We start from the raw sequence: 115,343 nt of genomic DNA, 5'->3' as shown, positions 1-115,343 counted from the left end.
GCCACCGGCCCGCCGCCCGCGCATCGCCGGGCGGCGGGCGTGAACGGCGTGTGACGGGCGTGGTCCGGCCTTGGGCGGGGATGACCGGAGAGAGAGGATGAGAGGGAAGGACGTGGGAGACCACCAGCAGTGACAGTGGGAGGAAGCACGTGAGCGAGCAGGACACGACCAGGAGCATCAAGGGTGAGGACGAGGTCGTCGACCTCTGCCGCGAGCTGATCCGGATCGACACCAGCAACTACGGGGACCACTCGGGCCCGGGTGAGCGCAAGGCCGCCGAGTACGTCGCGGAGAAGCTCGCCGAGGTGGGTCTGGAACCCCAGATCTTCGAGTCGCACTCGGGCCGCGCCTCCACGGTGGTCAGGATCGAGGGCGAGGACCGCTCACGGCCCGGGCTGCTCATCCACGGCCACACCGACGTCGTACCGGCGAACGCCCAGGACTGGACGCACCACCCCTTCTCCGGCGAGATCGCCGACGGCTGCGTGTGGGGCCGGGGCGCCGTCGACATGAAGGACATGGACGCGATGACCCTCGCGGTCGTACGCGAGCGGGTGCGCGCCGGCCGCAAGCCTCCCCGCGACCTCGTGCTGGCCTTCCTGGCCGACGAGGAGGCGGGCGGCACGTTCGGCGCCAAGCACCTCGTCACGAAGCACCCCGACCTCTTCGAGGGCGTGACGGAGGCGATCGGCGAGGTCGGCGGCTTCTCCTTCACGGTGAACGAGAAACTGCGGCTGTATCTGGTGGAGACCGCCCAGAAGGGCATGCACTGGATGAAGCTGACCGTGGACGGCACCGCCGGCCACGGCTCGATGATCCACAAGGACAACGCGATCACCGAGCTCTCCGAGGCGGTCGGGCGGCTCGGCCGGCACAAGTTCCCGGTGCGCGTGACGAAGACCCTGCGGCACTTCCTGGACGAGCTCGGCGACGCCCTGGGCACCGAGCTGGACCCGGAGAACATGGACGCGACGCTGGCCAAGCTCGGCGGGATCGCCAAGCTCATCGGCGCCTCGCTCCAGAACACGGCCAACCCGACCCAGCTGGGTGCGGGCTACAAGGTGAACGTCATCCCGGGCCAGGCCACCGCGCACGTCGACGCCCGTTACCTGCCCGGTTACGAGGAGGAGTTCCTCGCCGACCTGGACCGCATCCTCGGCCCGCACGTGAAGCGCGAGGACGTGCACGCGGACAAGGCCCTGGAGACCACCTTCGACGGCGCCCTCGTGGACGCCATGCAGACCGCGCTGGTCGCCGAGGACCCGATCGCGCGGGCCGTCCCGTACATGCTCTCCGCCGGTACCGACGCCAAGTCCTTCGACGACCTCGGCATCCGCTGCTTCGGCTTCGCCCCGTTGAAGCTGCCGCCGGAGCTGGACTTCGCCGGGATGTTCCACGGCGTCGACGAGCGGGTCCCGGTCGACGCCCTGAAGTTCGGCGTGCGGGTGCTCGACCGCTTCATCGAGGCGTCCTGAGGCGGACCGCTGAAATGACACTCCCATAATCGCCAGCGCGTACGGAGCCGACTGAGAAGAGTGAATGCGCTCATAAGCTCGTAGCCCTATTACTCCCTCCTCGTTACTGCTGATGTGATCCGCGGCTGGGATCACATTTGCCTACTAGGAGGAACAATGATCAAGAAGATCGTCGCCGCTGCGGCTGCCACGGGTGGCCTCGTTCTCGCCGGTGCGGGTCTTGCGGTTGCCGACGCCGGTGCTCAGGGTGCCGCTGTCGGCTCCCCGGGCGTGCTCTCGGGCAACGTCGTCCAGGCGCCCATCCACATCCCGGTGAACGTCTGCGGCAACACGGTCTCCGTGATCGGGCTGCTGAACCCCGCCTTCGGCAACACCTGCACCAACGTCTGACGCCGTGCTCGACGTCCGACGTCGAGCACACCTCACAAGGACTTGCAGGACTTGCATTCCATAAAGGTCTGGAAGTCATGAGGGTCTGAGTCCGCGGCCCCGGAGTGCGCGCCATGCGCTCCGGGGCCGCCGACATTCCGTATATCGCGACACACGCACCACACGGTTCAAAAGGGGGCAGGGAAAAGCTATGCGACAGGTCACCCGCAAAGGCCTGATGACGGTGGCGGCGGCAACCGGGGTCCTCGCGGCCACCGGCGGCTACGCGCATGCCGACTCGGGGGCGCACGGCACCGCTTCGGGCTCCCCGGGCGTACTCTCCGGGAACTCGGTACAGGCGCCGGTGCACGCGCCGGTCAACGTCTGCGGCAACACCGTCAACGTCGTCGGCGTGCTCAACCCGGCGGTCGGCAACAAGTGCGGCAACAGGGGGGCGGGCAAGGGGGGAGGCTCCGGCCACCACGGGAACGGCGGCTCGGGTGGCGGAGCCGGATCGCAGGCCTGGGGGCACACCGGCGACTCGTCCGGAGTGGGCTCCGGCAACCATGTACAGATTCCGGTGGACGCACCGGTGAACGTCTGCGGCAACAGCGTCTCCGTCGCCGGTGTGGGCAACACGGCCACCGGCAACTCCTGCGGGAACACCGGCGGCGGCGGGCACGGCACCACGTCTCCCGGCCACGGGGGACCCGGCTCTCCGGGCGGGCCGGGGCAGCCCGGAGAGGCGGAGCACCCGGGTACGCCGGGCGGGCCGGGTGGACCTGGCAAGCCGGGGGAGCCGGGCTCGGACGACTCGGGGCGGCCCGGCTCGGCGGGGCGCGGTTCGGCGGGGCACGGGGGTCAGGGCGCCTCGAACACCGACACCAGGAACGCGCACGCCTCGGACGCGAACGGTTCGGGCGCGAACGGTTCGGACGCGAACGGTTCGGACGCGGACGCCCTCGGCTCCCGGGCCGCCGGCCGCGTCGACGCTTCCGGGCACCTCGCGCAGACCGGCGCCGGTCTGCCGCTCGGCCTCGCGCTGCCCGTGGGCGCGGGCGCGCTGCTGGCGGGCGCCGTGCTCTACCGCAAGGCACGAGCCTCGGCGTGAGTGCTTGATCCCGAGCGGGCCGAACAGCCCGAGCGGGTCGAGCACGGCCCGAGCCGGTCGACTACCAGGCCGGAAGGTGCGGGCCCCGCAGGTACGGGGCCCGCACCGTTTCAGCCTTCCCGCGTCACCATGTGGCGCGCACCTGGCGGATGATCCGCCGACGCAACCGCACCCTGCGGCTGCCGTCGGTGTGCAGGCTGAGGCGGTCCAGCTCCCAGTGTCCGTACTCCGCGTGGTCCGTCAGCAGGCGTGCCGCTTCCTTGCGGGAGACCCCGCGCGGCACATACACGTTGACAAATTCGTATTCCGGCATCGCATCTATTGTGCGTGCGGAGGCCCGGTACGGATAGCGTCTGCACTATGTCTGATGCTGCGCAGCCCACCGCTGCCGAGGTACGCGCCGCCGCCGAGGCGGTCAAGACCGCGCTCGACCGCCACCTGGCGGCGGTCGAGCGCAGGTCGGGTGAGGACGACCCGGCCGTCTACGAGGCGTTCAACGAGTTGGCCGCGGCCGCCGAGGAGTACGACGAACTCCTCTACGACCGCTACGACGAGGTCACCCCTTTCGAGATCCCCGGCTCCGACGACGCGCTGCCGCCGTACACCGGGCCGGAGGAGCCGAACGCGCTGAGCGTGCTGATCCGCCGGGACTACGTGGTGGTGGAGCCGCAGCGGCTGCTGGCGCAGGCCCAGCGGGTCGAGGCGGTCGAGGAGTCCGGGGCGGTGACGGCGGGCTTCGACGCCGTGTCCGGGACCGTGCACGGGGCGCTCGGTGTCCTCTTCGGCGAGTTCGAGCCCGACGAGATCGCGTCCCGGCACAAGGAGTTCGGCCTGGAGGAGGGCGACTCGACGCTGTGGGTGACCGCCTCGGACGAACCGGCGGAGGCGGGTGAGTGGCTGGAGGCCCCGTTCGAGCAGGCCGACACCCACCCGGTGGTGTGCCGCTTCGACGTCAGCGCGGTCTTCGACGACGACGCCGATGACATCGAGGACGACATCGAGGACGAGGTGCCGGACGCCATCGAGCCGGAACTCGACCTGGTCCTCGACGAGGACGAAGCCCTGAGGGCCCGCAACGCGGACCGCTGACGGTCCGCACGCACTCCGACGGTGGCGGTCACCGGGCCCGAACGCCCGGCGACCGCCACCGCCACGTCCGCCCCACGCCGGCACGCCTCCCGCCCGGCGTCCGCACCCGGCAGACGCCGGCGCGCGGACCCGGCCGGTACGGGGCTCAGGCCGACGGGGGGATCTGGGCCGTGATCAGGACCGGCAGCCTCGTCGTACGGGGCTTCGCGGCGACCTCCGCCACCGCGTGCGGCAGCGCCTGGTCCACGCCGTGCACCACGGAGAGGTGCCGGTCGGCGCGGCCGAAGGCGGTGTAGACCCAGGGCCTGGAGAGCGCCTGCGCCGCGTCGCCGGGCAGCACCACGACCGCGGCGGGCCAGCGGACCCCGACGGACTGGTGGGCGGTGAGCGCCCAGCCGTGCCGCACGGTCTGCTCCACCCGCTCCTTCGGCACGACGACGGGCTCGCCGGCACACTCCAGATGCAGCCCGTCGGCGTCGGCCTTCACCACCCGCCCCAGGACCGAACGGCCCGGCGTCGGGGTGTACGCGACCCGGTCGCCCGGGTCGAAACCGCCGAAGCGGCCGGGACCCGGGTTGAGCCGCTCCTTCAGTGCCGCGTTCAGCACCCGCGTGCCCGCCGCACCACCGTGGCCCGGCGTGATCACCTGGGTCTGCTCGGCCGGGATGCCGATCGCGCGCGGCACCGAGTCGGCGACCAGCTGCACCGTGCGGTGGACTGCCTCCCCGGCGTCACGCACCGGAATGATCACCACTTCCTTGCCGGGGGCCTCGACCTGGTTCAGCTCGCCGATGCCGATGCCCGAGACCAGTTCGCCGACGGGACCCGGATCCGGGGTCCGCGAGGCGATCTGCGGGCACACCCGCGTGGCGAGCAGATCCGCGAACACCCGTCCGGGGCCCGCCGACCACAGCACACCGGGGTCCCCGCTCAGTACGAGCCGGGCGCCGTCGGGCAGCGACTCGGCGAGCATCGCCGCGCTCTCGATGTCCAGCTGCGGCGCGTCCAGCACGACCAGCAGGTCGGTCAGGAGCATGCCGTCGCGGTCCCGCCCCGGGCCCTCCTCGCCGGAGAGCAGACCGGCGACGGTGGCCACGGCCGCAGACGACGGACCCGCGTCCGGGCGCGAATCCGGATCCGCGGCGGGACCCGCGTCCCGCGACGTGCGCGCGTCCGCGCCGGCGAGCAGTTCCGTGAAGCGGCGGCGGCCGTCCGGGTGGTGGGTGGCGGCGCACACCCGCAGGCCGAGGGAGAGGGCCGCAGCCACCAGGGAGGCGGGCTCCGCGCGGGACGCCTCGCCGCCGGTGTGCAGGACCAGGCCGTGGCCCGCGACCGCCCGGATCAGCTCGGCGGCCGAACCGGTCGCGGCCGGCTCCCAGGCCGCGGCCGAACCGTCCTCCTTGGGAAGGGAGTTGACCACCCGGGCCAGCCCGTCGGCGAGGCTCTCCTCAGCGAGCGCATACCGCTCCAGACCGATGAGGACGCGCACCGGACGCACCTCCTCGGCCTCTTCCCCGTCCTCCCGGTCCTCCCCGTCCGGACCGTCGTGGGCGTCCTCCACGGACCGCCGGGGAGCCGGGGGCGCGCCGCCGGGCTCCTCCAGCGCGTCCTGGAAGACCAGCGCGTCACCCTCGGCCAGCGCACTCTGCACGGCCGCGTCGGGGTCGGGCACCGAGCGCTGCGCGAGCGCGGCGTGCAGCGCCGCGGCCTCCAGGGCGGTGTGCCCCACCAGCGCCGCCTGTTCCAGGAGCCACACCGTGACCGCGCGGCCCCGCCGTTCGTCGTCCGGACCGCACTCCGCGCCGAGCAGGGCCCGGGCGAACCCGTCGGCCTGCTCGGGACGCACACCCGCCACCCGGAGCAACTGCCAGGGATCCTCGCGCAGCTGCCCGTCCGCCCCCTCGCCGAGGGTGGCGGCGGTCTGCGGCGCCAGCGCCTCCGGGGCGCCGCCCCGCACGAGCACGGCACGCACCGCCTCGACGGACTCGGAGGCCATCGACGCGGATGCCCCGGAGGGCACGGGCCGCGGGCGCCGCACCGGCTCCTGCGCGACCCTGCGCGGGGCGGGCTCCGGCCCGCCGAAGACGCTCGCCGGGGGCTTCTCGCCGCTCTCCACCGCCCTGACGGCCGCGAGCAGATCGGCGGCCTTCCCGCTCAGCGCCGTCCCGGCCAGGACCGGCCCGTCCTTCTCCGCCTTCCGGCGCTCGATCCGCTCCCGCAGCTCCCGCTGCGCGGCCAGCTCGGCCTCCGCCTCGGACAACTGGACCGCGCCTTCAGCGGCGCCCTCGGCCGGACTTCCGGTGCCCTCTTCGGTGGCACTTTCGGCGTCCCCACCGTCCGCGCTCCCGCTGTTCCCGTCCCCGCCGTCCGCGTCGGCCGTCTCCCCCTCACCCGGCTCCGGCGAGGCGGTCCCGTCGGCCCCGATGTCCGGCCGGGCCTCCGCGCCGGGCATCCCGGACTCGGCACCGGCGTCCGGCGTCCCCGGCTCTGCTTCCTCCGCGGCGGCGGACGGCTCCGTGGTCACAGCGTGCTCCAGTCGTGATCGGGATAGTGGTGCACGGGCGCCGACACGTCGTCGAGCGCCCGGCAGATCTCGTCAGGAAGACTAAGGGTCTCCACTGACAACGCGGCCGTGAGCTGCGGCGCGTTGCGCGCGCCGATGATCGGGGCGGCCACCCCGGGCCGGTCGCGGACCCAGGCGAGAGCCACCTGGAGCGGCGTCACCGCCAGGCCGTCCGCCGCCGTCGCCACCGCGTCCACGATGCGGCCGGCCGCGTCGTCGAGATACGGCGCGACGAACGGCGCGAGCTGCTCCGAGGCGCCCCGCGAGTCCGCGGGCGTCGCGTTCCGGTACTTGCCCGTCAGTACGCCCCGGCCCAACGGGGAGGACGGCAGGAGCCCGATGCCCAGGTCCAGGGCGGCGGGCAGCACCTCGCGCTCGACGCCGCGCTGCAGCAGCGAGTACTCCATCTGCGTACTCGCCAGCCGGGTGCGGGTCCCGGGGGCCGCGAGCTGCCAGGTCGCCGCCTTCGCGAGCTGCCAGCCGCAGTAGTTGGACACCCCGGCATAGCGGGCCCGGCCGCTGCTGACAGCGATGTCGAGGGCCTGCAGCGTCTCCTCCAGCGGCGCGTCCGGGTCGAAGGCGTGGACCTGCCACAGGTCGACATGGTCCGTGCCGAGCCGGGCCAGTGAGGCGTCGAGGGCGGACAGCAGATGTCCCCGCGAGCCGTCGAAGCGCCGGTCCGGGTCGGGCACACTGCCCGCCTTGGTGGATATGACGAGGTCCCGGCGGGGGACGAGGCCGTCCATGAGCTGTCCGAGCAGATACTCGGCCTCCCCGTCCCCGTACACGTCGGCCGTGTCGACGAGGGTGCCGCCCGCCTCCCAGAACGCCTTCAACAGGTCCGCGGCGTCGTGTTCGTCGGTGCCCCTGCCCCAGGTGAGGGTGCCGAGTCCGATGCGGGACACGCGCAGGCCGGTACGGCCGAGATGCCTCTGCTCCATGAGGGCTGAGATTACTGGCCGCACGTCGAGGCGTGGGAAGCCTGTGGACAACCTTCGGCACATGATCGGCGGTGATCCGCGCCGCGGTCCCTGCCGCTCGGCCCGGCGGCGCGCTAGGGTGCCGGACAAGGGACGTTACTGATCAGTAAGGGGAATCGGCCATGCAGCTCGGGATCAACCTCGGCTACTGGGGTGCCGGAATGGACGCGGACAACCTCGCCGTGGCCAAGGAGGCCGACCGCCTCGGGTACGCGGTCTGCTGGGCCGCGGAGGCCTACGGATCGGACGCGGCCACCGTGCTGAGCTGGGTCGCGGCCCAGACCGAGCGCATGGACGTCGGGTCGGCCATCTTCCAGATCCCGGCCCGCCAGCCCACGATGACCGCGATGACCGCGGCCACCCTGGACTCGCTCTCCGGCGGCCGTTTCCGCCTCGGCCTCGGCGTCTCAGGACCGCAGGTCTCCGAGGGCTGGTACGGCGTCAAGTTCGACAAGCCGCTGGCCCGCACCCGCGAGTACGTCGAGATCGTACGCAGGGCGATGACCCGCGAGCGCCTGTCGTACGAGGGCGCGCACTGGACCCTGCCGCTGCCCGGCGGCCCCGGCAAGCCGCTCAAGCTGACCGTGCACCCGGAGCGCGAGCACATCCCGCTCTACATCGCGGCGATCGGCCCGAAGAACCTGGAGCAGACCGGCGAGATCGCCGACGGCGCCCTGCTGATCTTCCCCTCCGCGGACCACCTGGAGGACACCGCGATCAAGCACGTGCGCGCGGGCCGCGAGAAGGCCGGCCTGACCATGGACGGCTTCGACGTCTGTCCGACCGTGCCGCTCGCGCTCGGCGAGGACAAGGACGTGACGGCGCTGGCCGACATGTTCCGCCCGTACACCGCGCTCTACGTGGGCGGTATGGGCAGCCGCAAGCAGAACTTCTACAACCAGCTCGCCCAGCGCATGGGCTACGAGCGGGAGGCCGCCGAGATCCAGGACAAGTACCTGGCCGGCGACAAGGAGGGCGCGGCGGCGGCCATCCCGCACCAGCTCATCGACCAGACCACGCTGCTCGGTTCCGTGGACCGCATCGCGGACCGGATGAGGGCCTACGCCGCCGCGGGTGTCACCACGCTCACCCTGGCCCCGGCGGGCTTCACCCTGGACGAGCGGATCGCCGCGCTGCGGGCCGGCACCGACGCCGCCGAGCGGGCCGGAGTCGCCTAGTCCCACCCGGTAGTCCCACCCGGCGGGACGGAGGAGCCCCGCGGACGGAGGAGTTCCGCGGGGCCGAAAAGTTCCGCGGCCGTGGTGGGGGCTCGGGGGTCTTCCCCGCCACGGCCGTCACGGAGAACAACGCGCGAGGGTCCGCTCGGTTACGCGCCCGGCATTCCCTGCGCGTCCACCGTTCAGCGGATTTGTCCGACACAGATGTTGCCGCACCCCTGGCTGCCCATTTGACTCGTTCTTTGCGGACTCCCGCAGGAGGCGGGTCCCGCGTGGAGGTGGCAGTCATGCTTTCGGCCAAGAGTCTTTTCCAGGAGATCATCGACAACGACGAGTCCTTCCGGCTCTTCTGCTCCATCGCCGCCAGCGGGGAGACGCAAGGAGGCTGGGAGAACGCGCGGATCGCGGCCCTCGTACCGGAGGCCGAGCGCGCGCTCGCACCCAGGATCACCCGGCACGGCGCGGACGAGGACAAGCACGGCCGGATCTTCAACGCCCTCATGCGCAGGCGGGGCCTCACACCCGTCGAGGTCCCGCCCGAGACCGACTACACGATGCTCCTGGAGAAGAACGGCATCGGCCTCACGCACGACAAGCTCAAGCGTGACGAGCCGCTCACCGTGGGGGACATCGTCACCTACCTGTCCCACAGCAGGGTCACGGAACAGCGGGCCGCGGACCAGATGGTGATGCTCCGCAAGGACTTCGGCGACCACCCGGAGATCGGCAAGGCCGTCCGGATGATCTCCGACGACGAGGACAACCACCTCGCCTACTGCCACGAGGAACTGCTGCGCTTCGCCAGGGCGGGGCACGGCCGGACCATCCAGCGGACCCTGCGCGAGTGCGCGCTGGCCGAGGCCGCCGTCTACCGCGACGTCAGCCTCGCCGTGATGGCCCGCATGGGACGCGTCCTCGGCTGGTCCCGGCCCAAGGCGGCGCTGCTGGCCGCGGGCATCCGCGCCGTGTACGCGTACGAGCGGACCGTCGGCTGGCGGCGGATGGTCTCCCTGACGATGCCGGAGCGGCGCGACGCCCTGGGCGGCCCGGCGACCGCGGCACCCGGATACGCCTGACCGACCGACCGACCGACCGACCGACCGACCGACCGACCGACCGACCGACCGACCGCCACGCGCGCGTGGCGGTCGACGGCCGCCGCTACAGCCACCCCCGTCGCTTGAAGAGCCGGAACAGCAGCACCTCGAGGACCACCATGATCGCGATGACCGCCGGGTAGGCCCAGAGCCAGCGCAGCTCCGGCATGTGCTCGAAGTTCATGCCGTAAATCCCCGCGATCATCGTGGGGACCGCCGCCATGGCCGCCCACGACGAGATCTTCCGCATGTCGTCGTTCTGCCGCACGCTCATCTGCGCCAGGTGCGCCGACAGGACGTCCGAGACGAGCCGGTCCAGGGACTCCACCGACTCGTTGACGCGGGTCAGGTGGTCGTTGACGTCCCGGAAGAACGGATGCGCCTTGTCGTCGATGAACGGCACCGCCGGACCGACCACACCGGCCCCCGCCAGGCGGCTCAGCGGCACCGTCAGCGGCCCGGTGGCCCTGCGGAACTCCTGGATCTGCCGCTTGAAGGTGTAGATCCGGGACGCGGTGTGCCGGGAGCCGCCGTCGTCCGGCGAGAACACCTCCGCCTCCAGCTCCTCCAGGTCGGTCTGCAGCTCGGTCGCCACCTCCAGGTAGTGGTCGACGGTGGCGTCGGCGATCGCGTAGAGCACCGCCGTCGGACCGAGGCGCGTCATCTCCGGGTCCTTCTCCAGCCGGCCGCGCACCGACTTCAGAGGCGAACCCTCACCGTGCCGCACGGTCACCACGAAGGAGTCGCCCAGGAAGATCATGAGCTCGCCGGACGACACGGTGTCGCTGTCCGGCTCGTACGTCACCGGCTTGAGGACCGCGAACACGGAGTCGTCGTACACCTCCAGCTTGGGACGCTGATGCGCCTTCAGGGCGTCCTCGACGGCGAGTTCGTGCAGCCCGAACTCCTCCGTGACGAGCTCGAACTCCTTCTCCGTCGGCTGGTGCAGCCCGATCCACACGAACGCGTTGCCGTCGGCGCGCGCCTTGTCCAGCGCGTCGGACAGGTCCTCCGGACCCTCGATCCGGTGCCCGTCCCGGTAGATGGCACAGTCCACGATCACAGAGCGAATTCTCCTGTCACTGATTCTCCGGCGCACTCGGCGGGGCGCCTACGCTGGGCCGTATGCCCACCTTGATCCTCGTCCGGCACGGACGCTCCACCGCCAACACCGCGGGACTCCTCGCCGGATGGACCCCCGGCGTCGCCCTCGACGAGCGCGGCAACGCGCAGGCGGCGGCGCTGCCCGGACGCCTCGCGGAACTGCCGCTCGCCGAAATAGTCAGCAGCCCCCTCCAGCGCTGCCAGGAAACGATCCAGCCGCTCCTCGACGCCCGTCCCGCCCTGACGGCCCACTCCGACGAGCGCATCGGGGAGTGCCACTACGGGGACTGGTCGGGCCGCAAACTCGCCGAGCTGTCCGGCGAGCCGCTGATGGAGGTCGTGCAGGCACACCCTTCCGCCGCCGCGTTCCCGGGCGGTGAGTCCATGCGCGCGATGCAGACCCGGGCCGCCGAGGCGGTACGCGAGTGGAACGCGCGCGTGGAGCGCGATCACGGCGGCGACGCCGTCTACCTCATGTGCTCCCACGGCGACGTCATCAAGTCGCTCGTGGCCGACGCACTCGGACTTCATCTGGACCTCTTCCAGCGGATCTCTGTAGAACCGTGTTCCATCACCGCGATCCGTTACACCCGACTGCGGCCGTTTCTCCTGCGGCTCGGGGACACCGGGGATCTCGCCTCCCTGGCCCCGCGCGAGGAGCCGTCCGGGGGCGACGCCGCGGTCGGGGGCGGTGCGGGCGCACCGTGATCGTCGGCCGCAGTAGGGTGATGCGGTCGAAGCAGCGCAGCAATTGTCAGCGGCAGACGCCGGTGACGGCAGAAGCAGTCGATCGATCCAATGGAGACAGGACGTGTCCCGTCAGGTGTTCCTCTACGACCCGCCGGACCGTTTCGTAGCCGGTACGGTCGGGCTGCCAGGGCGCCGTACCTTCTTCCTGCAGGCCTCCTCCGGCCCCCGGGTGACCAGCGTCGCCCTGGAGAAGACGCAGGTCGCGGCGCTCGCCGAACGAATGGACGAGCTACTCGACGAGGTCGTACGGCGCACCGGCGGCATCGCCCCCGTCCCCGTGCTGCCCCCGTCGGCGGTCTCCGACACCGCCCCGCTCGAGACGCCCGTCGAGGAGGAGTTCCGGGTCGGCACCATGGCCCTCGCCTGGGACGGCGACGAACAGCGCATGATCGTCGAGGCCCAGGCGCTCGTAGAGCTGGACGCCGACTCCGAGGAGGACCTGGCCGCCGCCGAGGAGGAACTTCTCCAGGACGAGGAGAACGGACCGCCGATGCTGCGCGTCCGCCTCACCGGCGCACAGGCCAGGGCCTTCGCCAAGCGCGCACTCGAAGTCGTCAACGCCGGCCGGCCGCCCTGCCCGCTGTGCAGTCTCCCGCTCGACCCGGAAGGACACGTATGTCCGCGCCAGAACGGATACCGCCGCGAGGCGTGACCACGGCCGAGCTGCTCACGGAGGGCGAGCTGACCGTCCGCGGCCGCATCCGGGAGGCCTCGAACGCGGTACTGCTGTGCGACGTGTCGTACGAGGGACGCGAGGCCTCCTGCGTCTACAAGCCGGTCGCCGGTGAGCGTCCGCTGTGGGACTTCCCCGACGGCACCCTCGCCCAGCGGGAGGTCGCGGCCTACGAGGTGTCCGAGGCCACCGGCTGGGGCCTCGTCCCGCCCACCGTGCTGCGCGAAGGACCGTACGGCCGGGGCATGTGCCAGCTGTGGATCGAGCCGCCCGCCGAGGAACCGGCCCGCGGCCGTGAAGAGGGCCGCGGCGACGGGGACGACGGCGGCGAAGGCGGCGACGGCGCCATCGACGGGGGCGCCGGACTGCTCGCGCTCGTCGACGCCGAGGAGCCCGGCGATGGCTGGAAGGCCATCGGCCTCGCCGAGGTCGGCGAGGGGCGCACCGCACTGCTCGTGCACGCCGACGACGAACGGCTGCGCCGGCTCGCCGTCCTCGACGCGGTGATCAACAACGCCGACCGCAAGGGTGGCCACCTGCTGCCCACCTCCGGCGGGCGGCTGTACGGAATCGATCACGGCGTCACCTTCAACGCCGAGAACAAACTGCGCACGCTGCTGTGGGGCTGGGCCGGGGAGAAGCTCACCCCGGAGGCGGTCGGGGCCCTGGAACGGCTCAGGGAGGCCCTGGGAGGGCCGCTGGGCGTACGGCTGGGGGAACTGATCACCGAGGTGGAACTGGACGCCACACGTGCCCGTGTGGCCGATCTGCTCGCTTCCGGACGGCACCCGGAGCCCTCGGGGGAGTGGCCCGCGATCCCGTGGCCACCCGTATAGCCCGGACGCACACTCCGGGGCCACGCGCAAGAACGCCTGTCCGGCCATCTGCCCTGGTCCGGTTCGTATACGGAACATCCGTCCGGTTAGGCTCAGGGTATGCATGCCTGGCCCGCTTCCGAGGTCCCCGCCCTGCCCGGCAAGGGCCGCGACCTCACGATCCACGACACCGCGACCGGTGGTCCTGTGACCCTCGACCCCGGTCCCGTCGCCCGTATCTACGTCTGCGGCATCACTCCGTACGACGCGACCCACATCGGTCACGCGGCGACCTACAACGCGTTCGACCTCGTACAGCGCGTGTGGCTCGACACCAAGCGGCAGGTTCACTACGTCCAGAACGTGACGGACGTCGACGACCCGCTGCTGGAGCGCGCCGCGCGGGACAACGTCGACTGGGTCTCCCTCGCCGAGCAGGAGACCACCCTCTTCCGTGAGGACATGACCGCCCTGCGGATGCTGCCCCCGAGGCACTACATCGGCGCCGTCGAGGCCATACCCGGGATCGTCCCGCTGGTCGAACGGCTGCGGGACTCCGGTGCCGCGTACGAACTCGACGGGGACGTCTACTTCTCCGTGGAGGCCGATCCGCACTTCGGGGGGGTGGCCAACCTCGACGCGGCGGCCATGCGGCTGCTGTCCGCCGAGCGCGGCGGCGACCCGGACCGTCCGGGAAAGAAGAACCCGCTCGACCCGATGCTGTGGATGGCGGCCCGCGAGGGCGAGCCCAGCTGGGACGGCGCCTCGCTCGGCCGGGGACGGCCCGGCTGGCACATCGAGTGCGTCGCGATCGCGCTCGACCACCTGGGGATGGGCTTCGACGTCCAGGGCGGCGGCTCGGACCTCGCCTTCCCGCACCACGAGATGGGCGCCTCCCACGCACAGGCGCTGACCGGCGAGTTCCCCATGGCCAAGGCGTACGTGCACGCCGGCATGGTCGGGCTCGACGGCCACAAGATGTCCAAGTCCCGGGGCAACCTCGTCTTCGTGTCGGCGCTCCGCCGCGACGGCGTCGACCCGGCGGCCATCCGGCTCGCACTGCTCTCGCACCACTACCGGGCCGACTGGGAGTGGACCGACCAGGTGCTGCGGGACGCCGTCGCGCGCCTGGAGCGCTGGCGGGCCGCCGTGTCGCGGCCCGACGGCCCGTCGGCCGAGGCGCTCGTCGACGAGATCCGTGCGGCCCTCGCCGACGACCTGGACGCGCCGTCCGCACTCCTGGCCGTCGACCGCTGGGCCGCGCTCCAGGAGGAGCGGGGCGGTACGGACGAGGGCGCCCCCGGCGTCGTCTCCCGTGCCGTGGACGCGCTGATGGGCGTGGCTCTCTAGAAGCCACCGAAGAGCGGGCGCAGCCCCTGAAGAGGGGGCGCGGGGACAGCGCCGGGCGCCGAACGGGTCGTCGCCCGTCCGGCGCCCTCTGTGCGCTCCACCGCGCGTCACGCGTGCGGTGGTCCGTTCGTCAGGCCGCTACTTGTTCACGATCACGGCCTGGATGGTGTTCGTCGAGGAGTCGTAGATCCCGATGACCTGCTGGCCGAACGCGAAGGCCTCCTGGACCTCGTCGTGCGTCACCTGGTTCGGGTTGACCAGCGGACGCCATCCCTGGTTGATGTACAGGTAGAGGATCGACGGCTGGCCCGGCAGCGGGGTGACGACGTCCCAGAAGTGCTCGGCGGTACCGCTCGTCAGCGCGGCGGCCTCGACGGCACTGCGCATGACCAGTGGCTGGCCCTGCTGTTGCTGCTGCTGTCCACCGAGTTGCTGGAGCAGTTGCTGGAACGGCTGCTGCTGGCCGAGCTGCTGGAGCTGCTGCTGCAGATGCTGGGGAACCTGCTGGCCCATGCCCTGCTGGGACATGCCCTGCTGCCCGAACGGCTGCTGCTGGCCGTAGCCCTGCTGCTGACCCTGCTGCGGGGGTGCCGTGCTCGGGCCCTGCTGGCCGAACCCCTGCTGGCCGTAGCCCTGCTGGCCCTGTTGGCCCTGCTGACCCTGCTGGCTCATCTGCGGGGTGGTGCTCATGCGGGTGCCACCTTCCCTCAATGGTTGGGTGATGGTTGGGCGTTGACTGAGTGTTGACTGAGTGGTGGTTGGGCGTTGATTGGGCATTGATCGTGGGTTGACGGGTGATGGCCCGTCAGCCCGTGACGACCAGGCCGACGATCTCGTCGTCCGAGAACCAGACCCGTACGTCTGGCCGGCCGCTCGCGAAGGCGGCCTGCACCGACTGGCGGATCTCGGGCGACGGGTTGTGCAGGCTCCGCCAGCCGCCGGCCACGTAGAGCCGGAGCCTGGGCGGGAGTTCACGCGGATAGGGCACCAGTTCGTCCCAGTACCGTTCGGCCTGGCCCGAACCGACCGCCCCCGGCAGCAGATGGGCCACCGCCGCCTTGATGTCCGGCCGGCTGCCGATCCGCTGCGACGCGGGCCGGCTCGGCGCGTCCTGCTGCGGGGAACCGGTGGCCCGCAGCACCTTGCGTGCCTTCTCCGGGGTCATCGACTCCTGGCCGGCCGCCCGGAGCATGCCCTGCAGCGCGGCCAGGGCGCCGACCACCACCGGGGAGGCGGAGGACGTCCCGGAGAAGGTGTCAGTGAACCAGGCGATCTCCTCGGCGCCGCCCTGCAGATCGCCGGGCCGGTCCCAGGAGCCGCCGGTCGTCGTGACCTCGCGGCCCCAGCCCTGCGCGTCCACCCGTGCCCCGTAGTTGGAGAACGCCAGCCGCGAGCGGTCCGGGCCGTGGTCGCGGCCGTGGGTGCCGGGCGGCGGGGCGCCCGCGCCGACCAGGATCGCGCCGGAGGACTGGTGGGAGGGGTTGAAGGGGTTGCGCCACCACTCGGGGAATTCGTCGGGGCGGCGTTCGTACACGGCGTCGTCCAGCGACTCGCCGCCGTTGCCCGCGGCCTCCACCACGATGATGCCCCGGGCGGTCGCGTACCGGATGGCCGTGAAGTCGTCGGGCCACCACTCGATGGGGGTGTAACCGCGCTGGTCGTCGCGCTGCTGGTAGTCGAACCGCGGCCCCGGGCGGTGCAGTTCGACCAGGATGATGTCGCCGGCGCCGAGCCGGTCGGCCGCCGCGTGGATCGCCGCCGCCGTGCCGATGCCGTGGAAGGACGCGGCCGCGGTCACGCTGTCCGGCGCGATCCCGGTGATCCCGTACTCGTTGCGGTCGCCGCCGATGACGCCGATCACGGCGGTGCCGTGGTTGCGCCAGGCCAGGTCCTGGATCGGGGTGCCTATGACAACGCCGGCCAGCTTGGCCGCGAGATCCTCGTGGCCCAGCTGCCAGGCACCCTCCACGTCGATCACGGTGACGCCCTGGCCGGAGCCGCCGGGCCGCTGCCACGCCCAGTACGCGTCCACACCCTCGGGCGCGGGCCGCAGATAGCCCTGCCGACTGGTGAAGTCGGGGGTGACGGGTGCGCCCTCCTTGTGCCGCCTGGTCTCGTCGGCGCTCTGGCCGACGGACCCCACCGAGGCCGGTACGGCGGCCGGTTTCACGTACGCCGTGGCGATCTCCGGCAGTGCGGCGATCCGTGAGCGCAGTTCCTGGGCCCGGTCCTCGCCGCCCCTCACCCGGTAGAACAGGCCGAGGTCGGGCGGCCCCTCGGCGCCGACGGCCGCCGGCTGGGCCGCCGACCGGAGCCGTTCCTCGCTGCCGAACAGCGGCTCCAGGGCGAGCTGTTCGTCGCTGAGGAACATGGTGAGTGCCGACACGTCGGCGCCGGCCGCCGAACGGACCCCCTGCGCCCCGGCGCGCAGCTGGGGCTCGGGTCGAGCGACGACGATCAGCTCCTGCTCGGCTCCCCGGTAGTTGAATCCCGCTCCGTCGGGTCCCGGTCCGGACGCTCCCGGTCCCTGCTCCGGCTGTACCTGGTCGGTCATCGCGTGCCGCTCCCTTCGGTCCGTGCAGGTGCTCAAGTTGTCGGTTTCGCTTGGCAGTTGGCGTTCGTCCCGCTGTTCGGCCAGTCGTTCGTGGGCGAACTGTTTCGGCGCTGTTTCTTCCGGTTGTGTCCTCCGGGCACACACCCTGCTCCTCCCGGGCCGACTCGTCCACCCCCGAGTTCGCCAACTGAGTTTGGAAACAATTTGAATTGGGTACCGTGTGCAATTCGTCCGGAAACCGATGTCACGCCACAATCCGGCCAAATGCTGTGGAGACGGATGTCATGTGATGGGGCGCCAGCGTCGATTGACCGCCCATCCGGATGCCCATGCCCATGCCCATGCCCATGGCCATGCCCGTATCCGTCCCCGTCCCCGTCCCCGTCCTCGTCCCCGTACTTCGGATCGCGGGCCGACGGCCCCCGCTGCCGCGCGAGTCCCGCGACCGGCGGCGGCACGTCAGGGGTGACGCGTCACACCCGGCACACGACGCCTGACATGCGAAAGGGCGGCGCGCCCGTGGCGCGCCGCCCTTTCGTCTGGTCAGTCCTCCGAGGACTCCGGTGGCTCGGCAGATCCCGGCGGCTTCTTGGCGTCCGCGCCGCCCGACGCCTCCCCGGCGGAACCGCCGACGTCATCGCTGCCGCTGCCGCTGCCGGTACCGCTGTCGCCGCCGCTCGCGGTGCCGTCGGCGGGACCCTCGGTCGGCTCCGGCCGCTGTGGCCTCACCGGCCTGGCCCGGCCGCCCGGCCCGTCACGGAGGTAGCCGGCCGGGTCACCGCTCTCGGTGGCATGGCTGCCCGGCGCCGCCGGCCCGCTCCCGTCCCGTCGGCGCAGATAGCGCTCGAACTCGCGGGCGATCGCCTCACCCGACGCCTCCGGCAGCTCGGCGGTGTCCCGGGCCTCCTCCAGCGTCTGCACGTACTCGGCGACCTCGCTGTCCTCCGCGGCCAGCTGGTCCACGCCCACCTGCCAGGCGCGCGCGTCCTCCGGCAGCTCGCCCAGCGGGATCCGCAGGTCGATGAGGTCCTCCAGGCGGTTCAGGAGGGCCAGCGTCGCCTTCGGGTTCGGCGGCTGCGACACGTAGTGCGGCACGGCCGCCCACAGCGACACCGCCGGTACGCCCGCGTGCGTGCACGCCTCCTGGAGGATGCCGACGATGCCCGTGGGGCCCTCGTACTTCGTCTCCTCCAGGTCCATCGTGCGGGCCAGGTCCGGATCGGAGGTGACTCCGCTGACCGGTACCGGACGCGTGTGCGGGGTGTCACCCAGCAGTGCTCCCAGGATGACCACCAGCTCCACGCCCAGCTCATGTGCGAAGCCCAGCAGCTCGTTGCAGAAGGAGCGCCAGCGCATCGACGGTTCGATGCCCCGCACCAGCACCAGGTCCCGTGGTTTGTCACCGCCTACCCGGACCACTGACAACCTTGTCGTCGGCCACGTGATCTTGCGTACACCGCCGTCCAGCCACACCGTGGGCCGGTTGACCTGGAAGTCGTAGTAGTCCTCGGCGTCGAGCGCCGCGAACACCTCGCCCTTCCACTCGCTGTCCAGATGCGCGACCGCGGTGGAGGCGGCGTCGCCGGCGTCGTTCCAGCCCTCGAACGCGGCCACCATGACCGGGTCGACCAGCTCGGGAATCCCGTCGAGCTCGATCACTCAGCGCCTCCTTCCGACGTACCCTCACGTACGCCCCAACCTTACGGCTTGTGCACAGGGCGTCCGCAGCCCCCTCGCATGGGGGAGTGCCCGGATCACTGCCCCGTTCAGTGCCTCCGGACACCCCGCGGTCGTCCGCGCTGCCGGTAGCCGGTAGCCGGTAGCCCGTAGCCCGTAGCCGGTGGGGATGTCGTCGGGATCCTGCCGGGATCCCTCACAGAGTCGAGCGCAGCCACTGCTCCACGCTCGCGATGTGCACGGTCGCCCAGGAGCGGGCCGCCTCCGCGTCCCGGTCGCGCAGGGCGCCGAGGATCGCGCGGTGTTCGCGCAGGGTGCGGCCGACCGCGTCCTCCTGGGTCAGGCCCCGCCAGACCCGGGCCCGGGTGGTGGGGCCCGAGAGGCCGTCGAGGAGGGAGCAGAGCACCGAGTTGCCCGAGCTGCGCACGATGCCCCGGTGGAACTCCAGATCGCAGGCGACCAGTTCCTCCACCGACGGCCCGGTGCCCAGGGCGTCCAACTGGGCGCTCAGCGCGTCCAGTTGCTGTTCGCTGATCCGCAGCGCCGCCATCGCCGTCGCGGCCGGCTCCAGGATGCGGCGTACCGCGAGGAACTCCAGGACCGTGTCGTCGCGGTGGAAGTCCACGACGAAACTCAGCGCCTCCAGCAGGAGCTGCGGGTCGAGACTCGTGACGTACGTGCCGTCGCCCTGCCGTACGTCCAGGATGCGGATCAGGGAGAGGGCGCGCACCGCCTCGCGCAGGGAGTTGCGGGACAGCCCCAGATCGGCGGCGAGTTCGCTCTCCTTGGGCAGCCGGTCGCCGGGGCCCAGCGCGCCGGAGACGATCATTCCCTTGATCTTCTCGATCGCCTCGTCGGTGACTGCCATGGCAGGCCTCCCCGTCACTCAGGCTGCCACTCGGACACCCGATGACTGACATCTGTCTCGCGTCCGTCTTACATCCGATGTCTCATTATGCGGCTCACGCGAGGTCGGACCGTGACACGAGAGCCGCCAGGTCCGCGAGCGCCGCGCCCTCGTCGAGGGTGGTGAGCGCCCGGCCGCGCATCAGGATCCGGCCGTCGACGACCGTGTCCCGTACGTCCTCGGCGCGGGCCGCGTACGCGAGCGTCGACCAGGGGTCGTGGCGGGGTGCCAGGTGCGCACCGCCCAGGTCCAGGACGATCAGGTCGGCGCGCTTGCCGACCTCCAGCGAGCCGAGGTGGGCGTCGAGTCCCAGCGCCCTGGCGCCCTCGATCGTGGCCATCCGGACGGCCTGCTCGGCGCCGACGGCCGTGGGGTCCCCGCCGGCCTTGTGCACCAGGGCGGCGAGGCCCAGCGCGCGCAGCACGTCCAGGGTGTTGGAGCTGACCGCGCCGTCCGTGCCGAGGCCGACCGTCACACCCGCGCTCAGCAGCCGCGGCACGGGGGCGACGCCGCAGCCCAGCTTAAGGTTGGAGACCGGGCAGTGGGCGACCGACGTGCCGGTACGGGCGAGCGCCGCGATCTCGGCCCCGGTGAGGTCCACGGTGTGGGCCAGCAGCAGGTCGGGGCCGAGGAGCCCGAGGGCGTCGAGCAGTTCGACCGGCCGCTTCCCGTACCGCACCTCGACGGTGGCGACCTCGGTGGCGTTCTCCGCCGCATGGAGGTGCAGCAGCGCGCCGAACTCCCGTGCCAGCGCCGCGATGTCGGTCAGCTGCTCGGGGGAGAGGGTGTAGGCGGAGTGCGCGAAGAGGACGGGGCGCGTACCGGGCCGCCGCGCGCCCGTTGCCGCACGGCCCTCCAGGTCGCGCCGGGCCCACGCCAGCCGGTCCTCGTACGCGATGCGGTCGGCCGGATCCGGTACGTCCATGAAGGTCGGGCCCGTGTGCAGCCGCCAGCCCGCCTCGCGCGCGACCCGCTCGGCGGCCTCGTGGAACCAGTACATGTCGAGCGCCGAGGTCACCCCGGCCCGTACGCTCTCCGCGATCGCGACCCGGATCGCCGTCGCGACGTTCTCCGCCGACAGCAGCTCGCTCTCCCAGCGGATCACCCGATCGAGGAACCCCTGGAGCGTCACGTCGTCGGCGCGCCCGCGCAGCAGGGTCATCGCCAGATGGGTGTGCGCGTTGACCAGGCCGGGGAGGACCAGGCAGCCGGTCGCGTCGAGGGTGTCGGCGCCGGCGTACCGCGCGCGCAGCTCCTCGGCCGGGCCGACCTGCACGATCTCGCCGTCGCGGACGGCCACGGCTCCGTCGGACACGATCGTGCCGGCCGCGTCGACGGTCAGGACGTCACCGCCGTGCACCAGCAGGTCGGCGGGGGCGGGGGCGCCGGCGGCGGAGGTCGCGGGGCGGGGGGAGGGGACGGTCACAGCGCGCGCTCCTCGGCCTCGGCCAGCAGACGCAGGGCCTCCAGCGCGACCACCGCGCCGCGTTCCACACCCGCCGCGACGACCGCGCGGTGCGGGTCGTAGCCGCCGGTGCTCGCCTCGTCGACCAGCTCGTCCGCGTTCGCGCCGTCGATCACCAGCACCCCGCCCGCGGTCAGCCCGCGCAGGGAGGCCGTCACATACAGCGCGGACAGCTCCATCTCGATGGCCGCGAGCCCCGCCCCGTCGTACGAGAACAGGGGTATCAGCCCCGGCTGGAACGCGGCCCGCGTCCACACCAGGCCGCGGTGGTGCGGAGCGCCCTGCTCGCGTGCCGCCAGCTGGAGCGCGAGCACCGCCTCCGGGGTGGCCACCGCCGGATACTCGGGCGGCAGCAACTGCTGGGTCACCCCGTCGTCGCGTACGGCCGCCTCCGCGATGACCAGGTCGCCGTCCTGGATCCCGGGCCGCATCGCACCCGCCGTACCGAACCGCACGAAGGTGGACACGCCCGCGTCCGCCAGCTCCTGGAAGAGCAGAATCGCACCCGGGGCGCCCACCCCGTGGGAGGCGACGACGACCGGCACGCCCTGCCAAGTCCCGCTGAACAGACGGTATTCGCGGTGGTACGAGACCTCCTCGGCGCCGTCGAGCAGCGCGGCGACGGCCGCGGCGCGCGCGGGATCCCCGACGACGACGGCGCGCGCGGGGAGCCCGGTGCGCGGTATGCGGGTGATGGGGGCCAGGTCCTGCGGGGCCTGTTCCTGCGTCATGGGGCGACTCCAGTCGTACGCGTGGTCACGCGGGTGCGGGCGGTGCGGCGTCGGTGGCCTGCTGTGGCCCAGGTGCCCTGCACGCCGAAGATCGTACGCAGCGGGGTGGCGGTCGGATCCACCGCCAGGAGGTTCATGGCGACGCCGAGCGCGACCGCGTGCCCGGGGCTCTCCGGGCGCGCGCCCCCGAAAGGCAGAAGATTGCGCCGTTCCCCGCGCCCCTGGAGGGCTGCGCCCCCGAACTACAAAAGACTGCGCCGTTCCCCGCGCCCCTAAAGAAGCAGGGGCGGCTGCCCTCCGGCAGCCGCCCCTCGCTCGTTATTCGGTCTACTTGTTGTCGAGCAGGTTCTGGACCTTGCCGCGTATCTCGTCGTTCGCCAGGCCTCGGATCGTGAGGGTCGTGCGGCGGCGCAGGACGTCGTCCGCCGTCTCGGCCCACTCGTTGTCACGGGCGTACACGACCTGGGCCCAGATCTCGGGCGCGTCCTCGTGCACGCGCCCGGCCAGCTCCGGGTTGTCCTCGGCCAGTCGCGCGATGTCGAAGGCCAGCGAACCGTAGTGCGTCGCCAGGTGCTTGGCGGTGTCGGCGCCCATCCGCGGACCGACGGTGGGGGAGTCGACCAGGAGCCGGTGCGCGACCGCGCGGGGGTTGGCGACACCCGGCAGCGGCAGCTTCTTCGGCAGCGCGGAGACCGGCTCGAAGTCCTCGCCGAGCGGCCGGCCCGGCAGCGTCTCCAGCTGCTTCATGACGGTCCGGCCGATGTGCCGGAACGTCGTCCACTTGCCGCCCGCGACGGACAGCATGCCGCCCCGGCCCTCGGTGACGACGGTCTCCCGCTTGGCCTTCGACGTGTCGCCGGGGCCGCCGGGCAGGACGCGCAGACCGGCGAAGGAGTACGTGATCAGATCGCGGGTCAGCTGCTTGTCACGGATGGAGAACGCGGCCTCGTCCAGGATCTGGGCGATGTCCTTCTCGGTGACCGAGACGTCCGCCGGGTCGCCCTCGTACTCCTCGTCGGTCGTGCCGAGCAGCAGCATGTCCTCCCACGGGAGGGCGAAGGTGATGCGGTACTTGTCGATCGGCGTGGCCAGCGCGGCCTTCCAGGGAGAGGTGCGCTTGAGGACCAGGTGCGCGCCCTTGGAGAGGCGGATGGACGGCGCCGCGTTCTCGTCCTCCATCCGGCGCAGGTGGTCCACCCACGGCCCGGTCGCGTTCAGCACGAGCCGCGCCGACACACCGAACTCGTCACCGGAGAGCGTGTCCTTCAGCTCCGCGCCGGTGACCCGGCCGCGGGTGAAGCGCAGGCCGGTGACGGCGGCGTGGTTGAGCACGGTGGCACCCGACTCGACGGCCGCGCGGACCGTCATCAGCGCCATCCGCGAGTCGTTCATCTGGTCGTCGCCGTACACGGCCACGGCCTTCAGATTGTCCGTACGCAGCTCGGGAACGTCCTGCGCGGCCTTCGACGGCGAGAGCAGGTGCCCCACGCCGTCACCGAAGGCCGACAGCGCCGAGTACGCGAAGACGCCCGCGCCCAGCTTCGCCGCGCCGTGCGGCCCGCCCTTGTACACGGGGAGGTAGAACGTGAGCGGGTTCGCCAGGTGGGGAGCCACCTGACGGGAGACCGCACGGCGCTCGAAGTGGTTCTCCGCCACCAGCTTCACCGCACCGGTCTGCAGATAGCGCAGACCGCCGTGGAGCAGCTTGGAGGAGGCGGAGGAGGTCGCGCCGGCGAAGTCGCCGGCGTCGACCAGGGCCACCCGCAGACCCGACTGCGCGGCATGCCAGGCGGTGGAGATGCCCAGGATTCCGCCACCGATCACCAGGAGGTCGTACGTCGACCTGGACAGCTGCTCCCGGGTCTCGGCGCGGCTCACCGCCCTCCCGTGAAAAGCGGCGGAGCCGTTGGCCTGGTGCGTCCCAAGAGCCGGGACACTCTGCAGGGTGGTCATGGCGAATTACTCCTCGTCAGCGTCGTCTTCGAGCCAGCCCATGGTCCGTTCGACGGCCTTGAGCCAGCTCTTGTACTCACGGTCGCGGGTCTCCGCGGCCATGTTCGGGGTCCATTCCGCGGCCCGCCGCCAGTTGGCGCGCAGGTCCTCGGTGTTCGTCCAGAAGCCGACGGCGAGGCCGGCGGCGTAGGCGGCGCCGAGGCAGGTGGTCTCGGCGACCATCGGGCGCACCACGGGGGCGTCCAGGACGTCGGCCAGGGTCTGCATCAGCAGGTTGTTGGAGGTCATGCCGCCGTCGACCTTGAGGGCCGTCAGCTCGACGCCGGAGTCCTTCGTCATGGCGTCGCTGATCTCACGGGTCTGCCAGGCGGTGGCCTCCAGGACGGCGCGCGCGATGTGCGCCTTGGTGACGTACCGGGTCAGGCCGGTGATCACACCGCGGGCGTCGGGGCGCCAGTACGGGGCGAACAGACCGGAGAAGGCCGGCACGAAGTACGCGCCGCCGTTGTCCTCGACCGACAGCGCGAGCGTCTCGATCTCTGCGGCGGACTTGATGAGGCCCATCTGGTCGCGCATCCACTGGACGAGCGAGCCGGTGACGGCGATGGAGCCCTCAAGGGCGTAGACCGGCTTCTGGTCGCCGATCTGGTAGCCGACGGTGGTCAGCAGGCCGCTGTACGAGTTGATCAGCTTGTCACCGGTGTTCATCAGCATGAACGTGCCGGTGCCGTACGTGGACTTGGCCTCGCCCTCGGCGAAACAGGTCTGGCCGAACAGGGCCGCCTGCTGGTCGCCGAGCGCGGAGGCGACCGGGATGCCGCCGAGCAGGTCGCCCAGCTTGCCGCCGGTGACCTCGCCGTACACCTCGGCGGAGGAGCGGATCTCGGGCAGCATGTTCAGCGGGACGCCGATGGACTCGGCGATCCTCTCGTCCCACTGCATGGTGTGCAGGTTCATCAGCATCGTGCGGGAGGCGTTCGTGACGTCGGTGACGTGCCGGCCGCCGTTCACACCGCCCGTCAGGTTCCAGATGACCCAGCTGTCCATCGTGCCGAAGAGGATGTCGCCGGCCTCGGCGCGCTCGCGCAGTCCTTCGACGTTGTCGAGCAGCCAGCGGGCCTTGGGACCGGCGAAGTACGAGGCGAGCGGCAGGCCGGTCTCGCGGCGGAAGCGGTCCTGGCCGACGTTGCGGCCGAGTTCCTTGCAGAGCGCGTCGGTGCGGGTGTCCTGCCAGACGAGGGCGTTGTGGACGGGCTCACCGGTGTTCTTGTCCCACAGCAGCGTCGTCTCGCGCTGGTTGGTGATGCCGATGGCCTTGATGTCGTCGCGGGTGATGCCGGCCTTCTCGACGGCTCCGGCGACGACCTCCTGGACGTTGGTCCAGATCTCGGCGGCGTTGTGCTCGACCCAGCCCGGCTTCGGGAAGATCTGCTCGTGCTCCTTCTGGTCGACGGAGACGATCCGGCCGTCCCGGTCGAAGACGATGCAGCGGCTGGACGTGGTGCCCTGGTCGATGGCGGCGATGAAGGGGCCGGCGGTGTGCGCGTCGGTCACGGTGTGCTCCTGAAAGTCCGTGGGTTCCGTGGGTGAGGGGCTGGCTTACGGCGTATTGCCTTCGGCTCCGCCCGACGTCCGTCCCGTACCGGACGGACGTCGGCGCCGAGCCGTCCTGCGGCTCTAAGCAAAAGCGACGTTGTAGATGCCTGCGGCGATCGCCCCGCCGATCAGCGGACCCACCACCGGGACCCAGGCGTAGCTCCAGTCCGATCCGCCCTTGTTGGGCAGCGGCAGCAGGGCGTGCACGATGCGCGGGCCGAGGTCACGGACCGGGTTGATCGCGTACCCCGTCGGACCACCGAGCGAGAGACCGATGCTGACGACCACGAAGGCGGTGATCAGCGCGCCCAGGGTGCCGAGACCCTTGCCGCTGTCGTTGAGCCCCTGGGTGAGGACCGCGAGCACCAGCACGATCGTGCCGATGACCTCCGTGGCGACGTTCTGCCACGCCACCCGGACCTCCGGGCCGGTGGAGAAGACGCCGAGCACCGGGCCCGCCTTGGCCTCCCGGGCCTCCACGGACTTGACGTCCTGCGTGCCGGGGCCCCCCACGATCTCCCGGTCCGTGAGGTGCGCCAGGAACTGTCCGTAGTACGCGACCCAGACGAGCACCGCTCCGATCATGGCGCCGAGGAGCTGGCCCGACCAGTAGGTCAGGAGGTTGCTCCAGTCGTCGTCCTTGATCGCGATGCCGAGGGTGACGGCCGGGTTCAGATGGGCACCGGAGAGGGGCGCCGAGATGTACACGGCGGTCATCACCGCGAAGCCCCACCCGAAGGTGATGGCGAGCCATCCGGCGTTGCGTGCCTTGGAGGCCTTCAGCGTGACGGCGGCACACACGCCGGCGCCGAGCAGGATGAGTATGGCGGTACCTATGGTCTCGCCGATGAAGATGTCGGAGCTGGACACCCGCGACTCCTTTGTCCTTCGTCCAGGGGAAGGCGAACCCCGGGTCCCTCCGGTGGTTCGCGACCTCAGGTGAGGTCGTTGCCGGCCCTTGGCCTTGTCACACTCTAACGCGTATTGCCGGTAGGTGTTCGACAATGCCGACCGATGGACGGGAGTCTTGTCCTGGCAATACCACCTCGTCAAGGCCCCTGTTGTCGAAAACACGATCGTTACTGACCGCTGTGACGCATCGATCATCGTGAACGGCCGCACACCGCGTGCGAGCGGGAACGTTCCGTAACAGAAGGGGCAGAGAGAAGGCCGGTACGTCGTCGACGTACCGGCCTTCTTCCCACAATCGCGGTGCCGGACGCGGCCGGGGGCCCTGCCGGGTCCGGCGCGGGCTCAGAACCGCCCGGCGCCCAGGTCCCGGGAGACCGAGCGGGCGCAGTCGCGGACGGCGGCGATCAGCTCGGGACGCAGCCCGCCCTCCTTGTCGCAGACGCGCTCCACCGCCCCCGTGACCCCCACCGCGCCGACGGGCATCCGCCGCTGGTTGTGGATCGGCGCCGCGACCGACGCCACTCCCGTCCAGGTCTCCTCGACATCGGCCGCGTACCCGCGCGCGCGGGTCAGGTCGAGGATGTGCTCGAACGCCTCGGGCGCGCTGACCGTACGCGCCGTGAACTCCTCGCGCTCGGCCTCCAGGGCCTCGCTGTGCGCCACCGGGTCGTACGCCGACAGGACCTTGCCCAGTGCCGTCGAGTGCAGGGGCTGCATGGCCCCGACCTCCAGCACCTGCCGGCTGTCGTCGGGCCGGAACACGTGGTGCACGATCAGCACGCCCTGCTGGTGCAGCACTCCCAGATAGACGCTCTCGCCGCTGGAGCGGGCCAGGTCGTCGGTCCACACCAGGGCGCGCGCCCGCAGCTCGTGCACATCGAGATAGGTCGTCCCGAGCCGCAGCAGCTCGGCGCCCAGCTGATAGCGCCCCGAGGGCCCGTCCTGCTCGACGAAGCCCTCCTGCTGCAGGGTGCGCAGGATCCCGTGGGCCGTGCCCTTCGCCAGGCCCAGCGACGAGGCGATGTCCGACAGGCCGAGCCGTCGCTCGCCGCCCGCGAGCAGCCGCAGCATCGCCGCCGCCCGTTCGAGCGACTGGATGTTCCGTGCCATCGCCGTCGTGCCCTCCGTCCCCTTGGACCGTCGGTCGCCGCTTCGCTGCCACCGTTCGGCAATGCCGAACATTACCGGTCGCCGCCGACCTCCCGCTAATGGGTGGTCGTGATGAGTTGCGAACGCATCCCATCCGGTGCCGGGTACGGATCGCGCGTCCGTCCCGTGGACTCTCCCGACCCTCGGGCGTGGCCTCGGGCTACCCTGACGGCGTGCGCCTTCCACAAGAAGCGCAAAGCCGACAGCCGTCGCACCCCAGGGAGCATTTTCCATGGCCTCGTTGCCGAACCCGTCCCTTCCGTCCGAGTCGGCCTACAGCCGGGCTCGCACCGACGCCCTCCGCGAGGCGCTCGCCACCCGCGTGGTGGTGGCCGACGGCGCGATGGGCACCATGCTCCAGGCGCAGGACCCGACCCTCGAGGACTTCGAGAACCTCGAGGGCTGCAACGAGATCCTGAACCTCACCCGCCCCGACATCGTGCGCTCCGTCCACCAGGAATATTTCTCGGTGGGCGTCGACTGCGTCGAGACCAACACCTTCGGCGCCAACCACGCGGCCCTCGCCGAGTACGACATCGCCGAACGCGTCTTCGAGCTCTCCCAGGCAGGCGCCCGCATCGCCCGCGAGGTCGCCGACGAGTTCACCGCCTCCACCGGACAGCAGCGCTGGGTACTGGGCTCCATGGGCCCCGGCACCAAGCTGCCGACCCTCGGCCACGCCCCGTACACGCTCCTGCGCGACGCCTATCAGCAGAACGCCGAAGGCATGATCGTCGGCGGCGCCGACGCGCTGCTCGTGGAGACCACCCAGGACCTGCTGCAGACCAAGGCGTCCGTACTGGGCGCCCGCCGGGCCCTGGACAAGCTCGGCGTGGACCTGCCGCTGATCGTCTCGGTGACCGTGGAGACCACCGGCACCATGCTCCTCGGCTCGGAGATCGGCGCCGCGCTCACCGCGCTCGAACCGCTCGGCATCGACATGATCGGCCTGAACTGCGCCACCGGGCCCGCCGAGATGAGCGAGCACCTGCGCTATCTGGCCCGCCACTCCCGCATCCCGCTGTCCTGCATGCCGAACGCCGGCCTCCCCGTCCTCGGCAAGAACGGCGCCCACTACCCGCTGACCGCCCCCGAACTCGCCGACGCCCAGGAAACCTTCGTCACCGAGTACGGCCTCTCCCTGATCGGCGGCTGCTGCGGTACGACCCCCGAGCACCTGCGCCAGGTCGTCGAACGCGTCCGGGGCCTGACACCGGCCCCGCGCGACCCGCGCCCCGAGCCCGGCGCCGCCTCGCTCTACCAGACCGTGCCGTTCCGTCAGGACACCGCCTACATGGCGATCGGCGAGCGCACCAACGCCAACGGCTCGAAGAAGTTCCGCGAGGCCATGCTGGAGGCCCGCTGGGACGACTGCGTGGAGATCGCCCGCGACCAGATCCGCGAGGGCGCGCACATGCTCGACCTGTGCGTCGACTACGTGGGCCGCGACGGCGTCGCCGACATGCGGGAACTGGCCGGCCGCTTCGCCACCGCCTCCACCCTGCCGATCGTCCTGGACTCCACCGAGGTCGACGTCATCCGGGCCGGCCTGGAGAAGCTCGGCGGACGCGCGGTCATCAACTCCGTCAACTACGAGGACGGCGACGGCCCCGACTCGCGCTTCGCGAAGGTCACCCGGCTCGCGCGGGAACACGGCGCCGCGCTCATCGCCCTGACCATCGACGAGGAGGGCCAGGCGCGCACCCCCGAGCACAAGGTCGCCATCGCCGAGCGGCTCATCGCCGACCTCACCGGCAACTGGGGCATCCACGAGTCGGACATCCTCATCGACACCCTGACCTTCACCATCTGCACCGGCCAGGAGGAGTCCCGGGGTGACGGAATCGCCACCATCGAGGCGATCCGGCAGCTCAAGCAGCGCCACCCCGACGTCCAGACCACCCTCGGCCTGTCGAACATCTCCTTCGGCCTCAACCCCGCCGCGCGCGTCCTGCTCAACTCGGTCTTCCTCGACGAGTGCGTCAAGGCCGGCCTCGACTCGGCGATCGTGCACGCCTCGAAGATCCTGCCGATCGCCCGCTTCACCGAGGAGGAGGTCACCACCGCCCTCGACCTCATCCACGACCGCCGCCGCGAGGGCTACGACCCGCTGCAGAAGCTGATGGCCCTCTTCGAGGGCGCCACCACGAAGTCCCTCAAGGCCGGCCGGGCCGAGGAACTGGCCGCACTGCCCCTCAATGAGCGGCTCAAGCGGCGCATCATCGACGGCGAGAAGAACGGCCTCGAACAGGACCTCGACGACGCCCTGAAGGAGCGCCCCGCCCTCGACATCGTCAACGAGACACTCCTGGACGGCATGAAGGTCGTCGGCGAACTGTTCGGTTCCGGCCAGATGCAACTGCCGTTCGTGCTCCAGTCCGCCGAGGTGATGAAGACCGCGGTGGCTTACCTGGAACCGCACATGGAGAAGACCGACGACGACGGCAAGGGCACCATCGTGCTGGCCACCGTGCGCGGCGACGTCCACGACATCGGCAAGAACCTCGTCGACATCATCCTGTCCAACAACGGCTACACCGTCGTCAACCTCGGGATCAAGCAACCCGTCTCCGCGATCCTGGAGGCCGCCCAGGAGCACCGCGCCGACGTCATCGGCATGTCGGGGCTCCTGGTCAAGTCCACGGTGATCATGAAGGAGAACCTGGAGGAGCTCAACCAGCGCAAGATGGCCGCGGATTACCCGGTCATCCTGGGCGGCGCCGCCCTGACCAGGGCGTACGTCGAGCAGGACCTGCACGAGATCTACGACGGCGAGGTCCGCTACGCCCGCGACGCGTTCGAGGGCCTGCGCCTGATGGACGCGTTGATCGGGGTCAAGCGCGGAGTACCGGGCGCCGTACTGCCCGAGCTGAAGCAGCGCCGGGTGCGGGCCACCGCTCAGACGGTCGTCGAGGAACGCCCCGAGGAGGGCGCCGCCCGCTCGGACGTCGCCGTCGACAACCCGGTCCCGACCCCGCCCTTCTGGGGCACCCGTGTCATCAAGGGCATCCAGCTCAAGGAGTACGCGACCTGGCTCGACGAGGGAGCCCTGTTCAAGGGCCAGTGGGGCCTCAAGCAGGCCCGCACGGGCGACGGTCCGACGTACGAGGAACTGGTGGAGACCGAGGGCAGGCCGCGCCTGCGCGGCCTCCTCGACCAGCTGCAGACGGGCAACCTCCTCGAAGCGGCGGTCGTATACGGGTACTTCCCGTGCGTCTCCAAGGACGACGACCTGATCCTCCTGGACGACGACGGCAACGAACGCACCCGCTTCACCTTCCCGCGCCAGCGCCGTGGCCGCCGGCTGTGCCTGGCCGACTTCTTCCGCCCCGAGGAGTCGGGCGAGACGGACGTCGTCGGTCTCCAGGTCGTCACCGTCGGCTCCCGCATCGGCGAGGAGACGGCGAAGCTCTTCGAGGCGAACGCCTACCGCGACTACCTCGAACTGCACGGCCTGTCCGTCCAGCTGGCCGAGGCACTGGCCGAGTACTGGCACGCGCGCATGCGCTCCGAACTCGGCTTCGCGGGCGACGACCCCTCCGAGATGGAGGACATGTTCGCGCTCAAGTACCGCGGGGCCCGCTTCTCCCTCGGCTACGGCGCCTGCCCCGACCTGGAGGACCGCGCGAAGATCGCCCGCCTCCTGGAACCGGAGCGCATCGGCGTCCACCTCTCGGAGGAGTTCCAGCTCCACCCGGAACAGTCCACGGACGCCATCGTGATCCACCACCCGGAAGCGAAGTACTTCAACGCCCGCTGAACGCCCCCTGAGGGGCGAGGGGTAACCGGTGCATGGCCGGGTGCGGGCCGGTGAGGGCTGGCCGCGCAGTTCCCCGCGCCCCTGACGGGGCGCAGCCCCGCCTACAGGCGGGGCGCAGCCCCGCCTACAGGGGCGCGGGGAACTGCGCAATCTTTTTAGGGGCGCGGGGAACGGCGCGAGCAACCACGACGCACCGTCAGCCGACCGAGCCCCCTCCGCGCCCCACCCCCCCCGCGGCAGCGGAGAGGCGTCGGCGTGAACGTGGACGTACACTGGTCGGTCCAGTGCAGGCCGGTTCCCCAGGAGGGAACCGGCCTTCTCGTCCCTAAACGGAGGTGCGCCTATGACCAGTACGGTCCCCCCGCCCGGCACCCGGACAGCCGAAAGCTCCACCCTCCAGGCAGTCCTGCTGGACATGGACGGAACCCTCGTCGACACGGAGGGCTTCTGGTGGGACGTCGAGGTCGAGGTGTTCGCCCAGCTCGGCCACCGCCTGGACGACGCGTGGCGCCACGTCGTGGTCGGCGGCCCCATGACCCGCAGCGCCGGCTTCCTCATCGAGGCCACCGGCGCCACGATCACCCTCTCCGAGCTGACCGTGCTGCTGAACGACGGGTTCGAGAACCGCATCGCCCGGTCCCTCCCGCTGATGCCCGGCGCCGCGAGACTCCTGGCGGGACTGGCCGCACACCGCGTCCCCACCGCGCTGGTCTCCGCCTCGCACCGCCGCATCATCGACCGTGTCCTGCTCTCGCTCGGCGCGCGGAACTTCTCCCTGACCGTCGCGGGCGACGAGGTGGAGCGCACCAAGCCCTTCCCCGACCCGTATCTGATCGCGGCCGCCGGTCTGGGCGCGGATCCGGCCAGGTGCGCGGTCATCGAGGACACCGCGACGGGCGTGGCCGCCGCCGAGGCGGCGGGCTGCCAGGTCGTGGCCGTACCCTCCGTGTCACCGATCGCGCCGGCTGCCGGAAGGACCGTCGTACGATCCCTCGAACAGGTCGACCTGCCTTTTCTCCGGAGCCTGATGACGGAAAAGCGCTAATCGTTCACCCACGGTGCACGAGTGATTCCGGAAAAACTGCGTGGTCACTGCACCGGAATAATTCGATCACCCGTCGGGCGCCCCGGATGGCCGAATTCCGGTACTCCTACACCCCGTTGAAGGTGTGACGTTCGCCACTGCGGAGGGGGTCGACAAGGGGCTGCCGCTGTGTCTGACGAGCCTTCAAGACGGTCGCGGGCGTGCCTTTGTGTCCTGATTCGTGGAAACCTGTACGAATCCTTCCGCTGTCGGGTTTTCGGTGTGTCCGCAGCCGGTCTCGCAGCGTGATGGGAACTCAACTCCGGTACCTGTGAACTGTCCTGCCGGTCCCGACTAATCTCATCGCGAGAACATCGCCGTAACCCCCGTGTACCCGACCGCAACACCCCGGCATGCCGGGCCCGCGGGATCGACAGCTCTGGAGAACTTCGAGCATGAACCGTAAGCCTTTGGTGCTGCCGGCCGCGATCGGTCTGGTCGCCTCTGTCCTCGCCGCGTGCGGCGGGTCCGACAGTGGGGGCGACGGCGGCAACCCGATCTCCGTCGGTACCACCGACCGGTTCACCGCCTCGAAGGAGGCACCGGCCCCGTTCGACCCGGCCTACGCCTACGACGTCGGCTCCTGGAACGTGCTGCGCCAGACGGTCCAGACCCTGATGGCCATGCCCAACGGCGGCGGCGACCCCGCCCCGGAGGCCGCCGAGGAGTGCGGATTCACCGACTCCGCCAACGAGCGGTACGCCTGCACGCTGCGCAAGGACCTCAAGTACTCCAACGGTGACCCGGTCACCGCCGAGGATGTGAAGTTCTCGATCGACCGTGCGCGGTCGATCGAGGCCGACACGGAGGTCTACGCCCTGCTGTCGACCGTCGACACCGTCGAGACCAAGGGCGACCGCGAGGTGATCTTCCACCTCAAGAGCGCCGACGCCACCTTCCCGTTCAAGCTGACCACGCCGGTCGCGGGCATCGTGAGCCCCAAGGACTACCCCAAGAACAAGCTGCGGGAAGGCTTCGAGGTCAGCGGCTCCGGCCCGTACAGCCTCAAGGCCGAGACCAAGGGCGACGACGTCACCAAGGTCGTCTTCACCAAGAACCCCTACTACCAGGGGATCTCGGACATCAAGAACGACAAGGTCGAGCTGCGGTCCTTCGAGGACGCGGACGCCATGGGCGCCGCGATCGACAAGGGCGACATCGACATGATGACCCGCACCATGTCGCCCGAGCAGATCAAGAAGCTGCAGGACGCCAAGGACAGCAACATCGATGTGATCGAGCAGCCCGGGCTCGAGATCCGCTACATCGGCTTCGACGTCGAGAAGCCGTCCCTGAAGGACAAGGCGGTCCGCCAGGCGATCGCCCACATCGTCAACCGCGTCGAACTGACCTCCAAGGTGTACGGGACCGGCGCCGACCCGCTCTACTCGATGGTCCCCGCCACCGTCACCGGCCACGCCAACTCGTTCTTCAACGAGTACGGCGAGCCGGATGTCGACAAGGCGAGGGACCTGCTCGCGGCGGCGAACATCACGACGCCGGTGAAGTTCACGATGAACTACACGACGGACCACTACGGGCCCGCCACCAAGCTCGAGTTCGAGACGCTGCAGAAGCAGCTCAACGACACGGGTCTCTTCGACGTGGACATCAAGGGCGAGAAGTGGGACGTCTACCGTCCCAAGCAGCGTGAGGGCAAGTTCTCGGCCTACGGCATGGGCTGGTTCCCCGACTTCCCGGACGCGGAGACCTTCCTCACGCCGTTCCTGGACAAGGACAACACCATCGCGTCGCCGTACGTGAACAAGCGCATCCGCGAGGACCTGATCCCGGAGTCCCGCCGCGAGGCCGACCGCCTCAGCGCCTCGAAGAGCATCGAGGAGATCCAGAGCATCGTCGCCCGCGACGTCCCGCTCCTGCCCCTGTGGCAGGGCAAGCAGTACGTCGCCGTACGGGACGACATCACCGGCGGCGAGTACGCGATCAACTCCTCGGCCACCCTGCAGCTGTGGGAGCTGGGCCGCGGAGTGGGCAGCGACTGACGATCAGCCACACGAGAACGGCCGCCCCCCTTTCCGAAGGGGAGCGGCCGTTCTTCGCTGTGTCGCGCCGGTACGCTTTCCGGCCGGCACGCCGGGGCGCGCACGGTCACTGCGCGCCGGGACGCACCAGACCGCTCTCGTACGCGTACACCGCGGCCTGGACGCGGTCCCGCAGCCCCAGCTTGGTCAGCACATGGCCCACATGCGTCTTGACCGTGGTCTCGCTGACGAACAGATCGGCGGCGATCTCCGCGTTCGACAGCCCGCGCGCCACCAGCTTCAGCACCTCGACCTCACGCTCGGTCAGGGTGTGCAGGGTGTCCGGCACCGGCTCGTCCCCCGAGGGCAGATGACCCGCGTACTTGTCGAGCAGCCGCCGGGTGATGCTCGGCGCCAGCATGGCCTCGCCCGCCGCCACCACCCGGATCGCCTGCACCAACTCGTTGGCCGGGGCGTCCTTCAGGAGGAAACCACTGGCGCCGGCCCGCAAGGCCTCCACCACGTACTCGTCGAGGTCGAAGGTCGTCAGCACCAGCACCTTCGCCGGACCGTCCCGGCCGGGACCGGTGATCTGCCGGGTGGCCTCGACCCCGTCCATCCTCGGCATACGGATGTCCATCAGAACCACATCGGGCTGCAGGGCACGTACCTGATCGATCGCCTGGAGACCGTCACCGGCCTCGCCGACGACCGCGATGTCCTGCTCCGCCTCCAGAATCATCCGGAAGCCGGTGCGCAGCAGCGGCTGGTCGTCGACCAGTAGGACGCGGATGGCCACGTAAGACTCCTTCGCTAGTCCGCCCCCATTCTGCCCTGCGGGGGCCGCCCGCCATGCCCGCGGGGCACGCCACAGGCCCCGCGCTCAGGCGCTGCCGGACCCGGGCGCCCGCACCGGCAGCGGATACGGCGGGGGAGTACCGCCGAATTCCGGACAGACCGCCCGGTGATCGCACCAGCCGCAGAGCTTGGTGGGCCGCGGACGCCAGTCACCGGTCTCCGTGGCGAGCCGGATCGCCTCCCACAAGGAGTGCAACTTGCGCTCCACCCGCTCCAGATCGGCCGGCACCGGGTCGTACGTCAGCACGTCACCGCTGCCCAGATAGACGAGCTGGAGCCGGCGCGGGACGACCTGCTTCAGCCGCCACACCACCAGGGCGTAGAACTTCATCTGGAACAGGGCGCCCTCCGCGTACTCCGGACGCGGGGCCTTGCCCGTCTTGTAGTCGACGATCCGCACCTCGCCCGAGGGCGCCACGTCCACCCGGTCGATGATGCCCCGCAGCTTCAGGCCGGAGTCGAGCTGCGCCTCCACGAACAGCTCGCGCTCCGCCGGTTCCAGCCGGGTCGGGTCCTCCAGGGTGAACCAGCGCTCGACCAGCCGCTCCGCCTCACCGAGCCAGCGCGTCAGCTTCTCGCCCGCGGTCTGCTCGTCGGAGTCCGCGAACAGCTCGGCCAGCTCGGGCTTCGCCTCCCGCAGCCGGTCCCACTGACCGGGGATCAGCGACTTGGCGCGCGGGGCGGTCCGCTCGGTGGCCGGGGCGTCGAAGAGGCGCTCCAGGACCGCGTGCACCAGCGTCCCGCGGGTCGCCGCCTCGCTCGGCTTCTCGGGCAGCTTGTCGATCACCCGGAAGCGGTACAGCAGAGGGCACTGCATGAAGTCCCCGGCCCGCGAGGGCGACAAGGAGGTGGGAGCCGCGGGATCCCGGACCCGACCGGAGGCCCCGCCTCCGGCGGACCGCGCCACCGTGGCCGTGTCCTCCCCTGGCGCGGTGCCCGCGGACCCGGCCTCCGCAACCGGAGCCGACCCGTCGCCGCTCTCGTCGCCGGCCCCCGGCGGCGCGATGGCGGACCCGGCCGCCGGATCGGCGGGCCGAGGCACCATGCCTCCGGCAGGTGAGGCCGCGGGCGGCGCGGCCGCGACGTCGGACGGCTGGACCACGTCGTCGGCCGGTACGGCTTCGGAGCCGTCCCGGGCGACGCCGTCGGTGCTGGTTTCCATGACGACAGACCTTACGGCTCGCCACTGACAGCGCGACACACGGTGACCTGCGCGCCCCGCGCCCGCCCGGGAAACGGAGGGGGTGCCGGGGCCGAACACGCCGCGACGGCCGCATACCATCGACGACAAGACCTCTCGCGTGCATGATCGCGAGCGGGACACGCGTCGAACGAGGGGACATCGTGGACGAGAGCGGCGGGAGCGGGCAGCCGCGTTCCGGCACCGACGAGGCGGACGAGGGCCGCACGGGTCGGCCGCGACCCGGTGACCCGGCGACCACGACGGCCCGGCCGCCCTCCGACCAGCAGCCGCACGACGCCGGCACCCCGGCGGAACCGGGGGAGGCGACGGACTCGGCCCACCCCGAACCGCCGGACGGCACACCGGCCGGCCCCCTCCACAAGGACCCCCCGACCGGGACCGACCCGGCCCCTGCGGACACAGGGACCGACAGCCACACACCCCAACAGCCGCACGCCCCGCGCCGAACCGAGGCCCACACCCCGCCGGCGCCCGGCGGCGAGAAGGGCGGAGGGGGCGGGAAAGGCGGGAAGGGCCCCGCTCCCAAGCGGCCCAAGGAACCCGGCGGCGGCCTCCTCATGGGACGCCCCTTCGGCGTCCCCGTGTACGTGGCACCCAGCTGGTTCCTCGTCGCCGCCCTCATCACCTGGGTCTTCGGCGGCCAGCTCGACCGCGTCCTGCCCGAGCTGGGCATGGCCCGCTACCTCGTCTCCCTGTTCTTCGCCGTCGCCTTCTACGCCTCCGTACTCGTCCACGAACTGGCCCACACGGTCGCGGCCCTGCGCTTCAAACTGCCCGTGCGCCGCATCCAGCTGCAGTTCTTCGGCGGGGTCTCCGAGATCGAGAAGGAGTCCGAGACACCCGGACGCGAGTTCGTCCTCGCCTTCGTCGGACCCCTGCTCTCCCTCGTCCTCGGCGGCGTCTTCTACCTCGCCCTCCAGACCGTCGAACCCGGCACCGTCCCCGGCGTCCTGCTCGGCGGGCTGATGATCTCCAACCTGATCGTCGCCGCGTTCAACCTGCTCCCCGGCCTCCCCCTCGACGGCGGTCGCATGCTCCGGGCCGTCGTCTGGAAGATCACCGGCAAGCCCATGAGCGGCACCATCGCCGCCGCCTGGGTCGGCCGCGCCCTCGCGATCTCCGTACTCGTCGGGCTGCCCCTGCTCACCCACTCCGGCAGCCTCGGCACCGAGTCCCAGGACATCGGCGGCATGGACACCGTCATGGACGCCCTGCTCGCCGCGATCCTCGCCGGCATCATCTGGACCGGCGCCGGAAACAGCCTCCGCGTGGCCCGCCTGCGCGAACACCTGCCCGAGCTGAGGGCCCGCGCCCTCACCCGCCGCGCCGTACCCGTCGAGACCCACACCCCGCTCTCCGAAGCACTGCGCCGCGCCAACGAGGCCGGCGCACGCGCCCTGGTCGTCGTGGACGCCGACGGCGACCCGCTCTCCCTCGTCCGCGAGGCCGCCATCGTGGGCGTACCGGAACACCGCCGCCCCTGGGTCGCCGTCAGCGGGCTCGCCCAGGACCTCACCGACGGCATGCGGGTCTCCGCCGAACTGGCCGGCGAGGACCTCCTGGAAGTCCTGCGCGCCACCCCGGCCACCGAATACCTCGTGGTCGAGGACTCCGGCGAGATCTACGGAGTCCTCTCCGCGGCGGACGTGGAGAAGGCCTTCGTGAAGGCCATGGCAAGGCCTTCCTAGGCTCCCCACGGGCCCCCGGACGGACCGGGACGGTGGTCGGACGCCCCGCCTGGGACGGGTAGGCTGGCTCACATGTCCGAACCGACCGGTGCCGCCCGCCGACGCGGGCCCTTCAAGGTCGGGGACCAGGTACAGCTGACCGACCCCAAGGGCCGCCACTACACGTTCACGCTCGAAGCAGGGAAGAACTTCCACACCCACAAGGGTTCCTTCCCGCACGACGAGCTGATCGGCGCACCCGAGGGCAGCGTTGTCCGCACCACGGGGAACGTCGCCTATCTGGCACTGCGCCCCCTGCTCCCCGACTACGTCCTGTCCATGCCCCGCGGCGCCGCCGTGGTCTACCCCAAGGACGCGGGGCAGATCCTCGCCTTCGCCGACATCTTCCCCGGCGCGCGCGTCGTGGAGGCGGGGGTGGGCTCCGGCTCCCTCAGCACCTTCCTGCTCCGCGCCGTCGGCGACCAGGGGATGCTCCACTCGTACGAGCGCCGCGAGGACTTCGCCGAGATCGCCCAGCAGAACGTGGAGCGCTACTTCGGCGGACCCCACCCCGCCTGGCAGCTCACCGTCGGCGACCTCCAGGACAACCTCTCGGACACCGAGGTCGACCGCGTCGTCCTCGACATGCTCGCCCCCTGGGAGTGCCTGGAGGCCGTCTCCAAGGCGCTCGTCCCCGGCGGCATCGTCTGCTGCTACGTCGCGACCACCACCCAGCTCGCCCGGACCGTCGAGTCCATCCGCGAGATCGGCTGCTTCAACGAGCCGAGCGCCTGGGAGTCGATGGTCCGCAACTGGCACATCGAGGGCCTGGCCGTCCGCCCCGACCACCGGATGATCGGCCACACCGGCTTCCTGCTCACCGCCCGCCGCCTCGCGGACGGCGTCGAGCCGCCCATGCGCCGCCGCCGCCCTTCCAAGGGCGCGTACGGCGACGACTACACCGGACCGAACGCCGACGGCGGAGCCCCCGGCCGCTGAGAGCGGCTCCGCGCCGCACACAACGCGCGAGCACCGTGGCCGAGTTCCCGAGGACCCCTCGGAACTCGGCCACAGCGCATTTCCCTTGACGTTCCGCCAGTACCGTCCACCCCACCGTTCCCTCGCGGTGTGACGTGTGGCACCATGCTGGCCACACCACCGGCACAGCCCTCACAGGAGACACTTCCTCGTGCAGCCCTCCGCCGTCCCGGAACTGGCCCACACGCACACCCGTCCGATCCACTGGGTCGCCACGGCGGCAGCACTCGCCGGCGTCGTCGCCGTCTCGGGCTTCCTGCAGCCCGACAGGGCCACGGCCGCCCAGCACGGCACCGGCATCGAGGCGAAGGGCGCCCCGGCGGCCACGACGCCTCCCGACCCCGCCCGCGCGGACTTCCCCCTGGACTGCGGTCCCGCGAAGGTCGTCGTCCAGAAGAAGGCCTCGGGCGACCTCGACGGCGACGGCCGCCCCGAGACCGTCGCGGTGGTCCGCTGCGACGCGGGATCCGGCACCCCGCCCAGCGGCGTCTACGTGCTCACCGCGTCCGGCGCCTCGAAAGCGAGAGTCGTGGCCACCCTGGTGGACCCGAAGGACCGACTGTCCGTCAAGGACCTCGCCCTGCGCGACGCCACCGTCACCGCGAACCTGCTCGGCTACTCCTCACCCGACGTACCGAGTTGCTGCCCCGACGTCGACGAGGACGCCTCCTGGCAGTGGAAGAACGGCGCCTTCGTGCGCTCGACACCGTCCGCCGCCCGCAGTACGTGAGACCGGGCACCCGCGTCACGCGAGGTGCCCGCGCACTCACTCCGCGTCGGGACCGTAGACCTCGACACTGTCAGACACGCGACGTACATGGATGCAGTCACCCGGACACTCCTTCGCGGAGTCGGCGACATCACGCAGAAGCGTCAGGGGTACGGGCGTTGTCGCCCCCGGGGTCTGCAGAAGCTCGTCAGCCGGGCTCTTCACGTAGGCCAGCCCGTCGATGTCCAGTTCGAACACCTCGGGCGCGTACTGGGCGCAGATCCCGTCGCCGGTGCACAGGTCCTGGTCGATCCAGACCTCGAGCGCCTCGCCGTCGGCTCCGGCCTCGCCGGCTCCGGCCTCCTGCTGCACGGTCATTTCTCCTGCCGTTTCCTCCGTGGAGCCGCCCGAAGACGGGGAATCGGACCAGCTCTGACGGGTGTTGAACAGTTCGACCCTACCTCCGTCGGCTTCCCAATCATGTTGGGTGGGTATTCCACTGGCGTGAGGGAGAGCGCAAGGGTGAAGATCGGACACACCCCGACAGTCTTTTGATCTAGGGGTTTCAATCGACACCCACCCAGGTAGGGTCTGGAAGCGTCCAGCTCCCCTTGGAGGAGGTGAGGACCGTGGCAGCCCACGACGACGACATGAACCGCGGCATCCGCCCGGGACGAGGGTCCGACGACCCGTCCGGGCAGATTGCCTACCTTGAGCAGGAGATCGCCGTCCTGCGACGCAAGCTCGCCGACTCTCCGCGACACACGAGGATTCTCGAAGAGCGGATCGTCGAGCTGCAGACCAATCTGGCCGGCGTCTCCGCGCAGAACGAGCGGCTGGCCAACACCCTCCGAGAGGCCCGCGACCAGATCGTGGCACTCAAGGAGGAAGTCGACCGGCTAGCACAGCCGCCGGCCGGCTTCGGAGTCTTCCTCGCAGCGAACGAGGACGGCACCGCCGACATCTTCACCGGAGGCCGCAAACTCCGGGTGAACGTCAGCCCCGGCGTCGAGCTCGAAGAGCTCCGGCGCGGTCAGGAACTGATGCTCAACGAAGCTCTCAACGTGGTCGAGGCCATGGAGTACGAGAGCGTCGGCGACATCGTCACCCTCAAGGAGATCCTTGAGGACGGCGAGCGCGCCCTCGTACAGGGGCACACCGACGAGGAACGGGTGGTCCGGCTCGCCGAACCACTCCTGGACGTCATCATCCGTCCGGGCGACGCCCTCCTCCTCGAACCCCGCTCCGGCTACGTGTACGAGGTCGTCCCCAAGAGCGAGGTCGAAGAGCTCGTCCTCGAAGAGGTCCCCGACATCGGCTACGAGCAGATCGGCGGTCTGGGCGGCCAGATCGAGATGATCCGCGACGCGGTCGAGCTCCCCTACCTCTACCCCGACCTGTTCAAGGAGCACGAACTGCGCCCGCCCAAGGGCGTACTGCTGTACGGGCCCCCCGGATGCGGCAAGACGCTCATCGCCAAGGCCGTCGCCAACTCACTGGCCAAGAAGGTCGCGGAAGTGACCGGCCAGGCCACCGGCAAGAGCTTCTTCCTCAACATCAAGGGCCCCGAACTCCTCAACAAGTACGTGGGCGAGACCGAGCGGCAGATCCGCCTCGTCTTCCAGCGCGCCCGGGAGAAGGCCAGCGAGGGCACCCCCGTCATCGTCTTCTTCGACGAGATGGAATCCCTCTTCCGCACCCGCGGATCCGGTGTCAGCTCGGACGTGGAGAACACCATCGTCCCCCAGCTGCTCGCCGAGATCGACGGCGTGGAGGGCCTGCAGAACGTCGTGGTCATCGGCGCCTCCAACCGCGAGGACATGATCGACCCCGCCATCCTGCGCCCCGGCCGCCTCGACGTGAAGATCAAGATCGAGCGTCCGGACGCCGAAGCGGCCAAGGACATCTTCGCCAAGTACCTCACCGAGCGGCTCCCGCTGCACCCCGACGACGTCGGAGAGCACGGAGGCAGCAAGAGCACCACCGTCCAGAGCATGATCCAGACCGCCGTCGAGCACATGTACACCGAATCCGAGGAAAACCGCTTCCTCGAAGTCACGTACGCCAACGGCGACAAGGAAGTCCTGTACTTCAAGGACTTCAACTCCGGCGCCATGATCGAGAACATCGTCGGCCGCGCCAAGAAGATGGCGATCAAGGACTTCCTCGAACACACCCAGAAGGGCCTGCGGGTCTCCCACCTGCTCCAGGCCTGCGTGGACGAGTTCAAGGAGAACGAGGACCTGCCGAACACCACCAACCCGGACGACTGGGCCCGCATCTCCGGAAAGAAGGGCGAACGGATCGTTTACATCCGGACACTCATCACCGGAAAGCAGGGCGCGGACACCGGACGCTCCATCGACACGGTGGCGAACACCGGTCAGTACCTGTAAAAGGCAGGGTGGCTGCGGGTGCCCTCACCGGGTACCCGCAGCCAACTGTTTTCCAGGGCACAGCTGGAGCTGAGCAATGACGCAAATGATCTCCCCACCAGCGCAAAGGCGCTCTAGTCTCTTCGGTACCGCCGAGTCGCGCAGTGCGGGGACGGGCACCGCACACGCACCGGAGCGCCAGCGGTACTTGAGCGGCGTCCCCGACCGAGGACGCCGCCGGGCAAGGAGGGCCGCATGACCGTACGGCGAGTAATGGGCATCGAGACGGAGTACGGGATCTCCGTCCCCGGCCACCCCAACGCCAATGCCATGCTCACCTCGTCCCAGATCGTCAACGCCTACGCGGCGGCGATGCACCGGGCCCGGCGGGCCCGCTGGGACTTCGAGGAGGAGAACCCGCTGCGGGACGCGCGGGGCTTCGACCTCGCCCGCGAAACCGCCGACTCCAGTCAGCTCACCGACGAGGACATCGGCCTCGCCAACGTCATCCTCACCAACGGGGCGCGGCTGTACGTCGACCACGCGCACCCCGAGTACAGCTCCCCCGAAGTGACCAACCCGCTGGACGCCGTCCTGTGGGACAAGGCCGGCGAACGCATCATGGCGGAAGCCGCCGAGCGCGCCGCCCAGCTCCCCGGCGCCCAGCCGATCCACCTCTACAAGAACAACACCGACAACAAGGGCGCCTCCTACGGCACGCACGAGAACTACCTGATGAAGCGGGAGACCCCCTTCTCGGACATCGTGCGCCACCTCACGCCGTTCTTCGTCTCCCGCCAGGTCGTCACCGGAGCGGGCCGCGTCGGCATCGGTCAGGACGGACACGAACACGGCTTCCAGCTCAGCCAGCGCGCCGACTACTTCGAGGTCGAGGTGGGCCTCGAAACCACCCTCAAGCGCCCCATCATCAACACCCGCGACGAGCCGCACGCGGACGCCGAGAAATACCGCCGCCTGCACGTGATCATCGGCGACGCGAACCTCTCCGAGATCTCGACCTACCTCAAGCTCGGCACCACCGCCCTCGTCCTTTCCATGATCGAGGACGGCTTCATCGCCGTCGACCTCGCCGTCGACCAGCCGGTGCGCACCCTGCATCAGGTCTCGCACGACCCGACCCTCAAGCGCCTCGTCACCCTCCGCAGCGGTCGTACCCTCACCGCGGTCCAGCTCCAGATGGAGTACTTCGAACTGGCGCGCAAGTACGTCGAGGAGCGCTACGGGGCCGACGCGGACGAGCAGACCAAGGACGTGCTGACCCGCTGGGAGGACGTCCTCGGCCGGCTGGAGACCAACCCGATGAGCCTGGCGGGCGAGCTGGACTGGGTGGCCAAGCGGGAGCTCATGGAGGGCTACCGCCGCCGTGACAACCTCGACTGGGACGCCGCCCGGCTGCACCTGGTCGACCTCCAGTACGCCGACGTACGGGCCGACAAGGGCCTCTACAACCGTCTGGTGGCCCGCGGCCGGATCAAGCGGCTGCTGGACGAGACGGGCGTCGAGCGGGCCGAGACGAAGCCGCCGGAGGACACCCGGGCGTACTTCCGCGGTCGCTGTCTCGAGCAGTACGCCGACGACGTGGCGGCGGCCTCCTGGGACTCGGTCATCTTCGATCTGCCGGGCCGGGACTCGCTCCAGCGCGTTCCAACCCTGGAGCCGCTTCGCGGAACGCGTAATCACGTGAAAGCGCTTCTCGACCGTTGCCGCACGGCAGAAGACCTGGTCAAGGTCCTGTCGGGCAACTGAACCGACCGCCGGACCGATCCGGTCCGGCAGGGTGGAAATGCCGCGGTCCGGGAATCATCGAGGTGGTTCCCGGACGTTGTGGCAACTGGGGGGCCGATGTCGGACCCTGCTTGTAGGGTCTGATCAAGAACGTCGAAACCGAGCGGGGTGAGGGTTATGGCGACCAAGGACACCGGCGGCGGACAGCAGAAGGCGACGCGCGAGACCGAGCAGGTCGAGGAAGCGCCCGAGGCACAGGCATCGGAGGACCTCAAGGAGCGCCAGGAGAAGCTGAGCGACGATGTCGACTCGGTCCTGGACGAAATCGATGACGTACTTGAGGAGAACGCCGAGGATTTCGTGAGGTCCTTCGTGCAAAAAGGTGGAGAGTAAAGGCTGATTGGCTAGCTCACCTTCGAAGTGAAGGTTCGGGGGATGGTGGGCAGTCTGCCGGAGAAGCGGTGCTCGGGCTGCGAGAGGGTTCTCACTCTCGCTGCCTTTGCACGGGACAGGAACCGACTCGATGGCCTTCAGGTGCGATGCAAGGAGTGCGTGGCCGAATACGGCGCCGCGCACTACCGTCGCCGTCGCGAGGCCGATGGAAAAACAGTTCGAGAGAAGGTGGGCGTTCCGGCTGGGCACAAACTGTGCCGGACGTGCTGTGAGGTCAAGCCGCACAGTGAATGGCATCGCAATGCGTCGGCGTCGGATGGTCTGTCCACACGCTGCAAAGCATGTCGGGCTGTGCGTGCGAGGCAGGACCACCTGAAGCGCCACTACGGCATGACCGAAGCCGAGCGTGACGAGATGGTCGTCTCGCAAAAGGGGCTCTGCGTGATCTGCCTGAAAGCTCCGGCCGTTCATGTGGATCACTGCCATGAGACGGGTAGGGTCCGTGGCGTACTGTGCTTCAACTGCAATTCGGCCATCGGCAAGTTGGGAGATGATCCCGACGCAGTTCGTCGGGCTGCCGCCTACTTGGAGGGATCCTCGTGGAAGCCAACACTCGTAGCACCGGGCGTCTACCAGCTGCCTTCCTGACGCCTGGGTCGTCGTCCTTCATGGACTTCCTGTCCGACTACCAGCCGGAGATGCTCCCGGGCAGGCGGCAGTTGCCGCCCACTCAGGGAGTCGTCGAAGCCCCGCACGGCACGACCATCGTCGCCGTCTCCTTCGCGGGCGGCGTCGTGCTCGCCGGTGACCGACGGGCCACGATGGGGAACGTCATCGCGCAGCGGGACATCGAGAAGGTCTTCCCGGCGGACGAGTACTCGGCCGTCGGTATCGCCGGTACGGCAGGCCTTGCCGTCGAGATGGTGAAGCTGTTCCAACTGGAGCTGGAGCACTTCGAGAAGGTGGAGGGCACCACGCTCTCCCTGGAGGGCAAGGCGAACCGCCTCTCCACGATGATCCGTTCCAACCTCGGCATGGCCATGCAGGGCCTCGCCGTGGTCCCGCTCTTCGCCGGGTTCGACGTCGACCGCGACAGGGGCCGGATCTTCTCCTACGACGTGACGGGCGGCCGTTCCGAGGAGCACGGCTTCGCGGCCACCGGCTCCGGCTCGCTCTTCGCCCGCAGCGCCATGAAGAAGCTCTACCACAAGGACCTGACGGAAGATCAGGCCACGACGCTCGTCGTACAGGCCCTGTACGACGCGGCAGACGACGACTCGGCGACCGGTGGTCCCGATGTCGCCCGCCGGATCTACCCGATCGTCACTGTGATCACCGAGGACGGCTTCCGCCGGCTCACGGACCAGGAGTCCTCCGAGACCGCCGCCGCGATCATCGAGCGGCGGCTGGAACAGCCCGACGGTCCGCGCGCCGCGCTGCTCTGAGCGCGGCCCGCTTTTCGAGGTGATCCAGTGACTTCCACAGAAAGGGACGGATAGCCGGTGTCGACGCCGTTCTATGTATCACCCCAGCAGGCCATGGCCGACCGGGCGGAATACGCCCGCAAGGGCATCGCCCGTGGTCGCAGCCTCGTTGTGCTGCAGTTCGCCGACGGCATCGTGTTCGTCGGCGAGAACCCGTCCCGTGCGCTGCACAAGTTCAGCGAGATCTATGACCGGATCGGCTTCGCCGCCGCCGGCAAGTACAACGAGTACGAGAATCTCCGGATCGGCGGTGTGCGGTACGCCGACATGCGGGGTTACACCTACGACCGTGACGACGTGACCGCCCGTGGTCTCGCCAACGTGTACGCCCAGACGCTGGGCACGATCTTCTCGTCCGCGGCGGAGAAGCCGTACGAGGTGGAGCTGGTGGTCGCCGAGGTGGGGGAGACCCCCGAGGGCGACCAGATCTACCGGCTGCCGCACGACGGGTCGATCGTGGACGAGCACGGTTCGGTGGCGGTGGGTGGCAATGCCGAGACGATCAGTACGTATCTCGATCAGCGGCACGAGGACGGGATGTCGTTGGCCGAGGCGCTGAAGCTGGCGGTCCAGGCGTTGTCGCGTGACACGAACGGCAGCGAGCGGGAGATTCCGGCGGAGCGGCTGGAGGTCGCCGTGCTGGACCGGACGCGGCCGCAGCAGCGGAAGTTCAAGCGGATCGTGGGGCGGCAGCTCGGGCGGTTGCTGGAGGAGGGTGGGGCGTCCACCGCTGCGGAGGCGGAGGATCCTGACGACGAGGAGTGACCTCCTCGGTCCTCCGCGGACCACCTTGACTCCTGTGCGCCCTTGGCCTTCCCGGCCGGGGGCGCGCGGCATTTTGCCGCGGGGCGGCCCGGTGGGTGCTGGTCGCGTCGTTCCCCGCGCCCCTCCAGGGCAAAACGATTGCGCCGTTCCCCGCGCCCCTAAAAGCAACGGCGAAAAGACCGCGCCGTTCGCCGTTCCCCGCGCCCCTGAAATCAGTGGCTGGGGACTGCGTCGTTCCCCGCGTCCCTGAAAAGCAACGGCGAAAAGACTGCGCCGTTCCCCGCGCCCCTTAAGCGGGGGTCGGGCGGGCCGTGGAGCCTCGGATTATCAGGGTGACCGGGATGTCGTCGGGGGTGGGGGTGCGGGTGTCCAGGACCGCCAGGAGGGCTTGCATGCCTCGTTCGCCGAAGAGTTCGGCGTCCAGGCGGACGGTGGTCAGTTCGGGGTCGAGGGCGGTCGCGAGGGCCAGGTCGTCGAGCCCGGTGACGGAGAGGTCGTCGGGGATGCGCAGGCCGAGGCGGCGAGCCGCCTTGTAGGCGCCGGCGGCCAGTTTGTCGTCGTCGCAGACGAGGGCCGTGGGGCGCGGCCCGGGCGCGGAGAGCGCGGTCTCCGCGGCGGCCCGGGCGTCGTCGATGCTGATCGGCGCCGAGGCCGTGCGCAGTTCGGTGCCGGGGACGGCGGCCAGCCGCTCGGCGAGTTCGCGGGCGCGAATGTCGAACGTCCAGGACGGGATGTCCGCCGCGAGGTGCAGGAAGCGGCGGTGGCCAAGCGCCAGGAGGTGTTCCGCGACCTGCCGGACGCCGTCGCGGATGTCGAGGTTGACGGTCGCCGAGCCGGTGCTGCCCGCGGGGTCGCTGTCGAGCATGATCAGGGGGAGCTGGTCGCCGCGGATGGCGGTGAGGGCGTCGGCGGCCATGGAGGAGGCGATGACGCCGTCCAGGGCGGCCTGTGCGGAGGCGAAGGGGTTGCGGGCCGGGCCGATGCCTTCGGGGGAGGGGTAGAGCAGTACGCCGAATCCGTGGTGCGCGGCGACGCGGGCCGCGCCGGTGTACACGCCTGCGAAGAACTCGGTCGTGAGCGCGGGCACCACCAGGAGCACGGTGCGGGTGCTGCCCAGGCGGAGGTTGCGGGCTGCCAGGTTGGGCCGGTAGCCGAGGTCGCGGGCGGCTTCGCGGACGCGTTCGGCGGTGCGTTCGGAGACGCGTCCGCGCCACTTGTCGCCGAGCACGAGGGAGACGGCCGCCTGTGACACCCCGGCGGCCTGGGCGACGTCACGGCTCGTGGGGCGGGGGCTGCCTGCTGCCACCGTCGACCTGTCTTTCTGCTGGACTCGCGGACAGCGCACATGGTACGTATGACGGGCGACGTTATACGTAAAACCTCCGGCGTTCGCGACGGTTCGGACGGGACAGAGGGGCAGGACATGGCCGCGGGATACCTGGAGATCCTCCGGACGAGACATGCCGCACGGCTGCTCACGGGCACGCTGGTGGGCCGACTGCCGAACGCCGCGGGCGCCATCGCCGTCGTGCTCTTCGTGCGCGCCGAGGGGGGAAGCTACAGCCTGGCGGGGGCGCTCACCGCGGTCTACGGAGTGTCCAACGCGGTGGGGCAGCCGCTGCTGGGCCGGCTCGTGGACCTGCACGGGCAGCCGCGGATCCAACTGCCCGCCGCGCTCCTCTCCGCGTTCGGGGTGACCGTGTTCGCCTTCACGGGCCTGGAGTCGCTGCCGCTCGCGTACCTCCTCATGGTGGTCGCCGGATTCTTCACGCCGCCGCTGGAGGGCGGGCTGCGGGCGCTGTGGCCCTCGGTCCTCCCCAAGGAGGGGCAGGTGCACACGGCGTACGCGATGGACGCCGTGGCGCAGGAAGTCATGTTCACCGTCGGGCCGTTGCTGGTGACCCTGTGCGTGTCGCTGTGGTCCGCGCAGGCCGCGCTGGTCGTCATCAACGTCATCGGTGTCCTGGGTGCCCTCTCCGTAGTGGTGTCGGGGCCCTCGCGCGCGTGGCGTTCGGCGCCCAGGGAGGCGCACTGGCTCGGCGCGTTGCGCTCGCGCGGGCTCATCGCGCTGCTCGGCGCGTTCCTTTTTGTGGGTATGGCGCTGGGTTCCATCACGGTCGCGGGCGTGTCGTACGCGGACGACCACGGGGGAGACGCGACGTACGGCTGGCTGATGGCGGCGCTCGGGCTCGGTGCACTCGTGGGGGGCACGGTCTACGGGGCGCGGCAGTGGGGCGGCGCGCCGGAGCGGCGACTGCGGGTGCTCGTGGCGCTTCTGGCGCTGTGTTACCTGCCGCTGACGCTCATGCCGGGCGTGGTGGCGATGACGGGCCTCGTGGCGCTCGCGGGAGTCTTCCTGGCGCCCTGTATCGCCTGCGCGTTCATCATCGTCGACCGGCACGCGCCGCGGGGCACGGTCACCGAGGCGTTCTCCTGGCTGGTGACGACGTTCACGGTGGGGGCGTCGGTCGGGACGGGTCTGGCGGGACCGGTCGTCGAGTGGGGCGGAGCGGTGCGGGGCTTCGCCGTACCGGGGGTGGCGGGGGGTGCCGCGCTGTTGGTCCTGCTGGCCACGGGGCGGGTCCTCGCAGCTACGGGCGGCGGTGCGGTGGTGGAGGGAAGTTCGGAAATGATCGAAACGTAGGAGCCGAACCCCGTTTCAGCACAGGCCATCAGGCGTAATGTTCAGTCATGGACCGCCGCATTTTCGGGCTGGAGAACGAGTACGGCGTCACGTGTACGTTCAGGGGACAGCGGCGCCTGTCTCCCGACGAGGTGGCGCGGTACCTCTTCCGCCGTGTCGTGTCATGGGGCCGCAGCAGCAATGTCTTTCTGCGAAACGGTGCCCGCCTCTATCTAGACGTGGGATCGCATCCGGAATATGCCACTCCCGAATGCGACAACCTGACGGAACTCGTCACCCACGACAAGGCCGGCGAGCGCATTCTGGAAGGACTCCTGGTAGACGCGGAACGACGCCTGCACGAGGAAGGAATCGCGGGCGACGTCTACCTCTTCAAGAACAACACCGACTCGGCGGGCAATTCGTACGGCTGCCACGAGAACTATCTGGTGGCCCGTCACGGGGAGTTCTCCCGGCTCGCGGACATTCTCATTCCCTTCCTCGTCACGAGGCAGCTCCTCTGTGGTGCCGGAAAGGTGCTGCAGACCCCGCGGGGCGCGGTGTACTGCGTCAGTCAGCGGGCGGAGCACATCTGGGAGGGCGTCTCCTCGGCGACGACCCGGTCCCGGCCGATCATCAACACCAGGGACGAACCGCACGCGGACGCCGAGCGCTACCGCAGGCTGCACGTCATCGTCGGTGACTCGAACATGTCCGAGACGACCATGCTGCTCAAGGTCGGTGCCACCGACCTCGTGCTGCGCATGATCGAGGCGGGCACGGTGATGCGTGATCTGACCCTGGAGAACCCGATCCGGGCGATCCGCGAGGTCAGCCACGACATCACGGGCCGCCGCAAGGTGCGCCTGGCCAGCGGCCGGGAGGCCTCCGCGCTGGAGGTGCAGCGCGAGTACTACGAGAAGGCCGTGGACTTCGTGGAGCGCCGCGGTATCCGTACGGGCGTGGTGGACCAGGTGCTGGAGCTGTGGGGCCGCACGCTGGACTCGATCGAGTCCGAGGACCTGGACCGGATCGGTACCGAGATCGACTGGGTCATGAAGTACAAGCTCATCGAGCGGTATCGCGCCAAGCACAACATGACGATGTCGCATCCGCGCGTCGCCCAGATAGACCTCGCCTACCACGACATCCACCGTCGCCGGGGTCTCTACTACCTGCTGGAGAAGCGGGGGCAGGCCGCGAGGATCTGCAACGACCTGAAGATCTTCGAGGGCAAGTCCGTGCCGCCGCAGACCACTCGGGCCCGGCTGCGGGGCGACTTCATCCGGCGTGCGCAGGAGCAGCGCCGCGACTTCACCGTCGACTGGGTGCATCTGAAGCTCAACGACCAGGCGCAGCGCACGGTGTTGTGCAAGGACCCGTTCCGGTCCGTCGACGACCGGGTGGAGAAGCTGATCGCCGGGATGTAGGAACGGGACGGAGGAATTCGTCCGCACGGCAGGGGTCCCGCACCACGGGTGTGCGGGACCCCTGCCGCGTCCCTGGCCATGCCTTGAGCCCTCTCCTCGGCTACGTCCTCCGTATGTCCCGGCCGGTACGGTCGGTTCCGCCTGCCCCGGCCCGGTGATGTGAGGGCCTAGAGTGGCCGGACCCCATTCGAGCGACCTGAGGATCGATGTGCGACGCCGACTTGCTGCTCTCCTGATCGTGCCTGCCCTGGCGCTGACCGCGTCCGCCTGCGGAAGTGACGACGACAAGGGCGACAAGGACAAGGCCGATCCGTCGGCGTCGTCCTCCCCGTCCGCCGTCGCGGCGCCCAAGCCGGTGGACTCGGCGTCGCCGATGCCCGAGGTGAAGGGCGCCTTCGGCAAGAAGGCGACGATCCAGGTGCCGAAGGCCGACCCGAGCGACAAGTTCGTCGTGCACACGGTCTCCGAGGGTGACGGCTCGGTGGTGAAGAAGGACGACCTGGTGTCGATGAACTTCACCGGCAAGGTCTGGAAGAGCGGCAAGGACCTGGGTTCCTCGTACCAGGAGGGCGGGGCGCCGCAGTTGATCACGGCGGGTTCCGAGACGGTCATCCCGGCGTTCGCGCAGGCGCTGGTGGGCCAGAAGGAGGGCAGCCGCGTCCTGGTGGTCGCGCCGCCGGCCGCCGGATTCGGCAGCCAGGGCAACCAGCAGGCCGGAGTGTCGGGGACCGACACCCTGGTCTTCGCGCTGGACGTCGGCGATGTCGTCCCGAACAAGGTCGAGGGCAAGCAGGCCGCGATTCCGTCGGACCTGCCGCAGATCAAGGCCGACGACGAGGCGCCGGCCACGATCTCCGTGCCGAAGAACGACCCGCCGGCCAAGCTCGTCGACAAGGTCCTCATCGCGGGCAAGGGCGCCGAGGTGAAGAACGGCCAGTCGGTGACCATGCAGTACAGCGGCGCCGCCTGGAAGCTCAACGAGGGCAAGGCGAAGGCCAAGCTCTTCGACTCCTCCTGGAAGACCGGCCAGCCCTTCAGCACCGCCATCGGTCAGGGCCAGGTCATCGCGGGATGGGACAAGGGACTCGTCGGCAAGCACGTCGGCGACCGGGTCCTGCTGGTGATTCCGCCGGCCCAGGCGTACGGCGACGAGGCCAAGGGCGAGGAGCTGCCCGCCAAGTCCACCCTCGTGTTCGTGGTCGACATCCTGGCCGCGAGCTGAGGATGACAGACTGTCCGGGTTGTCCCACCGCAAACGAGCAGGAGCACTGACGTGAGCATCGAGAAGCCCGAGATCGACTTCCCGGGTGGCGAGCCCCCCAAGGATCTCGAAATCAAGGACATCTGGGAGGGTGACGGCCCGGTGGCCAAGGCGGGCGACACCGTCTCGGTCCACTACGTCGGTGTGGCCTTCTCCACCGGCGAGGAGTTCGACGCGTCCTGGAACCGCGGTACGCCGCTGCAGTTCAGGCTGGGCATCGGTCAGGTCATCGCGGGCTGGGACCAGGGCGTGCAGGGCATGAAGGTTGGCGGCCGTCGCCAGCTGACCATCCCCGCGCACCTCGCGTACGGCGACCAGGGCGCCGGCGCCCGTATCCAGCCCGGCGAGACGCTGATCTTCGTCTGCGACCTCGTCGGGGTCTGACGTCTCGTTCTTCCAAGGTTGTGTGATCGTCATCCGACCGGATTCGATCACTTGGGGTCCATGCCTGTCCGGGCATGGGCCCTCGGCTTTTGCCACGACACCCCGGGGCGGTACGGTCATCGGTCGGAAGCACCATAGGAAGGGCGTCCATGGCCATTGCCAAGGCAGAGCGGCTGATGAACCTGGCGCTGTGTCTGCTCGGGACGCGGCGACCGCTCAGCAAGCGCGAACTCCGTGAGTCCATCGAGGCCTATCTGGAGGCCGGCTCGGACGACTCCTTCAACCGGATGTTCGAGCGGGACAAGGACGATCTGCGCGAACTCGGCCTGGTCATCGAGACGGTGGAGAACCTGGACGGCGAGGTCGGCTACCTGGCCCGCCGCGACAGCAACCGGCTGCCGCCCATCACACTCGACGCCGAGGAGGCCGCCGCCCTCGGACTGGCCGCCAAGGTCTGGCAGCAGGCCCGGCTCGCGGGCGCGGCGAGCGGCGCCCTGCAGAAGCTGCGCGCCGCGGGTCTGCCCGAGGGAGTCGACCCGTACGAGCCCCATGGCGCGCTGGAGCCGCGCATCCCCGTGCACGAGGCGGCCTTCGAACCGCTGATGCTCGCCTGCCGCGACCGGCGTCCCGTCACCTTCGACTACCGCAAGGCGACCGCGGCCCGCCCAGGGCCCCGCCACGTGGAGCCCTGGGCCCTGGAGTGCTGGCGCGGCCACTGGTACCTGGCCGGCTGGGACCGCGACCGGGGGGCCGAGCGGGTCTTCCGGCTGTCCCGGATCACCGGCAAGGTCCGTACCCGCAGTGGCAGGTACACGGCCGAGGTGCCCGACGTCGTCACCGTGCGGGAGACCGTCGCGGGCTGGGCGGGGGACATCACCGACCGTTCCGCGCTGATCCGGCTGCGGACGGGCTCGGGATACCCGCTGCGCGCCAAAGCCGCCTCCGTACGGGAACTCGGTGACGGGTGGGACGAGTTGGAGGTTCCGTACGGGCACGGTCTGGACGCCTGGCTGGTGGAGTTCGGGCCCGACGTGGTGGTCCTGGAGCCGGCCGAGCTGCGGGCCGACGTCGTGGACCGGCTGCGCGCTGTGGCCAAGGGCTGAGGGGGACGTAGGAAAGTGGCAGGAAAACCGGCCAGGCCCACGAACGCGATCGACCAGACGCGGCGGATGCTGTCCCTGGTGACGTATCTGCGCGAGCGCCCCGGCGCCCGGATCGAGGACGTGGCACGGGCCTTCGGGATCACCGAGGACGAGCTGATCTCCGACCTCGACGTGCTGCCGCTGTGCGGGACCAGCTTCCGCGGCGGCGACCTGCTCGACATCGACACCGACGGCGACCGGATCTGGTGGCACAACCCGGACGACGTCGCGGAGCCGCTGCGCATCGCCGCCGACGAGGCGACCGCGCTTCTGGTGGCCGCACGCGCCGTGTCGACCCTGCCGGGCCTGCGCGAGGGCGACCGGCAGGCGCTGCTGCGGGCCACCGCGAAGGTGGAGGCCGCCTCCGGGGAGGCGGCGAGCGCCAGCTCCCGGCTGTCGGTCACCTTCGAGGCGGAGGGCGGGGTCTTCGCCGACGTCGACCGGGCCATCTCGGAGCGCCGCCGACTGTGGATCCGCTACTACTCGCCCTCGCGGGACGAGCTGAGCGAGCGCGAGATCGACCCGATCCGCCTGGTCAGCGTCGGGCACACCTACGTGGAGGCCTGGTGCCGCCGCTCGGAGGCCCGGCGCACCTTCCGGCTGGACCGGGTCGCCGAGATCAAGATCCTCGACGAGCCGTCCGCACCGCCCGAGATCGAACTGCGGGACCTCTCGGAGGGGCTGGTGCAGCCGGCCGCCGAGGACCCCGAAGTGGTCGTGGAGGTCGGCCCCGGCGGACGCTGGGTCGCCGAGTACTACCCCCACGACAGCGCCGAGGAACTGCCGGACGGCGGGCTGCGCATCACGCTGCGCACCCCGGACCCGGCCTCGCTGCGCCGCCTGGCCCTGCGCCTGGGCGGCGACGGCCGGATCGTCTCGCCGCCGGAGGTCGCCGACAGCGCCCGCCGGGCGGCCCGTGAGGCGCTCGCGGCCTACGACGGGCCACTGGACGCGTACGACGCCGTGAGCGGGCCGCACACCCTCCCCGGGGCGCCTCGCGACGGCCTCACGGACACTCCCCTCGTCGGTGACGGGGGAGTGCGGCGCCCGCAGGGCGGGCCGCACGGAGTTCATGACGAGCTGTACGGCAGGCAGGAGCAGGGGCTGTGAGCGGGTCGGCAATGTCTGGTACGAGTGAGATGTCGGTGGCGTCCGCGTTCTCCGGGATGACGAGAGTGGACCCCGTGGTGTTCAAGGCCGCGTGCCCGGACTGCCGGGGCGGCTTCGAGCTCGCCGCGAGCGCCCTGCGGCTGGTCGTGGGCGCCACACACCGGACCACCTTCTACTCCTTCACCTGCCCGCAGTGCCGCACGTCGGTGCGCAAGCCGGCCGGGGAGCGCATCGTCGAACTGCTCACCGGGGGCGGGGTGCGGGCCCTGCGTCTGCAGGGGACGGTCCGGGGGGCTTAGGGTCGAGCCATGTTCTGGCCGATGTTCGCGATCGCTGTGGGTTTCCTGGGAATCGCCGTGCTCGGCGTGCTCGCCGTCCGTGTCTTCCTGGAGGCGGAGCGTCTGGGCAGGCAGGTCGACGAATCCGCGCGCCGGATCAGCCGCGCGGCCGAGGACCTGGAGCACGCGTCGGTCGCGGTGGCCCGCTCCGCGGACACCCTCTGAGCCTTCCCGTCCCCCGCCTTTGAGCCGCTCCGACCTGTCAACTTCGCGGGGTCGGCAGGTACGCTGCAGGTCGCGGACCGGAAAGTGAGGCGCCGACCGCGAACCGGGAGTACGCACAGGGATTGCCTCGCGTTCACCCCTGAGCGTTACGATCGCTGCCAGCGCGACCTTCGGGCAGACGTCCGAGCGGTCGGGCAGCAACCCAACCACGCCGCCTCGGTGAGAAGGTAAAAGCTTATGTTCGGAAGGCTCGGCGCTCCCGAGATCATTCTCATCCTCGTCGTCGTCATCCTGCTGTTCGGCGCGAAGAAGCTTCCCGACATGGCCCGCTCCCTGGGCAAGTCCGCCCGCATCCTCAAGAGCGAGGCCAAGGCGATGAAGAGCGAGGGCAAGGACGACGCCGCCGCCCCGGCCGCGCCGCCCCAGGACGACCAGCAGCCGCACCGCACCATCCAGGCCGCGCCCGGTGACGTGACCAGCTCCCGCCCGGTCACGGAGCCGACGGACACGACCAAGCGCTGACCTAGGGGGCCGGTGACCGCCGGCCTGCCGCACGAGATGGGACCGTGGGTTGCTCAAGTCCGCCCGCAAGAAGGAAGAGAAGGATCCGGAGGGGCGGATGCCCCTCGCGGAACACCTTCGTGAGCTCCGCAACCGGCTCGCGAAGGCGATGCTGGCCATCGTCCTCGTCACGGTCGTCGCCGCCTTCTTCTACAACGACATCATCAACTTCTTCACGGAGCCGATCCTCAAGGAGGTCGGCTGCGACAAGACCTTCCAGCAGCTCGCGAAGTCGTCGTCCGACGAGCCCTGCGCGCAGATCACGATCAACGGTCTGCTGACGCCCTTCACGCTGGCCCTGAAGGTCTCGCTGATGGCCGGTGTCGTGCTGGCCTCGCCGGTCTGGCTCTACCAGCTGTGGGCGTTCGTCGCGCCGGGCCTGCACCGCAACGAGAAGAAGTACGCGTACGCGTTCGTCGCGTCGGGTGTCCCGCTCTTCCTCGGCGGAGCCTTCTTCGCCTACAAGGTGCTTCCCACCACCGCGAAGGTCCTGATCGAGTTCACGCCGTTCGGCGTCGACAACCTGCTGCCGCTGGACGACCTGCTCGACCTCGTGACCCGCATGGTCGTCGTCTTCGGCCTCTCCTTCGAGCTCCCGCTGCTCCTGGTGATGCTCAACATGTCCGGAGTGATCACCGGCAGGCGCATGGCCGGCTGGTGGCGCGGCATGATCATGGGCATCACCGTCTTCGCCGCCGTCGCCACGCCCAGCACGGACCCGCTGACGATGCTGGCGCTCGCGGGACCCATCTGGATCCTGTACTTCGCCGCCACCGCCTTCTCCCTGCTGAACGACCGCCGCAGGGCCCGTCGCGAGGCCGAGGGCCCGGACGACGACGAGGCCTCCGAGCTCGACCTCACCCCCGAGGACATCGGCGAGATCGAACCCGTGACGGCCCGCCGCGCGGTGCCCGCTCAGACGGACGGCGAGCGGGAGCGGATCAACGGCTACGACGACGTGACCTGAGGCCGTGACCCGGGTGCTCCGATCGGATAATGATCGTCCTGTTGTCAGTGGTGGCCGGTAGTCTCGAAAGCACGATGACAGACGACCTCTCACCGGCCGAGCGGTACGCGGCAGCACGGAAGCGCGCTGTCGAGCAGGCCACCGCGCTCGCGGGCTTCCGCGAGATGTACGACTTCGGCCTCGACCCCTTCCAGATCGAGGCCTGCAAAGCTCTTGAAGGGGGCAAAGGAGTCCTGGTGGCCGCGCCCACCGGCTCGGGCAAGACGATCGTGGGCGAGTTCGCCGTCCATCTGGCCCTCCAGCAGGGCAAGAAGTGCTTCTACACGACACCCATCAAGGCCCTGTCGAACCAGAAGTACGCGGACCTGTCCCGCCGTTACGGCGCGGACAAGGTGGGCCTCCTCACCGGCGACAACAGCGTCAACAGCGACGCCCCGGTGGTCGTGATGACCACCGAGGTCCTGCGCAACATGCTGTATGCGGGCTCGCAGACCCTCCGCGGCCTCGGGTACGTCGTCATGGACGAGGTGCACTACCTCTCGGACCGCTTCCGCGGCGCCGTCTGGGAGGAAGTGATCATCCACCTCCCCGAGTCGGTCACACTGGTGTCGCTGTCGGCGACCGTGTCGAACGCGGAGGAGTTCGGGGACTGGCTCGACACCGTGCGCGGCGACACCGAGGTGATCGTCTCCGAGCACCGGCCCGTCCCGCTGTTCCAGCACGTCCTCGGTGGCCGGCGGATGTACGACCTCTTCGAGGAGGGCGAGGGCCATAAGAAGGCCGTCAATCCCGACCTCACGCGCCTGGCGCGCATGGAGGCGAGCCGTCCCTCGTACCAGGACCGCAAGCGGGGCCGCGCGATGCGCGACGCCGACCGGGAGCGCGAGCGCAGGAACCGGTCGCGGGTGTGGACGCCGGGCCGGCCCGAGGTCATCGAGCGGCTCGACTCCGAGGGGCTGCTGCCCGCCATCACGTTCATCTTCAGCCGCGCGGCCTGCGAGGCGGCCGTCCAGCAGTGCCTGTACGCGGGCCTGCGGCTGAACGACGAGGACGCCCGGGAACGGGTCCGTGCCCTCGTCGAGGAGCGCACCGCGTCCATCCCGGACGAGGACCTGCACGTCCTCGGCTACTACGAGTGGCTGGAGGGACTTGAGCGCGGCATCGCGGCCCACCACGCGGGCATGCTGCCGACGTTCAAGGAGGTCGTCGAGGAACTGTTCGTACGCGGCCTGGTGAAGGCCGTGTTCGCCACCGAGACCCTCGCGCTCGGCATCAACATGCCCGCCCGTTCGGTGGTCCTGGAAAAGCTCGTCAAGTGGAACGGCGAGCAGCACGCGGACATCACCCCCGGCGAGTACACCCAGCTCACCGGGCGGGCCGGCCGCCGTGGCATCGATGTCGAGGGCCACGCCGTGGTGCTGTGGCAGCGCGGTATGAACCCCGACCACCTCGCGGGACTCGCCGGCACGCGCACGTACCCGCTGCGCTCCAGCTTCAAGCCCTCGTACAACATGGCGGTCAACCTCGTCGAGCAGTTCGGGCGGCACCGCTCGCGTGAGCTGCTGGAGACGTCCTTCGCGCAGTTCCAGGCCGACAAGTCGGTCGTCGGGATCTCCCGGCAGGTGCAGCGCAACGAAGAGGGGCTCGAGGGCTACAAGGAGTCGATGACCTGCCACCTCGGCGCCTTCGACGAGTACGCGCGCCTGCGGCGCGAGCTGAAGGACCGGGAGACCGAGCTGGCCAAGCAGGGCGCCTCCCAGCGGCGCGCCGAGGCGGCCGTCGCGCTGGAGAGGCTCAAGCCGGGCGACATCATCCACGTGCCGACCGGCAAGTTCGCCGGGCTCGCGCTGGTCCTCGACCCCGGGCTGCCCGCGGGACGGTCCAACGGCCACCGCGGCTTCGAGCAGCACGACGGGCCCCGCCCGCTGGTGCTCACCGCCGAGCGGCAGGTCAAGCGGCTCGCGTCGATGGACTTCCCGGTGCCCGTGGAGGCCCTGGAGCGGATGCGCATCCCGAAGTCGTTCAACGCGCGCTCGCCGCAGTCGCGCCGCGACCTGGCCTCCGCGCTGCGGACCAAGGCCGGGCACATCGTGCCCGACCGGCACCGCAAGAGGCGCGCCGAGGCCGCCGACGACCGCGAGATCGCCCGTCTGCGGACCGCCATCCGGGCCCACCCCTGCCACGGGTGCAGCGACCGCGAGGACCACGCCCGCTGGGCCGAGCGCTACCACCGGCTGCGGCGCGACACCGCCCAGCTGGAACAGCGCATCGAGGGCCGGACGAACACCATCGCCCGCACCTTCGACCGCATCGTGGCGCTGCTGACCGAGATGGACTATCTGCGGGGCGACGAGGTCACCGAGCACGGCAAGCGCCTCGCCCGGTTGTACGGCGAGATGGACCTGCTCTCCAGCGAATGCCTGCGCGAGGGGGTGTGGGAGGGCCTCGGACCGGCCGAACTGGCCGCGTGCGTCTCGGCGTTGGTGTACGAGTCCCGGGTCGGCGACGACGCGATGGCGCCCAAGCTGCCGTCCGGCAGGGCGAAGGCCGCGCTGGGCGAGATGGTCCGCATCTGGGGCCGCCTCGACGCCCTGGAGGAGGACTTCCACATCACCCAGACCGAGGGCGTGGGGCAGCGCGAGCCGGACCTGGGCTTCGCCTGGGCGGCGCACGAGTGGGCGTCGGGCAAGGGCCTGGACGAGGTGCTGCGCGAGGCGGAGATGCCCGCCGGTGACTTCGTGCGCTGGTGCAAGCAGGTCATCGACGTGCTCGGCCAGATCTCGGCGGCGGCGCCGACGTCGACCGTGGCGAGTTCGACGGTCGCGAAGAACGCCCGCAAGGCGGTCGATCAGCTGCTGCGCGGAGTGGTGGCGTACTCGTCGGTGGGCTGACGCGCCACGGGCGCCCGGTCCGCACCTGTCCCACTCCGTCCCGTACGACGTAACGGCACGAAAGCCCCCATCACCCCTTCTGATGAGGGGCTTTCGTATGCCCGTACGCCGTAACGCTGGGTGTTCGTGCGGATGCGTGGCGTGTAAATGGAGCAGAGCGTACTCCTGTTGCGGGGGCGATTTCAGGTGGTTGCTGAATATGACACAGCGATGATCCGGTCGGACTAAGCTCGCCCGCAGCGCACCGAGTTGAGATGAATTCGTGCGCTTGTTCCCCCAAGTTCTGTAGATCCAGATACCTCCCCCCGACTTCAGTCGACTTGTCTCAGAGGGCATACATGGTGAGTGTTCAATTGCCTCCCGGTGGCCGTGACGTTCCCTACGCGCGCGTGCTGTTGCTGCCGGCCATAGTGATGGCCGTCGCGACCGGCACCGCCGTCGCCCTGGTGACGCAGCCGGCTCGCGCGGCCGTCGGCTGGTGCGGAGCCGTCGCGACCCTGCTCGTGATCGCCACCGTCGCGGAAGCGGTCCGGCGCGGCCGGGTCATCCGCGCGGTACGGGCCGAACTCGCCCGCCGCACCGAATCCATGGAACGACGCGTCTCCCTGCACGACGCCGAGATCGACCATCTCCGCGAACACCTGCTGCCCACCGTGCTCAAGGCGATGCGCGGCGGCCGGTCGCCCCACGAGACGGTCCGGCGGCTCATCGACAACGACCCCGCCCAGCGGAACATCCCCCGCTCCCAGCGCGCGCTCCTGATCGAACTGCTGCAGATCATCGACAACGAGGAACTGCAGCGCGAGGCCGCGCAGCGCTCCTTCGTCAACATCGCCCGCCGCGTGCAGGCGATCGTCCACCAGCAGAACGTGGAACTCCGCGAGATGGAGGAGGACCACGGGCGCAACCCCGAGGTCTTCGACGACCTGCTGCGCATCGACCACGGCACCGCGCTGATCGGCCGCCTCGCCGACTCCATCGCGGTGCTCGGCGGCGGACGCCCCGGCCGCCAGTGGCCCGCCCCGGTCCCGCTGTACAGCGTGCTGCGCGGTGCCATGTCCCGCATCCTGGAGTACCGGCGCATCGAGCTGCACTCCATCGCCAAGGTGAGCGTCGACGGCATCCACGTCGAGCCGGTCATCCACGCCGCCGCCGAACTCCTCGACAACGCCACGCGCTACTCGCCGCCGCACACGAAGGTCCACGTCACCGCCGTAGAGGTGCAGACCGGCGTGGCCATCGAGATCGAGGACGCCGGCGTCAGCCTCAGCGAGGAGGCCCGCATCCGGGCCGAGGCGATGCTCGCGCAGGCGGCGAAGGGCCCCGACCTCAACCAGCTCGGTGAGGACCCCCGGCTCGGCCTCGCCGTCGTCGGCCGCCTCATGGACATGTACGACATGCAGGTCTCCCTGCGGCAGTCCGCGTACGGCGGCGTCCGCGCGGTCCTCGTCGTACCGCGCAAGCTCCTCACCGAGGACAACGCCCCCGCTCTCGCCCACGGCATCGGAGCGGCGGCCGTACCCAAGGTCGACTTCGACGGCGTGGAGGGCCCCCAGCGCATCGAGAAGAAGCGCCGCCCCACCACCGGACCCCGCACCTCCCGGCCGGACGACATGGAGGACGACGTCCCCGAGGTCACCGAGTGGACGGCCAACGGGCTGCCGCAGCGCCGCAGCCGGGTCACGGTCCCCTACAGCCAGCGGGTGAAGGAGGCCAGGGCCGCCGCGGCGGAGGCCGAGGCCGCGCGCAAGGAGGGCCGCCCCGTCATCGACTGGACCCGGTCGTCCACCCAGGTGCCCAAGAAGAAGAAGAAGGAAGAGAAGGAACCCGGGCTGTGGGTCGAGGCGTTCATGGCCGGCCTCAAAGGCGACGGCGACCAGCAGCAGACGCCCGGAGCGACGAACAGTCCGGCCCGCACCGAGGCCGACGACGAGGGGGACCTCACGTGATCCAGCAGCGCGCCAATTTCGACTGGATGCTCAAGGAGCTGTCCGACGGGGTGTACGGCACCCGGCAGGTGGTCGTCCTCTCCGCCGACGGTCTGCGCATCGCCCGGTACGGCGGCGACCCCGACGCCGCCGACCGCATCGCCGCGGCCTGCGCCGGACTCCAGAGCCTCGCCGGGGCCGTCGCCACCGAGATCCCCGACACCGACGGCAAGATGCGCATGGTCATCATCGAGATGGAGGGCGGCTACTTCTACATGATGGCCGCGGGCCCCAACGCCTATCTCGCGGTCCTGGCCGAGGCCCACGTAGACGCCGGACTCATGAGCGCCCGGATGCGTGACCTCGTCGTCCGGATCGGAGCGCACCTCACGAGTCCGCCCCGGCGCAACGGGCAGACCGTATGAGTCCTCCCCAACGACGCCGGCGCCAGCCCAAGGCTGCGCCCGAACGGAAACCCGCGCCCCCGCCGCCCGGCCCCGGCGGCCTGCCGGGGCCGGGCGGGCAGAGCAGGCCACGCGAGCCGGAGCGGCTGTACGTCGTCACCGGCCAGGTCGAGGGGGGCGACCGCGCCGAACTGGACCTGGTGACCTTAGTCGTGGCGTGCGCCGATGCCCCGCCCACCGCCCAGCCGGAACAGTCGGCGCTGCTCCGGCTCTGCCAGGCCCCCATGTCCGTGGCCGAGGTCTCGGCCTATCTCAATCTGCCGTTCAGCGTGGTGACCGTCCTGCTGACCGAGTTGCTGACGGCTGACCTGGTACAGGCGCGCGCTCCGATCGTCCGCGCGGAGCTGCCCGACCGATCCCTTCTCGAAGCGGTGATGCATGGACTTCAAAAGCTCTGACACCGTCCCTGGGCCCCGCACCGAGGACCATCTCCCGCACACGGCGACCGCCGCGGTGAAGATCGTGATCGTGGGCGGCTTCGGGGTCGGCAAGACGACGATGGTCGGTTCCGTCAGCGAGATCAGGCCGCTGACCACCGAAGAGACCATGACGCAGGCCGGTATCGGGGTCGACGACAACTACGGCTCCGACACGAAGACGGCCACCACCGTCGCGATGGACTTCGGCCGGATCAGCATCACCGAACAGCTGGTGCTGTACCTGTTCGGCACCCCCGGTCAGGAGCGCTTCTGGTTCCTGTGGAACGGGCTGTTCGAGGGCGCCCTGGGCGCGGTCGTCCTGGTCGACACCCGGCGCCTGGAGGTCAGCTTCGACGTCATCGGACGCCTGGAGGAACGCGGCGTGCCGTTCGTCGTCGCCGTCAACGACTTCCCGGACGGCCCCCGTTACCCCATCGAGGACCTGCGGGCCGCGCTCGACCTGTCCGAGGAGATCCCCATGATGACGTGCGACGCGCGCCGGCGGGCTTCCAGCCGCGATGTCCTGATGACGCTGATGCGCTTCCTGCACTCCATCGCCATGGCCTCGGCGTGAGCGCCCCGCGCATGCGCTGTCCCCACATCCGGTAAGCCGGAACACCCCATCCCCGAAAGCGATCACCGTGACGCCTGAATCCCACTCCCTCACCGATACGGCCGATCCCATGTCCGGTCCGCCGCCTGGCTGCCCGGCCCACGGCACGGGCCCCGGCGGACTGCGCCGGCTGTACGGACCCGACGCCCAGGATCTGGCCGCCCTGTACGAGAAGTTGCGCGCGGAGCACGGCGCCGTCGCGCCCGTGCTGCTCCACAACGACGTGCCCATGTGGCTGGTGCTCGGACACGGCGAGAACCTGCACATGATCAGCAACCCCTCGGTCTACACCCGCGACAGCCGTATCTGGACCCCCCTCCTGGACGGCACGGCCGGCCCCGACCACCCGCTGATGCCGCTCATCACCTGGCAGCCGATCTGCTCCCACGCCGAGGGCGACGAACACCAGCGGCTGCGCGGCTCGGTGATGGGCGCCATGTCGACCATCAACTCCCGCGACCTGCGCCGCCACATCAACCACTGGACCCAGGAGCTGGTCAACCACTTCTGCCACCGCGGCACCGCCGACCTGGTCTCCCAGTTCGCCGAGCACCTGCCGATGGCCGTGCTGTGCGAAATCCTCGGCATGCCCGAGGAGTACGACGACCGGATGGTGCAGGCCACCCGCGACCTCCTCAAGGGCACCGAGACCGCGATCGCCAGCAACGAGTACGTCATGAGCGTGCTGATGCGGCTCACCGTCCGCCGCCGGGCCGAGCCCGCCGAGGACTTCACCAGCCACCTCATCAACCACCCGGCCGGACTCACCGACGAGGAGGTGGGCCAGCACCTGCGGGTGGTCCTCCTCGCCGCGTACGAGGCCACGGCGAACCTCCTGGCCAACGTGTTGCGCGTGGTGCTCACCGACCCGGGTTTCCGCGCCCAGCTCAACGGCGGCCAGATGACGGTGCCGCAGGCGGTGGAGCAGTCCCTCTGGAACGAGCCGCCGTTCAGCAACGTCCTCGGCTACTTCGCCAAGCAGGACACGGAGCTGGGCGGGCAGCGCATCCGCAAGGGCGACGGGCTGCTCCTCGGGATGGCGGCGGGCAACGTAGACCCGCACGTGCGCCCGGACCTCAAGGCGAACATGATGGGCAACCGCTCGCACCTCGCCTTCGGCGGCGGCCCGCACGAATGCCCCGGCCAGGACATCGGCCGTGCCATCGCGGACGTCGGCGTCGACGCGCTCCTCAAGCGGCTGCCGGACGTCCAGCTCTCCGTGGACGAGGACGACCTGACGTGGACCGCCTCGATCTCCTCGCGGCATCTGGCGGAACTGCCGGTCCGGTTCGCCCCGGCCTCACCGCAGGACGTCATGGAGCGGCCCGGCGTCAGCGAGGTGCCCCGCCCGCGCCCCGACTGGGACCTCGCCGACCCGTCCCTGGAGGCCGCTCCGGTGCCGCGTCCCACGATCGACCTGCCGGAGCCCCCGGCCGCGGACCCGCCGGCCGAACCCGGACAGCGGCTCGGCGCCTGGCAGCGCTTCGTGCGCTGGTGGCGCGGTTACTGAGCCGCGCTGTCCCCACGTCACCCGGGCTGTCCGTCACCGGCCCAGTCGTCGTGCGCGGACCAGGCCCGGAGGGTCCGCGCGCTGCGGAACGCATGGCGGTGCCCCGTGACCGGATCGGTGAACTCCAGCACCCGCGCCAGCAGTTGGAGCGGGCGCCGGAAGTCACCGGCCGGCACGGGGCCGGTGACCACCGGATACAGCGGGTCGCCGAGGATCGGCACACCCAGCGCGTTCATGTGAACCCGCAGCTGATGGGTCTGGCCGGTGTGCGGCAGCAGCCGGTAGCGGGCCCGGTCGCCCTGATGTTCCAGCAGTTCGACCCGGGTCTCGGCGTTCGGCTCGCCCGGCACCTCCTGGGCGGCGAGCACCCCCCGCTCCTTGCGGATCCGGCTGCGGACCGTGACGGGCAGGTCCAGCGCCGGTGCGTACGCGGCCACCGCCTCGTACTCCTTGCGTACGAGCCGGTCGCGGAACAGTGACTGGTACGCGCCCCGTTCCTCGGGCCGCACCGTGAAGAGGACGAGCCCGGCGGTGAGCCGGTCGAGCCGGTGCGCGGCGCCCAGCGCGGGCAGTCCCAGGTCCCGCCTCAGCCGTGCGAGCACCGTCTCGGTGACATGGCTGCCCCGGGGCGTCGTGGCGATGAAGTGCGGTTTGTCGGCGACCACGATGTGCTCGTCGCGGTGGACGACCTCGACGGGGAACGGCACCCGCTCCTCGTCGGGCAGGTCCCGGTGGAACCAGACGAACATCCCCGGCACGTACGCCGTGTCCGCCGTCACCGGCCGCCCGTCCGCGTCCACGATCTCGCCGGCGGCGAGCATCCGGTCGACCACCGCGGCCCGTGGTGCGAGCCGCTCCGCCAGATGCTCCCGTACGGTGCTCCAGGCCCCGTCGGCCGGCAGCCGTACCCGCACCGGATCCACCCCTTCGCGCTGCGGCAGGGGAGAGGGCGGGATCCTGGGTCTGCGTCTCACCTGGTCAGCGTACGCAGGGCGGCCGTCCCGAGGGCGCCAGGTCGCGGGGCCAAGCCCGGCCTTCGAGGGGCGCGGGGAACTGCGCGACCAGCGACAGCTGGCCCGCAGACGCAGAACCGCCCCCGGAGGGACCCCCGCATTCAGGAGGCGGCCGGCGGCGCACCCTCCTGCTCGGCCTCCACCTGCGCGTTCCAGTCGCGCTTCGCGGCCTGCCACCCGTCCTCGTTGTGCCCCAGCCGCCAGTAACCGGAGATGGAGATGTCCTCGCGCGGAATCTCCCGCTCGACGCGCAGCAGCCGCCGCAGCTCCTTCACGAAGCCCGCCTCGCCGTGCACGAACGCGTGCACCCGGCCCGCCGGGAACTCCAGTGCCCGGACGGCCGCCACCAGGGCCTCGCCGACCGGCCGGTCACCGCGGTGCAGCCAGACGACCTCGACGGCGGAGTCGAACTTCTGCTCCTCCTCCGGCCCCGAGACCTCCACGAAGGCACGCACCCGCGCGCCGTGGGGCATGCCCTCCAGCGAGGCGGCGATGGCGGGCAGCGCGCTCTCGTCGCCGGCCAGCAGATGCCAGTCGGCCCCGGTGTCGGGGGCGTACGCCCCGCCCGGTCCGAGGAAGCGCACCAGCTCGCCCGCCCGGACGCGGGCCGCCCAGGGCCCGGCGAGGCCCTCGTCGCCGTGGATCACGAAGTCGAGGGTCAGTTCACGCTGCACGGGGTCCCAGGCGCGCACGGTGTACGTGCGCGTGACGGGCCACTGCTCACGCGGGAACTCCTCACGGATCCGCGCCATGTCGAAGGGCTCCGGATACGTCACGCCCTCGGCGCCGAACAGGAGCTTCACGTAATGGTCGGTGCTGGTGCCCGCGGTGAAGTCGGCGAGCCCCTCGCCCCCGAGGACCACCCGCTGCATGTGCGGGGTCAGCCGCTCCGTGCGGACGACTCGCGCGGAGTGCGGCCTGGGAGCCTTGCGTGCCGGACGCTCTGCCATAACGGCCTCCTGGATAAGTTCGCTAAGGCTTACCTAAGTTAGCACCTCTCGCGGTGTCGCACCCCTGTGACGCGCCTCAGTTGAACAGGGGACGGTGGTGCGGCCCCAGGTGTCCAGTGTCCCCCTCAGGACTCCAGAGTCGACAGCAGACGCGTCAGCGAACCGCCGAGACCCCAGCGCGCCGCCAGCGCGTCGAGGGCCGCCGGATCGCGCGGCGCGCGGGGCACCGCCGTGTCCACCTCCGGCAGAGGCACGTCACCGGCCACCTTGACGACCTTCGGCGCGACCGACACGTACGGCCGTGACTCGTCCAGGCGCTTGCGCTGCGACGGAGTCAGCTTGGCCTTCGGGTCGTCCACCGCCGCCATGATCCCGGCCAGATCCCCGAACTCGGCCAGCAGCTTGGCGGCCGTCTTCTCACCGATGCCCGGCACGCCCGGCAGCCCGTCGCTGGGGTCGCCGCGCAGCAGCGCGAGATCCGCGTACCCCGGTCCGTCCACGCCGTATCTCTCGCGCAGCCAGGACTCGTCCGTGAGCTGCAGGGAACCGACGCCCTTGAGCGGGTACAGCACGCGCACGCCCCGCTTGTCGTCCACCAGTTGGTACAGGTCGCGGTCGCCGGTGACGATGTCGACCGGGCCCGTGGCACGGCCGGCGAACGTGCCGATCACGTCGTCCGCCTCGTACCCCTCGACTCCCACGCGCGCGATGCCCAGCGCGTCCAGGATCTCCTCGATGACCGGCACCTGCGGCGAGAGGGTGTCGGGCACCTCCTCCTCGTCCGGCCCCGTCCCGGTCTCCTGGGCCACCCGGTGCGCCTTGTAGGAGGGGATCAGGTCCACCCGCCACTGCGGGCGCCAGTCCGCGTCCATACAGGCCACCAGGTCGTCCGGCCGGTGGTCCTTCACCAGCCGGTCGATGAACTCAAGAAGTCCGCGCACCGCGTTCACCGGAGTGCCGTCCGGGGCCTTGACGGATTCCGGCACGCCGAAATAGGCGCGAAAGTACAGGGAGGCGGTGTCGAGGAGCATGGTTCGCCGGGGCTGCTGCGTCTGCTGCGTCACGCCTCGCATCATGCCGTACGCCACTGACAGTCACGGTCCGGCGCGGACGGTGCCCGAAAGGGCCCGCGTGGCCGGGCGGGCGCGAACGGGTTCCGCAACCGTCCGGAAGTAAACAAACTGTGAACTGGGCCACGGTCATGTTTGCGCCAACCGAGTCGGGGCAGGGGCCGGTGCGGAGCGAACCCGGTCACATTTTCAACCACAGCTGAACATGTGCGCGCCGGATGAGCGGGCGGACCCCGCGTCGCTCCACGGCCCGCAGGCGGGGGAGGCGGGCCGTCCTCGTTCGACCGGAGAGGTACTTGTGTCATCCAGGCTGCAGGCGGAACAGCTCTACAAAGTGTTCGGCAGACGACCAGGCGAGGCCGTCGAGCGACTGCGAGGGGGAGCCGACCGCGAGGAACTGCGCGCCGACGGCATCACCGCCGCGGTGATCGACGCCTCCTTCACGGTGGAGCCCGGCGAGATCTTCGTCGTGATGGGACTCTCCGGATCCGGCAAGTCCACGCTGCTGCGCATGCTCAACGGGCTGCTGGAGCCGACCGGGGGCCGTGTGGTCTTCGACGGACAGGACCTGACCGCGCTGAACGACCGTGAGATGCGTGAGGTCCGCTCCCGCAAGGTGAGCATGGTCTTCCAGCACTTCGCGCTCTTCCCGCACCGCAGCGTCCTGGAGAACGCCGCGTACGGCCTTGAGGTGCAGGGCGTGCCGCGCGCCGAACGCCACGAGCGCGCCAACAAGGCCCTGGTACTGGCCGGTCTGGCCGGCTGGGAGAAGTCCTGGCCCGACGAACTGTCCGGCGGTATGCAGCAGCGTGTGGGCCTCGCCCGGGCGCTCGCCACCGACGCCGACCTGCTCCTGATGGACGAGTCGTTCAGCGCGCTCGACCCGCTGATCCGCCGCGACATGCAGGACCAGCTGATCGAACTGCAGAAGAAGCTCAAGAAGACCATCGTGTTCATCACCCACGACCTCAACGAGGCGATGCGCCTCGGCGACCGCATCGCGGTCATGCGGGACGGCCGGATCGTGCAGATAGGCACCGCCGAGGACATCCTGGTGCGCCCCGCCAACGACTACGTGGCCTCCTTCACCCAGGACGTCGACCGCTCCCGGGTCCTCACCGCGGCCTCCGTCATGGACACGGAGCTGCGCGGCGACGAGGCGGACTGCGGCTGCGAGACCGCGCGGCCCGACACCTCGTTCGGCGAACTGTGCGCCGTCAGCGCGCGGCTGACGCACGCCGTCGCCGTCGTCGACAAGAAGGGCAAGCTGGTCGGAGTCGTGCCACGGCGGCGGCTCGTCGGCTTCCTCGGTGACGAACAGGGCGAACCCGCGCCCTGCGACACTCCCCGCGGCAAGACCCTCGGGGCGGTGAAGACCGATGCCTAGAGTCCCCTTCGGCGACTGGGTCAACGACGCGGTCGACTGGCTGCTGAACCACATGGCGTGGCTCTTCGACTTCTTCAAGACCGTCTTCCTCGGCGCCTACGACGGCATCAACGCCGTCCTCCAGGCCCCCGAACCGCTCCTCCTCGCGGGCATCTTCGCGGTCATCGCGTTCTGGCTGCGCGGCACCTCGGCAGGCCTCCTCACCTTCGTGGGATTCGCGTTCATCGACTCCCTCGAACTGTGGGAGAACGCGATGGTGACGCTGTCGCTCGTCCTGGTGGCGACGATCATCGCGCTCGTCATATCCGTGCCCGTCGGCATCTGGGCGGCCCGCTCGGACCGGGTCAGCAGCATCGTGCGGCCCGTGCTCGACTTCATGCAGACGCTGCCGGCGATGATCTACCTGATCCCGGCGATCCTGTTCTTCGGCACCGGCGCCCCGGCGGGCATCGTGGCCACCCTGATCTTCGCGCTGGCACCCGGCGTCCGGATGACCGAACTGGGCATCCGGCAGGTCGACAAGGAACTGGTCGAGGCCGCCGACGCGTTCGGCACCACCCCCGGCAACATCCTGCTGCGCGTCCAGCTGCCGCTGGCCCTGCCCACCGTCATGGCGGGCGTCAACCAGGTCATCATGCTGGGCCTGTCCATGGCCGCCATCGCGGGCATGGTCGGCACCGGCGGCCTCGGCGGTGACGTGAACGAGGCCATCGGCCAGCTGAACGTCGGCCTCGGCTCCGAGGCGGGCGTCGCCATCGTCATCCTCGCCATCTACCTGGACCGGATGACCAGCGCGCTGGGCACCCAGGTCTCCCCGCTCGGCCGCCGCGCCGCCGCCAAGCTGCGTGCCGCGCAGGGCCTGAAGATCTGGACCTACCGGCCGCAGCCCACCGTGGCCGTGGTCGGCGTCGTCGTGCTGGCGCTCGTCGCGGGCGGCATGGGCATGTTCGGCTCCGACGACACCGGGACCGCCGCGTCCGACTCCAAGAACGTCGGCCAGGGCAAGAAGATCACCATCGGTTACATCCCCTGGGACGAGGGCGTCGCCTCCACCTTCCTGTGGAAGGAGATCCTGGAGCGGCGCGGGTACGAGGTCGCGGTCAAGCAGTTCGACGCGGGCCCGCTCTACACCTCCCTCGCACAGGGCGACATCGACTTCCAGACCGACTCGTGGCTGCCCGTCACGCACGCGGAGTACTGGAAGAAGTACGGCAAGCAGCTCGACGACCTGGGCTCCTGGTTCGGCCCGACGTCCCTGGAGCTGAGCGTGCCCGCCTACATGGACGACATCAAGTCCCTGGCGGACCTCAAGGGCAGGGCCGACGAGTTCGACGGCAAGATCACCGGCATCGAGTCCAGCGCCGGAATGATGGGCCTCCTCAAGAAGAAGGTCCTCAAGGAGTACGGGCTCGACAAGGAGTACAAGGTCGTCGACAGCTCGACGCCCGCGATGCTGGCCGAGCTGAAGCGCGCGTACGCCAAGAAGGAGCCGTTCGTCGGCACGCTGTGGTCGCCGCACTGGGCGTACAGCGAGTACAAGCTGAAGAAGCTCGAGGACCCCAAGGGCGCCTGGGGCAAGGGCGACGGTGTGCACACGCTGTCCCGCAAGGGGTTCGCGAAGGACGAGCCGGTCGTCGGGAAGTGGCTCAAGGACTTCAAGATGACCGAGGGCCAGCTCACCAGCCTCGAGGCGGAGATCAACAAGGCCGGCAAGGGTGCGCAGCAGGACGCCGTGCGCACCTGGCTGAAGAGCAACTCCAAGGTCGTGGACAAGCTGGCGCCGGTCGCGAGCTCCTCGTCCAAGACCCCCGCCGAGGCGAAGAACGCCATCGACGTCGCCTGGTTCCCGTGGGACGAGGACGTCGCCGTCACCTACCTGTGGAAGAACGTGCTGGCCCGGCGCGGCTACACGCTGAACCTGAAGCAGATGGACGTCGGCCCGGTCTACACGGGCCTCGCCTCCGGTGACATCGACCTCAACTTCGACGCCTGGCTGCCCTACGCGCAGTCGAACTACTGGAACAAGCACAAGGACAACCTGAGGGACCTCGGCACCTGGTACGAGCCGACGTCCCTGGAGATCGCGGTGCCCTCCTACGTCAAGGACGTCGAGTCCCTGGCGGACCTCAAGGGCAAGGCCGACACCTTCGACGGCAGGATCATCGGGATCGAGCCGGGCACCGGCGAGATGAGCCTTCTCAAGAAGGACGTACTTCCCGGCTACGGGCTCGACAAGGAGTACAAGGTCGTCGACGGCTCCACGCCCGCGATGCTGGCCGAGCTGAAGCGCGCGTACGCCAAGAAGGAGCCCGTCGCCGTCACCCTGTGGTCGCCGCACTGGGCCTACAGCGAGTACAAGCTGACCAAGCTCTCCGACGAGAAGAAGCTGTTCGGCGAGGGCAACACGATCCGGACCATCTCCAACAAGAAGTTCCCCGAGCAGTATCCGCAGCTCACCAAGTGGATCAAGAACTTCAAGATGAGCGAGGACGAGCTCGGCAGCCTGGAGGCCGAGATCAAGGACCGCGGCCAGGGCCACGAGGAGGACGCCGTCGCCGCGTGGCTCAAGGAGCACCCGGACATGGTGGAGCGCATGACTCCGCAGTAGCGGACGAGTACGACGAGGAGGGGCGGGCGGTGCCGTACGGTGCCGTCCGCCCCTCTCCGCGTATACACGACCGAGGCGGCAATGTTTACGGGGATGTGACGGCCGCGTGAAACAGTTTGGCGAACACCCGTAGGGTGCAGACAACACATCAGGAAGCCGCGCACCGACGACGCACAGGGGGGAGCCGAGGCGATGGACGAAAGCAAGGAAACCCTTCGAGTGGGCGCGGCCGTCAGGCGGCGGCGCCGGGCACTGGAGCTCACCCTCGCCGTCGTCGCCGAGCGCAGCGGCCTGTCGGTGCCGTTCCTCAGCCAGGTCGAGAACGAGCGGGCCCGGCCCAGCACGCGCTCCCTGGAACGGGTGGCCGACGCCCTCGGCACGACCCGCGTGGAGCTGCTGGCGGCAGCCGACCCGGCGCGCAGTGTCGACGTGATGCGCGCCGACGACTCCGAGTTCACCCACGAGCCCCGTGTGCGCCCCCTGGTGCGCGGTCACCACCAGTTGCACGCCATGGAGTTCTCCGGCGACCAGGACGCCGGCCGCGAGTTCCAGCACCGCAACGACGAGTTGATGTACGTGGCCGAAGGCGTCGTCGAGGTCGAGGCCGAGGGCCGTGCCTACCGGCTGGGCAAGGGCGACACCCTGTATCTGACCGGCGGGGTGCGCCACCGCTGGCGGGCCACCGAGGAGGACACCCGCGTCCTGGTCGTCGCGGTCGCGGACCACATCGAGGCGGTTGACGATCTCGGCCGGTGAACACGGTGCCGGCCCGGCCGCGGGCGCCGTTCACTGAAGTGCAGGCGGAGCTGGTCCCGCCGACGGGGAAGAAGGGGCCGAGGGCGGTGTCGCTGGCGCCCTCCCTCACCGAGGTACGGGACCTGGCGGGGCCGTGCCGACGACGGCCCCGAGGAGTTCCCCGGGGTGCCCTGCGGGCTCGGCGGCGGACGCCATCTCACGTGGTACAGGCCGTCGTCGGCGCGGGCTCCGCCGGTCCTGGCCGAGGCGCTGCGAGCAGCCGTCCGCTGAACAGGCCCCGGGCGGTGTGCGCGGCGGCCACCGTCCAGGCGGTGAGGAGCAGGGCGAAGAGGGCGATCGCCAGAGCGTCGTAGACCACCAGCCCCGTACGCCGTGCGAGCCCCTCGGCGCCCGTCACGCAGGTGCCCACCGGGAAGGTGAACGCCCACCAGGTCATCGTGAAGCGCATACCCCTGCGGTGGGCCCGCACCACCAGCGCGCCGGCCAGCGCGAGCCAGAACAGCGCGAAACCCAGCACCGGTACGCCGTAGAGCACCGCCAGGACGGCGAAGCCCTGGTCGTACGGGGCCGGTACGACCCCGGGCGCGGCGGCGGCGAACCTGTCCGTGGCCGTCGTGGACTGTCCCAGCGGGCCCAGGACCAGGAACAGGGCCGGGGTGAGGGCGAGCGGCGGCGGGCCGCCCGTGAGGAGGCGGGCGAAGATCATCGGCAGCGTCACCAGCGTGGCCAGCAGGCTGAGGCCGAACATCGCGAGGCAGGCGAGCAGCAGGGTGGCGCGGGGCGCGCCGGCCGGCAGATGCGGTACGAGCGCGGGGCCGAGGGCGGCGGACACCATCGGGGCGACGAGGGGGAGCAGCCAGACGGCGCTGATCTGTGAGGCGTCCGGCCGGTGACGCGTGATCATCAGAAACGGCACGGCCACGGCCACCGTGAGGCCGATCAGGGTGCCGACGGTGAACAGGACGGCGTCCAGCGCTACCGCCGCCGGGGTACCGATCCAGTCCCGGCCGACGACGAGGGCGCCACCGCCGACGGCGAGCAGGGCCATCGAGAGGCACCCGTAGAAGGGTGCCGTCGCCGGGTCCATGAGGTGGGCCGCGGCCCGGTCCCGGTGGTGGATCCAGTGGGCGGCCCGCGCGACCAGCAGGCCGATGAGCAGGGCCAGGGAGAGCGCCCAGAACGCGGCGCAGACGGTACGCAGGCCGGGGACGCCGTGCGGGAGACCGAGCGGGAGTCCGGCTCCCGCCGTGGCGACGATCGCGGTGCCCATGACGGGGGCGTACCAGTTGGGTCCGAGGTGACGGACGGCGGTGGCAGGGGGGTGGGTGGCGGGGCCGGTGTGCGGGGTGTGCCCTCTGTGGGTGGGAAGGCGGGGGACGGCGGTGACCATGACTCCACGGTGCCGCCCGGCTGGGACGGCCACCAGGGAGTACCGGCCTATGAGGGCATAAGGTGGGCTTATGAGTCGGGATGAGGGGACGGACGACCGGCCGGTCCGCGCGGCGGGGAGCGCGGGCGGACTGTCGCACCGGGTGCCCGAGCTGGGCGCGCTGGAACTGCTGCTCGCGGTGGCGCGGCTCGGGAGCCTGGGCCGGGCGGCGCGGGAGCTCGGGATCACCCAGCCCGCCGCCAGCAGCCGGATCCGGTCCATGGAGCGGCAGTTGGGGGTCGCGCTGGTCGAACGGTCGCCGAGGGGGTCGCGGCTCACCGACGCGGGGGCGCTGGTCACGGACTGGGCCCGGCGGGTGGTGGAGGCGGCGGAGGCGTTCGACGCGGGAGCGCAGGCGCTGCGGGACCGGCGGGACTCGCGGCTGCGGGTCGCCGCGAGCATGACGATCGCCGAGTACCTGATGCCGGGCTGGCTGATCGCGCTGCGCGGGCAGCGGCCCGACACGGCGGTGTCGCTGCTCGCCGGGAACTCGACGGTGGTGGCCGAGCGGGTGCTTTCCGGTGAGGCGGACCTCGGGTTCGTGGAGGGGCTGTCCGTGGCGGGCGGACTCGACTCGGTGGTGATCGCGCACGACCGGCTGATCGTGGTCACCGCGCCCGGGCACGCGTGGGCGCGGCGGCGGCGGGCGCTGGACGTGGGGGAGTTGGCGGCGACGCCGCTGATCCTGCGGGAGGAGGGGTCGGGGACGCGGCAGGTGCTGGACGCGGCGCTCGGCGGGCCGGCCCGCCCGCTGATCGAGCTGTCGTCCACGACGGCGGTGAAGGCGTCCGCGGCGTCGGGGGCTGGGCCGGCGGTGCTGAGCGAACTGGCGCTCGGGAGGAGCTTTCCGCTCGGCGGTTGGTGGAGATTCCGTTGGAGGGGTGGGGCTGGGGCGGGACCTGCGCGCGGTATGGCCGACGGGCCACTGCCCGGCGGGCCCGGCCCGGGAGACCTCCTGGACGTTGACCCGGTCATAGGACCTGCCGCAGCCCACCCGCGGGCCGGTGGAGCCGATTGCGCAGTTCCCGCGCCCCTGGTGAGTGCCTCCGGCGGGGTTTGCGCGTGCGGGTCGGCGGGGGCGGGGTGCGCGGTTCCTGCGCCCTGGGGTGGGGGTGGGCCGGGATGTCGCGTGCGGGCCGGTCGGTGTTGCTCGCGCCGTTCCCCGCGCCCTGGGCGGTAGGGGTGGGTCGGGATATGGAGGTGCGGGGCCACTGACCCACACTTGGCATCCGGGTCCCCCCTCACCCTCCCAGGGGCGCGGGGAACTGCGCACTCCAACGGCAGCGGACCCCCACCCCACATCCCAGTCAAAGCCCCACCCCCCAGGGGCGCGGGGAACGGCGCGGGCACCCCGGGTTGGGCCGCAGTCGACATCCCGGCCCAACCTCACCCCCCAGGGGCGCGGGGAACTGCGCACCCGGGCTACGTGGCTGTGGCTGTGGTGGTCAGGGACCTCATTACTTTTAGGTCCGTTCCCATTTCCGGGTGCCACTGGACCCCCAGCGCCCACCCCGCCCCGGAGAGTTCCACCGCCTCCACCGTCCCGTCCTCCGCGAACGCGCTCGCCACGAGCCCCGCGCCCAACCGCCCCACCGCCTGGTGGTGATACGTCGGCACGGACACCTCCCCGCCGACCACCCCCGCGCACAGCGACCCCGGCACCGGCCTCACCACGTGCCGTCCGAACACCCCCACCGCCTCGACATGCCCGTCGATGTGCTGCACGAGCGTCCCGCCGAGCGCGACGTTCAGCAACTGCATCCCCCGGCAGATGCCGAGCAACGGCGTCCCGGACGCCAGCGCCGCCTCGATCAGCGCGAGTTCCCAGCTGTCCCGGGCCCGCGCCTCGGGCCCGCAGCGCGCGTCGCGCTCGGCCCCGTAGCGGGACGGGTCCACATCGGGGCCGCCCGCGATCACCACACCGTCGAGCCGGGCCACGACCCCCGCGGCGTACGCCGGCTCGTCCGGCGGCAGCATCGCGGCGACCCCGCCCGCCGCCTGGACGAGCCGCGGATAGCCGGCCGGCAACAGCGCGGCCTCCAGCTCCCACACCCCCCATCGCGCCGTCTCCAGATACGTACTGACCCCGATCAGTGGCCGGTCGGCCATCCCCACGCTCCCCTCCAAAACTTGCGCACTCATACCTTTGCCGTGAAGCGGCCCGATGCCGGCTACGCCAAGAAGCCGCGCAGCAGCGCCGCCGTACCCGCGCAGTGCTCACGCATCGCCCCGCGCGCCCCCTCCGCGTCCCCCGCCAGCACGGCCTCCACCAGCGCCGCGTGCTGCCGCTGCGAATGCTCCAGGTTGCGTACCAGCAGGGGGATGCAGTCGAGGAGGTCGTTCACCGTCGAGCGGACGGCCGCGTACTGGGCGGTGAGGGTCGGCGAACCGCACAGCTCGGCGAGGGTCAGATGGAAGGCGGTGTCCGTACGGCGGTACTCCGCCAGCGGAGCGTCCCGCGTGCGGGCCAGCGCCTCACGCAGGAGCCGGGCCCGCGCCCCGGAGAGGCCGTGCGCCGCGCAGAGTTCCGCCGCGCCGACCTCCAGTACCTCACGGAAGCGCAGTACGTCCTCGATGTCGACCCTCTCGACGCGCCGGCGCAGCTCGGCCCCGCCCGTCGCCGCCGTCGCCCCGGCACGGGCCCGCACGAACGTGCCCCCGTACCGGCCGCGCCGCGATTCGACGAGCCCCTGGTCCTGCAGCACCCTCAGGACCTCGCGCAGCGTCACCCGGCTGATCCCGAGCCGCTGCGCCAACTCCCGCTCGGCGGGCAGCCGTTCGCCGCCGGGCACGAGGCCCAGCCGGACGACCTGGAGGATCTGCTCCAGCGCCTCCTCGAAGCCGTTGCCCACGCGCACCGGCCGCAGCACCGGCGCCAGCCGGTCGCCGCGGCCTCGACCGTGGCCATGGTGGTGACCGTGGCCGTGCCCGTGTGGATCAGAGTCCGGCATCCGGCCGCGCCCCCTTCCCAAGCAATGGTTCCCGGCCATACCTTATGGCCATTGCCGATCACCGGCGAAGGAGGCCTTTTCCGTGGCAGACCGCACACCCCCGCTCACCGTCGAGGAACTGCACGCCCTCGTCGCGAGCGGCGAGATCGACACGGTCGTCCTGGCCTTCCCGGACATGCAGGGCCGGCTCCAGGGCAAGCGGTTCGCCGCGCGCTTCTTCCTCGACGACGTCCTGCGGCACGGCACGGAGGGCTGCAACTACCTCCTCGCGGTCGACGCCGACATGAACACCGTCGAGGGTTACGAGATGTCGTCCTGGGAGCGTGGTTACGGGGACTTCGCCATGCATCCGGACCTGGCCACCCTGCGCCGCGTGCCCTGGAACGAGGGCACGGCCATGCTCGTCGCCGACCTCGCCTGGAACGACGGCTCGCCCGTCGTGGCCGCGCCCCGCCAGATCCTGCGCCGCCAGCTGGAGCGGCTCGCCGAACACGGCTTCACCGCCAACGTCGGCACCGAGCTGGAGTTCATCGTCTTCAAGGACAGCTACGAACACGCCTGGGACGCCAACTACCGCGGCCTGACGCCCGCCAATCAGTACAACATCGACTATTCGGTGCTCGGTACCGGGCGCATCGAACCCCTGCTGCGCAGGATCCGCAACGAGATGGCGGCGGCCGGGCTGACCGTCGAGTCCGCCAAGGGCGAGTGCAACCCCGGGCAGCACGAGATCGTGTTCAAGTACGACGAGGCCCTGGTCACCTGCGACCAGCACGCCATCTACAAGACCGGGGCCAAGGAGATCGCCTCCCAGGAGGGCGTCTCGCTCACCTTCATGGCCAAGTACAACGAGCGCGAGGGCAACTCCTGCCACATCCACCTCTCCCTCGCCGACGCCGACGGCACGAACGCCATGGCCGGTGACGGTCACGGTGCCGGTGACGGCGGGATGTCGCAGGTCATGCGGTACTTCCTCGCCGGACAGCTGGCCGCGCTGCGGGACTTCTCCCTCCTCTACGCGCCCAACATCAACTCGTACAAGCGCTTCCAGCCGGGCTCCTTCGCGCCGACCGCCGTCGCCTGGGGCCACGACAACCGCACCTGCGCGCTGCGCGTCGTCGGCCACGGCCGTTCGCTGCGCTTCGAGAACCGGCTCCCCGGCGGCGACGTCAATCCCCACCTCGCCGTCGCGGGACTCGTCGCGGCCGGGCTGTACGGCATCGAGCACGAGCTGGAGCTGCCCGAGGCGTGCACGGGGAACGCGTACACCGCGGAGTACGAGCACGTGCCGACCACCCTGCGCGAGGCCGCCGAGCTCTGGGAGAACAGCCCCATCGCCCGCGCCGCCTTCGGTGACGAGGTGGTCGCGCACTACCGCAACATGGCGCGCGTCGAGCTGGACGCCTTCGACGCCGCGGTGACCGACTGGGAGCTGCGCCGCTCCTTCGAACGCATGTGAGAGGTCCTTCGTTGTCGCACACCCCCACCCGGTCCGACCCGCACGACGGGCATGAGCTGCTCGTACTCAACCCGGCCACCGAGGAGGTCGTCGCCACCGTCCCGGGCGCCGGTCCGGCGGACGTCGACGCGGCCGTCGTACGGGCCGGTGCGGCACAGGTCCGCTGGGCCGCCCTCGCGCCGGGCGAACGGGCCCGGCTGCTGCGCCGGTTCGCCGTCGTCGTCGACGAACACCGCGAGGAACTGGCCCGGCTGGAGGTCCGGGAAGCCGGGCACACCCTCGGCAACGCCCGCTGGGAGGCGGGCAACGTCCGCGATCTGCTCGACTACGCGGCCGGGGGAGTGGAACGGCTGACCGGGCGCCAGATCCCGGTGGCCGGCGGCCTCGACGTCACGATCCTCGAACCACTGGGCGTGGTCGCCGTCATCGCGCCCTGGAACTTCCCCATGCCGATCGCGGCCTGGGGCACGGCCCCCGCGCTCGCCGCCGGGAACGCCGTCCTGCTGAAACCGGCCGAGACGACCCCGCTGACGGCCCTGCGGCTGGCCGAACTCGCCCTGGAGGCGGGCCTTCCCGAGCACCTCCTCCAGGTCCTGCCGGGCACCGGATCCGTCACCGGCGAAGCGCTGGTCGAACACCCCGGCGTCGCGAAGATCGTCTTCACGGGGTCGACGGCCGTGGGCAAGCGGGTGCTGGCCAAGGGAGCGGCCCAGCTCAAGCGCGTCACCCTCGAACTCGGCGGCAAGAGCCCCAACATCGTCTTCGCCGACGCCGACATCGAGGCCGCCGCGGCGGCCACCCCGATGTCCTTCCTCGACAACTCCGGCCAGGACTGCTGCGCCCGCACCCGCATCCTCGTGCAGCGTTCGGCGTACGACCGCTTCCTCGAACTCCTCGCCCCCGCGATCGCGTCCGTCGTCGTCGGCGACCCGGCCGACGAGAAGACCGCCATGGGCCCGCTGATCTCCCGTGCCCAGCTGGAGCGCGTACGGTCGTACGGCACCGAGGGCCTGGCGGGCATCCGGGGCACCGCCCCCGACGGGCCCGGCTTCTGGTTCCCGCCCACCGTCCTGACCGGTATCGAGCCCCACGCGCGCGTGGCCGTCGAGGAGGTCTTCGGGCCGGTCGCCGTGGTCCTCCCCTTCGAGGACGAGGCCGAGGCGGTCCGGCTCGCCAACGCCACCGACCACGGCCTCGCGGGCTCCATCTGGACCCGGGACGTGGGCCGCGCCCTGCGCGTGTCGAGCGCGGTCCGCGCCGGGAACCTCTCCGTCAACTCCCACTCCAGCGTCCGCTACTGGACCCCCTTCGGCGGCTTCAAGCAGTCCGGCATCGGCCGTGAGCTGGGCCCGGAAGCCCTGACCGCCTTCACCGAGACCAAGAACGTCTTCATCAGCACGGAGGGCCCCGCACAGTGACCTCGCCGACCTCACCGAACCCCTCGCCCACGTCGGCCGACGCCGTGGTCTGCCGGCGCCTGGTCGGGCGTACCGCCGTCATCACGGGCGCCGGCAGCGGGATCGGCCTCGCCACCGCACGCCGGCTCGCCTCCGAGGGCGCCCACGTCGTCTGCGGCGATGTCGACGAGCCCCGTGGCCGGGCCGCCGCCGAAGAGATCGGCGGGATCTTCGTCAAGGTCGACGTCACCGACCCCGAGCAGGTCGAAGCGCTCTTCCGGACCGCGAACGACACCTACGGGTCCGTCGACATCGCCTTCAACAACGCGGGCATCTCGCCGCCCGACGACGACTCGATCCTGGAGACCGGCCTGGAGGCCTGGAAGCGGGTCCAGGAGGTCAACCTCACCTCCGTCTACCTGTGCTGCAAGGCCGCGCTCCCGTACATGCGGCGCCAGGGCAAGGGGTCGATCATCAACACCGCGTCCTTCGTGGCCCGGATGGGCGCCGCGACCTCGCAGATCTCGTACACCGCGTCCAAGGGCGGGGTGCTGGCGATGACCCGTGAGCTGGGCGTGCAGTTCGCCCGCGAGGGCATCCGGGTCAACGCCCTGTGCCCCGGTCCTGTCAACACCCCCCTCCTCCAGGAACTGTTCGCCAAGGACCCGGAGCGGGCCGCGCGACGGCTCGTGCACATCCCGCTCGGGCGGTTCGCGGAGGCGGACGAGATCGCCGCCGCGGTCGCCTTCCTGGCCAGCGACGACTCCTCGTTCGTGAACGCCACGGACTTCCTGGTGGACGGCGGGATCTCGGGCGCGTACGTCACCCCGCTCTAGCCCCTGTCTGGCGGACGGCCCTGTGCCCGTGCCGGGGGGCGCCTAAGGGCTGTCCCGTAACTCCCGGTGGATCAGCGTGCGGCGTCAGATGCGGTGCATCGCAAGGCGCCGGGTCGCCCTCATACCGGGTGTATTCGGGCGATCCGGCAACGCCGCGAGGTGCCGTAGCTGTCGTCGTGCGCCCGCCGGGAGTTACGGGACAGCCCTTAGAGTGCCGGGATGAGCATGACGACCCCGCCCGGCTGGTACCGGGACCCCTCCGCCCCGCACACGGAGCGCTGGTGGGACGGGACCGCCTGGACCGAGCACCGCCGCACCCCCGGAACACAGCAACAGCCCCAGCAGCTTCACCAGCAGTACCCACAGCAGCAGCCGTACCCGCAGCAGTACGGCGTGGCACCGACGGTGCCGGTGCCGGCACCGTCGGCCGGCGGCTCCGGGCGTGCCAAGGCGGTCGCCCTCACCATCGCGGCGGCCGTCCTCGTCGCCGCCATCGTCACGGGCGCCGTCGTCCTCGGCAAGGACGACGGCGACCCCGGAGCGGCCACCGCGCCCACGGCCTCCGTTCCGGCCGGCGCGCCGTCCTCGGCCTCCGGGTCCGCTGAGCCGTCCGCCGACCCCGGCCTCGTCGTGGACGAGCTGAACGGCATCACCCTGCCGCTTCTCGACGGCTGGGCCCGGCCGAAGAACGTGTCGGACACCGATGTGGTGATGACCACACCCGGGACGTACGACTGCCCGGGCGACGACGGCCTGTGCCGCCACGGCACGGTCATCTCCCGCACTGTGACCGCGAACGACGAGAGGTCCACCGCGGCGCTCGCCCGGGACGACATCTCCGACGCGGCCGATCTGGCGTACGACCGCAACAGGATCGACGAGCGGCCCTTCGGCGGCATCACGTCCCACCGCCTGGTCGAGCAGGGGCAGGTCGCGGTCGCCGGGCGCACCGGGTACTTCGTGCGCTGGCGCGTCAGGACCGAGGCGGGGCCCGGCGGTTACGTCCAGTCGATGGCGTTCCCGTCCAGCGTCGGCTCGGAGTCGCTGGTCATGGTGCGGTACGTCTTCGACGCGGGCGCGGAGGGGCCGCCGCTGGCCGACATGGACCGGATCACCAAGGGGATCCGGCCGGTCGGCGACCAGGACACGGGCGGGGGCGTGGGCAGCGACATCGGACCCTCGCAGTAACGCCCGCCCCGCTCAGGACCTACAGGAACGTGCGGCCCTCACCGCGGTACGTCGGCACCGACGCCGTCACCGTGTCGCCCTCCACGAGGTGCAGCACGTCGAAGCGTTCGCACAGCTCCCCGGCCTTCGCGTGCCGGAACCACACCTTGTCGCCGATCAGCAGATCGTCGGCGGGCGAGCCCAGCAGCGGCGTCTGCACCTCGCCGGCGCCCTCCTGGGAGTCGTACGTCAGCCCCTCGGGGAGGTACGGCTCGGGCAGCCGGTCCGGGCCGGGGGCGCCCGACGCCGGATAGCCGCCGCCGAGGACGGTCACGACACCGACCCCCGGACGGCGCACGACGGGCTGGGCGAAGAGCGCGGCCGGACGCCCGCTGAACGACGTGTAGTTGTCGAAGAGACGCGGAACGTACAGCCCCGACCCGGCCGCGATCTCCGTCACCGAGTCCTCGGCCGCGGTGTGCTGGACGCTGCCCGTCCCGCCGCCGTTGACGAACTCCAGGTCCGGCGCGACCGCCCGGACCGCCCGCACGACGTCCGCCCGGCGCTGCGCCAGCTCCTTGCGGGCCGTCGCCTGCATCAGCCGGATCGCACGCGACCGCAAAGGCCGCCCCCGCAGGGCGTCGCCCACGCCGGCGATGTGCCCCTCGTACGCCATGATCCCGACGAGCCGGAAACCGGGGCGGCGGACGACCGTACGCGCCATGTCGGCGACCTGGGCGGCGGAGTACAGGGGCGAGCGGCGGGCGCCGACCCGGACCCGGCCGCCGAACATCTTCAGCGCGGTGTCCAGCTCCAGGCAGACGCGCACCTCTTCGCGTCCGCCGTCCCGGGCGTCGTCGATCAGTTGCAACTGCGCAGGGTCGTCGATCATGACGGTCACGGCGGCGGCGAGTTTGGGGTCACCGGTGAGTGTCGCGTACGCGGCGCGGTCGGCGGACGGGTAGGCGAGCAGGACGTCGTCGAAACCGGAGCGGGCCAGCCACAGCGACTCGTCGAGCGTGTACGACATGAGCCCGGCGAAGCCGTCCCGGGCGAGGACGCGTTCGAGCAGTGCCCGGCAGCGCACCGACTTGCTCGCGACGCGTACGGGTTTGCCCGCCGCCCGCCGTACGAGGTCGTCCGCGTTGGCGTCGAAGGCCTCCAGGTCCACGATCGCGACGGGGGCGTCAAGGTGGGCGGTGGCCCGGTCGTAGCGGGCTCGGTCTGCGGCGCGGGCTGTCATGTGTGAAGCCTGCCAGACCGGATTACCGCAGGGTAGGGGGACGTTCCGGGCAGATGCCCCGGGCGGCGCGGACTGGTTCCCACGGGCACGGCGTCAGCCCGTAGAGTGACGCGCACGCAAGCGGGGAACGGATCCGGAGGGGTTCCTTCGGCCGGTCTCGGTCGTCCGGGGTCGAGGAAACGGGGGGTGCATGAGCACGGAAGCGCGCCGCGCCTCCATCCCTCCGCGTCCGACGACGCCGCCCGGGACGCAGTCGGGGACGCCGTCCGGGACGTCTGCGGCGGACGGTGACGGAGAGCCGCCGGAGTGGCCCGCGGAGACGGCCCGCCACCCGGATCCGCCTTCGGGGCGTGAGGGCGGGGAGTCCGCCGGGAACGACTGGTTCGGGCCGCGCCGCCCTGTCGGGGTGCCTCCGCGACCGCGTACCGCCGAGGAGGCGGGGCCCCGGAACACGTCGTCGTCCGAGACACCGCGTTTCCCGAATCTCCGCCCTCGCGACGGCGGGCAACGCCACGTCCCCGAGGCGGCCCCGCCCCCGCAGGCGTCGGCCCGCTTCCCGGACACGCCGCCGCGTCCGGCGACGGAGCCGCGCACTCCGCCCGGGGGTGCCGAGTGGGCGGGCGTCACGCCGCGCGCGGGCGCCGGTCCGGTCGCGGACGCGGGCCGTCCCGCTGCCCCGCCGCGTCCGAAGACGGAACCGCGTGCCCCCAGGGGAGGCACCGAGTGGACGAGCGCCCCTTCACGCCCCACGGCACAGCCCACGGCGGGTCCCCCCCCACGCTCCGCGGAAAAGGCGGGTACGCAGCCGGATCCGACGGCGACTCCCACCCAACCTCCGCGCACCGCCCACCAGGACTTCCCGCTCCGCCCCCCGGCCCAGCCGGACGCCTCAACCACCCGACGACCCGAACCCCCGCCACGCCCCCCGCACCGCCACGACCCGGAACGGCCGCCCCGCCCCACAACACAGCCGCGAACAACCGCCGACCACGCCGCCCAGCGCCCCGCCCCCGACCGCACGGACTCCCGCGCGCCCGATACCGCCACGACCCAGCGGCCCGACCCCGACCGCGCCGAGTCCCGTGCGACCGGTGCCGACGCCGCGCAGCGGCCCGCTCCCGGTCGGACCGAGACCGGAGGGGGCGGTGGCGACGCCACGCGGTGGCCCGGTGCGGCCCCGCCCCGCCCTGCGACCGAGCCTCGCGGTACAACGGGCGGCGGTTCAGGTAAGCGGCCTGGTCCGGGCGAGCCCCGGGCGGCTGGTGGCGCGGCAGGGCAGCGGCCCGGTCCGGGCGAGCCCCGTGCGGCCGGTGGCCCCGTAGGGCAGCGGCCCGGCTCCGACCGCGCGGAGTCCCGCGCCACCGGTGCTGACACCGCGCAGCGGTCCGCTCCCGGTCGGGTCGAGCCTGGAGCGGCTGGTGGCCCCATAGGGCAGCCGTCCGGCGACGACCGGAGCGAGTCCCGTGCCACCGGCGGCGACGCAGCGCAGCGCGGCGGGTTGCCGTTGCGGCCCTTTGCTCCGCCCGTGCCCGGGGCCCATCAGTCCTTCGCCCGGCGGACCGGGCCGTCCGGCCAGGTTCCGTCGGAGACGACCACCCGGTTGCGGCCCGTTCCCGCGGAGCCCGCCGAGCCGCCTGCGGCAGCGCCGCGCCCGGTACCCGGTACGGGGCGCGCGTTCCGGGGTGAGTCATTCACCGGTGAGTCGTTCACGGCGCCCTCCCGGCCCACCCCCGCCCCTCCGCAGGAGCCCCCGCTCCGGCCGTTCGTGTCCCTCGCGGAGCCGGACACGTACGACGCCGACACCGCGCGGGTGCGTCCGACGGGTCCCCGCCGGCGCAGCAGCGTGGCCGCCGCCGCGGCCTGCGTGGTGCTGGGGCTCGGCCTCATCGGCGGCGCGCTGACGGGGAGTTGGCTCACCGGGGACAGCTCGGACGGGCCCGGCACGCCCGACGCGTTCACCGCGGCGGGCGAGCTGTGGCACAGCGTGCCCGTCGACAAGCTCTTCCCGCCCACGGTCAAGGGCGACGGCGCGGGCCCCGGCGGCGCCGACCGCACCTGGACCCGTATCGCCGTCGCCCCCGACAGCGGCTGCGGCGACGCCTTCGACCCGCTCCTGCAGAAGGCACTCGCGCCCGCCGGCTGCCTGCGCCTCCTGCGCGCCACCTACACGGACGCGACCCGCAGCCACGTCACCACCGTCGGCCTGCTCTTCACGAAGGCCGACTCCGCCGCCATGGGCGTACTGCACCGCCGCTTCGAGGAACAGGGGCTCGCCACCCGGCGCGACCTCATGCCCCGTACGTACGCGGCCGAGGGCACCCCCGCCGCGGGCTTCGGCGACGGCCAGCGCGCGGCCTGGACCCTGTCCGTCCTGACCGACGCCCCGGTCGTCACCTACGCGGTCTCCGGCTTCGCCGACGGCCGCTCCGTCGGCGACCCGCAGCCCGCCGCGGACGCGACGAAGGCCGACGCCACCACCCCGCCCGCCCAGGCCGGCCTCGGCCACGACGCGCAGGGCCTCGCCGACCGCGTCGAGCGAAGCCTCCGTAAAACCGTCGACTCGGCCACGGAGAAACCCTCATGAGCCGCAGGGCGCCCCGCGGCAGGGCCCTGCTGGTCGCGACGCTGGCCGCCGGTCTCGCCCTCCTGCCCTCCACCGCCGCCCACGCCGACGGCATCCGCGCCAAGCAGTGGGCGCTGGAGGCGATGCACACGAGCCAGGCGTGGCAGACGACGAAGGGCGCGGGCATCACCGTCGCCGTCCTCGACACGGGCGTCGACGACGAACACCCGGACCTCGCGGGCAACGTCCTCCCCGGCAAGGACATGGTCGGTTTCGGCGCCGGCCGCGGAGACCGCCCCTGGGCCCGGCACGGCACGGCGATGGCCGGCATCATCGCGGGCCACGGCCACGGCTCGGGCAACGCCGACGGAGTCATGGGCATCGCCCCCGAAGCGAAGATCCTCCCCGTCCGCGTGATCCTCGAAGACGGCGACTCGGCCCGCGGCAAGGCCCGCAACACCCGCGGCAACGCCCTCGCCGAAGGCATCCGCTGGGCCGCCGACCACGGCGCCGACGTCATCAACCTCTCCCTCGGCGACGACTCCAAGTCCGCGCACCCGGAGCCCGCCGAGGACGCCGCCGTGCAGTACGCCCTGAAGAAGGGCGCCGCCGTCATCGCCTCGGCCGGGAACGGCGGCGAGAAGGGCGACCACATCTCCTACCCGGCGGCCTACCCGGGCGTGATCGCCGCGACCGCCGTCGACCGCTACGGGACCCGCGCCTCGTTCTCCACCCGCCGCTGGTACGCCACGGTCAGCGCCCCCGGCGTCGACGTGGTGATAGCCGATCCGGACCGGAAGTACTACGAGGGCTGGGGCACGAGCGCCGCGTCGGCCTTCGTCTCGGGAGCCGTCGCCCTGGTCAAGGCCGCCCACCCCGGGCTGTCCCCGGCGCAGATCAAGGACCTCCTTGAGGACACGGCCCGCAACGCTCCCTCCGGGGGCCGCGACGACTCCCTGGGGTACGGCTTCGTGGACCCGGCGGCGGCCATCAAGGCGGCGGCCGGTCTGAAGCCGGAGAACCTGAGGGCGGCGGCCAACTCCGACCAGTACTTCGGCCAGGGCCCCGACACCGCCGAGGACGACGGGCCCTCCACCGCCTGGGCCGGGCCCCTGGCGGGCAGCGTCGGCGGCGTCCTCCTCGTCATGGCGGTCGTCCTCTGGCGAGGCAGCAGACGGCCCCGCCACCCCGGCACCCCGTAAGCCCCCTCGGGCATCCCGTAAGCCTCAGTGCTCCGCCCAAGCCTCAGCGCCCCGCCCCAGGCCTCAGCTCTCGGCCGCCCCCGCCATGGCGCTCACCGCGGCCTTCGCCGCCGCCTCCACCATCGAAATCCCCTTGGCCTTCGTGGAGTTGCCGTCCGACAGCACCGCGAGGAGATACGCGCGCCCGTCCACCTCCACCCGCCCGACGCTGTTGATGTCCCACAGCCCGGTCGCGGTCCGCGGCAGCCACCCGTTCTTCAAGGCGAACCCGGTCGGCCCCGCGGCCGACACCCCCCAGTCCTGCCCCGCCGCGATGTCGCCCATCAGCCCCCGCACATAGGCCCGGGAGCCCGCGTCCAGCTCCGAGTCGGCCGCGTCCCCGAACACCTGCCGCAGCAGGGTGAGTTGATCGGCGGCCGTGGTCTGCGTCAGCCCCCACAGCAGCCCGTCCCCGCCCTCGGTGCCGTCGAGGCCGAAGCGCGCGTTGGCCGCCGCCAGCCCCGGCGCCCGGCCGATCGCCTCCCACAGCGCGGTGGCGGACGCGTTGTCGCTGTCGCGGATCATCGCGGAGGCGTACGTCTTCTCCCGCGCGGTCAGCTCCCGCCCCGCGTCCTGCGCCCGCAGCAGCAGCGAGGCCAGGATGTCCGCCTTCACGATGCTCGCGGTGTCGAACGCCCCGTCCCCGTACACCGCGCTCCGGCCGGACCCCATGTCCAGCACCGCCACCGAAAGGCGCGCCCCGGCCTCGACGGCGACGGAGCCCATCGCCTCGGCGAGCAGCGCGTCCCCGGACACCGGGGTGGGCTCCGCGGACGTGGACGCCGTCACAGGTTCCACCGTCGCCTCCTTCGTGGCCGTCCTTCGCGATGACGCCGACGAGGATACGAGTTCGCCGGAGTCGTGGGCCCGCGCCGTCACGTGCACCGCCCCCGAGGCCGTGGCGCCGAGCAGGACGAGGGAGGCGATCGCCGCGCGCCCGAGCGGCCCGGCGCGGGACGGTCGGTCACCGGGCCGGCGTGCTCTGTGAGGGAACATGCCACGAGCCTGGGGCGTCCCACTGTGCGCTCGATGAGCCGCGTGTGAGAAGCGTGTCAGGGATCGCTGAGAAACCCCTGAGTCCCGTGAACGCCCTGTTTCCGCACCGGGCGGGCACGGGCAAAGGGCGCGATCCGTCCGGCGGACCGGGCGGGTGAGCGGCACCGATAGGCTCGGTGCCCGTGGCGAACAAGAACATCCCCGACCCCGGTTTCTCCGACGACGACGGCTCCGCCGATCCCCGGCTGAGCGCCGCCCTCGCGGCGTGGGCCGAGGACCGGTCCGCGCACGGCCCCGTCCTGGCGGCCCTCAAGGACGCGCGGCTCCTCGTACCGGTGGTCGCCGTGCTCGGCGAGGTCGAGGAGGACGAGAACGGCCTGCGCCGCGAGAAGACCAGCGACATGGCCGTCCCCACCCTGAAGGCCGGCGACCGCACCGCGCTGCCCGCCTTCACCTCCACGCAGTCGCTGGCCCGCTGGGACCCGGCGGCCCGCCCCGTCGCCGTACCCCTGCACCAGGCCCTCCAGGCCGCCGCGCACGAGAAGGCCGACACGGTCGTCCTCGATCTGGCGGGGCCGGTCGCCTACGAGCTGACCGGACCGGCGCTGCTGGCGCTCGCCGAGGGGCGTACGACGGCGGACCCGCTGGCCGACCCGGCCGTGATCACGGCGGTACGCGCCGCGGTCGCCGCCGAACCCCTGGTGCTCCGCGCCCATCTCGGCCCCGGACAGGCCGACGGCACCCTGGCCCTCGTACTGGACCCGGCCGCCGCCCCGGCCGACACCGCACAGGCCGTCGCCCGGCGGCTCGCGGCCGACGAGACACTGCGGGCCCGCCTGGTGCGCGGCCTCGACCTGGCACTTCTGCCGGCCGAGGCGACGCCACCGGGCGAGCCCCTGTACGTACGCGAGCAAGAACTTACTTAGTTAGTTCGTCAATCGGATCCCCGGACCCCGGACCCCCGGAACAGGTTCAGGCTCAGCCGTAGACCGGGCCCGTGTACTTCTCGCCCGGGCCCTGGCCCGGCTCGTCCGGGACGAGTGACGCCTCGCGGAACGCCAGCTGCAGCGACTTCAGGCCGTCGCGCAGCGGCGAGGCGTGGAAGGAGCTGATCTCGGTCGCGGACGCGTCCAGCAGCCCGGCCAGGGCGTGGACCAGCTTGCGCGCCTCGTCGAGGTCCTTGTACTTGTCGCCCTCCTCGGACAGGCCGAGCTTCACGGCGGCGGCGCTCATCAGGTTCACGGCGACCGTGACCAGGACCTCGACCGCGGGGACCTCGGCGATGTCACGGGTCATGTCGTCGAAACCGGGGGACTCAGGAGGGGTGTCACTCATGCCCCACACGATAGGCCCCGGCCTGTCGGGACCGGCGCCCGCACACCGATTCGCCCCGCCCGAGGGGAGCTGCTAACCTTGTGTAACGACCGGCCGGACACTCCTGTGCCCGGCCCACAAGTGGAGGCTCCGAACTCCCACCCGACCATCCTCCGGGAAGGCGGGTCACCCGGTCAGGCGGCCCCCATCGTTCCGTACGGACGATGGAGCCGCTGGATATGCGCCCCGCGGTTGACCGCGGCGGTGCTCCGGTCACCCTTGGAGCCACCGCCTGTGTCCCGTCCGGGGCATTTTTCATGTCCCACGGCGGTTGGTCCAGTGAGAAGACGTACGCGAGCTGTCTGCCAGACAGCCGTGTGGTGCTATCCGAGGAGGATCCATCAGCGCCGAGCCCCGCATCAACGACCGGATTCGCGTTCCCGAGGTACGACTTGTAGGTCCCAGCGGTGAGCAGGTCGGGATTGTCCCGCTTGCCAAGGCCCTGGAGCTTGCGCAGGAGTACGACCTCGACCTGGTCGAGGTGGCCGCGACCGCGCGTCCGCCGGTCTGCAAGCTCATGGACTACGGCAAGTTCAAGTACGAGTCGGCCATGAAGGCCCGTGAGGCGCGCAAGAACCAGGCGCACACGGTCATCAAGGAGATGAAGCTCCGGCCGAAGATCGACCCGCACGACTACGACACCAAAAAGGGTCACGTCGTCCGGTTCCTCAAGCAGGGCGACAAGGTCAAGATCACGATCATGTTCCGTGGTCGCGAGCAGTCCAGGCCGGAACTCGGCTACCGACTGCTGCAGCGGCTCGCCTCGGACGTCGAGGACCTCGGGTTCGTCGAGTCGAACCCGAAGCAGGACGGCCGAAACATGATCATGGTTCTCGGCCCGCACAAGAAGAAGACCGAGGCGATGGCCGAAGCCCGCGAGGCCCAGGCGGCACGCAAGGCGGAGGCGAAGGCCAACCCTGGCAAGTCGCAGAACCACGCGGGTGACGACATCTCCGACGGGGAGGTCGCCGAGACCGAGGCCGTGGAGGCCCCGGCCGAGGCTCCCGCCGAAGCCTGATCCCGGGATGCGAGTCCCAGGGGTTTCCGGACGCGAGTCCGGGGACGTCAACCGATCCATATGACGTTCCGTTGTGCCCGGTCTGACGACCGGGCACAGGAACGCCACCGACGAGGAGAGAACGGCGCCATGCCGAAGAACAAGTCGCACAGCGGTGCCAGCAAGCGCTTCAAGATCACCGGCTCCGGCAAGGTGCTCCGCGAGCGTGCCGGCAAGCGCCACCTGCTCGAGCACAAGTCGTCGCGCGTGACGCGCCGCCTCACCGGCAACGCCGAGATGGCCCCGGGCGACGCCAAGAAGATCAAGAAGCTTCTCGGCAAGTGACGTCGCGGCGCCTCGGCGCCGTGCGTCAGAACCGGGACCCCATCGATTTCGGACCGTGTGACGACCACCACGGTCCCGCTACAAGGAGTTAACAAGTGGCACGCGTCAAGCGGGCAGTCAACGCCCACAAGAAGCGCCGGGCGATCCTCGAAGCCGCCAGCGGCTACCGCGGTCAGCGTTCGCGTCTGTACCGCAAGGCCAAGGAGCAGGTCACCCACTCCCTGGTCTACAACTACAACGACCGCAAGAAGCGCAAGGGCGACTTCCGTCGGCTGTGGATCCAGCGCATCAACGCTGCGGCCCGCCAGAACGGCATGACGTACAACCGCCTCATCCAGGGTCTGAACGCCGCCAACATCGAGGTGGACCGCAAGATCCTCGCGGAGCTGGCCGTCAACGACGCCAACGCGTTCGCCGCGCTCGTCGAGGTCGCGCAGAAGGCCCTGCCGTCGGACGTCAACGCGCCCAAGGCTGCGTGACGCTGGCGCTGGCCCCGGCCGGAACCTCCGTGTGGGCTCGCTTGCCTCAGGGCTGCGGGCCCACATTTGTCTGTCCAGGTGCGCAACCGAAGGTGAGTCGATGTCCAGCGGTCCCGAGCTGATCTCCCCCCGCTCGCAGCGCGTCTCCGCCGCCCGGCGGCTCGCCCGGCGCAGCTTCCGGGGCAAGGAGCGGCTGTTCCTCGCCGAGGGGCCGCAGGCCGTGCGGGAGGCCGCCGCCCACCGCGTGGGAACCGGGCCCGCCCTCGTCGAACTGTTCGCCACGGTCGACGCCGCCGAGCGGTACGCCGACATCGTGGCGGAGGCCAGGAACGCCGGAGCCCGCCTGCACCTCGCCGCCGACGACGTGATCGCGGACATCTCGACGACCGTCACCCCGCAGGGACTCGTCGGGATCTGCCGCTTCCTGGACACCCCCTTCGAGGAGATCGTCGCGGCGCGGCCCCGGCTGGTCGCCGTCCTGGCCCATGTGCGCGACCCCGGGAACGCGGGCACCGTCCTGCGTTGCGCCGACGCGGCCGGCGCCGACGCCGTCGTCCTCACCGACGCCTCCGTCGACCTCTACAACCCCAAGGCCGTACGGGCGTCCGTCGGCTCGCTGTTCCATCTGCCCGTCGCGGTCGGCGTACCCGTGGAGCAGGCCGTGCGGGGGCTCAGGGACGCCGGCGTACGCATCCTGGCCGCCGACGGCGCGGGCGAGGACGACCTCGACGACGAACTCGACAAGGGCACCATGGGCGGGCCGACCGCCTGGGTCTTCGGCAACGAGGCGTGGGGGCTCCCGGCGGAGACGCGCGCGCTGACGGACGCCGTCGTGCGCGTACCGATCCACGGCAGGGCCGAAAGCCTGAACCTCGCGACGGCCGCCGCCGTATGTCTCTACGCGTCGGCTCGTGCGCAGCGTGCCCGCCGTGCTCGTTCCTGAGGGGGTCCGTCCGGTCACTCCCAGCTAGTAGGGTGACGGCCCGGGGACTCGCCCCCAAGCTCTCGGCTGCGCTTGAGCAGGGAGGTTGCCCCGGATGCCGGACGAGAGGTGGGGTACGGGGATGGGTGTCGGCACAAGCGGTGCGCAGAGCGCGCTGCGGGCACACGAGGTGCGGAGCGCTCCCGCGCCCCGGACCGCCGATCCCGCTCCCGTGAACCTTGAAGAGTTCGGCATCGACCCCGACACCCTCCCCGACGGCCTGGTGATAGCCGACGAACGCGGCCGGGTGATCTGCTTCAACGCCGCCGCGGTCCGGATCACCGCCACTCCCGCCGCCGAAGCCCTCGGCCACCATCTGGAGCGGGCCCTGCCGCTGGAGGACCTCGAAGGCCGCCGCTGGTGGCAGCTGACCGACCCGTACGGCGGACTGGCGATCCGGGTCGGGCAGCCCGAGCGCAACCTCCTGCTGCCGGGTGGCCGGGAGGTCCTGGTCACGGCACGGTACGTACGGGTGCGGCCCACCGGCCCGGTCCGCCGGGTCGTCGTCTCGCTGCGGGACACCGAGGGCCGCCGCCGCACCGAACGCAGCCACGCCGAGCTGATCGCCACCGTCGCCCACGAACTGCGCTCGCCGCTCACCTCCGTCAAGGGCTTCACGGCCACGCTGCTCGCCAAGTGGGAGCGCTTCACCGACGACCAGAAGAAGCTGATGCTGGAGACGGTCGACGCGGACGCCAACCGGGTCACCCGGCTCATCGCCGAGCTCCTCGACATCTCCCGCATCGACTCCGGACGCCTGGAGGTACGGCGTCAGCCGGTGGACATAGGCGCCGCCGTCGGCCGCCACATCCAGGCGTACGTGGCCTCGGGGCAGTCCGCCGACCGCTTCCTGCTGCGCATCGGCCAGCCGCTGCCCGACCTGTGGGCCGACCCCGACAAGGTCGACCAGGTGCTCAGCAACCTGCTGGAAAATGCGGTGCGGCACGGCGAGGGAACCGTCACCATCGACGTGGAGCCCGCGCCGTCGCCCCGCGAAGGGGAGGACGTCTGCACGTCGGTCACGGTGAGCGACGAAGGCTCCGGAATCCCGGAGGAGTCCATGAACCGCGTCTTCACCCGCTTCTGGCGGGGCAGCAAGCGCGGCGGCACCGGCCTCGGGCTGTACATCGTCAAGGGCATCGTCGAAGCCCACGGCGGCACCATCACCGTCGGCCGCGCCCCCGAGGGCGGCGCGCAGTTCCGATTTACGCTGCCCGTGGGCACCCCGGCGTATCTGCTCTGACGCCGTAGCGGCCCCCACGGGCGTCTTCGTACCCCTCACCTTCGTTAGACTCGGTCTTTGGCACCTTTGCGTCCCCCTCGCAGGGACAGGGCGTCCCCTTTCTACGGACCGGGCGTCCCGCGAGTCGCCACGGGGACCGCTCGCCAACCAATCGGAAGCACGGGAAGAGATGTCGGCACCGAACAAGTCGTACGACCCTGTTGAGGTCGAGGCACTGAAACCGGAAGAGATCGAGCGCCTGCGGGACGAGGCGCTCGCCGCCTTCGCCGCCGCCGGTGACCTCGACACGCTCCAGGAGGCCAAGGTCGCCCACACCGGCGGCACCTCGCCGCTGGCCCTCGCCAACCGCGAGATCGGCGCACTGCCCCCGCACGCCAAGGCCGCCGCCGGCAAGCTCGTCGGCCAGGCCCGCGGCGCGGTGAACAAGGCACTCGCCGCCCGCCAGGTCGAACTGGAGGCCGAGCGGGACGCCCGTGTGCTGGTCGAGGAGGCCGTGGACGTCACGCTGCCCCACGACCGCGTACCGGCGGGCGCCCGGCACCCGCTGACCACCATGATGGAGCGGGTCGCGGACGTCTTCGTGTCCATGGGATACGAGATCGCCGAGGGCCCCGAGGTCGAGGCGGAGTGGTTCAACTTCGACGCCCTCAACTTCACCCCGGACCACCCCGCCCGGCAGATGCAGGACACCTTCTTCGTCCAGGGCACGACGGGCGCCGAGGGCTCCGAGGACACGGACGGCGAGTCCGGTGTCGTGCTGCGCACCCACACCTCTCCGGTGCAGGCCCGCGCCATGCTGGACCGTGAGCCGCCCGTCTACATCGTGTGCCCCGGCCGCGTGTACCGCACGGACGAGCTGGACGCCACGCACACCCCGGTCTTCCACCAGATCGAGCTGCTCGCCATCGACGAGGGCCTGACCATGGCCGACCTGAAGGGCACCCTGGACCACATGGTCCGCTCGCTCTTCGGCGCCGACATGAAGACCCGGCTGCGGCCGAACTACTTCCCCTTCACCGAGCCGTCCGCCGAGATGGACATGCTCTGCTACGTCTGCAAGGGCGAGTCCGTCGGCAACCCCGACCGCCCGTGCCGCACCTGCTCCAGCGAGGGCTGGATCGAGCTGGGCGGCTGCGGCATGGTCAACCCGCGGGTGCTCGTCGCCTGCGGTGTGGACCCCCAGAAATACAGCGGATTCGCCTTCGGGTTCGGCATCGAGCGGATGCTGATGTTCCGCCACAACGTCGAAGACATGCGAGACATGGTCGAGGGTGACGTCCGGTTCACCCGGCCGTTCGGGATGGAGATCTGATGCGGGTCCCGCTTTCCTGGCTGCGGGAGTACGTCGACCTCCCCGCCACCGAGACAGGCCGCGACGTGCAGGCCAGGCTCGTCTCCGCCGGCCTCGAGGTCGAGCGGGTCGAGCAGCTCGGCGCCGGCCTCAAGGGGCCGCTCGTCGTCGGCAAGGTGCTGACCATCGAGGAGCTGGAGGGCTTCAAGAAGCCCATCCGCTTCTGCACCGTCGACGTCGGCAGCGCCAACGGCACCGGCGAGCCGCAGGAGATCGTCTGCGGCGCCCGCAACTTCGCCGTCGGCGACAAGGTCGTCGTGGTCCTGCCCGGCGCCGTGCTGCCCGGCGACTTCGCGATCGCCGCGCGCAAGACGTACGGCAAGACCTCGCACGGCATGATCTGCTCCGGCGACGAGCTGGGCATGGGCGACGACGGTTCGGGCGGCATCATCGTCCTGCCGCCCGAGCACGAGGTCGGCACGGACGCGATCGAGCTGCTCGAACTGGTCGACGAGGTCCTCGACATCGCCGTCACGCCCGACCGCGGCTACGCCCTGTCGATGCGCGGCGTCGCCCGCGAGACCGCCACCGCCTACGGGCTCGACCTGCGCGACCCGGCGCTGCTCGACGTGCCGGGGCCGAACGCCTTCGGGTACCCGGTCCAGGTCGCCGACCCGGTGGGCTGCGACCGCTTCACCGCGCGGACCGTCACCGGTCTGTCGCCCGAGGCCCGCTCCCCGATCTGGCTGACGCGCCGCCTCCAGAAGGCGGGCATGCGCCCGATCTCGCTGGCCGTCGACATCACCAACTACGTGATGCTGGAGCTGGGGCAGCCCCTGCACGCGTACGACCGCTCCCGGATCCAGGGTGCGATCGGCGTGCGCCGGGCCGAGCAGGGCGAAAAGCTCACCACCCTCGACGGCGTCAAGCGCACGCTGGACGCCGGGGACCTGGTGATCACCGACGATCGCGGGCCCATCGGTCTCGCGGGTGTCATGGGCGGTGCCAACACCGAGATCGACGACACCGAGGGCACCACCACCGAGGTCGTCGTCGAGGCCGCGCACTTCGACCCGATCTCCATCGCGCGCACGGCCCGCCGGCACAAGCTGGCCTCCGAGGCGTCCAAGCGCTACGAGCGGGGCGTCGACCCCGAGGCCGCTGCCGCCGCCGCGCAGCGCACGGTCGACCTGCTGGTCCTCCTCGCGGGCGGTACCGCCGACGCGGGAGTCACTCAGATCATCGCGCCGTCCGCGCCGCACACCATCACCATCCCGGCGGACCACCCGGACAAGGTCGCGGGCGTCGACTACGGCCGTGAGACCGTCGTACGCCGACTCCAGCAGGTCGGCTGCGACGTCTACGGCCAGGACGAGCTGATCGTCACCGTGCCGTCGTGGCGGCCCGACCTGACCGACCCGAACGACCTGGCCGAAGAGGTCATCCGGCTCGAAGGCTACGAGAACCTGCCCTCGACACTGCCCAGGCCCCCCGCGGGCCGGGGCCTGACCGACCGGCAGCGGCTGCACCGCCGGGTCGGCCGCGCGCTGGCCGGCGCCGGGTACGTGGAGGCGCTGAACTACCCGTTCATCGGCACCGGCGTCCTCGACCAGCTCGGCCTGGAGGCCGACGACCCGCGCCGCACCCTGGTGACGCTGGCCAACCCGCTCTCCGACGAAGAGCCCGCGATGCGTACGACGCTGCTGCCGGGGCTCCTCGGCGCGCTGCGCCGCAACGACGGCCGCGGCTCGCACGACCTCGCGCTCTTCGAGACCGGTCTGGTCTTCCGGCCGACCGGCCACGAGCACAGGGCCGAGCGGCTGCCCGTCGACCGCCGGCCCACCGACGAGGAGATCGCGGAGACCGACTCCGCGCTGCCGCGTCAGCCGCGCCGCGCCGCCGTCGTCCTCGCGGGCGCCCGTGAGCAGGCCGGCTGGTGGGGCAAGGGACGCCCGGCCGACTGGGCGGACGCCGTCGAGGCAGCGCGCACGGTCGCCCGGGAGGCCGGTGTCGAACTGACCGTGCGCGGTGACCGGCACGCGCCGTGGCACCCGGGGCGCTGCGCCGCGCTGTACGCCACGGTGAACGGTGAGGAGACGCTCGTCGGCCACGCCGGTGAGCTGCACCCGCGGGTCGTCAAGGCGCTGCACCTGCCCGAGCGCAGCTGCGCCATGGAGATCGAGCTCGATCTCCTGGAGCAGGCGGGCGGGGGTGTGCCGGCCGCGCCGCGTATCTCCACGTTCCCCGTCGCCACGCAGGATGTCGCGCTCGTCGTGGCGCGGGACGTGCCGGCCGCCGAGGTCGAGGCCGCACTGCGCGAGGGCGCGGGTGAACTCCTGGAGTCCGTGCGGCTGTTCGACGTGTACGAGGGGGAGCAGCTCGGTGAGGGGCGCAAGTCGCTCGCCTACGCGCTGCGCTTCCGGGCCGGCGATCGCACCCTGACCGTGGACGAGGCGTCGGCCGCACGGGACGCGGCGGTCGCCCTGGCGGGCGAGCGTACGGGGGCTGTGCTGCGGAGTTAGCTCCGCCGGTTCGGTGAGGGGTGGGGGACTGCGGGTCGCCCCGCGCCCCGGAAAAGCTGAGGGCGCCTTCTTGTGAAGGCGCCCTTTGTCTTGTTTGTGGGCACCTCACTCATTTGGGTGACAAGTGGGGATGGTTCGGGGCGGCCGGGGGGCGGGGTCGACAGAATCGACCCGGCCGCAGAGGCCGGTGCCTGCGCTGGACGGGGCCTAGGGGGGCCGACGGCATGATCGGTATCACGGCTGGGGTGCCCCGTCTGGCGGGGCGCCTGGGGAAGCACCTGACACTCGGTCGCGCGAGAGCCCGCGCCCGCCGCCGGCAGCGGGCGCGCCGGCTGCTCGCCCTGGGGCTGCCGACCGCCTGGGGCGCGATGGCGATCACGTACAAGCTGGCCTGTCCGCTCGCGCAACAGAACGGGCTGGGCGCGCGGATCGCGACCTGCGCGGTGTTCTTCGCCGTCGGCACGGGACTGGTGCTGCACGTCAGAAGCGGGCTGCTGCGTGAGCTGCGGCAGATCCGCCGGGTCGCCGGCGCCGCCCAGGGCGTCCTGCTGCGTCCGCTGCCGCCGAGCGTCGACGGCCTGCAGGTCGCGGCCGCCCAGGTCTCCGCGGACCGCGGGGCCAGTGTCGGCGGCGACCTGTACGAGGTCATCGGTACGGAACACGGTGTCCGGGTCGTGATGGGCGACGTCCGGGGGCACGGGCTGGCCGCCATCGGGACCGTCGCCGCCGTACTGGGCAGCTTCCGCGAGGCCGTCCACGACGAACCCGAACTCCCCGGCGTGCTGCGGAAGCTGGACCGCGCCATGGCCCGGCACCTCAGGGAGCGGGCGAAGGCCGAGCACCCCTCGTCCGGGCTCGACCCCGACAACCCGGTCGCCGAGGAGTTCGTCACGGTGCTGCTCCTGGAGATCGGTCGTGACGGCGAGGTGACCGCGCTGAACTGCGGTCACCCCTGGCCGTACGTGCTGCGCGGGGACAAGGAGGCGCCCGACGCGCGGGACCGGGACCGGGACCGGGTGGAGCATCTCGGCTTCGGTGATCCGCTGCCGCCGCTCGGGGCCTTCCCGCTCCCCGCCGAACTGCCCGTCGCGGACTGCGGTCCGCTGCCGCCGGGTGAGGCGCTGTTCCTGTACACGGACGGAGTCGAGGACGCCCGTGACGGCGCGGGCCGCTTCTTCCCCCTGCGCGCCGCCCTGACCGAGGCGGTCCGCGCGCACCCCGCCTCGCCCCAGGAGGTGCTGGGCACGGTCTTCACCCAGTTGTTGCGCCACGCCGACGGCTTCCCGACCGACGACGTGGCCGTACTGGTCCTGCGTAACGACCGAGGCGTCGTATCGCTGCCGCACGGTGAATCGATGGCTCACCACGCCGCCCCTTGAGGGACGCCGGGAACTGCGCGGCCGGCCACATCGGACCCGCATCCGACAGACAACCGTTCAGTGACTCGGCACAACCCCAGTGGAACGGAACGGCGCCGTCCGCCCGCCACGGAGTGTCGGGCAGGCAGCGGGACGGACGGCGTGGTTCCGGGCCGCCGCGCTGTACGAGGGGGAGCCGGCGGCCCGGCCGGCCCCTTGCGAGGCAGTTCAGTCAAGCGGCTCACCACTCTCCGCGACAGCGCGTGCACTGCGCGGATCCGGGCACTCCGTTCACACCCCGTGTGAAGGGAGAGGCGCTAGGTTGAAAAGCACCGTCTGCACCCAGCCATCGGATGGCCTTCATGCAGCCCAACACTCTGCTCGACGCGATCCTCGACGAGGCCGGTGTCTCCCACGCGGGACTCGCGGCTCATGTGAACCACGCAGGACGGGTGCGCGGTCTCGCGCTCCGCTACGAACACACCGCCGTGGCCCGCTGGTTGAAGGGGCAGCGCCCACGGGGCCAGGTGCCCGACCTGATCTGCGAGGTCCTCGCGGCCCGGCTGCAACGGCCCGTCACGCTCGACGACATCGGCCTCGGCGTGCCCGGCGAACCGGCCACCCCGCACGGCACGACGCTCTCCGGTTTCGTCGAGCGGGCCACCGCGCTGTGGCGCTCCGACGAACAGCAGCGCCCGCACATACTCGGCGCCCCCGCCGTCACCGGCACGCCCGCCGTGATGCCCGTGTGGGAGTGGGAGAACCCGCCGGAGGACGTGGACGTCTCCCGCGGCGGACGCCACCGCGTACGCATGTCCGACATCGAGATGCTGCGCGCCGCCCGCGCCCACTACGAGCAGATGTACCGCAAGGCCGGCGGCGTCGCGACCCGTACGCGCATCGTCGGATTCCTCAACTCCGAGACCGCGCCGCTCCTGCGCGGCAGCTACACCGACGCCACGGGGCGGCAGCTCCACCGCGCCACCGGCGGCCTGGTGGCGATCGCCGGCATCTGCGCGTACGACTCCGACGCGCACGGGCTCGCCCAGCGCTACTTCCACCAGGCGCTCAGGCTCGCGAAGGCCAGCGGGGACAGGGGACTCGGCGCCTACGTGATCGCGCTCCTCGTCAACCAGGCGCTGTTCATGCGTGAGCACCGGCAGGCGGTGGCCTTCGCCGAGGCGGCACTGCGCGCCGCGGGGCGCCACATCACGCCGGCGCTCGCGTCGGACCTCTCCGCGATGCAGGCCAAGGCGTACGCGCACCTCGGGGACGGCAGCAGCGCGCTGTCCTGCATCCGGCGTGCCGAGCAGGCCGCCGACCGTATCCGGCGCGGCTACGAGCCGGACGAGACCGGCTATGTCCAGCCGGGCCTGGTCAACGTGCAGGTGGCGGAGGCGCTGTTGAGCCTCGGCGACCTGTCGGCCGCGCGGGAGCACGCGGCGGCGGCGGTGGACAACCCGGCGCACGACCGGGGCAGGGTGCACCGGCTCGCCATGCTGAGCCAGATCGAACTGCGCCAGGGCAACGCCGACAGAGCGGTGGTCACCGCGGTCGAAATGGCGGAACGCGCGCGGGGGATGGAGTCCCAGCGGCTGCGCGACAGACTGCGGGCGGTACGCGAACACCTGGTGGCCAGCGGCTGCGCGGGCACCTCCGAGGCCGCCGAACTCATCGACGGAGCACTGCGCGTGCCGCTCTAGACACCGCTCCGACCGTCCGCCGTCCCGACCGCCCGGGGGCCACGAGCCCTCCTGGCGGGTGCCTTCGCGCCCGCCACTGCGCCGGGAGCGGCCCCTGCGAGCCTGCTGCGCTGACACTCCTGCTGCGATATTGCCACCTACCCGTCGAAAGGTGGCAGAAAAGTGCAGTGGACGAAACAGAACGAACAAATCGTGTACGCAAATCGCTGGTTCAGCGTCAATCTCGCAGATGTCGCATTGCCCGACGGCCGGCATCTCGATCACTTCTTAATCCGGCTGCGGCCCGTCGCCGTGGCCACTGTCGTGAACGAGGCGAACGAGGTGCTGCTGCTGTGGCGGCACCGCTTCATCACCGACAGCTGGGGATGGGAGCTTCCCGCGGGGGTCGTCGAGGACGGCGAGGACATCGTCGTCGCGGCGGCCCGCGAACTGGAGGAGGAGACCGGCTGGCGGCCGGGACCTCTGCGCCATCTGATGAGCGTCGAGCCCTCGAACGGGCTCACCGACGCCCGGCACCACATCTACTGGGCCGACGAAGGCGCGTACATCGGGCATCCTGTGGACGACTTCGAGTCCGACCGCCGGGAATGGGTTCCCCTGAAGCTCGCTCCCGACATGGTCGCCCGTGGTGAGGTTCCGGCCGCCAACATGGCTGCCGCGCTGCTCCTCCTGCACCATCTGAGGCTCGGGCAGGACGCCTTGCCCTGATCCCCCACCGCGTCCACGGGCTCAACGGCCCAGAGCCTGCCAGACCGCCACGGCCAGCGCGCCCACCGCCGTGACGACCGCGACCGCGCGCAGCGGCCAGCGGGTGTGCTCCAGCGCGATGACCCGGCTACTCAGGTCGTCGAGCTCCTTGGCGGTCTGTTCGGCGCGATGACTGAGCAGAGTCATGCACCCCTCGACGGTGGCATGGGCCACATCGAGACGGCGGCGTAACTCCGCGACTTCTCCTCGGACCACGGGATGCTCCGGGTCGGCGGTCACGTGTCCGCTCCTTTCCGTAGTCGTCACATCCCTGACGTGTTGCACGGAAAGTCAACAGGCCTGGTGGGTGCGTGGGGAGCGTGTGCGAGGGGCATATGCGGGCCCGGAGCGCACACGGTGTGTGAATGCGGCGGGCCCGGCGCTCCGAAGAGAGCCGGGCCCGCGAAGTCCACGCGCCTACGGGTACGTGTAGAACCCGGAGCCCGACTTCCGCCCCAGCCGGCCCGCGTCGACCATGCGCTGGAGCAGCGGGGGAGCGGCGTACAGCGGCTCCTTGTACTCCTCGTACATGGAGTACGCGACGGAGGCCACCGTGTCGAGCCCGATCAGGTCGGACAGCTTGAGCGGACCCATCGGATGGGCACACCCCAGCTCCATGCCGTTGTCGATGTCCTCACGGCTCGCCATGCCGGACTCGAACATCCGGATCGCGGAGAGCAGATAAGGGATCAGCAGCGCGTTGACCACGAAGCCCGAGCGGTCCTGCGCGCGGATCGCGTGCTTGCCGAGGATCTTCTCCACCAGGGACTGCGCCCGGCTGATGGTGCCCTCGGAGGTGGTCAGCGCCGGGATCAGCTCGACGAGCTTCTGTACCGGGGCCGGGTTGAAGAAGTGGATGCCGATGACCTGGTCGGGGCGCGAGGTCGCGACGGCGAGCTTCACCAGCGGGATGGAGGAGGTGTTCGAGGCGAGGATCGCGTCCTGCCGTACCACCACCTGGTCAAGGACCTGGAAGATCTCCGTCTTCACCTGCTCGTTCTCGACGACCGCCTCGATCACCAGATCGCGGTCCGAGAACTCGCCGAGGTCGGTCGTGAAGGAGAGCCGCGCCTGGGTGGCGTCCCGCTCCTCCTCGGAGATCTTGCCGCGCTCGGCGGCCTTGGAGAGCGAGTTGTAGAGCCGGGTCCGGCCAATCTCCAACGCCTCACCAGTGGTCTCGGCGACCTTCACATCCAGGCCGGCGCGGGCGCACACCTCGGCGATGCCCGCTCCCATCTGGCCGCAGCCCACCACTCCGACGCGTTCGATGTCGGTCACATCGTCCCTTTCGCTCTCACTGTCCGCTCTCACTGGCATGGGACCGGCGGGTGTCCGTTGTCCGGTACCCGCCGACGCCACGCACGTTACTCCGGATCTGTCCCCGTACGGCGGGCCGGGTCGGGCATGCTGTGCGAGGTAGACGGTCCGTGACCGGGCGGACCCACTGCTTTTGGGGTGCGGCATGGGGCGTATGTCACGACGGGGATTCGCGATGACCGCGGCGGCCGGACTGTCGGGACTCGTCACGGCGGGAGTGGCCGTGGCGGCCGAACTGTCCGCGGGAGCGGGCGGCGGCGGAGGCAGAGGCGGTCACGGTCACGGTGGCCGCCGGCACCGGCGCCGCGACCCCGCCGGCGCGCTGCGCGGCATGTGGCTGGCGACCGTGGCGAACCGCGACTGGCCCTCGAAGACGGGCCTGACCGCGGCCGAGCAGCGCGCCGAACTGCTCGCACACCTCGACACGGCGGTGGAGCGCCGGCTGAACGCCGTGATCTTCCAGGTCCGCCCCACCGCCGACGCCCTGTGGGATTCGCCCTTCGAGCCCTGGGCGCAGTACCTGACCGGCGTCCAGGGCAAGGACCCCGGCTGGGACCCCCTGGGCACCGCCGTCACGGAGGCCCATGCGCGCGGGCTCGAACTGCACGCCTGGTTCAATCCGTACCGCGTCGCCAACCACACCGACCCGACGCGGCTCGTCGCCTCGCACCCGGCCCGCGTGCACCCCGACTGGATCGTGCCCTACGGCGGGAAGCTCTACTACAACCCCGGTCTGCCCGAGGTCCGCGCCTTCGTGCAGGACGCGATGCTGGACGCGGTGCGCAAGTACGCCGTGGACGCCGTCCACTGGGACGACTACTTCTATCCGTACCCGGTCGCCGGCCAGGTCTTCGACGACGACGCCGCGTACGCCGCGCACGGCGGGCAGTTCCCCGACCGGGCCGCCTGGCGGCGCGACAACATCGACCGGCTGGTGCTGGAGACGGCCGCCCGGATCAGGAAGGTACGGCCCGGCACGCGGTTCGGGATCAGCCCCTTCGGGGTGTGGCGCAACGCCGCGACCGACCCGCTGGGCTCGGACACCCGGGCCGGCGTGCAGACGTACGACGACCTGCACGCGGACACCAGGAAATGGGTCCGGGAGAACTGGATCGACTACATCTGCCCGCAGCTGTACTGGAACATCGGCTTCGCCGCGGCCGACTACGCGAAGCTCGTCCCCTGGTGGTCGCAGGTCGCGCAGGGCAGCAGAACGAAGCTGTACGTGGGTGAGGCGCTCTACAAGGCCGGTGATCCCGCGCAGCCCGCGGCCTGGCAGGACCCGGCCGAGCTGTCCGCGCATCTCACTCTCGCCGCGGACCACCCGCAGGTGGGCGGGCACGTCTTCTTCTCGGCCAAGGAGGTGGCCGCCGACCGGATCGGAGCCATGGCGAGGGTGGTCGCCGACCACTACCGGCAGCCGGCGAAACCCTCACGCTGATTCACCGGGGGGTGTCCTCGTGGTGCTGGACCACGCAGTCGGGGCCGGGAGACATCAGGGTCTCGTGACCGTCCTCGAAGCGGACCCGGTACGGGGGACTTCCCTGCTGTCCGAGCACTTCGATGACCTCCGCGACCCGGTCGTGCTGCCCGACGATCCTGCCGTGCACCAGCAGCTGGTCGCCTACGGTTGCCTGCATCTGGAGGGCCTCCTCGTTCGCACGGGAGTGGCGATTCGTGACCGCAAGTGTACGGCGGGTGGCGCGAGTTGGGGACGGGCCGGACGAACCGGTCAGCCCCGGGCCCGTTGTGTGACGGCGATGCAGACGAGGACGGCGGCGGCCGTCAGCGGGGCGGCCGGGGTCAGCTGCTCGCCCAGCAGCAGCACCGACCACACCAGGGTGAGCAGCGGCTGCGCGAGCTGCAGCTGGCTGGCCTTCGGTATGCCGATCGCGGCCATCCCGCGGTACCAGACGACCAGGCCGAGGAACTGCGAGCCCACCGCGACCCACAGCAGCCCGGTGACGCTGTGCGCGGTCAGCTCCACGGGCTCGTAGGACAGGGCGACCGCGGCCACCGGCACCGTGAGCGGCAGGCACAGGACCAGCGCCCAGCCGATGACCTGCCAGCCCGGCATCACCCGGGCCAGCCTGCCGCCCTCCGTGTAACCCGCCGCGCAGATCAAAAGGGCGCCGAAGAGGTAGGCGTCCGCGCTGCTCAGGGCGCCGCCGCTCTGCTGCACGGTGAACGCGATGACCACGGCGGCGCCCGCGGACGCCGCCGCCCAGAACGTGCGGGAGGGCCGGGTGCCGACGCGCAGCGCCGACAACAGGGCGGTCGTCAGGGGGAGCAGACCGACGACGACCGCGGCGTGCGCGGTGGTCGACGTCTCCAGGGCGAGCGTGGTGAGCATCGGGAAGCCGAGCACGACTCCGGCGGCGACGACGGCGAGCCCCGCCCAGTGGCGGCGGCCGGGCGGCGGGACGCGCAGGGCGAGCAGACAGCCGCCCGCCACGATCGCGGCCAGGACGCTCCGCACCGCCACGAGCGACCAGGGGCCGAAGCCCTCCAGGCCCCACGCGGTGGCGGGGAAGGTGAGGGAGAAGGCGACGACCCCGAGCGCGGCCAGGAGGGTCCCGGTACGAGGATCCGGCCGACCGGAGCCCCGGACGTCCCCGTCTCTGGAGGAGCCGCCGGGAGTGGCGCCGGAGAAGCCGCCGGGAGTGCCGCCGGGAGTGCCGCCGGGCCGGTCGGCCGCACGGGGTGCGCCGGGCACCGCTATCGAGGTCCGTGCGGTAGCGCTATTCTCTGCTCTCATGCATGAGCGTAGCAGCGTCGCTGAACTGGCCGAGCGGTTGCGGGATGAGCTGCACCGCTACTCTCCCGGTGGAAAGCTGCCGTCGAGTCGCGTCCTCGTCGACCGGTTCCGGGTGAGTCCCGTGACCGTGTCCCGGGCGCTGGCCCAGCTCTCCGCCGAGGGGCTGGTGGTCACCCGGCCCGGAGCGGGGGCGTTCCGGGCCGAGCCGCGCGCCGCCGGTCCCGCCGTCGGGGACACCTCCTGGCAGGAGGTCGCCCTCAGCGCGGACGCCACGACCGACCTCGTACCCCGCACGGTGGACGCCTCGGGCGTGCTCGTCTCACTGGCCGCGCCGCCGCCCGGAGTCATCGAGTTCAACGGCGGCTATCTGCACCCCTCGCTCCAGCCGGAACGGGCGATGGCCGCGGCGCTGTCCCGGGCGGGCCGCCGCCCGGGCGTCTGGGCGCGCCCGCCGGTGGACGGGCTGCCCGAACTGCGCGAATGGTTCGCGCGGGGCATCGGCGGCGCCATCACCGCCGCCGAGGTACTCATCACGGCCGGCGGCCAGTCCGCGCTGACCACCGCGCTGCGCGCCCTCGCCCCGCCCGGCGCCCCGGTCCTCGTCGAGTCGCCCACGTACCCCGGCATGCTGGCGATCGCCCGCGCGGCCGGGCTGCGGCCCGTGCCCGTGCCGGTGGACCGGGACGGGGTGAAGCCGGCGCTCCTCGCCGACGCCTTCCGGGCCACCGGCGCCCGCGTCTTCGTCTGCCAGCCGCTGTTCCAGAACCCGACCGGCGCGGTGCTCGCCCCCGAGCGGCGCGGCGAGGTGCTGCGGATCGCCCGCGAGGCTGGCGCGTTCGTCATCGAGGACGACTTCGTACGCCGGCTCGTGCACGAGGACGCGGGGCCGCTGCCGCGTCCGCTGGCCTCGGACGATCCCGACGGCGTGGTCGTGCACGTCTGCTCGCTGACCAAGGCCACCTCGCCGAGCTTCCGGGTGAGCGCGCTGGCCGCCCGCGGCCCCGTACTGGAACGGCTGCGGGCCATCCAGGTCGTCGACACCTTCTTCGTACCGCGACCGCTCCAGGAGGCGGCCCTGGAACTCGTCGGCTCGCCCGCCTGGCCCCGCCATCTGCGGGCCGTCTCGGCCGAACTGCGCGTCCGGCGGGACGCCATGGTCGCCGCACTGCGCCTGCGGCTGCCCGAACTGGCCCTGCCGCACATCCCGTCCGGCGGCTACCACTTGTGGCTGCGCCTGCCCGACGGCACCGGGGGTACCTCCCAGGCCTTCGGCTCCGGGGGAGAAGCGGCGCTGCTGTCCGCCGCCCTGCGCGCGGGGGTGGCCGTCACCCCTGGCCGCCCCTACTTCAGCGCCGAACCTCCGGCGGCCCACCTGCGCCTCAGCTTCGCGGCGGTCGCGAGCACCGCCGAGATCACCGAGGGGGTCCGGCGACTGCGCACGGCCTGCGCCGAAACCGGCTCGACAGCTCCGACCCGGCCTGCGAATCTCGCGCCATGACCGACACACCCGGCCCGCCCGAGGGCTACGAGATCTCCACCGACCCCGCGCGCATCGACGTCGGTCGGGTCCACCGCTGGCTCGCCGACGACGCGTACTGGGCGCTCGGCCGGCCGCGGGAGAAGCAGGAGAGCGCGATGGCCGGATCGCTCAACTTCGGTGCGTACGAGACGGGTTCGGGCGACCAGGCGGCGTACGCGCGCGTGGTGACCGACGGGGCGACCTTCGCCTGGCTCTGCGACGTGTACGTGGACCGGTCCGCGCGGGGCAAGGGGCTCGGCACCGCCCTGGTCACCGCCGTCCGCGACCACCTGCGTCCCCTCGGTCTGCGCCGGGTGGTGCTCGCCACCCATGACGCGCACGGGGTCTACGAGAAGCTCGGGTTCAAGGCGCTGGACCGGCCCGACCGGTGGATGGCACTGAACTTCGAATGATCTTCCGTCCCGGCGCCCGGGCGTGAGCATTCCGTGTGCGCCGCCGATCACCTCTTGACCTGCTCAGTTCCGGCGCTCACGATCGCCGCATGCATGTTCGGGTCACGCTGATCGCCGCCGCCCGCGGTTCCTCGTTGCTCGCCGAGCGCTTCGACGACGACCGGCCGCTCGACCAGGCGGGCTGGGGCGAGGTGCAGCGCGTCGCCCATGCCCTCATTCCGCTTGCCGCGGCCGAGCTGCGGTACTGCTCGCCGACCCCGCGCAGCCGGGCCACCGGCGACGCGCTGGGCCTCGCGCCGCTGGTCCAGCTGGCGCTGCGGGACTGCGACATGGGCCGCTGGCGCGGGCTGACCCTCGGGGAGGCGATGGCCCGTGAACCCGAGGCGGTGGACGCCTGGCTCGCCGACCCGTACTCCGCGGCCCACGGCGGCGAGCCGATGGTGGAGTTCATCCAGCGGGTGGGCGGCTGGCTGGACACCCGCCCGGCCGACGACGGCGGCCGGATCGTCGCCGTGGCGGAGCCGGCGGTCGTCCGCGCCGCGCTCGTCTATGCCCTGAAGTCGCACCCGTCGACGTACTGGAACTTCGACGTCCGCCCGCTGTCGACAGCCACCCTCATCGGCTGGGCCGGCCGCTGGAACCTCCGCTTCGACGCTCAGTACGAACGCGTGTAGTCCGTCGTGAGGACCAGGTCCTTGGCGGGGCCGCCGACCCGCCACACCGTCCGCCAGCGGTCCGCGTCGTATACGGTGAACTCGCCGCGGTAGAGGTCCGCCGAGCACGGATGGTCGGCGACGTACCGGCCGGTCGCGAGGTCCAGGCCGTGGAAGGGGCGCCCGTCGGCGAACCGTACGTCGGCCCGGCTCGCCCGGTCGCCCGGCAGGAACCTGAGGGTGCGCTCGGCGGGCCGGGCCACGCCCTGCCACACGAAGGTGCCGGACTCGTGGTGGAGCAGCCCCGGGCCGCCGTCCAGGTGCTCGAACACCGTCGTCCCGCTGAAGGCGCCCGCCGCCCCGCTGGCGAGGTCCCGCACTGAGCGCTCCACGCGCCAGTCGCCGGCCAGGTACGCCAGCACGTCGTCCACCGGCCGGAACCCGGCCGTCCCCTCCGTCATCGCGGCCCCTCCTTCCCCACCCGTCGACGTGATCCTGCGCCCTGCGGGTCAGCCCTTCTCGGTGGTGTCGTCGGTGCTCAGGAAGAGGTCCTGGCCGTCCTTCGTGATGGCGAAGCTGCCGTCGGCGCGGAGTTCGAGGACGGCTCCTCCCTCGGGGTAGCCCGTGTTGGTGGCCCACACCGGTTTGTCGTCGGGGGTGTAGACGACCAGGTTGCCGTCCTCCTGGAAGACGGCCTTGTAGTTCTCGCCGGAGGTGCGGGAGGCCCAGGTGGCCTTGTCGTTCTCGTCGTAGGCGACGAGGTTGCCGTCCGGCTGCATGATCAGCTTCACCCGCGCGGCCTGCAGGAACTCACCGGGTCCCAGGGTCTGCCGGGGCTGGACCGACAGTGTCTCCGGCAGGGGCGCGGGGTTCGTCGGCTTCTTGCTCGCGTCCGGGGCCTTCGCGCCGTCCGCGCTCCCGCGCGAACTGCTGCGGCTCGTGGACGGCTTGGGGTCCTTCGCCTCGTCGGCCGAGCCGGAGTTCTCCAGGGCGACCACCGTGGCCACCACGATCGCGACGGCGACCACGGCACCGCCGGCGATGAGCGGCCTGCGGCGCAGCCGGCCGGGTCGCGTGCCGGGAGCGGACGCGCCGGCCGGTTCGGCCTGCGTCGGGGGAGGCAGGAACCGTGTCTGCGCGGCGGTCGCCGGGGCCGGCACGGGGCTGCCCGGCGGGGCGGCGTCGACCCTCGTGGGCGCGTACGGTGCCGCCGGGGCGGGCGATGACACGGGAGCCGCGGCCACCGTCGCGGTCGCGGCGGTGTCCGAGGCCGCCATGGCGATGATCCGCTGGTAGGCGGGATGCCCCACGATGTCGGTCTCGCTGTCGCAGAGTTCCACGATGCGCTGCGGCGCCGGGCGCCGCGCCGGGTCCTTGTGCGCGCACAGCGCGATCAGCTCGGCCATCTCGGCGGGGATCCCGGCCAGGTCCATGTCCTCGTGGACGGTGCGGTACGAGACGGTGGCCAGCGAGCCCTGTCCGTACGGCGGACGGCCCGTGAGGCAGTAGGCCAGGGTGACGCCCAGCGCGAACACGTCGGACGGCGGTCCGGCCTCGCTGCGGGTCAGGGTCTCCGGGGCGATGAATCCGGGGGTGCCGATGGCCGTGCCGACCTGCGTGATGTTCGACATCTCGTCGCTGCGGGCGATCCCGAAGTCGATGAGCTGGGGCCCGGTGGCCGACAGGATGACGTTCTGCGGCTTGATGTCGCGGTGCAGCACCCCGTGCACGTGGACGTCGGCGAGCCCTTCGGCCAGGGCGGCCAGCACGGCGCGGCCGAGGTCGACCGGAAAGGGCCCCGAGGTCTCGACGGCGTCGGCCAGCGTCGGACCGGGCACGTACTCGGTCGCCATCCAGAACGGCGGGCTGTCCACCTCGGCGTCGATGAGCGCGGCCGTGAACGCGTTACGGACGGTCCCGAGCGTCTCCACCTCGCGGCGGAAGCGCTGCAACGCCGCCGGGTCGTCCTGGAGATGGGCGTTGATGACCTTGACGGCGGCGGGCCGTCCCCCTGGGGTGCGGCCGAGGTAGACGCTTCCCATACCTCCGGAACCGAGTCGGCCGAGTAAACGGTAGCGACCTATGTTCGTCGGGTCGGAATCCTGCAGTGGGTACACCTGACACGCCCTCCAGGCAGTCGGAACACACGCGTCCGTAGGGACGGGGCTGGTGTCCAAGACCTCTGCGGCGGGATGCCGGTTCCGGTGCCACCGTTCCCTGATTCCGCCCTGAGGACGAAGAATATAGCCCCCGTGGCACTGGCCCTCACTCAGGGAAGATTGCATAAACGTGCAGCGAAACGTATAGTCATGCCATCCCAGAGGAGGGTTCCATGGCGGTACGTGCGGCAGTGGCCGGAGCGAGTGGGTACGCGGGCGGGGAACTGCTGCGTCTGCTCCTGGTGCACCCCGAGATCGAGATCGGCGCCCTGACCGGCAACTCCAACGCGGGACAACGGCTCGGCGCCCTGCAGCCGCATCTCTTCCCGCTGGCCGACCGCGTACTCCAGGAGACGACGGCCGAGATCCTCGCGGGCCACGACGTCGTCTTCCTCGCGCTGCCCCACGGGCAGTCCGCCGCCGTGGCCGAGCAGCTCGGCCCGGAGGTCCTGGTCGTCGACATGGGCGCCGACTTCCGGCTGAAGGACGCGGCCGACTGGGAGCGGTTCTACGGTTCGCCGCACGCCGGGACCTGGCCCTACGGGCTCCCCGAGCTGCCGGGTGCCCGCGCGGCGCTGGAAGGGTCGAAGCGCATCGCCGTGCCCGGCTGCTATCCGACGGCCGTGACGCTGGCCCTCGTCCCCGCCTACACGGCCTCCCTCGCCGAGAACGAGGCCGTCGTCGTGGCCGCGTCCGGGACGTCGGGCGCCGGCAAGTCCCCCAAGACACATCTGCTCGGCAGCGAGGTCATGGGGTCCATGTCCCCGTACGGCGTCGGCGGCGGCCACCGGCACACCCCCGAGATGATCCAGAACCTCGGCGCGGTCGCGGACGGGCCCGTCACCGTCTCCTTCACCCCGACCCTCGCCCCGATGTCCCGGGGCATCCTCGCCACCTGCAGCGCCAAGGCGAAGCCCGGCGTCACCGCGGAAACCGTCCGGGCCGCCTACGAGAAGGCGTACGCGGACGAGCCGTTCGTCCGCCTGCTGCCCGAGGGGCAGTGGCCGGCCACCGCGTCCGTCCACGCTTCCAACGCCGTTCAGGTGCAGGTCGCGTACGACGCCGCCGCGGGGCGCATCATCGCGGTCAGCGCCATCGACAACCTCACCAAGGGCACCGCGGGCGGTGCCGTCCAGAGCATGAACATCGCCCTCGGACTCGACGAGGCCACCGGGCTTTCCACGATCGGAGTCGCACCGTGAGTGTCACGGCAGCCAAGGGATTCACGGCGTCCGGCATCGCCGCCGGGATCAAGGAGAACGGCAACCCCGACCTGGCCCTCGTGGTCAACAACGGGCCCCGCGCCGCCGCCGCGGGCGTCTTCACCTCCAACCGCGTGAAGGCCGCGCCGGTGCTGTGGTCCGAGCAGGTCCTCAAGGGCGGCCGGCTGACCGCCGTCGTCCTCAACTCCGGTGGCGCCAACGCCTGCACGGGACCCAAGGGCTTCCAGGACACGCACGCCACCGCCGAGAAGGTGGCCGAGGTCCTCGGACAGAACGCGGCCGAGGTCGCCGTGGCCTCCACCGGCCTCATCGGCATCCTGCTCCCCATGGACAAGCTCCTGCCGGGCGTCGAGCAGGCCGCCGCGGCCCTGTCGGAACACGGCGGCGAGAAGGCCGCCATCGCCATCAAGACCACCGACACCGTCCACAAGACCTCGGTCGTGCAGGGCGACGGCTGGACCGTCGGCGGCATGGCCAAGGGCGCGGGCATGCTCGCCCCCGGCCTCGCCACGATGCTCGTCGTCCTCACCACCGACGCCGACGTCGACAGCGACACCCTGGACCGGGCGCTGCGGTCGGCCACGAAGGTCACCTTCGACCGGGTCGACTCCGACGGCTGCATGTCGACCAACGACACCGTGCTGCTGCTCGCCTCCGGCGCCTCCGAAGTCACCCCCGGGTACGCGGAGTTCGCCGAGGCCGTACGGGCCGTCTGCGACGACCTCGGCCAGCAGCTGATCCGGGACGCCGAGGGCGCCGGCAAGGACATCAGGATCGAGGTCGTCAACGCGGCGAGCGAGGACGACGCCGTCGAGGTGGGCCGCTCCATCGCCCGCAACAACCTCCTCAAGTGCGCGATCCACGGCGAGGACCCCAACTGGGGCCGCGTGCTCTCCGCCATCGGCACGACCTCCGCCGCCTTCGAGCCCGACCAGCTGAACGTCGCCATCAACGGCGTCTGGGTCTGCAAGAACGGTTCCGTCGGCGAGGACCGCGACCAGGTCGACATGCGCTACCGGGAGGTCCACATCGTCGCCGACCTCGCGGCGGGCACCGAGACCGCCACGATCTGGACCAACGACCTGACCGCGGAGTACGTCCACGAGAACAGCGCGTACTCGTCATGAGCGCCACCCGTAAGCACACCGCGCTGCCCAAGGCGCAGATCCTCATCGAGGCGCTGCCCTGGCTGACCCGGCACCACGGCAGGACGGTCGTCATCAAGTTCGGCGGCAACGCCATGATCGACGAGGACCTGAAGGCCGCGTTCGCCCAGGACGTCGTGTTCCTGCGGCACGCGGGGCTCAAGCCCGTCGTCGTGCACGGCGGCGGCCCCCAGATCAGCGCGGCCCTGGACCGGCACGGCATCGTCAGCGAGTTCAAGGCGGGCCTGAGGGTCACCACCGAGGACGCCATGGACGTCGTACGCATGGTGCTCGCCGGCCAGGTCCAGCGCGAACTGGTCGGACTGCTCAACCAGCACGGTCCGCTCGCCGTGGGACTCACCGGCGAGGACGCGCACACCATCACCGCCGTCAAGCACCAGCCCGAGATCGACGGGGAGTTGGTCGACATCGGGCGGGTGGGCGAGATCACCGCGATCGACACGGGCGCGATCGAGGCACTGCTCGCCGACGGCCGGATCCCGGTCGTCTCCTCGATCGCCCGCAGTCAGGACGACGGACATGTCTACAACGTCAATGCTGATACGGCGGCTGCGGCACTCGCTGCGGCGCTGGGCGCCGAAACACTGATGGTCCTCACCGACGTCGAGGGCCTCTACGAGGACTGGCCGAACTCCGACGAGGTCATCAGCCGGCTCACCGCCAGGGAGCTGGAGAAGCTGCTGCCCGAGCTGGCCAGCGGGATGGTGCCGAAGATGGAGGGCTGTCTGCACGCCGTACGCAACGGCGTGAACACCGCACGCGTGATCGACGGCCGGGTCCAGCACTCGATCCTGCTGGAGATCTTCACGGACGAAGGCATCGGCACGATGGTCGTGCCCGATGCGGAGGGGGACGCTGACGCATGACCGCCAACACCGCCAACGCTGCCGACACCGGCAGCACCAGCAGCACCGGCAGCACCGCCAACGAGGCGCTCACCCAGCGCTGGCAGGGCGCGCTCATGGACAACTACGGCACCCCCCGGCTGCCGCTCGTCCGCGGCGCCGGCACCAGGCTGTGGGACGCCGACGGCACGGAGTACCTGGACTTCGTCGGCGGCATCGCGGTCAACGCGCTCGGCCACGCGCACCCGGCGATCGTCGAGGCCGTGAGCCGGCAGATCGCCTCACTCGGCCACGTCTCCAACCTCTTCGTCGCCGAGCCGCCCGTCGCGCTCGCCGAACGGCTCCTGCAGCTCTTCGGGCGGGACGGCCGCGTGTACTTCTGCAACTCGGGGGCCGAGGCCGTCGAGGGCGCCTTCAAGATCGGCCGGCTGACCGGCCGCCCGCACATGGTGGCGACCGACGGCGGCTTCCACGGCCGGACCATGGGCGCGCTGTCGCTCACCGGCCAGCCGGGCAAGCGGGATCCGTTCCTGCCGCTGCCGGGCGACGTCACCCATGTCCCGTACGGGGACCCGCAGGCGCTGGCCGCCGCCGTCACCGAGGACACCGCGCTGGTCGTCATCGAGCCGATCCAGGGCGAGAACGGTGTCGTCGTACCGCCCCCCGGCTACCTCAAGGCGGCCCGTGCCATCACCGCGGCCACCGGCAGCCTGCTCGTCCTGGACGAGGTGCAGACCGGGGTCGGCCGGACCGGGCACTGGTTCGAGTACCAGGCGCACGAGGGGGTCCTGCCGGACATCGTCACGCTCGCGAAGGGCCTCGGCGGCGGCCTGCCGCTCGGCGCGACCGTCGCCTTCGGGCGTGCCGCCCAGTTCCTGAAGCCGGGTCACCACGGCACGACGTTCGGCGGCAACCCGGTCGCCTGCGCGGCGGGGCTCGCCGTCCTCGACACGATCGGGTCGGAGGGCCTGCTGGAGAACGTGAAGCGGGCCGGCGAGAAACTGCGCGAGGGAATCGAGGCGCTCGGACACCCGCTGGTCGACCATGTCCGGGGCTCGGGGCTCCTCCTGGGTATCGTGCTCACCGAGCCGCTCGCGCCCCGCGTGCAACAGGCGGCTCAGGACGCCGGCCTCCTGGTGAACGCGCCCGCCCCCGATGTCGTACGGCTGATGCCGCCCCTGAACATCACCGAGGACGAGGTGGACACGTTCCTCGGGGCCCTTCCCGGTGTTCTCGACACGGTGAGCGACGGGAGCCGCGGGACCCACGGGACCAGCGGGTCCACCGGGGACGGACGAGCCGGGGAATGACCGGAGAATGAGACGACGATGACTCAGGCGCAGGATCACGACCAGGCGGGACCTGCGGTTCCGCAGACCCGCACCGCACGCCACCGCCGGATCGTGGACATCCTCAACCGGCAGCCGGTGCGCTCGCAGAGCCAGTTGGCGAAGCTGCTCGCCGACGACGGGCTGCACGTCACGCAGGCGACGCTGTCCCGGGACCTGGACGAGCTGAACGCGGTGAAGATCCGCAACAACGACGGCGACCTGATCTACGCGGTGCCGAGCGAGGGGGGTTTCCGGACCCCTCGCGCTCCGCTGGGGGAGTCGGCGAAGGAGGAGCGGATGCGGAGGCTCTCCGCGGAGCTGCTGATCTCCGCGGAGGCTTCGGCGAACCTGGTGGTTCTGCGCACTCCGCCCGGCGCCGCGCAGTTCCTCGCCTCGGCCATCGACCAGGCGGAGTTGCAGGACATCCTCGGGACGATCGCGGGCGACGACACGCTCCTGCTGATCAGCAGGGATCCCTCCGGGGGGCAGGCTCTGGCGGACCACCTCCTGCGGCTGGCGCAGAACCACCACTGAGCGAACCCCGGGTATGAAAAACAGGGGCGCAGCCCCGTCTTTCAGGGGCGCGGGGAACGGCGCGGGGAACCATGGTGTGCCGGCGGGTGTGGGTGGGGGTCGGGCTTTTCAGGGGCGCGGGGAACTGCGCGGGGGCCCGCACCGAGCGGGGCCAGGTGGGTGGTCAGCCCAGCCGGTCGGCCAGACCTCCCGTGCAGCGGACCTCGTCCCCCGCCGTGATCAGCAGCGCCTCGATGCCCGGCAGGGACTCCAGCCACGCCAGCGCCTGCCGCGAGCCCATCGCGAACGCCGCCGTCGCCCACGCGTCCGCCCACGTGATCCGCGGCCCGACCACGGTCACCGCCACCAGATCGGTCACCGCGGAGCGCCCCGTACGCGGATCCACGATGTGCGTCCCCCGCTCCGCGGACCCCGACGTGGCCACCGCCAGCCGGTCCACCCCCGCCGCCGAGACCACCGCCGCCAGCCCCCCGGGCCGCAACGGGTCGGACACCCCCACCCGCCAGGGTCGGTGCGGCCCCGGCACGCCGTACATCTGCACGTCGCCCCCGCCGTTCACGCTCACCCCGCTCGCCCCGGCCTCCACGAGCAGCAGGGCCGCCCGCTCGACGGACCAGCCCTTCACGATGCCGGTCGGGTCGAGGGACCCCGCGTACGTCGAACTGAACCAGCCGTCGCTCAACCGCTCGGCCTCGGCGCACAGTTCCAGTACCTCGGCGACCTCCGGATCGCACTGGTCCACGGTCAGCAGCCCCTGCGCCAGCCGGGAGATCTGGCTGTCCTGCCGGTAGGTGCTGAAGACCTCGTCCACCACGTGGAGCTGGGCGACCGCCGCCGCCAACGCGTCCCGCACGGCCTCCGGTTCACCCCCTCGTACGTCGAAGGAGAAGACCGTCCCCATCACCTCCTCCGCGTGACGCACCGCGAAGGGCGCCTCGGCGGACCCGGT

General features: G+C 71.2%; 100 protein-coding genes and 3 pseudogenes. 68 read left to right on the top strand and 35 right to left on the bottom strand.

Annotation, left to right across the window (positions count from 1 at the left end; translation table 11 throughout):
* Positions 1-149 precede the first annotated feature (149 nt).
* The 3 genes from K3769_RS06615 (at position 150) to K3769_RS40685 (ending at position 2,955) form a co-directional block, all read left to right on the top strand.
* Entirely contained in the window at positions 150-1,475 is a 1,326-nt protein-coding gene (locus tag K3769_RS06615) for a M20/M25/M40 family metallo-hydrolase (RefSeq protein ID WP_267025507.1), read from the top strand.
* Positions 1,476-1,631: 156 nt separating this feature from the next.
* Positions 1,632-1,865, top strand: a complete 234-nt coding sequence (gene chpH / locus K3769_RS06610) for a chaplin ChpH (RefSeq protein ID WP_107021063.1) — start codon at positions 1,632-1,634, stop codon at positions 1,863-1,865.
* A 190-nt stretch (positions 1,866-2,055) separates the two neighbouring features.
* Positions 2,056-2,955 (top strand): chaplin, encoded by a 900-nt coding sequence (locus tag K3769_RS40685; protein WP_282566115.1) that lies wholly within the window; start codon positions 2,056-2,058, stop codon positions 2,953-2,955.
* A 124-nt stretch (positions 2,956-3,079) separates the two neighbouring features.
* Here K3769_RS40685 and K3769_RS06595 read toward each other — a convergent pair whose 3' ends face one another.
* Complete coding sequence (locus tag K3769_RS06595) at positions 3,080-3,268, bottom strand: DUF5703 family protein (RefSeq protein WP_107021061.1); 189 nt, start codon at positions 3,266-3,268, stop codon at positions 3,080-3,082.
* Between the two features lie 47 nt (positions 3,269-3,315).
* Between K3769_RS06595 and K3769_RS06590 the strand changes: the two genes are divergently transcribed.
* Complete coding sequence (locus tag K3769_RS06590) at positions 3,316-4,044, top strand: hypothetical protein (RefSeq protein WP_267025506.1); 729 nt, start codon at positions 3,316-3,318, stop codon at positions 4,042-4,044.
* 145 nt (positions 4,045-4,189) lie between these two features.
* On the opposite strand, the gene K3769_RS06585 is transcribed toward K3769_RS06590, so the two are convergent.
* A complete protein-coding gene (locus K3769_RS06585; protein WP_267025505.1) occupies positions 4,190-6,568 on the bottom strand; it encodes a helix-hairpin-helix domain-containing protein in 2,379 nt (792 codons plus the stop codon).
* Positions 6,565-7,548, bottom strand: coding sequence for an aldo/keto reductase (locus K3769_RS06580; protein WP_267025504.1), 984 nt, complete (start codon positions 7,546-7,548; stop codon positions 6,565-6,567). The genes K3769_RS06585 and K3769_RS06580 overlap by 4 nt, the downstream gene beginning before the upstream one ends.
* A gap of 161 nt (positions 7,549-7,709) precedes the next feature.
* Between K3769_RS06580 and K3769_RS06575 the strand changes: the two genes are divergently transcribed.
* Both K3769_RS06575 and K3769_RS06570 read left to right on the top strand, forming a co-directional pair.
* Positions 7,710-8,765, top strand: a complete 1,056-nt coding sequence (locus tag K3769_RS06575) for an LLM class F420-dependent oxidoreductase (RefSeq protein WP_267025503.1) — start codon at positions 7,710-7,712, stop codon at positions 8,763-8,765.
* 287 nt (positions 8,766-9,052) lie between these two features.
* Positions 9,053-9,841 (top strand): ferritin-like domain-containing protein, encoded by a 789-nt coding sequence (locus tag K3769_RS06570; protein ID WP_267025502.1) that lies wholly within the window; start codon positions 9,053-9,055, stop codon positions 9,839-9,841.
* An 85-nt stretch (positions 9,842-9,926) separates the two neighbouring features.
* On the opposite strand, the gene corA is transcribed toward K3769_RS06570, so the two are convergent.
* Positions 9,927-10,925, bottom strand: coding sequence for a magnesium/cobalt transporter CorA (gene corA / locus K3769_RS06565; RefSeq protein WP_267025501.1), 999 nt, complete (start codon positions 10,923-10,925; stop codon positions 9,927-9,929).
* Positions 10,926-10,987: 62 nt separating this feature from the next.
* Between corA and K3769_RS06560 the strand changes: the two genes are divergently transcribed.
* The 4 genes from K3769_RS06560 to mshC all read left to right on the top strand — a co-directional run bounded on the left by K3769_RS06560 (position 10,988) and on the right by mshC (position 14,554).
* On the top strand, positions 10,988-11,674 hold the full coding sequence (locus K3769_RS06560) for a histidine phosphatase family protein (RefSeq protein ID WP_267025500.1): 687 nt from the start codon (positions 10,988-10,990) through the stop codon (positions 11,672-11,674).
* Between the two features lie 103 nt (positions 11,675-11,777).
* Positions 11,778-12,368 (top strand): DUF3090 domain-containing protein, encoded by a 591-nt coding sequence (locus tag K3769_RS06555; protein ID WP_267025499.1) that lies wholly within the window; start codon positions 11,778-11,780, stop codon positions 12,366-12,368.
* Entirely contained in the window at positions 12,332-13,225 is an 894-nt protein-coding gene (locus tag K3769_RS06550) for an SCO1664 family protein (RefSeq protein ID WP_267025498.1), read from the top strand. The genes K3769_RS06555 and K3769_RS06550 overlap by 37 nt, the downstream gene beginning before the upstream one ends.
* 99 nt (positions 13,226-13,324) lie before the next feature.
* Positions 13,325-14,554: a cysteine--1-D-myo-inosityl 2-amino-2-deoxy-alpha-D-glucopyranoside ligase gene (gene mshC, locus K3769_RS06545; protein WP_267025497.1), complete on the top strand. Its 1,230-nt coding sequence runs from the start codon at positions 13,325-13,327 to the stop codon at positions 14,552-14,554.
* A 138-nt stretch (positions 14,555-14,692) separates the two neighbouring features.
* Here the strand turns inward: mshC and K3769_RS06540 are convergent, their stop codons facing one another.
* The 10 genes from K3769_RS06540 to K3769_RS06490 all read right to left on the bottom strand — a co-directional run bounded on the left by K3769_RS06540 (position 14,693) and on the right by K3769_RS06490 (position 27,459).
* On the bottom strand, positions 14,693-15,244 hold the full coding sequence (locus K3769_RS06540) for a hypothetical protein (protein WP_267025496.1): 552 nt from the start codon (positions 15,242-15,244) through the stop codon (positions 14,693-14,695).
* Positions 15,245-15,359: 115 nt separating this feature from the next.
* The gene (locus tag K3769_RS06535; protein ID WP_267025495.1) at positions 15,360-17,108 is read right to left on the bottom strand and encodes a S8 family peptidase; all 1,749 of its coding nucleotides are present in this window, start codon (positions 17,106-17,108) and stop codon (positions 15,360-15,362) included.
* A gap of 543 nt (positions 17,109-17,651) precedes the next feature.
* Positions 17,652-18,767, bottom strand: a complete 1,116-nt coding sequence (locus tag K3769_RS06530; RefSeq protein WP_267025494.1) for a PAC2 family protein — start codon at positions 18,765-18,767, stop codon at positions 17,652-17,654.
* A gap of 214 nt (positions 18,768-18,981) precedes the next feature.
* Positions 18,982-19,653, bottom strand: a complete 672-nt coding sequence (locus tag K3769_RS06525) for a FadR/GntR family transcriptional regulator (protein ID WP_267025493.1) — start codon at positions 19,651-19,653, stop codon at positions 18,982-18,984.
* Between the two features lie 94 nt (positions 19,654-19,747).
* Entirely contained in the window at positions 19,748-21,118 is a 1,371-nt protein-coding gene (locus tag K3769_RS06520) for an amidohydrolase (protein ID WP_267025492.1), read from the bottom strand.
* On the bottom strand, positions 21,115-21,888 hold the full coding sequence (locus tag K3769_RS06515; protein WP_267025491.1) for a nucleoside phosphorylase: 774 nt from the start codon (positions 21,886-21,888) through the stop codon (positions 21,115-21,117). The genes K3769_RS06520 and K3769_RS06515 overlap by 4 nt, the downstream gene beginning before the upstream one ends.
* Positions 21,889-22,215: 327 nt before the next feature.
* Complete coding sequence (locus K3769_RS06505; protein WP_267025490.1) at positions 22,216-23,841, bottom strand: glycerol-3-phosphate dehydrogenase/oxidase; 1,626 nt, start codon at positions 23,839-23,841, stop codon at positions 22,216-22,218.
* A gap of 6 nt (positions 23,842-23,847) precedes the next feature.
* On the bottom strand, positions 23,848-25,395 hold the full coding sequence (gene glpK, locus K3769_RS06500; RefSeq protein ID WP_267025489.1) for a glycerol kinase GlpK: 1,548 nt from the start codon (positions 25,393-25,395) through the stop codon (positions 23,848-23,850).
* A 123-nt stretch (positions 25,396-25,518) separates the two neighbouring features.
* Entirely contained in the window at positions 25,519-26,307 is a 789-nt protein-coding gene (locus tag K3769_RS06495) for an MIP/aquaporin family protein (protein WP_267025488.1), read from the bottom strand.
* A 384-nt stretch (positions 26,308-26,691) separates the two neighbouring features.
* Positions 26,692-27,459, bottom strand: coding sequence for an IclR family transcriptional regulator (locus K3769_RS06490; protein ID WP_267025487.1), 768 nt, complete (start codon positions 27,457-27,459; stop codon positions 26,692-26,694).
* 271 nt (positions 27,460-27,730) lie between these two features.
* Here K3769_RS06490 and metH point away from each other — a divergent pair, with 271 nt between their 5' ends.
* The 3 genes from metH (at position 27,731) to K3769_RS06475 (ending at position 34,345) form a co-directional block, all read left to right on the top strand.
* Entirely contained in the window at positions 27,731-31,258 is a 3,528-nt protein-coding gene (gene metH, locus K3769_RS06485) for a methionine synthase (protein WP_267025486.1), read from the top strand.
* Positions 31,259-31,601: 343 nt separating this feature from the next.
* The gene (locus K3769_RS06480) at positions 31,602-32,303 is read left to right on the top strand and encodes an HAD-IA family hydrolase (protein WP_267025485.1); all 702 of its coding nucleotides are present in this window, start codon (positions 31,602-31,604) and stop codon (positions 32,301-32,303) included.
* A 434-nt stretch (positions 32,304-32,737) separates the two neighbouring features.
* Entirely contained in the window at positions 32,738-34,345 is a 1,608-nt protein-coding gene (locus K3769_RS06475; RefSeq protein ID WP_267025484.1) for an ABC transporter substrate-binding protein, read from the top strand.
* Positions 34,346-34,451: 106 nt separating this feature from the next.
* Here the strand turns inward: K3769_RS06475 and K3769_RS06470 are convergent, their stop codons facing one another.
* Both K3769_RS06470 and K3769_RS06465 read right to left on the bottom strand, forming a co-directional pair.
* Positions 34,452-35,123, bottom strand: coding sequence for a response regulator (locus K3769_RS06470; protein ID WP_107019862.1), 672 nt, complete (start codon positions 35,121-35,123; stop codon positions 34,452-34,454).
* Positions 35,124-35,207: 84 nt separating this feature from the next.
* Positions 35,208-36,344, bottom strand: a complete 1,137-nt coding sequence (locus tag K3769_RS06465; protein ID WP_267025483.1) for a RecB family exonuclease — start codon at positions 36,342-36,344, stop codon at positions 35,208-35,210.
* Positions 36,345-36,526: 182 nt separating this feature from the next.
* On the opposite strand from K3769_RS06465, the gene K3769_RS06460 reads away from it, so the two are divergent.
* The 3 genes from K3769_RS06460 to K3769_RS06450 all read left to right on the top strand — a co-directional run bounded on the left by K3769_RS06460 (position 36,527) and on the right by K3769_RS06450 (position 39,821).
* Positions 36,527-38,074 (top strand): site-2 protease family protein, encoded by a 1,548-nt coding sequence (locus K3769_RS06460; RefSeq protein ID WP_267025482.1) that lies wholly within the window; start codon positions 36,527-36,529, stop codon positions 38,072-38,074.
* A gap of 72 nt (positions 38,075-38,146) precedes the next feature.
* A complete protein-coding gene (locus K3769_RS06455; protein ID WP_267025481.1) occupies positions 38,147-39,052 on the top strand; it encodes a tRNA (adenine-N1)-methyltransferase in 906 nt (301 codons plus the stop codon).
* A gap of 190 nt (positions 39,053-39,242) precedes the next feature.
* On the top strand, positions 39,243-39,821 hold the full coding sequence (locus tag K3769_RS06450; protein ID WP_267025480.1) for a hypothetical protein: 579 nt from the start codon (positions 39,243-39,245) through the stop codon (positions 39,819-39,821).
* A gap of 36 nt (positions 39,822-39,857) precedes the next feature.
* Here the strand turns inward: K3769_RS06450 and K3769_RS06445 are convergent, their stop codons facing one another.
* A complete protein-coding gene (locus tag K3769_RS06445) occupies positions 39,858-40,178 on the bottom strand; it encodes a ferredoxin (RefSeq protein WP_267025479.1) in 321 nt (106 codons plus the stop codon).
* Between the two features lie 251 nt (positions 40,179-40,429).
* Between K3769_RS06445 and arc the strand changes: the two genes are divergently transcribed.
* The 6 genes from arc to prcA all read left to right on the top strand — a co-directional run bounded on the left by arc (position 40,430) and on the right by prcA (position 46,563).
* Positions 40,430-42,196: a proteasome ATPase gene (arc, locus tag K3769_RS06440; RefSeq protein ID WP_267025478.1), complete on the top strand. Its 1,767-nt coding sequence runs from the start codon at positions 40,430-40,432 to the stop codon at positions 42,194-42,196.
* 234 nt (positions 42,197-42,430) lie between these two features.
* A complete protein-coding gene (dop, locus tag K3769_RS06435) occupies positions 42,431-43,942 on the top strand; it encodes a depupylase/deamidase Dop (RefSeq protein WP_267025477.1) in 1,512 nt (503 codons plus the stop codon).
* A gap of 156 nt (positions 43,943-44,098) precedes the next feature.
* A complete protein-coding gene (locus K3769_RS06430; RefSeq protein WP_267025476.1) occupies positions 44,099-44,314 on the top strand; it encodes a ubiquitin-like protein Pup in 216 nt (71 codons plus the stop codon).
* Between the two features lie 42 nt (positions 44,315-44,356).
* A complete protein-coding gene (locus tag K3769_RS06425; RefSeq protein ID WP_267025475.1) occupies positions 44,357-44,962 on the top strand; it encodes an endonuclease VII domain-containing protein in 606 nt (201 codons plus the stop codon).
* Positions 44,914-45,759 carry a proteasome subunit beta gene (gene prcB, locus K3769_RS06420; RefSeq protein ID WP_267025474.1) on the top strand — a complete coding sequence of 282 codons (846 nt, stop codon included), beginning with the start codon at positions 44,914-44,916 and terminating at the stop codon, positions 45,757-45,759. Before K3769_RS06425 ends, prcB begins: the two co-directional genes overlap by 49 nt.
* Before the next feature lie 57 nt (positions 45,760-45,816).
* The gene (gene prcA, locus K3769_RS06415) at positions 45,817-46,563 is read left to right on the top strand and encodes a proteasome subunit alpha (protein WP_267025473.1); all 747 of its coding nucleotides are present in this window, start codon (positions 45,817-45,819) and stop codon (positions 46,561-46,563) included.
* Between the two features lie 289 nt (positions 46,564-46,852).
* Here prcA and K3769_RS06410 read toward each other — a convergent pair whose 3' ends face one another.
* Positions 46,853-47,869 carry a LacI family DNA-binding transcriptional regulator gene (locus K3769_RS06410; protein ID WP_267025472.1) on the bottom strand — a complete coding sequence of 339 codons (1,017 nt, stop codon included), beginning with the start codon at positions 47,867-47,869 and terminating at the stop codon, positions 46,853-46,855.
* Between the two features lie 117 nt (positions 47,870-47,986).
* Here K3769_RS06410 and K3769_RS06405 point away from each other — a divergent pair.
* The 16 genes and pseudogenes from K3769_RS06405 to K3769_RS06330 all read left to right on the top strand — a co-directional run bounded on the left by K3769_RS06405 (position 47,987) and on the right by K3769_RS06330 (position 64,369).
* A pseudogene (locus K3769_RS06405) lies at positions 47,987-49,245 on the top strand (MFS transporter).
* A 9-nt stretch (positions 49,246-49,254) separates the two neighbouring features.
* Complete coding sequence (gene pafA, locus K3769_RS06400; protein ID WP_149512755.1) at positions 49,255-50,616, top strand: Pup--protein ligase; 1,362 nt, start codon at positions 49,255-49,257, stop codon at positions 50,614-50,616.
* A 208-nt stretch (positions 50,617-50,824) separates the two neighbouring features.
* On the top strand, positions 50,825-51,838 hold the full coding sequence (locus K3769_RS06395; RefSeq protein WP_267025471.1) for an FKBP-type peptidyl-prolyl cis-trans isomerase: 1,014 nt from the start codon (positions 50,825-50,827) through the stop codon (positions 51,836-51,838).
* 51 nt (positions 51,839-51,889) lie between these two features.
* Positions 51,890-52,261 (top strand): FKBP-type peptidyl-prolyl cis-trans isomerase, encoded by a 372-nt coding sequence (locus K3769_RS06390; protein ID WP_267025470.1) that lies wholly within the window; start codon positions 51,890-51,892, stop codon positions 52,259-52,261.
* A 149-nt stretch (positions 52,262-52,410) separates the two neighbouring features.
* Positions 52,411-53,364 (top strand): helix-turn-helix transcriptional regulator, encoded by a 954-nt coding sequence (locus K3769_RS06385; protein WP_189779333.1) that lies wholly within the window; start codon positions 52,411-52,413, stop codon positions 53,362-53,364.
* A 15-nt stretch (positions 53,365-53,379) separates the two neighbouring features.
* Entirely contained in the window at positions 53,380-54,513 is a 1,134-nt protein-coding gene (locus tag K3769_RS06380) for a helix-turn-helix transcriptional regulator (RefSeq protein ID WP_267025469.1), read from the top strand.
* An 11-nt stretch (positions 54,514-54,524) separates the two neighbouring features.
* Entirely contained in the window at positions 54,525-54,812 is a 288-nt protein-coding gene (locus K3769_RS06375; RefSeq protein ID WP_267025468.1) for a hypothetical protein, read from the top strand.
* 9 nt (positions 54,813-54,821) lie between these two features.
* A complete protein-coding gene (locus K3769_RS06370) occupies positions 54,822-55,016 on the top strand; it encodes a hypothetical protein (protein WP_267025467.1) in 195 nt (64 codons plus the stop codon).
* 237 nt (positions 55,017-55,253) lie between these two features.
* The gene (gene tatA, locus K3769_RS06365) at positions 55,254-55,538 is read left to right on the top strand and encodes a Sec-independent protein translocase subunit TatA (RefSeq protein ID WP_107019846.1); all 285 of its coding nucleotides are present in this window, start codon (positions 55,254-55,256) and stop codon (positions 55,536-55,538) included.
* A gap of 49 nt (positions 55,539-55,587) precedes the next feature.
* Positions 55,588-56,544: a twin-arginine translocase subunit TatC gene (tatC, locus tag K3769_RS06360; RefSeq protein ID WP_267025466.1), complete on the top strand. Its 957-nt coding sequence runs from the start codon at positions 55,588-55,590 to the stop codon at positions 56,542-56,544.
* A 29-nt stretch (positions 56,545-56,573) separates the two neighbouring features.
* Positions 56,574-59,435: a DEAD/DEAH box helicase gene (locus tag K3769_RS06355; RefSeq protein ID WP_267025465.1), complete on the top strand. Its 2,862-nt coding sequence runs from the start codon at positions 56,574-56,576 to the stop codon at positions 59,433-59,435.
* A gap of 338 nt (positions 59,436-59,773) precedes the next feature.
* Positions 59,774-61,384 (top strand): sensor histidine kinase, encoded by a 1,611-nt coding sequence (locus K3769_RS06350; RefSeq protein WP_267025464.1) that lies wholly within the window; start codon positions 59,774-59,776, stop codon positions 61,382-61,384.
* Positions 61,381-61,788 carry a roadblock/LC7 domain-containing protein gene (locus K3769_RS06345; RefSeq protein WP_107019841.1) on the top strand — a complete coding sequence of 136 codons (408 nt, stop codon included), beginning with the start codon at positions 61,381-61,383 and terminating at the stop codon, positions 61,786-61,788. Before K3769_RS06350 ends, K3769_RS06345 begins: the two co-directional genes overlap by 4 nt.
* On the top strand, positions 61,785-62,225 hold the full coding sequence (locus K3769_RS06340; protein WP_267025463.1) for a DUF742 domain-containing protein: 441 nt from the start codon (positions 61,785-61,787) through the stop codon (positions 62,223-62,225). Before K3769_RS06345 ends, K3769_RS06340 begins: the two co-directional genes overlap by 4 nt.
* Positions 62,206-62,820, top strand: coding sequence for a GTP-binding protein (locus tag K3769_RS06335; RefSeq protein WP_267025462.1), 615 nt, complete (start codon positions 62,206-62,208; stop codon positions 62,818-62,820). The genes K3769_RS06340 and K3769_RS06335 overlap by 20 nt, the downstream gene beginning before the upstream one ends.
* 109 nt (positions 62,821-62,929) lie before the next feature.
* Positions 62,930-64,369 carry a cytochrome P450 gene (locus K3769_RS06330; protein WP_267025461.1) on the top strand — a complete coding sequence of 480 codons (1,440 nt, stop codon included), beginning with the start codon at positions 62,930-62,932 and terminating at the stop codon, positions 64,367-64,369.
* 17 nt (positions 64,370-64,386) lie between these two features.
* Here the strand turns inward: K3769_RS06330 and K3769_RS06325 are convergent, their stop codons facing one another.
* The 3 genes from K3769_RS06325 to K3769_RS06315 all read right to left on the bottom strand — a co-directional run bounded on the left by K3769_RS06325 (position 64,387) and on the right by K3769_RS06315 (position 67,405).
* Positions 64,387-65,343 carry an RluA family pseudouridine synthase gene (locus K3769_RS06325; protein WP_267025460.1) on the bottom strand — a complete coding sequence of 319 codons (957 nt, stop codon included), beginning with the start codon at positions 65,341-65,343 and terminating at the stop codon, positions 64,387-64,389.
* Between the two features lie 140 nt (positions 65,344-65,483).
* Positions 65,484-66,332 carry a siderophore-interacting protein gene (locus K3769_RS06320; RefSeq protein WP_267025459.1) on the bottom strand — a complete coding sequence of 283 codons (849 nt, stop codon included), beginning with the start codon at positions 66,330-66,332 and terminating at the stop codon, positions 65,484-65,486.
* Positions 66,333-66,457: 125 nt separating this feature from the next.
* On the bottom strand, positions 66,458-67,405 hold the full coding sequence (locus K3769_RS06315; RefSeq protein WP_267031265.1) for a 5'-3' exonuclease: 948 nt from the start codon (positions 67,403-67,405) through the stop codon (positions 66,458-66,460).
* A 295-nt stretch (positions 67,406-67,700) separates the two neighbouring features.
* Here K3769_RS06315 and K3769_RS06310 point away from each other — a divergent pair, with 295 nt between their 5' ends.
* The 3 genes from K3769_RS06310 to K3769_RS06300 all read left to right on the top strand — a co-directional run bounded on the left by K3769_RS06310 (position 67,701) and on the right by K3769_RS06300 (position 72,153).
* Positions 67,701-68,789, top strand: a complete 1,089-nt coding sequence (locus K3769_RS06310) for a quaternary amine ABC transporter ATP-binding protein (RefSeq protein WP_267025458.1) — start codon at positions 67,701-67,703, stop codon at positions 68,787-68,789.
* Positions 68,782-71,397, top strand: coding sequence for an ABC transporter permease/substrate binding protein (locus tag K3769_RS06305; RefSeq protein ID WP_267025457.1), 2,616 nt, complete (start codon positions 68,782-68,784; stop codon positions 71,395-71,397). The genes K3769_RS06310 and K3769_RS06305 overlap by 8 nt, the downstream gene beginning before the upstream one ends.
* Positions 71,398-71,589: 192 nt before the next feature.
* Positions 71,590-72,153 carry a helix-turn-helix domain-containing protein gene (locus tag K3769_RS06300; protein WP_267025456.1) on the top strand — a complete coding sequence of 188 codons (564 nt, stop codon included), beginning with the start codon at positions 71,590-71,592 and terminating at the stop codon, positions 72,151-72,153.
* Between the two features lie 196 nt (positions 72,154-72,349).
* Here the strand turns inward: K3769_RS06300 and K3769_RS06295 are convergent, their stop codons facing one another.
* A complete protein-coding gene (locus tag K3769_RS06295) occupies positions 72,350-73,543 on the bottom strand; it encodes a TDT family transporter (protein ID WP_267025455.1) in 1,194 nt (397 codons plus the stop codon).
* Between the two features lie 70 nt (positions 73,544-73,613).
* On the opposite strand from K3769_RS06295, the pseudogene K3769_RS06290 reads away from it, so the two are divergent.
* Positions 73,614-74,559 (top strand): annotated as a pseudogene (locus tag K3769_RS06290) (LysR family transcriptional regulator).
* A 445-nt stretch (positions 74,560-75,004) separates the two neighbouring features.
* Here the strand turns inward: K3769_RS06290 and K3769_RS06285 are convergent.
* Both K3769_RS06285 and K3769_RS06280 read right to left on the bottom strand, forming a co-directional pair.
* Complete coding sequence (locus K3769_RS06285) at positions 75,005-75,691, bottom strand: gamma-glutamyl-gamma-aminobutyrate hydrolase family protein (RefSeq protein WP_267025454.1); 687 nt, start codon at positions 75,689-75,691, stop codon at positions 75,005-75,007.
* Between the two features lie 62 nt (positions 75,692-75,753).
* Positions 75,754-76,533 carry a FadR/GntR family transcriptional regulator gene (locus tag K3769_RS06280; protein WP_267025453.1) on the bottom strand — a complete coding sequence of 260 codons (780 nt, stop codon included), beginning with the start codon at positions 76,531-76,533 and terminating at the stop codon, positions 75,754-75,756.
* An 82-nt stretch (positions 76,534-76,615) separates the two neighbouring features.
* Between K3769_RS06280 and K3769_RS06275 the strand changes: the two genes are divergently transcribed.
* From K3769_RS06275 to K3769_RS06260, 4 genes are all read left to right on the top strand, one after another.
* Positions 76,616-77,992 carry a glutamine synthetase family protein gene (locus K3769_RS06275; protein WP_267025452.1) on the top strand — a complete coding sequence of 459 codons (1,377 nt, stop codon included), beginning with the start codon at positions 76,616-76,618 and terminating at the stop codon, positions 77,990-77,992.
* Between the two features lie 11 nt (positions 77,993-78,003).
* Positions 78,004-79,410, top strand: a complete 1,407-nt coding sequence (locus tag K3769_RS06270; protein WP_267025451.1) for an aldehyde dehydrogenase family protein — start codon at positions 78,004-78,006, stop codon at positions 79,408-79,410.
* Positions 79,407-80,225, top strand: a complete 819-nt coding sequence (locus K3769_RS06265; RefSeq protein WP_267025450.1) for a 3-oxoacyl-ACP reductase — start codon at positions 79,407-79,409, stop codon at positions 80,223-80,225. The genes K3769_RS06270 and K3769_RS06265 overlap by 4 nt, the downstream gene beginning before the upstream one ends.
* 219 nt (positions 80,226-80,444) lie before the next feature.
* Complete coding sequence (locus tag K3769_RS06260; RefSeq protein WP_372514873.1) at positions 80,445-81,413, top strand: DUF2510 domain-containing protein; 969 nt, start codon at positions 80,445-80,447, stop codon at positions 81,411-81,413.
* A 19-nt stretch (positions 81,414-81,432) separates the two neighbouring features.
* Here K3769_RS06260 and K3769_RS06255 read toward each other — a convergent pair whose 3' ends face one another.
* Positions 81,433-82,635, bottom strand: coding sequence for an amino acid deaminase/aldolase (locus K3769_RS06255; RefSeq protein ID WP_267025449.1), 1,203 nt, complete (start codon positions 82,633-82,635; stop codon positions 81,433-81,435).
* A 1,222-nt stretch (positions 82,636-83,857) separates the two neighbouring features.
* Positions 83,858-84,175 carry a hypothetical protein gene (locus K3769_RS06250; protein ID WP_267025448.1) on the bottom strand — a complete coding sequence of 106 codons (318 nt, stop codon included), beginning with the start codon at positions 84,173-84,175 and terminating at the stop codon, positions 83,858-83,860.
* A gap of 225 nt (positions 84,176-84,400) precedes the next feature.
* Here K3769_RS06250 and K3769_RS06245 point away from each other — a divergent pair, with 225 nt between their 5' ends.
* Both K3769_RS06245 and mycP read left to right on the top strand, forming a co-directional pair.
* A complete protein-coding gene (locus K3769_RS06245; protein ID WP_267025447.1) occupies positions 84,401-85,219 on the top strand; it encodes a hypothetical protein in 819 nt (272 codons plus the stop codon).
* The gene (gene mycP / locus K3769_RS06240) at positions 85,216-86,400 is read left to right on the top strand and encodes a type VII secretion-associated serine protease mycosin (protein WP_267025446.1); all 1,185 of its coding nucleotides are present in this window, start codon (positions 85,216-85,218) and stop codon (positions 86,398-86,400) included. Before K3769_RS06245 ends, mycP begins: the two co-directional genes overlap by 4 nt.
* 63 nt (positions 86,401-86,463) lie before the next feature.
* Here the strand turns inward: mycP and K3769_RS06235 are convergent, their stop codons facing one another.
* On the bottom strand, positions 86,464-87,435 hold the full coding sequence (locus tag K3769_RS06235) for a serine hydrolase (RefSeq protein ID WP_267025445.1): 972 nt from the start codon (positions 87,433-87,435) through the stop codon (positions 86,464-86,466).
* A gap of 182 nt (positions 87,436-87,617) precedes the next feature.
* Here K3769_RS06235 and K3769_RS06230 point away from each other — a divergent pair, with 182 nt between their 5' ends.
* Positions 87,618-88,361 (top strand): SseB family protein, encoded by a 744-nt coding sequence (locus K3769_RS06230; protein ID WP_267025444.1) that lies wholly within the window; start codon positions 87,618-87,620, stop codon positions 88,359-88,361.
* Positions 88,362-88,413: 52 nt separating this feature from the next.
* Here K3769_RS06230 and K3769_RS06225 read toward each other — a convergent pair whose 3' ends face one another.
* Positions 88,414-88,770, bottom strand: a complete 357-nt coding sequence (locus K3769_RS06225; protein WP_107019820.1) for a DUF1844 domain-containing protein — start codon at positions 88,768-88,770, stop codon at positions 88,414-88,416.
* Between the two features lie 354 nt (positions 88,771-89,124).
* On the opposite strand from K3769_RS06225, the pseudogene infC reads away from it, so the two are divergent.
* The 10 genes and pseudogenes from infC (at position 89,125) to K3769_RS06175 (ending at position 100,437) form a co-directional block, all read left to right on the top strand.
* Positions 89,125-89,827: pseudogene (infC, locus tag K3769_RS06220) on the top strand (translation initiation factor IF-3).
* Between the two features lie 129 nt (positions 89,828-89,956).
* Positions 89,957-90,151 (top strand): 50S ribosomal protein L35, encoded by a 195-nt coding sequence (gene rpmI / locus K3769_RS06215; RefSeq protein WP_019065473.1) that lies wholly within the window; start codon positions 89,957-89,959, stop codon positions 90,149-90,151.
* A 95-nt stretch (positions 90,152-90,246) separates the two neighbouring features.
* Positions 90,247-90,630 carry a 50S ribosomal protein L20 gene (rplT, locus tag K3769_RS06210; RefSeq protein WP_024494113.1) on the top strand — a complete coding sequence of 128 codons (384 nt, stop codon included), beginning with the start codon at positions 90,247-90,249 and terminating at the stop codon, positions 90,628-90,630.
* Between the two features lie 100 nt (positions 90,631-90,730).
* Positions 90,731-91,573 carry a TrmH family RNA methyltransferase gene (locus K3769_RS06205; RefSeq protein WP_267025443.1) on the top strand — a complete coding sequence of 281 codons (843 nt, stop codon included), beginning with the start codon at positions 90,731-90,733 and terminating at the stop codon, positions 91,571-91,573.
* Between the two features lie 121 nt (positions 91,574-91,694).
* Entirely contained in the window at positions 91,695-92,855 is a 1,161-nt protein-coding gene (locus K3769_RS06200) for a sensor histidine kinase (RefSeq protein ID WP_267025442.1), read from the top strand.
* Positions 92,856-93,024: 169 nt separating this feature from the next.
* Entirely contained in the window at positions 93,025-94,167 is a 1,143-nt protein-coding gene (gene pheS / locus K3769_RS06195; protein WP_267025441.1) for a phenylalanine--tRNA ligase subunit alpha, read from the top strand.
* The gene (gene pheT / locus K3769_RS06190) at positions 94,167-96,668 is read left to right on the top strand and encodes a phenylalanine--tRNA ligase subunit beta (RefSeq protein WP_267025440.1); all 2,502 of its coding nucleotides are present in this window, start codon (positions 94,167-94,169) and stop codon (positions 96,666-96,668) included. The genes pheS and pheT overlap by 1 nt, the downstream gene beginning before the upstream one ends.
* 368 nt (positions 96,669-97,036) lie before the next feature.
* On the top strand, positions 97,037-98,047 hold the full coding sequence (locus tag K3769_RS06185; RefSeq protein ID WP_267031262.1) for a PP2C family protein-serine/threonine phosphatase: 1,011 nt from the start codon (positions 97,037-97,039) through the stop codon (positions 98,045-98,047).
* A gap of 341 nt (positions 98,048-98,388) precedes the next feature.
* Entirely contained in the window at positions 98,389-99,729 is a 1,341-nt protein-coding gene (locus tag K3769_RS06180) for an NsdA family TPR-like regulatory protein (RefSeq protein WP_267025439.1), read from the top strand.
* A 162-nt stretch (positions 99,730-99,891) separates the two neighbouring features.
* Positions 99,892-100,437, top strand: coding sequence for an NUDIX hydrolase (locus K3769_RS06175; protein ID WP_267025438.1), 546 nt, complete (start codon positions 99,892-99,894; stop codon positions 100,435-100,437).
* A gap of 21 nt (positions 100,438-100,458) precedes the next feature.
* Here K3769_RS06175 and K3769_RS06170 read toward each other — a convergent pair whose 3' ends face one another.
* Together K3769_RS06170 and K3769_RS06165 are read right to left on the bottom strand one after the other, a co-directional pair.
* Positions 100,459-100,716 (bottom strand): hypothetical protein, encoded by a 258-nt coding sequence (locus K3769_RS06170; protein WP_267025437.1) that lies wholly within the window; start codon positions 100,714-100,716, stop codon positions 100,459-100,461.
* A gap of 177 nt (positions 100,717-100,893) precedes the next feature.
* The gene (locus K3769_RS06165) at positions 100,894-101,793 is read right to left on the bottom strand and encodes a 3-hydroxybutyryl-CoA dehydrogenase (protein ID WP_282566114.1); all 900 of its coding nucleotides are present in this window, start codon (positions 101,791-101,793) and stop codon (positions 100,894-100,896) included.
* A gap of 145 nt (positions 101,794-101,938) precedes the next feature.
* On the opposite strand from K3769_RS06165, the gene K3769_RS06160 reads away from it, so the two are divergent.
* The gene (locus K3769_RS06160) at positions 101,939-103,234 is read left to right on the top strand and encodes a glycoside hydrolase family 10-like protein (RefSeq protein ID WP_267025435.1); all 1,296 of its coding nucleotides are present in this window, start codon (positions 101,939-101,941) and stop codon (positions 103,232-103,234) included.
* Position 103,235: 1 nt separating this feature from the next.
* On the opposite strand, the gene K3769_RS06155 is transcribed toward K3769_RS06160, so the two are convergent.
* Together K3769_RS06155 and K3769_RS06150 are read right to left on the bottom strand one after the other, a co-directional pair.
* Positions 103,236-103,433 carry a DUF1918 domain-containing protein gene (locus K3769_RS06155; RefSeq protein WP_267025434.1) on the bottom strand — a complete coding sequence of 66 codons (198 nt, stop codon included), beginning with the start codon at positions 103,431-103,433 and terminating at the stop codon, positions 103,236-103,238.
* 92 nt (positions 103,434-103,525) lie between these two features.
* Complete coding sequence (locus tag K3769_RS06150; protein WP_267025433.1) at positions 103,526-104,551, bottom strand: DMT family transporter; 1,026 nt, start codon at positions 104,549-104,551, stop codon at positions 103,526-103,528.
* On the opposite strand from K3769_RS06150, the gene K3769_RS06145 reads away from it, so the two are divergent.
* The 3 genes from K3769_RS06145 to K3769_RS06135 all read left to right on the top strand — a co-directional run bounded on the left by K3769_RS06145 (position 104,550) and on the right by K3769_RS06135 (position 107,157).
* Positions 104,550-106,049, top strand: coding sequence for an aminotransferase-like domain-containing protein (locus K3769_RS06145; protein WP_267025432.1), 1,500 nt, complete (start codon positions 104,550-104,552; stop codon positions 106,047-106,049). The genes K3769_RS06150 and K3769_RS06145 overlap by 2 nt on opposite strands.
* Positions 106,046-106,483 carry a GNAT family N-acetyltransferase gene (locus tag K3769_RS06140; protein WP_267025431.1) on the top strand — a complete coding sequence of 146 codons (438 nt, stop codon included), beginning with the start codon at positions 106,046-106,048 and terminating at the stop codon, positions 106,481-106,483. Before K3769_RS06145 ends, K3769_RS06140 begins: the two co-directional genes overlap by 4 nt.
* Positions 106,484-106,572: 89 nt before the next feature.
* Positions 106,573-107,157: a histidine phosphatase family protein gene (locus K3769_RS06135; protein WP_267025430.1), complete on the top strand. Its 585-nt coding sequence runs from the start codon at positions 106,573-106,575 to the stop codon at positions 107,155-107,157.
* On the opposite strand, the gene K3769_RS06130 is transcribed toward K3769_RS06135, so the two are convergent.
* Positions 107,139-107,597, bottom strand: coding sequence for a DUF6314 family protein (locus tag K3769_RS06130; protein ID WP_267025429.1), 459 nt, complete (start codon positions 107,595-107,597; stop codon positions 107,139-107,141). The two genes, K3769_RS06135 and K3769_RS06130, sit on opposite strands and share 19 nt — an antisense overlap.
* A gap of 48 nt (positions 107,598-107,645) precedes the next feature.
* Positions 107,646-109,421 (bottom strand): protein kinase domain-containing protein, encoded by a 1,776-nt coding sequence (locus K3769_RS06125; protein WP_372514870.1) that lies wholly within the window; start codon positions 109,419-109,421, stop codon positions 107,646-107,648.
* 47 nt (positions 109,422-109,468) lie between these two features.
* Between K3769_RS06125 and argC the strand changes: the two genes are divergently transcribed.
* Genes argC through K3769_RS06100 form a run of 5 tightly spaced genes read left to right on the top strand, consistent with a single transcriptional unit; the run spans position 109,469 to position 114,394 of the window.
* Positions 109,469-110,497, top strand: a complete 1,029-nt coding sequence (gene argC, locus K3769_RS06120) for an N-acetyl-gamma-glutamyl-phosphate reductase (protein WP_267025427.1) — start codon at positions 109,469-109,471, stop codon at positions 110,495-110,497.
* Entirely contained in the window at positions 110,494-111,645 is a 1,152-nt protein-coding gene (argJ, locus tag K3769_RS06115) for a bifunctional glutamate N-acetyltransferase/amino-acid acetyltransferase ArgJ (protein WP_267025426.1), read from the top strand. Before argC ends, argJ begins: the two co-directional genes overlap by 4 nt.
* Positions 111,642-112,550 (top strand): acetylglutamate kinase, encoded by a 909-nt coding sequence (gene argB / locus K3769_RS06110; protein WP_267025425.1) that lies wholly within the window; start codon positions 111,642-111,644, stop codon positions 112,548-112,550. Before argJ ends, argB begins: the two co-directional genes overlap by 4 nt.
* Positions 112,547-113,839 (top strand): acetylornithine transaminase, encoded by a 1,293-nt coding sequence (locus tag K3769_RS06105; protein ID WP_267025424.1) that lies wholly within the window; start codon positions 112,547-112,549, stop codon positions 113,837-113,839. Before argB ends, K3769_RS06105 begins: the two co-directional genes overlap by 4 nt.
* Positions 113,840-113,857: 18 nt before the next feature.
* Positions 113,858-114,394, top strand: coding sequence for an arginine repressor (locus K3769_RS06100; RefSeq protein ID WP_267025423.1), 537 nt, complete (start codon positions 113,858-113,860; stop codon positions 114,392-114,394).
* A gap of 163 nt (positions 114,395-114,557) precedes the next feature.
* On the opposite strand, the gene K3769_RS06095 is transcribed toward K3769_RS06100, so the two are convergent.
* Complete coding sequence (locus K3769_RS06095; RefSeq protein ID WP_267031261.1) at positions 114,558-115,295, bottom strand: FAD:protein FMN transferase; 738 nt, start codon at positions 115,293-115,295, stop codon at positions 114,558-114,560.
* Positions 115,296-115,343: the final 48 nt, after the last annotated feature.

Origin of the sequence: Streptomyces ortus (assembly GCF_026341275.1) — a bacterium.
In the GTDB taxonomy this organism is placed as follows: Bacteria; Actinomycetota; Actinomycetes; order Streptomycetales; family Streptomycetaceae; genus Streptomyces; species Streptomyces ortus.
Note: the sequence above shows the minus strand (reverse complement) of the source record. Positions and strands in the feature narration are given on the sequence as shown.

What these genes read in the sequence shown, in the direction of transcription:
- K3769_RS06550 (WP_267025498.1), top strand. Translation starts at nt 12,332, where the DNA reads ATGTCCGCGCCAGAACGGATACCGCCGCGAGGCGTGACCACGGCCGAG.
- K3769_RS06180 (WP_267025439.1), top strand. Translation starts at nt 98,389, where the DNA reads ATGCAGCCCAACACTCTGCTCGACGCGATCCTCGACGAGGCCGGTGTC.
- K3769_RS06525 (WP_267025493.1), bottom strand. Translation starts at nt 19,653, where the DNA reads ATGGCAGTCACCGACGAGGCGATCGAGAAGATCAAGGGAATGATCGTC.
- K3769_RS06255 (WP_267025449.1), bottom strand. Translation starts at nt 82,635, where the DNA reads ATGACAGCCCGCGCCGCAGACCGAGCCCGCTACGACCGGGCCACCGCC.
- K3769_RS06570 (WP_267025502.1), top strand. Translation starts at nt 9,053, where the DNA reads ATGCTTTCGGCCAAGAGTCTTTTCCAGGAGATCATCGACAACGACGAG.
- K3769_RS06285 (WP_267025454.1), bottom strand. Translation starts at nt 75,691, where the DNA reads ATGGCCGACCGGCCACTGATCGGGGTCAGTACGTATCTGGAGACGGCG.
- K3769_RS06515 (WP_267025491.1), bottom strand. Translation starts at nt 21,888, where the DNA reads ATGACGCAGGAACAGGCCCCGCAGGACCTGGCCCCCATCACCCGCATA.
- K3769_RS06165 (WP_282566114.1), bottom strand. Translation starts at nt 101,793, where the DNA reads ATGCCAGTGAGAGCGGACAGTGAGAGCGAAAGGGACGATGTGACCGAC.
- pheS (WP_267025441.1), top strand. Translation starts at nt 93,025, where the DNA reads ATGTCGGCACCGAACAAGTCGTACGACCCTGTTGAGGTCGAGGCACTG.
- K3769_RS06125 (WP_372514870.1), bottom strand. Translation starts at nt 109,421, where the DNA reads ATGCAATCTTCCCTGAGTGAGGGCCAGTGCCACGGGGGCTATATTCTT.
- K3769_RS06335 (WP_267025462.1), top strand. Translation starts at nt 62,206, where the DNA reads ATGGACTTCAAAAGCTCTGACACCGTCCCTGGGCCCCGCACCGAGGAC.
- K3769_RS06370 (WP_267025467.1), top strand. Translation starts at nt 54,822, where the DNA reads ATGTTCTGGCCGATGTTCGCGATCGCTGTGGGTTTCCTGGGAATCGCC.
- K3769_RS06305 (WP_267025457.1), top strand. Translation starts at nt 68,782, where the DNA reads ATGCCTAGAGTCCCCTTCGGCGACTGGGTCAACGACGCGGTCGACTGG.
- K3769_RS06355 (WP_267025465.1), top strand. Translation starts at nt 56,574, where the DNA reads ATGATCGTCCTGTTGTCAGTGGTGGCCGGTAGTCTCGAAAGCACGATG.
- K3769_RS06155 (WP_267025434.1), bottom strand. Translation starts at nt 103,433, where the DNA reads ATGCAGGCAACCGTAGGCGACCAGCTGCTGGTGCACGGCAGGATCGTC.
- K3769_RS06205 (WP_267025443.1), top strand. Translation starts at nt 90,731, where the DNA reads ATGTCCAGCGGTCCCGAGCTGATCTCCCCCCGCTCGCAGCGCGTCTCC.
- K3769_RS06135 (WP_267025430.1), top strand. Translation starts at nt 106,573, where the DNA reads ATGCATGTTCGGGTCACGCTGATCGCCGCCGCCCGCGGTTCCTCGTTG.
- chpH (WP_107021063.1), top strand. Translation starts at nt 1,632, where the DNA reads ATGATCAAGAAGATCGTCGCCGCTGCGGCTGCCACGGGTGGCCTCGTT.
- tatA (WP_107019846.1), top strand. Translation starts at nt 55,254, where the DNA reads ATGTTCGGAAGGCTCGGCGCTCCCGAGATCATTCTCATCCTCGTCGTC.
- K3769_RS06540 (WP_267025496.1), bottom strand. Translation starts at nt 15,244, where the DNA reads ATGAGCACCACCCCGCAGATGAGCCAGCAGGGTCAGCAGGGCCAACAG.
- K3769_RS06445 (WP_267025479.1), bottom strand. Translation starts at nt 40,178, where the DNA reads ATGACCGTGCAGCAGGAGGCCGGAGCCGGCGAGGCCGGAGCCGACGGC.
- pafA (WP_149512755.1), top strand. Translation starts at nt 49,255, where the DNA reads ATGGACCGCCGCATTTTCGGGCTGGAGAACGAGTACGGCGTCACGTGT.
- K3769_RS06580 (WP_267025504.1), bottom strand. Translation starts at nt 7,548, where the DNA reads ATGGAGCAGAGGCATCTCGGCCGTACCGGCCTGCGCGTGTCCCGCATC.
- K3769_RS06185 (WP_267031262.1), top strand. Translation starts at nt 97,037, where the DNA reads ATGGCGATCACGTACAAGCTGGCCTGTCCGCTCGCGCAACAGAACGGG.
- mshC (WP_267025497.1), top strand. Translation starts at nt 13,325, where the DNA reads ATGCATGCCTGGCCCGCTTCCGAGGTCCCCGCCCTGCCCGGCAAGGGC.
- K3769_RS06280 (WP_267025453.1), bottom strand. Translation starts at nt 76,533, where the DNA reads ATGCCGGACTCTGATCCACACGGGCACGGCCACGGTCACCACCATGGC.
- K3769_RS06250 (WP_267025448.1), bottom strand. Translation starts at nt 84,175, where the DNA reads ATGGGCCCCGGGCACGGGCGGAGCAAAGGGCCGCAACGGCAACCCGCC.
- K3769_RS06145 (WP_267025432.1), top strand. Translation starts at nt 104,550, where the DNA reads ATGCATGAGCGTAGCAGCGTCGCTGAACTGGCCGAGCGGTTGCGGGAT.
- K3769_RS06295 (WP_267025455.1), bottom strand. Translation starts at nt 73,543, where the DNA reads ATGGTCACCGCCGTCCCCCGCCTTCCCACCCACAGAGGGCACACCCCG.
- K3769_RS40685 (WP_282566115.1), top strand. Translation starts at nt 2,056, where the DNA reads ATGCGACAGGTCACCCGCAAAGGCCTGATGACGGTGGCGGCGGCAACC.
- K3769_RS06200 (WP_267025442.1), top strand. Translation starts at nt 91,695, where the DNA reads ATGGGTGTCGGCACAAGCGGTGCGCAGAGCGCGCTGCGGGCACACGAG.
- K3769_RS06100 (WP_267025423.1), top strand. Translation starts at nt 113,858, where the DNA reads ATGACTCAGGCGCAGGATCACGACCAGGCGGGACCTGCGGTTCCGCAG.
- K3769_RS06475 (WP_267025484.1), top strand. Translation starts at nt 32,738, where the DNA reads ATGAACCGTAAGCCTTTGGTGCTGCCGGCCGCGATCGGTCTGGTCGCC.
- K3769_RS06535 (WP_267025495.1), bottom strand. Translation starts at nt 17,108, where the DNA reads ATGACCGACCAGGTACAGCCGGAGCAGGGACCGGGAGCGTCCGGACCG.
- K3769_RS06150 (WP_267025433.1), bottom strand. Translation starts at nt 104,551, where the DNA reads ATGAGAGCAGAGAATAGCGCTACCGCACGGACCTCGATAGCGGTGCCC.
- K3769_RS06160 (WP_267025435.1), top strand. Translation starts at nt 101,939, where the DNA reads ATGGGGCGTATGTCACGACGGGGATTCGCGATGACCGCGGCGGCCGGA.
- K3769_RS06140 (WP_267025431.1), top strand. Translation starts at nt 106,046, where the DNA reads ATGACCGACACACCCGGCCCGCCCGAGGGCTACGAGATCTCCACCGAC.
- K3769_RS06490 (WP_267025487.1), bottom strand. Translation starts at nt 27,459, where the DNA reads ATGGCACGGAACATCCAGTCGCTCGAACGGGCGGCGGCGATGCTGCGG.
- K3769_RS06235 (WP_267025445.1), bottom strand. Translation starts at nt 87,435, where the DNA reads ATGTTCCCTCACAGAGCACGCCGGCCCGGTGACCGACCGTCCCGCGCC.
- K3769_RS06430 (WP_267025476.1), top strand. Translation starts at nt 44,099, where the DNA reads ATGGCGACCAAGGACACCGGCGGCGGACAGCAGAAGGCGACGCGCGAG.
- K3769_RS06375 (WP_267025468.1), top strand. Translation starts at nt 54,525, where the DNA reads ATGTCTGGTACGAGTGAGATGTCGGTGGCGTCCGCGTTCTCCGGGATG.
- metH (WP_267025486.1), top strand. Translation starts at nt 27,731, where the DNA reads ATGGCCTCGTTGCCGAACCCGTCCCTTCCGTCCGAGTCGGCCTACAGC.
- dop (WP_267025477.1), top strand. Translation starts at nt 42,431, where the DNA reads ATGACCGTACGGCGAGTAATGGGCATCGAGACGGAGTACGGGATCTCC.
- K3769_RS06260 (WP_372514873.1), top strand. Translation starts at nt 80,445, where the DNA reads ATGAGCATGACGACCCCGCCCGGCTGGTACCGGGACCCCTCCGCCCCG.
- K3769_RS06560 (WP_267025500.1), top strand. Translation starts at nt 10,988, where the DNA reads ATGCCCACCTTGATCCTCGTCCGGCACGGACGCTCCACCGCCAACACC.
- K3769_RS06425 (WP_267025475.1), top strand. Translation starts at nt 44,357, where the DNA reads ATGGTGGGCAGTCTGCCGGAGAAGCGGTGCTCGGGCTGCGAGAGGGTT.
- K3769_RS06130 (WP_267025429.1), bottom strand. Translation starts at nt 107,597, where the DNA reads ATGACGGAGGGGACGGCCGGGTTCCGGCCGGTGGACGACGTGCTGGCG.
- argB (WP_267025425.1), top strand. Translation starts at nt 111,642, where the DNA reads ATGAGCGCCACCCGTAAGCACACCGCGCTGCCCAAGGCGCAGATCCTC.
- K3769_RS06315 (WP_267031265.1), bottom strand. Translation starts at nt 67,405, where the DNA reads ATGCGAGGCGTGACGCAGCAGACGCAGCAGCCCCGGCGAACCATGCTC.
- K3769_RS06575 (WP_267025503.1), top strand. Translation starts at nt 7,710, where the DNA reads ATGCAGCTCGGGATCAACCTCGGCTACTGGGGTGCCGGAATGGACGCG.
- K3769_RS06505 (WP_267025490.1), bottom strand. Translation starts at nt 23,841, where the DNA reads ATGACCACCCTGCAGAGTGTCCCGGCTCTTGGGACGCACCAGGCCAAC.
- K3769_RS06095 (WP_267031261.1), bottom strand. Translation starts at nt 115,295, where the DNA reads ATGGGGACGGTCTTCTCCTTCGACGTACGAGGGGGTGAACCGGAGGCC.
- mycP (WP_267025446.1), top strand. Translation starts at nt 85,216, where the DNA reads ATGAGCCGCAGGGCGCCCCGCGGCAGGGCCCTGCTGGTCGCGACGCTG.
- K3769_RS06300 (WP_267025456.1), top strand. Translation starts at nt 71,590, where the DNA reads ATGGACGAAAGCAAGGAAACCCTTCGAGTGGGCGCGGCCGTCAGGCGG.
- K3769_RS06225 (WP_107019820.1), bottom strand. Translation starts at nt 88,770, where the DNA reads ATGAGTGACACCCCTCCTGAGTCCCCCGGTTTCGACGACATGACCCGT.
- argC (WP_267025427.1), top strand. Translation starts at nt 109,469, where the DNA reads ATGGCGGTACGTGCGGCAGTGGCCGGAGCGAGTGGGTACGCGGGCGGG.
- K3769_RS06320 (WP_267025459.1), bottom strand. Translation starts at nt 66,332, where the DNA reads ATGGCAGAGCGTCCGGCACGCAAGGCTCCCAGGCCGCACTCCGCGCGA.
- pheT (WP_267025440.1), top strand. Translation starts at nt 94,167, where the DNA reads ATGCGGGTCCCGCTTTCCTGGCTGCGGGAGTACGTCGACCTCCCCGCC.
- K3769_RS06105 (WP_267025424.1), top strand. Translation starts at nt 112,547, where the DNA reads ATGACCGCCAACACCGCCAACGCTGCCGACACCGGCAGCACCAGCAGC.
- K3769_RS06330 (WP_267025461.1), top strand. Translation starts at nt 62,930, where the DNA reads ATGTCCGGTCCGCCGCCTGGCTGCCCGGCCCACGGCACGGGCCCCGGC.
- K3769_RS06595 (WP_107021061.1), bottom strand. Translation starts at nt 3,268, where the DNA reads ATGCCGGAATACGAATTTGTCAACGTGTATGTGCCGCGCGGGGTCTCC.
- rpmI (WP_019065473.1), top strand. Translation starts at nt 89,957, where the DNA reads ATGCCGAAGAACAAGTCGCACAGCGGTGCCAGCAAGCGCTTCAAGATC.
- K3769_RS06465 (WP_267025483.1), bottom strand. Translation starts at nt 36,344, where the DNA reads ATGGAAACCAGCACCGACGGCGTCGCCCGGGACGGCTCCGAAGCCGTA.
- K3769_RS06455 (WP_267025481.1), top strand. Translation starts at nt 38,147, where the DNA reads ATGTCCGAACCGACCGGTGCCGCCCGCCGACGCGGGCCCTTCAAGGTC.
- K3769_RS06350 (WP_267025464.1), top strand. Translation starts at nt 59,774, where the DNA reads ATGGTGAGTGTTCAATTGCCTCCCGGTGGCCGTGACGTTCCCTACGCG.
- K3769_RS06590 (WP_267025506.1), top strand. Translation starts at nt 3,316, where the DNA reads ATGTCTGATGCTGCGCAGCCCACCGCTGCCGAGGTACGCGCCGCCGCC.
- K3769_RS06385 (WP_189779333.1), top strand. Translation starts at nt 52,411, where the DNA reads ATGGCCATTGCCAAGGCAGAGCGGCTGATGAACCTGGCGCTGTGTCTG.
- K3769_RS06340 (WP_267025463.1), top strand. Translation starts at nt 61,785, where the DNA reads ATGAGTCCTCCCCAACGACGCCGGCGCCAGCCCAAGGCTGCGCCCGAA.
- K3769_RS06480 (WP_267025485.1), top strand. Translation starts at nt 31,602, where the DNA reads ATGACCAGTACGGTCCCCCCGCCCGGCACCCGGACAGCCGAAAGCTCC.